Source organism: Candidatus Nucleicultrix amoebiphila FS5 (assembly GCF_002117145.1).
Taxonomy (GTDB): domain Bacteria; phylum Pseudomonadota; class Alphaproteobacteria; order Caedimonadales; family Nucleicultricaceae; genus Nucleicultrix; species Nucleicultrix amoebiphila.
In genome coordinates this window covers 346030-460827 of the sequence record NZ_CP008743.1, presented here as the reverse complement: position 1 = coordinate 460827, position 114798 = coordinate 346030, and the positions used below count along the sequence as shown (strand labels likewise).

The 114798-nt window shown below is 39.7% G+C and carries 114 protein-coding genes, 2 tRNA genes and 1 pseudogene (2 of these 117 cut by a window edge); 72 read left to right on the top strand and 45 right to left on the bottom strand.

Annotated elements, in window-relative coordinates:
* From GQ61_RS02140 to GQ61_RS02130, 3 genes are all read left to right on the top strand, one after another.
* On the top strand, positions 1-4 hold the 3' portion of the coding sequence (locus GQ61_RS02140; RefSeq protein ID WP_085783721.1) for an SPFH domain-containing protein. It extends 842 nt beyond the left edge of the window; only the last 4 of its 846 coding nucleotides appear in the window; its start codon lies beyond the left edge, outside the window; the stop codon is at positions 2-4.
* Positions 5-257: 253 nt separating this feature from the next.
* Positions 258-734 (top strand): hypothetical protein, encoded by a 477-nt coding sequence (locus GQ61_RS02135; protein WP_085783720.1) that lies wholly within the window; start codon positions 258-260, stop codon positions 732-734.
* Between the two features lie 26 nt (positions 735-760).
* The gene (locus GQ61_RS02130; RefSeq protein ID WP_085783719.1) at positions 761-1264 is read left to right on the top strand and encodes a hypothetical protein; all 504 of its coding nucleotides are present in this window, start codon (positions 761-763) and stop codon (positions 1262-1264) included.
* A 73-nt stretch (positions 1265-1337) separates the two neighbouring features.
* On the opposite strand, the gene GQ61_RS02125 is transcribed toward GQ61_RS02130, so the two are convergent.
* Both GQ61_RS02125 and GQ61_RS02120 read right to left on the bottom strand, forming a co-directional pair.
* Positions 1338-1661 carry a helix-turn-helix domain-containing protein gene (locus GQ61_RS02125; RefSeq protein WP_085783718.1) on the bottom strand — a complete coding sequence of 108 codons (324 nt, stop codon included), beginning with the start codon at positions 1659-1661 and terminating at the stop codon, positions 1338-1340.
* Complete coding sequence (locus tag GQ61_RS02120) at positions 1636-1995, bottom strand: type II toxin-antitoxin system RelE/ParE family toxin (protein WP_085783717.1); 360 nt, start codon at positions 1993-1995, stop codon at positions 1636-1638. The genes GQ61_RS02125 and GQ61_RS02120 overlap by 26 nt, the downstream gene beginning before the upstream one ends.
* A gap of 239 nt (positions 1996-2234) precedes the next feature.
* Between GQ61_RS02120 and rpiB the strand changes: the two genes are divergently transcribed.
* From rpiB to murI, 4 genes and pseudogenes are all read left to right on the top strand, one after another.
* Positions 2235-2666, top strand: coding sequence for a ribose 5-phosphate isomerase B (rpiB, locus tag GQ61_RS02115; RefSeq protein WP_085783716.1), 432 nt, complete (start codon positions 2235-2237; stop codon positions 2664-2666).
* A gap of 75 nt (positions 2667-2741) precedes the next feature.
* On the top strand, positions 2742-2876 hold the full coding sequence (locus GQ61_RS09295; RefSeq protein WP_269747286.1) for a type II toxin-antitoxin system Phd/YefM family antitoxin: 135 nt from the start codon (positions 2742-2744) through the stop codon (positions 2874-2876).
* Positions 2860-3140 (top strand): annotated as a pseudogene (locus tag GQ61_RS09390) (Txe/YoeB family addiction module toxin). The gene GQ61_RS09295 and the pseudogene GQ61_RS09390 overlap by 17 nt, the downstream one beginning before the upstream one ends.
* A gap of 95 nt (positions 3141-3235) precedes the next feature.
* Entirely contained in the window at positions 3236-4081 is an 846-nt protein-coding gene (gene murI / locus GQ61_RS02105) for a glutamate racemase (RefSeq protein WP_085783715.1), read from the top strand.
* A 33-nt stretch (positions 4082-4114) separates the two neighbouring features.
* On the opposite strand, the gene GQ61_RS02100 is transcribed toward murI, so the two are convergent.
* Positions 4115-5413, bottom strand: a complete 1299-nt coding sequence (locus GQ61_RS02100; protein ID WP_085783714.1) for a PD-(D/E)XK nuclease family transposase — start codon at positions 5411-5413, stop codon at positions 4115-4117.
* A 162-nt stretch (positions 5414-5575) separates the two neighbouring features.
* Between GQ61_RS02100 and GQ61_RS02095 the strand changes: the two genes are divergently transcribed.
* The 13 genes from GQ61_RS02095 to GQ61_RS02040 all read left to right on the top strand — a co-directional run bounded on the left by GQ61_RS02095 (position 5576) and on the right by GQ61_RS02040 (position 18662).
* Positions 5576-6331 carry a class II aldolase/adducin family protein gene (locus tag GQ61_RS02095; protein WP_085783713.1) on the top strand — a complete coding sequence of 252 codons (756 nt, stop codon included), beginning with the start codon at positions 5576-5578 and terminating at the stop codon, positions 6329-6331.
* Between the two features lie 135 nt (positions 6332-6466).
* On the top strand, positions 6467-6949 hold the full coding sequence (gene ssb, locus GQ61_RS02090) for a single-stranded DNA-binding protein (RefSeq protein ID WP_085783712.1): 483 nt from the start codon (positions 6467-6469) through the stop codon (positions 6947-6949).
* Between the two features lie 41 nt (positions 6950-6990).
* The gene (gene gyrA / locus GQ61_RS02085) at positions 6991-9759 is read left to right on the top strand and encodes a DNA gyrase subunit A (RefSeq protein ID WP_232317333.1); all 2769 of its coding nucleotides are present in this window, start codon (positions 6991-6993) and stop codon (positions 9757-9759) included.
* Positions 9743-10252 (top strand): pantetheine-phosphate adenylyltransferase, encoded by a 510-nt coding sequence (gene coaD, locus GQ61_RS02080; RefSeq protein WP_085783711.1) that lies wholly within the window; start codon positions 9743-9745, stop codon positions 10250-10252. The genes gyrA and coaD overlap by 17 nt, the downstream gene beginning before the upstream one ends.
* 90 nt (positions 10253-10342) lie before the next feature.
* Positions 10343-12301 (top strand): secretin GspD/PilQ domain-containing protein, encoded by a 1959-nt coding sequence (locus GQ61_RS02075; RefSeq protein WP_085783710.1) that lies wholly within the window; start codon positions 10343-10345, stop codon positions 12299-12301.
* 1169 nt (positions 12302-13470) lie between these two features.
* Positions 13471-14694 (top strand): phage portal protein, encoded by a 1224-nt coding sequence (locus GQ61_RS02070; RefSeq protein ID WP_232317332.1) that lies wholly within the window; start codon positions 13471-13473, stop codon positions 14692-14694.
* Positions 14691-15233, top strand: a complete 543-nt coding sequence (locus GQ61_RS02065) for an HK97 family phage prohead protease (RefSeq protein WP_085783709.1) — start codon at positions 14691-14693, stop codon at positions 15231-15233. Before GQ61_RS02070 ends, GQ61_RS02065 begins: the two co-directional genes overlap by 4 nt.
* A gap of 24 nt (positions 15234-15257) precedes the next feature.
* Complete coding sequence (locus GQ61_RS02060) at positions 15258-16469, top strand: phage major capsid protein (RefSeq protein WP_085783708.1); 1212 nt, start codon at positions 15258-15260, stop codon at positions 16467-16469.
* Between the two features lie 55 nt (positions 16470-16524).
* On the top strand, positions 16525-17148 hold the full coding sequence (locus GQ61_RS02055; RefSeq protein ID WP_085783707.1) for a head-tail connector protein: 624 nt from the start codon (positions 16525-16527) through the stop codon (positions 17146-17148).
* Positions 17149-17176: 28 nt separating this feature from the next.
* Positions 17177-17551 (top strand): head-tail adaptor protein, encoded by a 375-nt coding sequence (locus tag GQ61_RS02050; RefSeq protein WP_085783706.1) that lies wholly within the window; start codon positions 17177-17179, stop codon positions 17549-17551.
* Positions 17544-17942, top strand: coding sequence for a hypothetical protein (locus GQ61_RS02045; RefSeq protein ID WP_085783705.1), 399 nt, complete (start codon positions 17544-17546; stop codon positions 17940-17942). The genes GQ61_RS02050 and GQ61_RS02045 overlap by 8 nt, the downstream gene beginning before the upstream one ends.
* A 25-nt stretch (positions 17943-17967) precedes the next feature.
* Entirely contained in the window at positions 17968-18135 is a 168-nt protein-coding gene (locus GQ61_RS09135) for a hypothetical protein (protein ID WP_157111115.1), read from the top strand.
* A gap of 2 nt (positions 18136-18137) precedes the next feature.
* Positions 18138-18662, top strand: a complete 525-nt coding sequence (locus GQ61_RS02040; RefSeq protein ID WP_085783704.1) for a hypothetical protein — start codon at positions 18138-18140, stop codon at positions 18660-18662.
* Positions 18663-18686: 24 nt separating this feature from the next.
* On the opposite strand, the gene GQ61_RS02035 is transcribed toward GQ61_RS02040, so the two are convergent.
* Entirely contained in the window at positions 18687-19688 is a 1002-nt protein-coding gene (locus GQ61_RS02035) for a DMT family transporter (RefSeq protein ID WP_157111114.1), read from the bottom strand.
* Positions 19689-19811: 123 nt separating this feature from the next.
* Here GQ61_RS02035 and GQ61_RS02030 point away from each other — a divergent pair, with 123 nt between their 5' ends.
* Genes GQ61_RS02030 through GQ61_RS02010 form a run of 5 tightly spaced genes read left to right on the top strand, consistent with a single transcriptional unit; the run spans position 19812 to position 23991 of the window.
* Positions 19812-21560 carry a hypothetical protein gene (locus tag GQ61_RS02030; RefSeq protein WP_085783702.1) on the top strand — a complete coding sequence of 583 codons (1749 nt, stop codon included), beginning with the start codon at positions 19812-19814 and terminating at the stop codon, positions 21558-21560.
* Between the two features lie 8 nt (positions 21561-21568).
* Complete coding sequence (locus GQ61_RS02025; RefSeq protein WP_085783701.1) at positions 21569-22453, top strand: hypothetical protein; 885 nt, start codon at positions 21569-21571, stop codon at positions 22451-22453.
* 17 nt (positions 22454-22470) lie between these two features.
* Positions 22471-22995, top strand: coding sequence for a hypothetical protein (locus GQ61_RS02020; RefSeq protein ID WP_085783700.1), 525 nt, complete (start codon positions 22471-22473; stop codon positions 22993-22995).
* 15 nt (positions 22996-23010) lie between these two features.
* A complete protein-coding gene (locus GQ61_RS02015; protein ID WP_085783699.1) occupies positions 23011-23433 on the top strand; it encodes a cell wall hydrolase in 423 nt (140 codons plus the stop codon).
* Between the two features lie 3 nt (positions 23434-23436).
* The gene (locus tag GQ61_RS02010; protein WP_085783698.1) at positions 23437-23991 is read left to right on the top strand and encodes a hypothetical protein; all 555 of its coding nucleotides are present in this window, start codon (positions 23437-23439) and stop codon (positions 23989-23991) included.
* A gap of 3 nt (positions 23992-23994) precedes the next feature.
* Here GQ61_RS02010 and GQ61_RS02005 read toward each other — a convergent pair whose 3' ends face one another.
* Positions 23995-24228, bottom strand: coding sequence for a hypothetical protein (locus GQ61_RS02005; protein WP_085783697.1), 234 nt, complete (start codon positions 24226-24228; stop codon positions 23995-23997).
* A complete protein-coding gene (gene hemB, locus GQ61_RS02000; RefSeq protein WP_085783696.1) occupies positions 24225-25244 on the bottom strand; it encodes a porphobilinogen synthase in 1020 nt (339 codons plus the stop codon). The genes GQ61_RS02005 and hemB overlap by 4 nt, the downstream gene beginning before the upstream one ends.
* A gap of 322 nt (positions 25245-25566) precedes the next feature.
* Here hemB and GQ61_RS01995 point away from each other — a divergent pair, with 322 nt between their 5' ends.
* The 3 genes from GQ61_RS01995 (at position 25567) to GQ61_RS01985 (ending at position 28614) form a co-directional block, all read left to right on the top strand.
* Complete coding sequence (locus GQ61_RS01995; RefSeq protein ID WP_085783695.1) at positions 25567-26892, top strand: MFS transporter; 1326 nt, start codon at positions 25567-25569, stop codon at positions 26890-26892.
* 21 nt (positions 26893-26913) lie between these two features.
* Positions 26914-27366: an HIT family protein gene (locus tag GQ61_RS01990; RefSeq protein WP_085783694.1), complete on the top strand. Its 453-nt coding sequence runs from the start codon at positions 26914-26916 to the stop codon at positions 27364-27366.
* Between the two features lie 105 nt (positions 27367-27471).
* Positions 27472-28614 (top strand): patatin-like phospholipase family protein, encoded by a 1143-nt coding sequence (locus tag GQ61_RS01985; RefSeq protein WP_085783693.1) that lies wholly within the window; start codon positions 27472-27474, stop codon positions 28612-28614.
* A 65-nt stretch (positions 28615-28679) separates the two neighbouring features.
* Here the strand turns inward: GQ61_RS01985 and GQ61_RS01980 are convergent.
* Positions 28680-28756 (bottom strand) — tRNA-Arg (locus tag GQ61_RS01980).
* A gap of 144 nt (positions 28757-28900) precedes the next feature.
* Between GQ61_RS01980 and nusB the strand changes: the two genes are divergently transcribed.
* Together nusB and GQ61_RS01970 are read left to right on the top strand one after the other, a co-directional pair.
* The gene (gene nusB / locus GQ61_RS01975; protein ID WP_085783692.1) at positions 28901-29392 is read left to right on the top strand and encodes a transcription antitermination factor NusB; all 492 of its coding nucleotides are present in this window, start codon (positions 28901-28903) and stop codon (positions 29390-29392) included.
* A gap of 92 nt (positions 29393-29484) precedes the next feature.
* Complete coding sequence (locus GQ61_RS01970) at positions 29485-29883, top strand: hypothetical protein (RefSeq protein ID WP_085783691.1); 399 nt, start codon at positions 29485-29487, stop codon at positions 29881-29883.
* Here the strand turns inward: GQ61_RS01970 and GQ61_RS01965 are convergent.
* On the bottom strand, positions 29873-30178 hold the full coding sequence (locus GQ61_RS01965) for a DUF167 domain-containing protein (RefSeq protein ID WP_085783690.1): 306 nt from the start codon (positions 30176-30178) through the stop codon (positions 29873-29875). The two genes, GQ61_RS01970 and GQ61_RS01965, sit on opposite strands and share 11 nt — an antisense overlap.
* A gap of 72 nt (positions 30179-30250) precedes the next feature.
* On the opposite strand from GQ61_RS01965, the gene radC reads away from it, so the two are divergent.
* The 6 genes from radC (at position 30251) to GQ61_RS01935 (ending at position 35866) form a co-directional block, all read left to right on the top strand.
* The gene (gene radC, locus GQ61_RS01960) at positions 30251-30931 is read left to right on the top strand and encodes a RadC family protein (protein WP_085783689.1); all 681 of its coding nucleotides are present in this window, start codon (positions 30251-30253) and stop codon (positions 30929-30931) included.
* A gap of 265 nt (positions 30932-31196) precedes the next feature.
* On the top strand, positions 31197-31427 hold the full coding sequence (relB, locus tag GQ61_RS01955; RefSeq protein ID WP_085783688.1) for a type II toxin-antitoxin system RelB family antitoxin: 231 nt from the start codon (positions 31197-31199) through the stop codon (positions 31425-31427).
* Positions 31420-31695, top strand: coding sequence for a type II toxin-antitoxin system RelE family toxin (locus GQ61_RS01950; RefSeq protein ID WP_085783687.1), 276 nt, complete (start codon positions 31420-31422; stop codon positions 31693-31695). Before relB ends, GQ61_RS01950 begins: the two co-directional genes overlap by 8 nt.
* Before the next feature lie 121 nt (positions 31696-31816).
* Positions 31817-34318, top strand: coding sequence for a type VI secretion system Vgr family protein (locus GQ61_RS01945; protein WP_085783686.1), 2502 nt, complete (start codon positions 31817-31819; stop codon positions 34316-34318).
* A gap of 10 nt (positions 34319-34328) precedes the next feature.
* A complete protein-coding gene (locus GQ61_RS01940; RefSeq protein WP_085783685.1) occupies positions 34329-35102 on the top strand; it encodes a toxin-antitoxin system YwqK family antitoxin in 774 nt (257 codons plus the stop codon).
* Positions 35102-35866, top strand: a complete 765-nt coding sequence (locus GQ61_RS01935; RefSeq protein ID WP_085783684.1) for a hypothetical protein — start codon at positions 35102-35104, stop codon at positions 35864-35866. Before GQ61_RS01940 ends, GQ61_RS01935 begins: the two co-directional genes overlap by 1 nt.
* Positions 35867-35868: 2 nt before the next feature.
* Here the strand turns inward: GQ61_RS01935 and aspS are convergent, their stop codons facing one another.
* Entirely contained in the window at positions 35869-37653 is a 1785-nt protein-coding gene (gene aspS / locus GQ61_RS01930) for an aspartate--tRNA ligase (protein WP_085783683.1), read from the bottom strand.
* Positions 37654-37777: 124 nt separating this feature from the next.
* Here aspS and rnd point away from each other — a divergent pair, with 124 nt between their 5' ends.
* Positions 37778-38947: a ribonuclease D gene (gene rnd / locus GQ61_RS01925; RefSeq protein ID WP_085783682.1), complete on the top strand. Its 1170-nt coding sequence runs from the start codon at positions 37778-37780 to the stop codon at positions 38945-38947.
* Between the two features lie 12 nt (positions 38948-38959).
* Here the strand turns inward: rnd and GQ61_RS01920 are convergent, their stop codons facing one another.
* The gene (locus GQ61_RS01920) at positions 38960-39760 is read right to left on the bottom strand and encodes a hypothetical protein (RefSeq protein ID WP_085783681.1); all 801 of its coding nucleotides are present in this window, start codon (positions 39758-39760) and stop codon (positions 38960-38962) included.
* Between the two features lie 326 nt (positions 39761-40086).
* Here GQ61_RS01920 and GQ61_RS01915 point away from each other — a divergent pair, with 326 nt between their 5' ends.
* Positions 40087-41127 (top strand): hypothetical protein, encoded by a 1041-nt coding sequence (locus GQ61_RS01915; protein WP_085783680.1) that lies wholly within the window; start codon positions 40087-40089, stop codon positions 41125-41127.
* A gap of 44 nt (positions 41128-41171) precedes the next feature.
* Here GQ61_RS01915 and GQ61_RS01910 read toward each other — a convergent pair whose 3' ends face one another.
* Positions 41172-41744, bottom strand: coding sequence for a 2'-5' RNA ligase family protein (locus GQ61_RS01910; protein WP_085783679.1), 573 nt, complete (start codon positions 41742-41744; stop codon positions 41172-41174).
* Between the two features lie 146 nt (positions 41745-41890).
* On the opposite strand from GQ61_RS01910, the gene GQ61_RS01905 reads away from it, so the two are divergent.
* The gene (locus tag GQ61_RS01905; RefSeq protein ID WP_085783678.1) at positions 41891-42715 is read left to right on the top strand and encodes a hypothetical protein; all 825 of its coding nucleotides are present in this window, start codon (positions 41891-41893) and stop codon (positions 42713-42715) included.
* Between the two features lie 40 nt (positions 42716-42755).
* On the opposite strand, the gene GQ61_RS01900 is transcribed toward GQ61_RS01905, so the two are convergent.
* The 3 genes from GQ61_RS01900 to GQ61_RS01890 form a co-directional block, all read right to left on the bottom strand.
* Entirely contained in the window at positions 42756-43343 is a 588-nt protein-coding gene (locus GQ61_RS01900) for an LOG family protein (RefSeq protein WP_085783677.1), read from the bottom strand.
* Between the two features lie 70 nt (positions 43344-43413).
* The gene (locus GQ61_RS01895) at positions 43414-47064 is read right to left on the bottom strand and encodes a vitamin B12-dependent ribonucleotide reductase (protein WP_085783676.1); all 3651 of its coding nucleotides are present in this window, start codon (positions 47062-47064) and stop codon (positions 43414-43416) included.
* 528 nt (positions 47065-47592) lie between these two features.
* Positions 47593-48069, bottom strand: coding sequence for an Hsp20 family protein (locus GQ61_RS01890; RefSeq protein WP_085783675.1), 477 nt, complete (start codon positions 48067-48069; stop codon positions 47593-47595).
* Positions 48070-48285: 216 nt separating this feature from the next.
* On the opposite strand from GQ61_RS01890, the gene GQ61_RS01885 reads away from it, so the two are divergent.
* Positions 48286-48537 carry a helix-turn-helix domain-containing protein gene (locus tag GQ61_RS01885; protein WP_198157373.1) on the top strand — a complete coding sequence of 84 codons (252 nt, stop codon included), beginning with the start codon at positions 48286-48288 and terminating at the stop codon, positions 48535-48537.
* 19 nt (positions 48538-48556) lie between these two features.
* On the opposite strand, the gene GQ61_RS01880 is transcribed toward GQ61_RS01885, so the two are convergent.
* Positions 48557-49210, bottom strand: coding sequence for an IS1595 family transposase (locus tag GQ61_RS01880; RefSeq protein ID WP_085783673.1), 654 nt, complete (start codon positions 49208-49210; stop codon positions 48557-48559).
* Here GQ61_RS01880 and GQ61_RS01875 point away from each other — a divergent pair.
* Positions 49205-50209 (top strand): ISNCY family transposase, encoded by a 1005-nt coding sequence (locus GQ61_RS01875; protein WP_157111113.1) that lies wholly within the window; start codon positions 49205-49207, stop codon positions 50207-50209. The two genes, GQ61_RS01880 and GQ61_RS01875, sit on opposite strands and share 6 nt — an antisense overlap.
* A 239-nt stretch (positions 50210-50448) precedes the next feature.
* Here GQ61_RS01875 and GQ61_RS01870 read toward each other — a convergent pair whose 3' ends face one another.
* The 4 genes from GQ61_RS01870 to GQ61_RS01855 form a co-directional block, all read right to left on the bottom strand.
* Entirely contained in the window at positions 50449-54903 is a 4455-nt protein-coding gene (locus GQ61_RS01870) for a hypothetical protein (protein ID WP_085783671.1), read from the bottom strand.
* 273 nt (positions 54904-55176) lie between these two features.
* Positions 55177-56382, bottom strand: a complete 1206-nt coding sequence (locus tag GQ61_RS01865) for a hypothetical protein (protein ID WP_085783670.1) — start codon at positions 56380-56382, stop codon at positions 55177-55179.
* Between the two features lie 96 nt (positions 56383-56478).
* Positions 56479-58230: a mechanosensitive ion channel domain-containing protein gene (locus GQ61_RS01860; protein WP_085783669.1), complete on the bottom strand. Its 1752-nt coding sequence runs from the start codon at positions 58228-58230 to the stop codon at positions 56479-56481.
* Positions 58231-58263: 33 nt separating this feature from the next.
* Positions 58264-58977, bottom strand: a complete 714-nt coding sequence (locus GQ61_RS01855; RefSeq protein ID WP_085783668.1) for an RsmE family RNA methyltransferase — start codon at positions 58975-58977, stop codon at positions 58264-58266.
* Positions 58978-59044: 67 nt separating this feature from the next.
* On the opposite strand from GQ61_RS01855, the gene ubiA reads away from it, so the two are divergent.
* Positions 59045-59923, top strand: coding sequence for a 4-hydroxybenzoate octaprenyltransferase (gene ubiA, locus GQ61_RS01850; protein ID WP_085783667.1), 879 nt, complete (start codon positions 59045-59047; stop codon positions 59921-59923).
* Here ubiA and GQ61_RS01845 read toward each other — a convergent pair.
* The 4 genes from GQ61_RS01845 to GQ61_RS01830 form a co-directional block, all read right to left on the bottom strand.
* On the bottom strand, positions 59920-60696 hold the full coding sequence (locus tag GQ61_RS01845) for an RMD1 family protein (RefSeq protein WP_085783666.1): 777 nt from the start codon (positions 60694-60696) through the stop codon (positions 59920-59922). The two genes, ubiA and GQ61_RS01845, sit on opposite strands and share 4 nt — an antisense overlap.
* A gap of 588 nt (positions 60697-61284) precedes the next feature.
* Complete coding sequence (locus GQ61_RS01840) at positions 61285-61455, bottom strand: hypothetical protein (RefSeq protein ID WP_157111112.1); 171 nt, start codon at positions 61453-61455, stop codon at positions 61285-61287.
* A gap of 149 nt (positions 61456-61604) precedes the next feature.
* Positions 61605-61982, bottom strand: coding sequence for a hypothetical protein (locus GQ61_RS01835; protein WP_085783664.1), 378 nt, complete (start codon positions 61980-61982; stop codon positions 61605-61607).
* Between the two features lie 24 nt (positions 61983-62006).
* Complete coding sequence (locus GQ61_RS01830) at positions 62007-62414, bottom strand: hypothetical protein (protein ID WP_085783663.1); 408 nt, start codon at positions 62412-62414, stop codon at positions 62007-62009.
* Between the two features lie 225 nt (positions 62415-62639).
* Between GQ61_RS01830 and GQ61_RS01825 the strand changes: the two genes are divergently transcribed.
* Complete coding sequence (locus tag GQ61_RS01825) at positions 62640-62951, top strand: hypothetical protein (RefSeq protein WP_085783662.1); 312 nt, start codon at positions 62640-62642, stop codon at positions 62949-62951.
* Positions 62952-62976: 25 nt separating this feature from the next.
* Here the strand turns inward: GQ61_RS01825 and GQ61_RS01820 are convergent, their stop codons facing one another.
* Positions 62977-63357: a hypothetical protein gene (locus GQ61_RS01820; RefSeq protein ID WP_085783661.1), complete on the bottom strand. Its 381-nt coding sequence runs from the start codon at positions 63355-63357 to the stop codon at positions 62977-62979.
* Positions 63358-63647: 290 nt separating this feature from the next.
* On the opposite strand from GQ61_RS01820, the gene GQ61_RS01815 reads away from it, so the two are divergent.
* The gene (locus GQ61_RS01815) at positions 63648-64109 is read left to right on the top strand and encodes a mobile mystery protein A (RefSeq protein ID WP_085783660.1); all 462 of its coding nucleotides are present in this window, start codon (positions 63648-63650) and stop codon (positions 64107-64109) included.
* Complete coding sequence (locus tag GQ61_RS01810; RefSeq protein ID WP_085783659.1) at positions 64109-64690, top strand: mobile mystery protein B; 582 nt, start codon at positions 64109-64111, stop codon at positions 64688-64690. The genes GQ61_RS01815 and GQ61_RS01810 overlap by 1 nt, the downstream gene beginning before the upstream one ends.
* A 76-nt stretch (positions 64691-64766) precedes the next feature.
* On the opposite strand, the gene GQ61_RS01805 is transcribed toward GQ61_RS01810, so the two are convergent.
* A tRNA-Ser gene (locus tag GQ61_RS01805) sits at positions 64767-64856 on the bottom strand.
* A 72-nt stretch (positions 64857-64928) separates the two neighbouring features.
* Between GQ61_RS01805 and GQ61_RS01800 the strand changes: the two genes are divergently transcribed.
* From GQ61_RS01800 to GQ61_RS01770, 7 genes are all read left to right on the top strand, one after another.
* Positions 64929-65738 carry a YdcF family protein gene (locus GQ61_RS01800; protein ID WP_085783658.1) on the top strand — a complete coding sequence of 270 codons (810 nt, stop codon included), beginning with the start codon at positions 64929-64931 and terminating at the stop codon, positions 65736-65738.
* An 84-nt stretch (positions 65739-65822) separates the two neighbouring features.
* Complete coding sequence (locus tag GQ61_RS01795; protein ID WP_085783657.1) at positions 65823-66812, top strand: septal ring lytic transglycosylase RlpA family protein; 990 nt, start codon at positions 65823-65825, stop codon at positions 66810-66812.
* Positions 66813-66824: 12 nt separating this feature from the next.
* Positions 66825-67952, top strand: a complete 1128-nt coding sequence (locus GQ61_RS01790) for a D-alanyl-D-alanine carboxypeptidase family protein (protein ID WP_085783656.1) — start codon at positions 66825-66827, stop codon at positions 67950-67952.
* A gap of 3 nt (positions 67953-67955) precedes the next feature.
* Positions 67956-68600, top strand: coding sequence for a dTMP kinase (gene tmk, locus GQ61_RS01785; protein WP_085783655.1), 645 nt, complete (start codon positions 67956-67958; stop codon positions 68598-68600).
* Between the two features lie 8 nt (positions 68601-68608).
* On the top strand, positions 68609-69643 hold the full coding sequence (locus GQ61_RS01780; RefSeq protein ID WP_198157372.1) for a DNA polymerase III delta subunit-related protein: 1035 nt from the start codon (positions 68609-68611) through the stop codon (positions 69641-69643).
* Positions 69644-69666: 23 nt separating this feature from the next.
* Entirely contained in the window at positions 69667-71193 is a 1527-nt protein-coding gene (gene metG, locus GQ61_RS01775; RefSeq protein WP_085783653.1) for a methionine--tRNA ligase, read from the top strand.
* Between the two features lie 194 nt (positions 71194-71387).
* On the top strand, positions 71388-72761 hold the full coding sequence (locus GQ61_RS01770) for an ankyrin repeat domain-containing protein (RefSeq protein ID WP_085783652.1): 1374 nt from the start codon (positions 71388-71390) through the stop codon (positions 72759-72761).
* Between the two features lie 77 nt (positions 72762-72838).
* On the opposite strand, the gene GQ61_RS01765 is transcribed toward GQ61_RS01770, so the two are convergent.
* The 6 genes from GQ61_RS01765 to rplU form a co-directional block, all read right to left on the bottom strand.
* On the bottom strand, positions 72839-76012 hold the full coding sequence (locus GQ61_RS01765; RefSeq protein ID WP_085783651.1) for a hypothetical protein: 3174 nt from the start codon (positions 76010-76012) through the stop codon (positions 72839-72841).
* A 62-nt stretch (positions 76013-76074) separates the two neighbouring features.
* Complete coding sequence (locus tag GQ61_RS01760) at positions 76075-76875, bottom strand: outer membrane protein (protein ID WP_085783650.1); 801 nt, start codon at positions 76873-76875, stop codon at positions 76075-76077.
* Between the two features lie 239 nt (positions 76876-77114).
* Complete coding sequence (gene rsfS, locus GQ61_RS01755) at positions 77115-77399, bottom strand: ribosome silencing factor (RefSeq protein WP_503413186.1); 285 nt, start codon at positions 77397-77399, stop codon at positions 77115-77117.
* A gap of 170 nt (positions 77400-77569) precedes the next feature.
* Positions 77570-78571: a GTPase ObgE gene (gene obgE, locus GQ61_RS01750; protein WP_085783648.1), complete on the bottom strand. Its 1002-nt coding sequence runs from the start codon at positions 78569-78571 to the stop codon at positions 77570-77572.
* Positions 78572-78669: 98 nt separating this feature from the next.
* A complete protein-coding gene (rpmA, locus tag GQ61_RS01745; protein ID WP_085783647.1) occupies positions 78670-78927 on the bottom strand; it encodes a 50S ribosomal protein L27 in 258 nt (85 codons plus the stop codon).
* A gap of 2 nt (positions 78928-78929) precedes the next feature.
* The gene (gene rplU / locus GQ61_RS01740) at positions 78930-79568 is read right to left on the bottom strand and encodes a 50S ribosomal protein L21 (RefSeq protein WP_085783646.1); all 639 of its coding nucleotides are present in this window, start codon (positions 79566-79568) and stop codon (positions 78930-78932) included.
* Positions 79569-79735: 167 nt separating this feature from the next.
* Here rplU and GQ61_RS01735 point away from each other — a divergent pair, with 167 nt between their 5' ends.
* Genes GQ61_RS01735 through flhB form a run of 3 tightly spaced genes read left to right on the top strand, consistent with a single transcriptional unit; the run spans position 79736 to position 81866 of the window.
* On the top strand, positions 79736-80005 hold the full coding sequence (locus GQ61_RS01735; RefSeq protein ID WP_085783645.1) for a flagellar biosynthetic protein FliQ: 270 nt from the start codon (positions 79736-79738) through the stop codon (positions 80003-80005).
* A gap of 2 nt (positions 80006-80007) precedes the next feature.
* Positions 80008-80784, top strand: a complete 777-nt coding sequence (locus GQ61_RS01730) for a flagellar biosynthetic protein FliR (protein WP_085783644.1) — start codon at positions 80008-80010, stop codon at positions 80782-80784.
* 11 nt (positions 80785-80795) lie between these two features.
* Positions 80796-81866, top strand: a complete 1071-nt coding sequence (gene flhB / locus GQ61_RS01725) for a flagellar biosynthesis protein FlhB (protein ID WP_085783643.1) — start codon at positions 80796-80798, stop codon at positions 81864-81866.
* Here the strand turns inward: flhB and GQ61_RS01720 are convergent.
* Positions 81863-82501, bottom strand: coding sequence for an HAD family hydrolase (locus GQ61_RS01720; protein WP_085783642.1), 639 nt, complete (start codon positions 82499-82501; stop codon positions 81863-81865). The two genes, flhB and GQ61_RS01720, sit on opposite strands and share 4 nt — an antisense overlap.
* 14 nt (positions 82502-82515) lie before the next feature.
* The gene (locus GQ61_RS01715) at positions 82516-83097 is read right to left on the bottom strand and encodes a J domain-containing protein (RefSeq protein ID WP_085783641.1); all 582 of its coding nucleotides are present in this window, start codon (positions 83095-83097) and stop codon (positions 82516-82518) included.
* A gap of 109 nt (positions 83098-83206) precedes the next feature.
* On the opposite strand from GQ61_RS01715, the gene GQ61_RS01710 reads away from it, so the two are divergent.
* Positions 83207-83485, top strand: coding sequence for a hypothetical protein (locus tag GQ61_RS01710; RefSeq protein ID WP_085783640.1), 279 nt, complete (start codon positions 83207-83209; stop codon positions 83483-83485).
* Between the two features lie 20 nt (positions 83486-83505).
* Positions 83506-84840, top strand: coding sequence for a flavin monoamine oxidase family protein (locus GQ61_RS01705; RefSeq protein WP_198157371.1), 1335 nt, complete (start codon positions 83506-83508; stop codon positions 84838-84840).
* Here GQ61_RS01705 and GQ61_RS01700 read toward each other — a convergent pair.
* On the bottom strand, positions 84837-85937 hold the full coding sequence (locus GQ61_RS01700; protein WP_085783638.1) for a phospholipase D-like domain-containing protein: 1101 nt from the start codon (positions 85935-85937) through the stop codon (positions 84837-84839). The two genes, GQ61_RS01705 and GQ61_RS01700, sit on opposite strands and share 4 nt — an antisense overlap.
* Positions 85938-86045: 108 nt before the next feature.
* Positions 86046-87059 (bottom strand): ligand-gated ion channel, encoded by a 1014-nt coding sequence (locus GQ61_RS01695; RefSeq protein ID WP_085783637.1) that lies wholly within the window; start codon positions 87057-87059, stop codon positions 86046-86048.
* A 213-nt stretch (positions 87060-87272) separates the two neighbouring features.
* Between GQ61_RS01695 and GQ61_RS01690 the strand changes: the two genes are divergently transcribed.
* Complete coding sequence (locus GQ61_RS01690; protein WP_085783636.1) at positions 87273-88220, top strand: tetratricopeptide repeat protein; 948 nt, start codon at positions 87273-87275, stop codon at positions 88218-88220.
* A gap of 122 nt (positions 88221-88342) precedes the next feature.
* On the opposite strand, the gene GQ61_RS01685 is transcribed toward GQ61_RS01690, so the two are convergent.
* From GQ61_RS01685 to GQ61_RS01675, 3 genes are all read right to left on the bottom strand, one after another.
* Positions 88343-91660, bottom strand: coding sequence for a hypothetical protein (locus tag GQ61_RS01685; protein WP_085783635.1), 3318 nt, complete (start codon positions 91658-91660; stop codon positions 88343-88345).
* Between the two features lie 71 nt (positions 91661-91731).
* Complete coding sequence (locus tag GQ61_RS01680; protein WP_085783634.1) at positions 91732-92538, bottom strand: outer membrane protein; 807 nt, start codon at positions 92536-92538, stop codon at positions 91732-91734.
* Between the two features lie 123 nt (positions 92539-92661).
* Positions 92662-93663, bottom strand: coding sequence for a hypothetical protein (locus GQ61_RS01675; protein ID WP_085783633.1), 1002 nt, complete (start codon positions 93661-93663; stop codon positions 92662-92664).
* Positions 93664-93841: 178 nt separating this feature from the next.
* On the opposite strand from GQ61_RS01675, the gene rpmB reads away from it, so the two are divergent.
* The 3 genes from rpmB (at position 93842) to tgt (ending at position 96136) form a co-directional block, all read left to right on the top strand.
* A complete protein-coding gene (rpmB, locus tag GQ61_RS01670; RefSeq protein WP_085783632.1) occupies positions 93842-94132 on the top strand; it encodes a 50S ribosomal protein L28 in 291 nt (96 codons plus the stop codon).
* Between the two features lie 94 nt (positions 94133-94226).
* The gene (locus GQ61_RS01665; protein WP_085783631.1) at positions 94227-94931 is read left to right on the top strand and encodes a queuosine precursor transporter; all 705 of its coding nucleotides are present in this window, start codon (positions 94227-94229) and stop codon (positions 94929-94931) included.
* Entirely contained in the window at positions 94928-96136 is a 1209-nt protein-coding gene (gene tgt, locus GQ61_RS01660) for a tRNA guanosine(34) transglycosylase Tgt (RefSeq protein WP_085783630.1), read from the top strand. The genes GQ61_RS01665 and tgt overlap by 4 nt, the downstream gene beginning before the upstream one ends.
* Here the strand turns inward: tgt and GQ61_RS01655 are convergent.
* Entirely contained in the window at positions 96133-98040 is a 1908-nt protein-coding gene (locus GQ61_RS01655; RefSeq protein ID WP_157111111.1) for a lytic transglycosylase domain-containing protein, read from the bottom strand. The two genes, tgt and GQ61_RS01655, sit on opposite strands and share 4 nt — an antisense overlap.
* 97 nt (positions 98041-98137) lie before the next feature.
* On the opposite strand from GQ61_RS01655, the gene smpB reads away from it, so the two are divergent.
* Positions 98138-98602: an SsrA-binding protein SmpB gene (gene smpB / locus GQ61_RS01650; protein ID WP_085783628.1), complete on the top strand. Its 465-nt coding sequence runs from the start codon at positions 98138-98140 to the stop codon at positions 98600-98602.
* A gap of 414 nt (positions 98603-99016) precedes the next feature.
* The gene (locus tag GQ61_RS01645) at positions 99017-99424 is read left to right on the top strand and encodes a hypothetical protein (protein ID WP_085783627.1); all 408 of its coding nucleotides are present in this window, start codon (positions 99017-99019) and stop codon (positions 99422-99424) included.
* A gap of 25 nt (positions 99425-99449) precedes the next feature.
* Here the strand turns inward: GQ61_RS01645 and GQ61_RS09225 are convergent, their stop codons facing one another.
* Both GQ61_RS09225 and GQ61_RS01635 read right to left on the bottom strand, forming a co-directional pair.
* Complete coding sequence (locus GQ61_RS09225; protein WP_198157370.1) at positions 99450-99656, bottom strand: putative signal transducing protein; 207 nt, start codon at positions 99654-99656, stop codon at positions 99450-99452.
* Positions 99657-99684: 28 nt separating this feature from the next.
* Positions 99685-100107: a host attachment protein gene (locus GQ61_RS01635; protein ID WP_085783625.1), complete on the bottom strand. Its 423-nt coding sequence runs from the start codon at positions 100105-100107 to the stop codon at positions 99685-99687.
* Between the two features lie 252 nt (positions 100108-100359).
* Between GQ61_RS01635 and GQ61_RS01630 the strand changes: the two genes are divergently transcribed.
* The gene (locus GQ61_RS01630) at positions 100360-101148 is read left to right on the top strand and encodes a GNAT family N-acetyltransferase (protein WP_157111110.1); all 789 of its coding nucleotides are present in this window, start codon (positions 100360-100362) and stop codon (positions 101146-101148) included.
* A 43-nt stretch (positions 101149-101191) separates the two neighbouring features.
* On the opposite strand, the gene GQ61_RS01625 is transcribed toward GQ61_RS01630, so the two are convergent.
* Complete coding sequence (locus tag GQ61_RS01625; RefSeq protein WP_198157369.1) at positions 101192-102604, bottom strand: GNAT family N-acetyltransferase; 1413 nt, start codon at positions 102602-102604, stop codon at positions 101192-101194.
* 542 nt (positions 102605-103146) lie between these two features.
* On the opposite strand from GQ61_RS01625, the gene GQ61_RS01620 reads away from it, so the two are divergent.
* Positions 103147-103668 carry an acyl-homoserine-lactone synthase gene (locus GQ61_RS01620; protein ID WP_085783622.1) on the top strand — a complete coding sequence of 174 codons (522 nt, stop codon included), beginning with the start codon at positions 103147-103149 and terminating at the stop codon, positions 103666-103668.
* On the opposite strand, the gene GQ61_RS01615 is transcribed toward GQ61_RS01620, so the two are convergent.
* Both GQ61_RS01615 and GQ61_RS01610 read right to left on the bottom strand, forming a co-directional pair.
* Positions 103654-103869 carry a hypothetical protein gene (locus GQ61_RS01615; protein ID WP_085783621.1) on the bottom strand — a complete coding sequence of 72 codons (216 nt, stop codon included), beginning with the start codon at positions 103867-103869 and terminating at the stop codon, positions 103654-103656. The two genes, GQ61_RS01620 and GQ61_RS01615, sit on opposite strands and share 15 nt — an antisense overlap.
* 64 nt (positions 103870-103933) lie before the next feature.
* Entirely contained in the window at positions 103934-104206 is a 273-nt protein-coding gene (locus GQ61_RS01610) for a DUF2312 domain-containing protein (protein ID WP_085783620.1), read from the bottom strand.
* 99 nt (positions 104207-104305) lie between these two features.
* On the opposite strand from GQ61_RS01610, the gene GQ61_RS01605 reads away from it, so the two are divergent.
* Genes GQ61_RS01605 through GQ61_RS01595 form a run of 3 tightly spaced genes read left to right on the top strand, consistent with a single transcriptional unit; the run spans position 104306 to position 108037 of the window.
* Entirely contained in the window at positions 104306-105244 is a 939-nt protein-coding gene (locus GQ61_RS01605; RefSeq protein ID WP_085783619.1) for a DMT family transporter, read from the top strand.
* A gap of 9 nt (positions 105245-105253) precedes the next feature.
* Positions 105254-106696, top strand: a complete 1443-nt coding sequence (gene pyk / locus GQ61_RS01600) for a pyruvate kinase (RefSeq protein WP_085783618.1) — start codon at positions 105254-105256, stop codon at positions 106694-106696.
* The gene (locus tag GQ61_RS01595; protein WP_085783617.1) at positions 106697-108037 is read left to right on the top strand and encodes an ABC1 kinase family protein; all 1341 of its coding nucleotides are present in this window, start codon (positions 106697-106699) and stop codon (positions 108035-108037) included.
* A 54-nt stretch (positions 108038-108091) separates the two neighbouring features.
* On the opposite strand, the gene GQ61_RS01590 is transcribed toward GQ61_RS01595, so the two are convergent.
* A complete protein-coding gene (locus tag GQ61_RS01590; RefSeq protein ID WP_085783616.1) occupies positions 108092-109663 on the bottom strand; it encodes a leucine-rich repeat domain-containing protein in 1572 nt (523 codons plus the stop codon).
* Between the two features lie 204 nt (positions 109664-109867).
* Between GQ61_RS01590 and GQ61_RS01585 the strand changes: the two genes are divergently transcribed.
* The 4 genes in view from GQ61_RS01585 to GQ61_RS01570 are tightly spaced (at most 4 nt apart) and all read left to right on the top strand, a layout consistent with a single transcriptional unit that may run on beyond the window.
* Positions 109868-110986: a glycosyltransferase gene (locus GQ61_RS01585; RefSeq protein ID WP_085783615.1), complete on the top strand. Its 1119-nt coding sequence runs from the start codon at positions 109868-109870 to the stop codon at positions 110984-110986.
* A complete protein-coding gene (gene asnB, locus GQ61_RS01580; RefSeq protein WP_085783614.1) occupies positions 110974-112869 on the top strand; it encodes an asparagine synthase (glutamine-hydrolyzing) in 1896 nt (631 codons plus the stop codon). The genes GQ61_RS01585 and asnB overlap by 13 nt, the downstream gene beginning before the upstream one ends.
* On the top strand, positions 112869-114008 hold the full coding sequence (locus tag GQ61_RS01575; RefSeq protein ID WP_198157368.1) for a glycosyltransferase: 1140 nt from the start codon (positions 112869-112871) through the stop codon (positions 114006-114008). The genes asnB and GQ61_RS01575 overlap by 1 nt, the downstream gene beginning before the upstream one ends.
* A gap of 4 nt (positions 114009-114012) precedes the next feature.
* On the top strand, positions 114013-114798 hold the 5' portion of the coding sequence (locus tag GQ61_RS01570; RefSeq protein WP_085783612.1) for a glycosyltransferase family 4 protein. Its footprint extends 324 nt past the window's final position; the window shows 786 of its 1110 coding nt (coding positions 1-786); it begins with the start codon at positions 114013-114015; the stop codon falls past the right edge of the window.

The window sequence follows — 114798 nt, the reverse complement described above, 5'->3', positions numbered from 1 at the left end:
ATAGGAGGAGATCTTATTTTAAGCTACTCTGGAAGTGTTTTCTGGTTTTAAGTTTAAGCGTTTTTTTATGTTTCTTTTAAAAAAGAAAAACCATTAATAACGAATGGATCTCAAAAGAATCAATGAACGTTTCTTAAAAGGAAAAAAGCCAAAGAAAAATTATAAATTAACTCTCTTGCGCTTCTTGGAAGTCCCTAGACATCAAATAAAATTTACTCTATGACATGTAACCTTAAAATGAATAGAGGTATTTTATTATGAAAAATCAATTTGTTGGCGTAGCAAGTTTAGCAATTATCGTTTCATTATTGTCAGGATGTAAATCAGCTGAACAACATCGTGAGAACATTGGTTCAGGACCTGCTGACCGTAACTTAACTGTAGGCGTCGTGCAAAAAGAAATCCGCGTTGGCATGAGCCAAGCAGACGTTGCAGTTTCTCTAGGATCACCAAATATCGTTACCCGTGATAACAGTGGCAAGGAAACTTGGGTTTATGACAAGATTGCGACAGAAGCATCTTATTCATCAAGCCAAGGTGGTGTTGGTCTTGCGGCAGGTGGGGGCGGACTCATGGGCGCTAGTAAAAAGGCCCTTTTACTTGGTGGCGTAGGCGCTGATTACTCAGAATCCTCAGGAGCTGCGAGTACAACTCAAAAAACACTGACCGTTGTGATTAAGTTTGATCCAGCCCAGAAGGTTGAGAACTTTACGTATCACACCTCTAAGTTTTAATGATTATTTAGTTTAAGGAAAAAAAGATGAGAAATCTATTTCTTGTAAGTGTTGCTGCCCTTGCCCTTGTTGGCTGTTCACAAACATCTGATAAAATCTCTTTAGAAAAGAGCCAAATGCAGATCCGTGAATTTCAAACCCGGTCTTATGATACCGCAGACGCAAAAGCTGTTATGAAGACAGTTCTCGATGTTTTGCAAGATGATGGGTATATCGTTAAAAATGCAGTGCCCGATCTTGGTCTTTTAACCGCAACAAAAGAAGATGACCTAGAAGAAAGCGGAGAAGCTTTTTGGAAGACGTTCTGGATGGGACATCATGCCACTTGGAAAAAGCATGCCATTATCGAAGCGAGTTGCAACGTTTCAAGCCATAACAACCAAAGCAAAGTCCGTGCAAATTTCGTTGTTAAGGTAATGGACAATAAGGGTGGAACAGTTGAAGTCAAACAAATTGACGATCAAGCTTTTTACCAGAAATTCTTTTCAAAAGTTGATAAGGGCATTTTCCTGAATAAGGAAAAACTCTAATCAAATCTTTCAAGAACCTCTGGCCCCGATAGGAGCTGGAGGTTCTTTATAATCTCTTCGCCCTTATTATTTTTTAAGCATATAATTTTTGATGAGGGTGGTGATTTCGTGCTTCGTTTAGTTGAATATCAACATTATAATTTAAACGGTTTAAAAAGGTAAAGAGTCTGCCAATACCAAATCTGGAGAAATGTCCATTTTTTAACTTGGAGATCTCAGGTTGGGTAACCTCAAGAATTCTTGCTGCCTTTTCTTGAGTTAGTTTACGATCGTTAATGGCTTTAAAGATCTGTAAGGCTAGCTGAGCTTTAAGGTTTTCATTCTCTGGATCTTTCAATCCAAGGTCTTGAAAAACATTTCCTGAGCTTTCTTCATAGTCTTTTATTTTTTTTTTCATTTTCAATCTCCTGTACTTTTTTTAATCTCTCTTGAATGACGTTCAATTCCCTTTGAGGTGTTTTAATGCCTTCTTTGGATTTTTTTTGAAATGCATGAATCACATAAATAATTTTTTCAAATCTAACTAAATATACAGCTCTATACGTATCTGTGTTGTAATCTTCAATGATTTCATAGACTCCTGAACCATAGCCCTTTAAAAGCTTGCAACTTGGATGCGTTACTCCTTCTTGAGCAAAGTGAAGTGCATAGCCCACATTCCGCTTAACTTCTTCAGGGAATCTCTTTAAATCTTTTTTTGAGCTTCCCATCCAAATCAGCTTCTTTCCCATATTTTAGGGTCGATTCATATGTTTTATTAAAGCATATCTATGTTTATATTATGTCTGTTTAGACATAAATTGTCAAGCATAAGTATGTCTTTAAGGTCATAATTTTAGAAGCAATTACTTCTCAAATAATCTACAAAAATAAAAAAAATTCAAAAAATATACTTCTTAAGATATTTCTGTTTTTGAGAGGGCGATATTCTATTAAAGTAGTCTCAACAACCTTAAGATAGAAATGCTTTATGACGCACTATTGCATCGCTTCGGATCATGCTGGGTTTAGATTAAAGGAAACGCTTAAATCGTATTTGAACTCTCAGGGTCATCAAGTGCAGGACTTAGGAACAGATTCAGAAGAGTCTGTTGATTACCCGGACTATGCTTTAAAAGTTGTCGGACACATAAAAGCAGAGCAGGATTCTGTTGGGATCCTTATTTGTGGAACTGGCATTGGGATGAGTATTGCTGCCAATCGTTATCCTGGGGTTCGTGCGGCGGTATGTAATGAGGGAGTGCGCTCAGCTGTGCTTGCCCGACAGCATAATAATGCCAATATTCTTTGTCTTGGGGCGCGTTTGATTGATGAAAAAATAGCCCTGGAAACCCTTCAGGCTTTTATAGACACTCCCTTTGAAGGGGGCCGCCATCAACGTCGTGTGGATAAGCTGGGGTAAAAAATAAATTCTGACATTTGTTTGCCGTACGTAAAAACGTATGTATATAATAATTAATAGAAAGTATGGTGACTTATGAAAATCTTAGAGGAAGATTTGTTGGCTATTGAAGAAACGCTTCATTTAGTATCAATTCCGGGTATGGCAGCATCTATTCGTGAAGGGTTACAGACACCTCTTGAAGAAACAATAGATAAACTGGGTTGGTGAGTTTGTTTATAAGCTGCATTTTACAAAGCAAGCACAAAAAGATGCTAAAAAAGCAAAACAAGCGAACCTTCAAAAAAGATAGAGGATCTTTTTAAACTTCTGCAGAAAGATCCTTTTAAAAATCTTCCCCCTTATGAAGAATTGGCAGGTGATTTGAGAGGTACTTATTCTAGGCGTATTAATATTCAACGTCGCCTGATCTATCAAGTGTATGAAAAAGAAAAAATCATCAAAGTAATTCGCCTTTGGACCCATTATGAGTGAATAAATTTTTTTTGATAAAAACTCTCAGTTGGCTTTGAGAACCTTTCACGCTAAGCTACATTTTTTAATTTTCAAAAGAGATCGATAAAGAGATCATGAACAGACCAATTGGGGTGATTGACAGTGGAATTGGCGGCTTAACAGTTCTCAAAAAACTTCAAGCGTATCTGCCATACGAGAACTTTATTTATTTTGCAGATACTGCTCATCTTCCTTATGGAAACAAGACACCTCAACAAATTTTTTCTTATGTAAAGGCTATTCTCACCTGGATGGAAGAGCAAAGTGTGAAACTGGTAGTGATGGCGTGCAATACAAGTTCGGCTCTGATTCTGCATGACATGCAAAAGATCTTTCAATTTCCAATTGTGGGGCTTATTACGCCAACGACAGAAATCCATGCATTGCGCAACAAACGGTTCGGTCTTATGGCGACAGAAGCAACGGTTAAAAGTGGCGCCTATGAGAATGCTTTCAAGCGAATCAACCCAAAAGTGACTTTTCATTCTGTGGCCTGTCCCGCCCTTGTCCCTTTGATTGAAGAAAACCGAATTGAAGAAGAAGCAATGAAGGTTGCCGTTCAAAGTTACGTGCAGATCTTATTAGATAAAGGAATAGATGCGCTTATTTATGGGTGCACTCATTATCCTTATTTGTCCTCGATAATTAGAGATATGCTGCCCCAAGAGGTTGAGATACTAGATCCTGCTGATGCGGTGTTTAAAGTTGTGGACGAAAAGCTTCAATATCACACCCTTAAGCGTTCTGCTTGCGTGAACGCTCATATCCATTTTTACACCAGCAGTCATCCTCAGAAATTTTCAGAAGCCGCGAGCAGATATTTGGCGCGTTCCATTCAAGCAAATCAGATCAGGCCAGAGAATATTATGGTGCAAGGAGATCCTCTCATTTTCCCTCAGACTTGTTTTTCAAGTATGTAAGTGTACAAATGAGAGAAGTGCTCGTTGACACAGTTACTTGAATAACTTCTCTTTTTGGTAGTCTTGTTTTCTTTTTTCTATCAAGGCCTTAATGGAATCCTTTGAAAGCCCGGTAACTTTGGATATGGATTCTAAGCCAAATCGCTCTTGCAACATATTAACGATAATTTCTTCATCTCTGATGGCCATCTCATCTTTGCTGCCCTTTAGAAAACCTTCATCATAAGCAAACAGCATTTCACGTTTTAAAGTATCCCCCTTCTTAAGAGACTTTTCTTTTCTTGATAGGCTTTTGTAATATTCTCGTTTTTCTTTACTCCATTTTGATTGGTCAAGGGCTTCATAAGCTTCTTTTATTTTAGTCTCTGGTGAATACGTTTTGATCTTATCCCCGTGAGTCATAAAATAAAGGAACTCATCTAAGGCAGAGTGAGGGGGGGTTTTATTTTTTAAGAACTGTTGTATGTCAACTTGATGCCAATAGAACGTTTCTACCCAAAAACGGGGGAATATGATTGGAGCCCCCCCACGAATTTCACGCTCTTTGACCTTGTCGGTAATGATATAAGGGTGTTTCTCATCCCCTCCCTCATAGTCAAAAGTTTCATTATGCGTAAAACTCATGACAAAGAAAGGGAGGCCATACCGTATAAAAGAATAGTTCAAATTTTCTTTTTTAAAGAACGGTAGCAACTGATTGTTCCAGAATCTTGCTGAAGGGAAAACAGCAGGATCCAAAGCATCAAGGTTTTTTCTGTTTTGTATTTTCAACAGAACGGGTAGGCCACGCGTTATACAAACAACATCCACGGATGTTTCATTTTCTTCACCAAATTTTTCTTCTTGCGCAGAGCCTAAAAAGTGGAGATCGATGATTGGATCATCGGGATTATCCCACATAATTTCACTGATCATGCGGATCACAAAGTTCTTATGTTCCTTTGAAAAAAGCATTTTAAAGGCCCAATCTTCCGATGGCTTAATAAAGTGCCCTGTTTCACCGGGCTTAAGCAAAGTCACGCCTTCTGGTGGAGTTTTTTGTTCTTGATCTTGCATAAGTGGTGGCGTTGGGTGATAGGATCGAAACCCAGTGCTTCGGGGATATTTAATAAAAGAAGAGAGCAGGTTGTTGCCGTGATTTCGCTTGATATTCTTTGTAAGGGGATGAAATTTTCTCCTATTGATGTTTTTTGTGGGGTGGGCTTGTTTTTTACTTTTGAGCGTTAAACTCTCAAAGTTTTCGATCAGTTTAAATAAAGACCCTTGAGCCGCTGGGGTGTTGAGAAAAAGAAATGAAATTAAGAGAAGATTATAGATTTTATGATGAGACATAGACACCTCCTTTTAATAATTAGATATCAATATCTTAAAATATGATTATAATCAACATTAAATTATAAAAAGTAAGCTATGACTAATTCTCATTGACTCCCAAGCGGAGAGGGGTATTTTAAGGGAACCCCATGAGATTTTACTGTAAGGAAGAAGCAAAAAATGGCCGTTCAAAAATTCCAATCCAAACCACAGCAAACACCGGAAAATCTTTTAAGGGCTAATTTAGCGGCTGCTTATCGTTTCTTTGCGAAGTTTGGCATGGATGATTTAACCTATACGCACCTTTCTGCGCGGATGCCTGGGCAAGATGTTTATTTTATTTCCCCCTTTGGGCTGCTTTTTTCTGAAGTGAAAGCGTCTAACCTTTTAAAAGTATCCTTCGAGGGCGAGATCATTGATGGAAAAGAGTACCAGTATAATAAGACAGGGTATACGATCCATGGGGCTCTTTATAAAGCGAAGCCGCAAATCAATGCAATTTTTCATTTACATACTCCAGCAGGAATCGCAGTTTCTTGTTTAAAGGAAGGGCTATTGCCCCTCAGTCAATTCGCTTTTCATTTCTATAATCGTCATTCTTATCACTCCTATGATTCACTCGCCCTTGTTCCTGATCAAGGACAAGAAATGGTCAAAGATTTAGGAGATCATAAGGTTATATTTCTAAGAAATCATGGAACATTAACGACTGGAGAGACTCTGCAAGAAGCCTTTTTCTATAGCTATTATTTAGAGCAAGCCTGTCAAACGCAATGTCGTATTTTAGGAATGGGGCGCGAGATTACTATACCTTCACCAGAGGTTTGTGAAAGAGCGGCTCAAGATATGCGGGCTTTTGAGCCTGATTTAGGAGCAAGAGACTGGGCGGCACTTTTGAGGCACCTGGAGCAAACGGATCCATCTTATAAAGACTAGGCTCTTTTGAAAATTGTTTCAATAAATCAGTAAAAACATCATGATCCTTTTAAAAAGATCGATTTTAGAGTGGTAAGACACTGTTAGTTGTCCTATAAAGAGGGATGACTTTTTTCGAATAGAAAGGTTTATTTAATGGCTGGTTCGGTAAATAAAGTAATTCTCGTTGGTAACTTGGGACGTGATCCTGAAGTGCGCCATATGCAAGACGGTAATAAAGTTGTGCAGCTTTCCGTTGCAACATCAGAAGCTTGGAAAGATCGTACAACAGGAGAGCGTCGTGATCGCACGGAATGGCACAGAGTTGTGATTTTTAATGATCGTATCGCTGAGATTGCGGAACGCTATCTAAAAAAAGGGGCTAAAGTATTCCTGGAAGGACAACTGCAAACACGTAAGTGGACAGATCAAGCGTCTGGCCAAGAAAAATACACCACCGAAATTGTGATTCAAAAATACAAAGGTGAGTTGACACTGCTTGATAGCCGAGGAGAAGGTTCTTCTTCGCAAGTGGGGGAAAGCCATACTGATTATCAGCCCCAAAGAATGGCGGCTGGTGCTGAAGGTGCAAGTGTCGCTAATCTAACCAGTGATTTAGAGGATGAAATTCCTTTTTAATCGTTTCAGCCTAAATATTTAGTAATTGATGAGGATCGCCCGTGACTGGACCAGCTGAGAAAACAAGTGATGTTGTGAGTGTCTCCCTAGAAGAGGAGATGAAGAGTTCGTATCTCGATTACGCTATGAGCGTGATTGTGAGTCGTGCTTTGCCTGATGTCCGAGATGGTCTAAAGCCTGTTCATCGTCGTATTTTGTTTGCGATGCACGAAGCGGGATTTGATGCCGGTAAACCCTATAAAAAATCAGCACGTGTCACCGGAGAAGTCATGGGTAAATACCATCCCCATGGTAACGATCCTATTTATGGCGCCATGGTTCGTATGGCCCAAGACTTTTCTATGCGTTTGCCTCTTATCGATGGGCAAGGAAACTTTGGTTCTATGGACGGGGATGCGGCCGCCGCTGAACGTTATACAGAAGCAAGATTGGCTAAGTCTGCCCATGCGTTACTAGAAGATATTGATAAAGAAACTGTTGATTTTCGTCCGAACTATGACGGAACTATTGAAGAGCCCACCGTATTACCGGCGCGTTATCCTAATATTCTTGTGAATGGCGCTGGGGGTATTGCTGTGGGTATGGCGACCAACATTCCGACCCATAACTTAGGTGAAGTTGTTGATGCATGTTGTGCCTATTTAGATAATGCTGACATCACCATCGATGAGATGATGCAGTATGTAAAAGGTCCAGATTTTCCAACGGGTGGTATTATTCTTGGTCATGGGGGCATTATCAGCGCATTTCGCACTGGACGAGGTTCCATTATCATCCGTGGGAAGACGCACGTGGAAGAGATTCGTAAGGATCGTGAAGCCATTATTATTACGGAAGTGCCCTATCAAGTTGTTAAAGCGCGCATGCTTGAGCGGATGGCTGAAGTTGTTAAAGAAAAAATTATCGAAGGCATTTCAGATCTCAGAGATGAATCAGACCGCGATGGTGTTCGCGTTGTTATTGAATTAAAACGCGATGCTGTCGCCGAAGTCGTTTTGAATCAGCTTTATCGTCACTCACCTTTGCAGACAAGCTTTGGTGTGAACATGTTGGCTTTAGATCGTGGTCAGCCAAAGACGATGAACTTGAAGCAAATGATTGAGGCTTTTATAGCCTTTCGTCGGGAAGTGATCACACGACGGGTACGTTTTGAGTTGTCAAAAGCGCGCGAGCGCGCTCACGTGTTGTTAGGTCTTGCCGTTGCCGTTGCCAATATTGATGAGATGATTGCGCTCATTAAAGCAGCTGCTGATCCTCAAGTGGCCCGCGAAAAAATGATGGCGCGTGGTTGGCTTGCGGCTGATATTGCTCCCTTGGTTGAGTTGGTTGCAGAACCTGGCCCCGGTGTGGTCAATGGCGAATATCGTCTTTCTGAAGTTCAAGCACGGGCTATTCTTGATTTACGTCTCCACCGCTTAACGGGATTAGAAAGAGATAGGATCTCTAACGAACTCAATGAACTAATTGAACAAATTAAAGAATTTCTAGCTATTCTGGCGTCCAGAGAAAAAATTGATGCAATCCTGCGTCAAGAATTGCTGGCAGTAAAAGAACAGTTTGCCACACCCCGTCTGACGCAAATTGAAGAAAGCAGTGCGGATATCGATCTTGAAGATCTGATTCAAAAAGAAGATATGATCGTGACCGTCAGCCAAAATGGCTATATTAAGCGCGTCCCTCTTTCAACCTATCGTGCACAACGACGTGGCGGTAAGGGGCGTTCCGGTATGAGTACCCGCGAAGAAGATGTGGTTACAACAGTTTTCGTGGCTAATACCCATACTCCACTCTTGTTCTTCTCAAGCCGTGGTATTTGTTATTCCATGAAAGTGTATGCCTTACCCATGGGCTCACCGCAATCTTTGGGGAAGGCTGTGATTAACCTATTGCCCCTTGAAGCTGGAGAAACGATCTCTACGATTATGCCAATGCCCGATGATCCGACTCAATGGGAAAAGATGTCCATTGTGTTCTCGACATCGATGGGAACCATTCGTCGTAATGCTCTTTCCGATTTCACCAATGTGAAATCCAACGGAAAAATTGCTATGAAGCTCGAAGCTGACGAACGGTTGATTGGCGTTGAAGCCTGCACGTTGGAAGACGATGTGTTGTTGGCGACGCGTGCTGGAAAATGTATTCGCTTTAGAGTCAGTGATCTTAGACAGTTTACAGGCCGTACCTCAACGGGTGTCCGTGCGATTAAACTCGCAGCGAAAGATGAAGTAATTTCTCTCTCAATTCTCAAACACGTTGATTTTACGACCGATGAGCGGGCCATGTATTTGAAAATGAAGCGTGGCAATACGGAACAGCTAGAAGGAGAAGAGAGCACAGGGTCTCTCCAAACACTGAGTCAAGAACGCTATAGTGAACTTGAAGCCATGGAGCAATTCATCCTCAGCGTAACGGATAAAGGTTTTGGCAAACGGTCCTCGGCCTATGAATACCGCATCACCAATCGCGGTGGTCAGGGAATCGCGAACATGGTGCTGACCGAAAAGAATGGTCAAATTGTTGCTTCTTTCATTGTTGAACATACCGATCAAATTGTCTTGGTGACGGATGCTGGCAAGCTTTTGCGTTGCCCTGTGTCTGGAATACGTATTGCGGGGCGTTCAACGCAAGGTGTCACGCTCTTTAATGTATCTGACGCTGAAAAAGTTGTGTCTGTGGCGCGTGTCCCTGAAGATGAAAATGGGGATAATGGTGACGGCGCCGACGAAAGCGAAGGTGAAGCTTTAGAAGGTTCTGCAGAGGAAGCAGCCGTCGTTATTGAAAGTGACAGCCCCCATGACAGCGACGCATAATAAACACATTGCTGTTTATCCAGGGACATTTGATCCCATGACCAACGGTCATCTGGATATCATGAGTCGTGCTGTTGATTTATTTGATCATTTAATTGTGGCGATTGCTCCTAACCAGAATAAGGGGCCGCTGTTTGATCATGAAACGCGTCTTCAAATGTTGAAAGAGGTTATCAATACGACACCAAAATTAAAGGGCATGGTTGAGGTTCAACCTATGAATTCTTTGTTGGTTGATTTTGTGAAAAGTGTCGGCGCAAAAGCAATTATCCGGGGCTTGCGTGCTGTCTCTGATTTTGAGTATGAGTTTCAAATGGCCGGGATGAACAGCCATTTAGCGCCTGAAGTTGAGACAGTCTTTTTGATGTCTTCGGAAGGATTTCAATACATTTCTTCACGCTTTATAAAAGAAGTCGCCTCCATGAAAGGAGACATTCGCTCCCTTGTACCTGCGGTTGTTTTTCAACACTTGCAGAAAAAATTCGACTTATAATCCTTCGAAAATTAAAAATTACTTTACAATTCATTAAAGATCTTTCAACGTGATTATTAAAATTAATTAATAATCACTCGGGAGTCTTCAGTGAAAAAATTTAATACAGTTTCTTGTAAATTCCTTGTCACAACCTGTTTCGTGTCATTATTGACCCTAGGGATGAGCGGATGTTCAGAAGCACCAGAGACTCCCACAAAAACGATGGCGGATGCAAAACACGATAATCATCAAAAAACGCTTAAACAATATCTCAAAGAACGTGAATCTGATGCCTCTCAAGCCAATTTATCAAGCGGTCTTGAGAAACTCTACGCGGGGGATTATGACGGAGCGAGCGCTTTATTTAATGCGAGCTTATATGAAAATTCAAAGAACCCTTTGGGACATTATCTAAACGCGCTCGTGTATCATATTAAAGCGCAAAAAGGAGATCAAAGTCAGTATGCGGTCGCTGAAACAGGCTATTTAAATGCCTTGAAATATAATCCCAATCTTCCCCAAGCGTATGTTCAATTAGGACGCGTTTATATGGCTCAAGAACGTTTTCGTGCGGCCCAAGATATGTTTGCCAGCGCCTTGTTGATCGATAATGAGAACCAAGATGCTCTTTATGAATTAGCCAGTGCGTCTTATTTTTCAGGCGATGTGAGCCACGCTGAAGCAGCCATCAACCAATTCTTAAAGAAATATCCCGATAAAGCCATGGGGTATCGTGCGGCGGCGATGATTTATGCAGCGATCGGGAATGGCGCAAAAACTCAAGAAAATTTTGATCGTTACCGGGAATTGGCCACGAATCCAAGTCAAGTTGCTGGCGTTGAAAAACGCATTAATGATTTTCAAGCGCTTCACGCTAAGGGCAAGATTATTCTCGCCCAGGCCCAAGATTCAGCAACTGTCAGTGATGTCACCGGTCAGCCCTCTCCTGAACCAGCTGCACCTGCGGCGGGAGCAGAGGCTGCTGCCGCGCCTGCAGCTGCCCCTGCAGCGGGTGAAAAAAAGCCCGGCGAGGAAGAAGAATCAATGGTGGTGGTAGATGCCATGGTCCTCAGAGTCAGTGAAGAAGGACATAGCGTCAAGGGAAACAATATTATGGAGAAGTTTAATTTAAACGTTGCTCCAGGGACTTTTCTACGTGGACGCGGTGTAGCAAGTTTTGATGGTAAGTTTGATGGTGTCAAACCTGCCGATAATACGTTTGCGAATACATTTAGCCTTGATGCAGCTGCAGCTGGTACTGGAGGCACCATTTCCAATGCTTGGATGTTTTCCCAAGGTCTTAGCTTTGGGAATGTGGCTTATAGCTTGAATATTGCCAATGTGAATCGGAGTCGCATCGAAATTATTGGTCGTCCTTCCCTTGTCGCGTCCACCGGTAAAAAGGCCAGTTTCTTTTCAGGGACTGAATTGGTTCTTGGGTTGACGGGACAATTTGGCGGTACGATTACCAAAACACCCGTCGGTGTGACCCTTGAAATTACAATTAATAGCATCAACAAATCGGAAGTCGTGTTGGATGTCAGCCTTTATGGCAGTATTCTTGCCGTTGATGCTCTCCAAGATGTGGATGATGCGTCCAAGAAATTCACGAAGATTGGTCTAAGTCGTGTACAAACCAGCGTGAAGGTGAACTTAGGCGAAACAATCATGATTGGAGGTATCTTAGAAGGAGTCCATCAGTTTAAGAAGACAGGATTCCCCATTTTGCAGGATATTCCTATCGTTCAGTATTTTTTCTCTCAAGAATCCATTGATAATACGCACAAGTCTGTGATGTATCTCTTAACACCCCGTCGTTATAAGGATACGGTGCGTGATATTAAGAACAATATTAATGAAGCTGAAAAGCGTCATAACTTGACAGAGTTAGAAGAGCGGAACAAAGACTGGTACGACCCAAGAGGCAATATGATTCTTATTCTTAAGCGTATGACGCCTTTGTATCGGGAATTTCGTTTTGGCGATATCGCGTCTATGGAATGGGACTATATCAAGGGGTCTATTGATGACCAATTAAATAGTTTGGTCTCTTTCCTCTATTATTAACTTTTTGTTAACTCTTTTAACAGAAGATTGATTCATAATAAAAAAAAGGCCGGGATCCCGAAAGATCCCGGCAAGTTTAACAGGGAGGCTTCACGTCTGGGAGACGTAGGAGTAGTAAAAATAAATTTACTATCCTTTTCCAGGCTTTGCGCCTGGAACCATACAAAGAGAATAAATTCTCTTCAGTACAAGATAGATATAATCACGAACGCCCCCTCTTCACCAGAAGAATTTTTGCATATCAGGCATGCATTTTTTGCATGACGACCAAGTATTCTGCAAATAGAAATTGACGAATTGCTCTTATATTAGTCCTCTTAAAGAGGTTAACAAGTTGAATTTATTTAATAATTTAATTGGATAAGCTCTAACGATCTTAGCCTCAAAAGCGTCCTTGTAGAAATTATCTAGGATTCTTCAATAACATTTTCCTGTTTTCATTTGAGGAAAAAAGTCTGGTTCTTCTCGGTATCATGCGCATCTTTCCTTTTTTGTCATCACGAGCGGAGCGACGTGATCCAGCATATTAAGTAAGTTAGACTGCCGCGGCCAAGGGGGCCTCGCAGAGACGTGGTTTGGTTACCAATAAACACGCTGAATCGTCGCGGTTCTGGAACCAGCGCGATGACGGCCTATAGAAGTGCGTCATCACGAGCGAAGCGACGTGATCCAGTTAAATAAGCAAGATGGACTGCCGCGGCCAAGGGGCCCCTCGCAGGGACGTGGTTTGGTTACCAATAAACACGCTGAATTGCCGCGGTTCTGAAAGAATCGGCGCGATGACGGCCTATAGAAGTGCGTCATCACGAGCGAAGCGACGTGATCCAGTTAAATAAGCAAGATGGACTGCCGCGGCCAAGGGGTCTCGCAGAAGTAATGTTCGTCATCACGAGCGTAGCGATGTGATCCAGCTTAGATCGCCACGACGCTTAAGAAGCGTCTCGCGATGACATTTCTCAACGTCATCAGAGCAGCGCGACGCACTCCAGAAACGTCACAAGGGCAAAATATTAAAAAAATAGTTTGCCTTTCTTTACCCTTTATAAAATGCGGCTTTCCAAGCATTTTTGTCACTTTTTTTCAGAAAAAATTTTGTCTTTTAAGAAAAAAAGCGTAAAAAGGAGGCATAACAAAAAAATTAATCACTTTTCCAACAGGAAGGTTTCACGATGTTGAAGTGGATGAGAGGGGCGTGGGCCAATCGCGGTTCATGGCCCGTAAAGCAAAGTGCTGTCTCAAAAATTATTGCGTATCATGTTTTGGGACAGCCTGTTTGGACGCCAAGACGCTATGAATCCTTGGCCGAGCAAGGCTATAAAAAGAACGTTATCGTTTATCGCTGTGTCAACTTAATTGCGCGCGGCGCTGCCAGTGTTCCCTGGCGTCTTTATAAGGGCATGCACGAAGTAGGAGAGCATGCTCTCTTAGACTTGCTCCATCATCCCAACCCTCGCCAAGCGGGTGCGTCTTTCATTGAATCGGTTTTAGCTTATTTACTTTTAGCGGGGAATAGCTATGTGGAGATGGTGAAAAATTCAACTGGATTTCCGGTCGAATTGTATGCGTTAAGACCGGATCGTATGCGCGTGATTCCAGGGAACACGGGAGTGCCAGAGGCTTTTGAATATTCCGTAAACGGAGAAAAGCGTATTTTGCCTGTGGATTCAATCCGAGGTCACTCTTCAGTTTTGCATTTAAAATATTTTAATCCTCTTCATGATTGGTATGGGCTCAGTCCTATCGAAGCAGCACTTTCAGCTATTGATCAGCACAATCAGGTGTCAGGTCATAACTTAGCGTTATTGCAGAACGGGGGACGGCCATCTGGTGCTTTACGGGTGGGGCCTAATCAACAAAATTATACCCTGACAGAAGATCAACGAGAAGAACTGCGCAATAGTTTACGTGATTTGTATGAAGGAGGAGATAACGCTGGACGTATCTTGGTGATGGAAGGGGATATGGATTGGCGTGAGATGGGTTTATCGCCTAAGGATTTGGATTTCGTGGAGGGAAAGAATATGTCTGCGCGAGAGATTGCTCAGGCCTATGGTGTTCCCAGCATGTTGGTGGGGGTTCCTGGCGATGCTACTTTTTCCAATTATCGTGAAGCCCGCCTCCATCTTTGGGAGGATACGATTCTTCCGCTTTTGGATTATTTAACCGATGAATTGAATGCGTGGTTGGCGAGACAGTATGGAGACGCTTTAAGATTATCCTATGATATCGACGGTATTCCGGCCTTTGCTGTGCGACGTAATGAAGCATGGCGTAAAATTCAAAATGTAAAATTTCTCACTCTAAATGAAAAACGAGAAGCTGTGGGCTATGCCCCCTTAAAAGGCGGCGATGTCTTAGATTTTAATAATTACAAGGAGAAAGCATCGAAATGATTCGACACGCCACACTTCCGACGCAGTTTGAGACGAAGTCGGATTTAAAGGCGGTCTGTTTTAAAGGATATGCAAGTGTATTTAACATTCTTGATGAGCAAGGAGACAGAGTATTAAAAGGAGCGTTTCATGAAAGCCTTTATCAATGGCAACGGAAAGGAAAGTTGCCTCTCATGTTATGGCAACACCAACCAGAGAATCCTATTGGATTTTGGACAGTCATGCGAGAAGATCATAAAGGACTCTATGTTGAAGGGTCCCTTATCCTAGAATTGCAAAAAGCACGAGAAGCTTATGCCCTCATGAAATCAGGTGTTTTGGATAGTCTTTCCATTGGGTATCGTGTTCAAGAATCGCAAAAAAATCAAAGAAGCAAAGAACGGCATCTGACCAAGTTAGAGTTGTTGGAGGTGTCGTTGGTGACCTTTGCTGCCAATAATGATGCGAGAATTACAGCCGTCAAAGATCAAACGTTTATAGACTTTGATGCTGGACTTCTCAGCACACTTCAGCGGGCCATTCGGGCGTTACAGATTTAAGTACATTTATATTAAGGAGAAAGTATGGAACAAGTTCAGAAAACTGTCGAACATTTGGCACGCGCTTATGAAGAATTCAAAGCCAGTCAAGATGAACGCCTCACCAAAATTGAAAGAAAAGTGTCTGTTGATAGCCTTTTGGAAAATAAAGTTGAACGACTCAATGCGGAGATTGAGCATATGATGGACGGACTTAAGAAAGCCCCCATTGTTCATCAAAGACCTTCTCTGTCTTTAAGAGAAGAAACCCCCTGGCAAAACCATGAACATAAAGCAGCCTTTGCTCAGTATCTTCGTCAAGGAGACCTGGGAACTTTTCGCGAATTAGAGAAAAAGAGTCTGAGCACGGAAGAAGAAAGAGATGGAAAGTTATTGATTCCTGAAGTGGTCAGTGAACGCATCGGTAAGACTTTAACAGAATATTCAATCATGCGACGTCTCGCCAATATTATTAATATATCGTCGAGTTCCGTCGATTTGCTTGTGGATAAAAATGTTGCAGAAGTGGGGTGGGTGAGTGAGAAAGAGGACCGTAAAGAAACTGCAACGCCGCAACTCCAGAAGCTTCAAATCCCTGTCCATGAAGTGTATGCAAAGCCACGTGCAACGCAAAAACTTTTAGATGATGCGCGTATTGATGTTGAGTCTTGGCTGGTAAAATGTATTGCTCAGAAAATAGCACAGGCAGAAAATCTATCGTTTATTAGGGGCGAGGGTCAAAATAAACCAAAGGGTATTCTTACTTATCCAACTGTTTCTGGGGCAAACTGGGAATGGGGAAAATTCGAAGAAATCAAATCGGGACACAAGGGGGCGTTCGCTCAAAATAACGGCGCTGATGTGCTGATTAGACTCTTAAGTGTCTTGAAGCCTGAATATCATCGAGGAGCCGTTTGGTTAATGTCACGTTCAGCTTTTGCTGCTGTGCGTATGTTGAAAGACACCCAAGGTCATTATCTCTGGCAACCTTCTCTTACCGCAGGTGTGCCGTCGACTCTTCTAGGGTATCCCGTAGAAATATCAGAAGATTTACCTGTTTTTTCGCCAGGTATTGCGTCAAAGTCAATATTCTTTGGTAATTTTAAAGAAGGCTATCAAATCGTTGATCGAACCGGAATTAAGATATTAAGGGATCCGTATAGCGCTAAACCTTATGTTGAATTCTATACAACAAAGAGAGTTGGGGGAGATGTCGTTAATTTTGAAGCCCTTAAGGTGATTAATTTTAGTGACTAATCCAGACTTGAAAGAATAACCAACTCAACTTTATACTTCGTTTAGGGAGAAATAAATGGCGCTGAAACTTTTACAACCGCCAAAACTTGAACCGATTACCTTAGGAACGGCTAAGAATTATCTTAAACTTGATCATGATGACGATGATGCATTTCTCAATAATCTGATCAAAACAGCCCGTAAGGCGGTCGAAGCATTTACTGGAAAATGTCTGATAATGCAAACGTGGCAGTTTTCCGTTAACTCAGGTTTTGCCTCAGCTTTAAGTGATGGAACGTATCTGGAAGGAATGCGGAGTCGAGGGAAAGGCGGTATCGAATTGCCTAAAAATCCATTTATACAATTAGAAGGCGATCCTGAAATTGTTGATGATTATGGACATCGTACGATTAAAGATTTCCGCTTAGACCAATCAGGCAGGACAGCGCGTCTTCATTTTGGTCCTAGTATTATCTCTCTAACCGAAGGAAGAGGTGTTGTGAATATTTCTTTCACGGTTGGGTACGGTAATAAGGTTGAAGACGTTCCTGAGCCCTTTTCTCACGCTATATTGATTGCTCTTGCAAATCTTTATGAGAATCGTGGAGGTCCAGCGAATGATAATTTTTTGGTGCCGCCGGCTTTGCCACAAAGCGCGATTGATTTGCTTTTGCCCTACCGCTCTGCACGCTTGAAATAAAACAATACAATTATTGATAGGAATAACAATGCAACAACAAATTGGCGCCATGCGCGAACGCGTTTGCATCCTCGTGCCTCAGCATGAATCGGATGATATGGGTGGGTATAAAAAAAGTTGGAAATCAACAGGGATTATTAATTGGGCCTCTATAGAACCACAAAGTCTCAAAACGCCTTCTGATAAAATGAGTAAGGGTAGAGTTTTGGGAGTTGAGGATAAGGGAGAGATTACTTACAAAGTACGGATGCGCTTTTCTCCGTTCTTTAAACCGGACATGGCTTTGAAGTGGAGAGATCTCATTTTAGTCTCAACGACTCCGTTACTTCATGATCCTATGAAGAAATGGAGTGAGCTTTTGGTTCAGGTGTTGAAAGACAAAATGCAGGTGATCCATGACTGATTTTGGCATCATGAAGCACACACTTGATCGTTTGAAAAAGTTGGCTGAGATCAAAGAATATAAAGTTTCTGTTGTGAGTCATGTTCTTGAGAATGTCACACTTCCCATCATTAAGGTGAACTATGAGAACTTTGATCTTGGGATTGATAGTGATGCTACAGGACGTCTTAAACTTACGATTGATAGTTATTATCCTGGGCTTCATGAGCTTATGGTTATCTACCGTGCGATCATCGAAAGTTTAGACGGTTGGCGATTTGTGAACACAGATCATTTAGGAAAACCCTTGATCCTCTTTAAATTGGAATGCGGTGTCATCGATGCTTTACCTCCAAATGAAAAACAAGCGAGCAGTGCGTCTATAACTTTTAGAATTTTTATCAGAATTTAATTTTTTATACTGAAGGAGAATGTGAATGACAAATGTTGAAAAGACATTAAAGAACCTTAATGCAGAGCAGTTTCTGCAAAGAGAAAAGAATGACAATGATCTTGAGCAGGACTTTAATGAAGCTCTTGAGGATTACTTTAGACGTGCGGCCTTAACTCAAAGGGCACCTCTTCCCCGATGGGCAGTGTGGTAAAAATGGAAGAAACAATTATTACTCTTTCACGTGGAGGATTTCCGCCTTTTTCAGCGCGCGGATGCAAACAAACCATAGAACCCATAAGTGCAGGTGAATTTAGACGTACTGTGCAAGGTGAGTTGAAGTACTTGAGCATCATCGGTCATCGGAAGTATCGCAGTGTTATTTCTTGTGACGATAGAGCGCCGTTTGCCCATGAAAAACTTTGGTGTGGAGAGAAAATAGGCGTGGATTGCCTCCAGCCATTTTATCAACGATTCGTTGAAGAAGATGGAACACTCGACATGACGTTAGAGAGACCACCTGTTGATAAAACCTTGCGTGTGATGAATAATTTTAATGAAAAAGTGCCCTACAAGCTTATTGATGCTCAAAAAATTATATTGGAAGTAAAACCAAGAATTGGAGAATATTTTTATGTGCGCTACAGGCCGCACCTAAAAATGCGTGTTATTGATTTTACGCTTCATACCAAAGAATGGGATTTAGAGGGAGGCTGGAAATTAGAGCTAGAAGAAGTCTAAACTTATGACCAAGCGGTATTAAGCTTAAGCTGCTTCTTTTAGTTTTCTTCTCTCAGCTTCCTTCTTTTTGAGGTTTTTGTTTTGATGAGTTTCGTAATAGGCAATAGCAAACGTTGAAGGAACAATGATTGCAGCGCCTGCCAAAGTCCAAACCCCAGGAATCTCATTAAAGAGAGCAAAGCCAAAAATGCCAGCAGAAAAGAGCTCAAGGTAACGATAAGGGGCTAAAGCTGAAACATCTGTTGCTGCAAAAGCTTTAAGTAAAAAGAATAGAATCAAATTGCCACCACACCCAAGAAGGAATAGGAGAGCGAGTTCATGAATACTAGGAGGAGTCCACACCATATAAGCGGGGATAATGCCAAAAATTGTTGTTCCCAAGGCGATGTAAAACATCATGGAGAGATTAGATTCTTTAACGACCATCTTTTTATTCAAAATATCGCTGAGCGCAAAGAGAATACAAGCAGCAATCATATAGAGGGTGCCATTATTGAACGTTGCGAGGGATTGCCAGAAATTTTGGTCTTCATGACCATTCCCAATCACAACAACCAAAATACCGCCAAAACCAATGAGTGTTGAAACAGTTCTTTGCCAGCCTACTTTTTCTCCGAGAAACACAATGGCCATAGGTAAAACAAAGATCGGAACTGTGAGAGCAAGCGTACTGACTGCCGCAAGGGGAATCATTGTGACGCCGGCACACCAACAAGCGATTGCTCCAAATAAAAGTAGAGCACGAAGACTGTGCAATCCAGGGTGCGCTGTCTTAAAGGCAGTTTTGCGATAATAAAGCATAATAGGTAACAGTGTGAGAACAGCAAAAAAGAATCTAAAAAAAGCGACTTCCATGGATGGCAGGCGACTGCCAACAAGACGCATCAGAATATCATTCATATTACTGATTAAGGACACAATGAGGATCCAGAAGACACCTTGTAGATATCCACGTTGCTTAAACCAATTCGTGGAAGTCATGGTGTTGTTTGTCTCTGAAGTTATCGCAGCGGATGAATTACTCACATTTAACCTGCTAAAAATACGTGTGACACAAGATGTATAGCTTATGCCAAATAAACAGTGGTTTTGTCGAGAAAAAAATTCGAGATAGGCATAAATAAAGGATTTTAATGAAAGGACCTAGTGGTGATTGATATATTTGTAACTTGGGCGACAGAAAATGAGACTTTTGATCCTCAAAAGCACTTACAAAAAGAGCTCATTCCTTTGCGTCTTGAAATCGGCGAAGAGGAGGGACAAATTCCCTATGCACGTATGATTATTGCGAATGAGAAAAATTTCAACCTCAATCCAAAGGATTTGCCCTACGTTTTTATTGCTCTCAAGTATCAGGGGAAAGTGAGTCTACTCTTTAAAGGCTGTCTTGTGAAAATCCCCAAAGTGTTAAAAGGAGAAGTGCTAGAGCTGGAATTTTTAGCGGAGCCTTTAAATTTTAACAAGGAGTTACGTAAGATTGCTAACCAAAAAAGCCAAGAAGAAGGGGCTTGGGATCAATTGTTTTATAAACAATCGCTCGAGGAAAACCCTCATTTAATTTTGGAAGGTGCGCCAGAACTTTTTTTTGTCAATCGTACATCTCTCAAGGTATCGACGACAGGCCTTCTTAAAGGTCATAAGACCATTAATATATCCAAAAATTATTGGTATGACAGTCTTCAATGTCGATTTATTTACCAGCCTCTGGATGCGATAAAAGTGACTTTATCAGCGGAATGGATTGAGAAAATCGAGGGATATGTCAATTTTACATTATTTTTACGTAAAAAATTAAACAGAGGAGTTCTCAGTACACTGACCGGTGAAGGATTTAAGGAAGGTTGGTGGAAGTCTGGGCAGCTTTTGGGACAAAGTGGTTATTGGATTGAGGATTCTCATCTTGAGGAAATTAACCCCCCCTATACAGGTGCGTTGGGGCTTTATCCAGTTCTTTCCAAATCTTTTTGGGTTTCCCCAGAAGATCCTTTAATGAAGTGCAAAAAACCATGGAAATTCAGAATTAAGCGTTCATGGTTTAGACCAAAATTAATTTTAGGATGGCGTCTTGGTCAACGACGACGTGAGAAAATATCATTTTCGATAAAACATAAACATCAGCTTTTTTACTCCGGAAAGCACTATGATCGTTTGCTAAATATAAAATTGCAGAACATATGTGCAGATGATCCGTTAGCTTCAACGCGGGATAGTTTTTTTAATTACGATCGTGGTAGAGCGTCTGTTTACTATGGGATGAAGATGGCCTTAGCTCACTTAGTCGCCAGTGCGCGTTGTTTGGAAGTAAAGTTTGAAGGCGATTTTTTTGATTTACTCGATATTACGACAGATCACATGGTGCGTTTGGATGATCCTCGTTTGCCTGGAGGTTCTTTACAAGGAAAAGTTAAATCTTATCGTTTGATTCTCGATGGCAAACGAGGAATTAGAAAAGCTCACGTCGTGTTGGGGGTAAGCGTTGGGATTAATAAAAGTTGGATGAAAACGCATCCTGTCAGCCTTTCCACCATATTCGTGGATCAAGGGTATTGCTCAACCGAATACTTAGAAACGACAACCACTCCCCAATGGAAGAATCATGATTTTTATTATGATTCTTGGCATCAGCAAAAACCAACGTCACATCCTTTGAAAGGAAACATTGCACCTGAAGAAATTTTAGAGCAATGGAATATTGAAAATCTTGCAGATGAACAAAATCGATATCTGCAAAGAAATCAATATCCTCAAAGACACTCCTTAAAGAAAGTGATGGAAGAGGTCAGCACACGTGTTTCATTCAGGCTTAAGCCATTGATGACACAGTCTGTTCTCGAACATAATATCACTATAGACCATGTACAGCCTTGGTCTTCTATACAGCAAATTCATTTACGATAGAGAATTTTATGCACTTTGACATGGTCATTCGCGCAAAACAAGGACGCCCATTTGATGAGGGGTTTCAACCACAATTAAGTATTTCAGATAAACTCAATAGCTATGATTTATCGATGCAATCTTCCATGGAGAAGAACTGGGGACATTTGAAACGGGAAGCGCAAAAACCTGAGCTTATATCTCTTGAAGTTCAAATTCAGGCGCAAAAATTAACCCATGATCCAGCTCTTACTGTGATGATTAATAACCAGAGTAAAACAGGGCGCTTTTATGAAACAACTGTGGTGCGTAATCTTGATCAAAGTCATGTGCTTGAAAATCAGCATCAAAGGATCGATTTTTTCTACATGAACAAAGGTTATTTGACACTTGATCATAAAGAGCATTCCATAAAAGGGCTTGATGTCGATCCTTATATGATTCGTTTATCAGAACCAGGATTAGTGGGGCACAAAATATTTAACACACAAAATCTACAAACAATTACGCAAAGTCATAAACATTTAGGATCGGGGAATTGGCTCGTAACTCCTCCTCATCATACTCAGGGACTTCTTAATATACTTCCTGTCTTGAGCTATGGCGGTTTTTATACACCTGGATGTCCTTTCAATAAAATCAGACAAATGTACGGAATGATTAGTCCTGAGGAAAACGACTATGGACTATTGATTTATAGCAGGAACGAATTAGCTCAAAAACATGATTTACAGAAGTTAATGTTTGTTGACGAAACTATCTCAGATTTATCCCTCTCAGACTGCATCAAAAGAGGCGATTTTAAAATTGAGCTTCAAAATAAGATGCTAGGTGAAAGCATATATTATCGGTCTTTTAATTATCACTATGACTTTAACGCGGCGGGCATATTCGAAATTGATTTTATAATTTAACTGAATAGAGGAAATGTATGCCCATTATTTATCGCAAAGATAAAGGAAGTCCCCTCAGTTTTGAGGAATTGGATGGAAATTTTTTAGATCTTGATAAGCGTTTGAGATCTCTTGAATGCAAAGAAGTTTATGGAGAAGGAATTGCAACAATATCTCGTGAAGGGGATCAACTCGTTTTTAAAAATTCCTTAGGAGAAAAAGTTGGTCAATGTACACTTCCTATGCCGATTTTAAAGGCTACCGGTCCTTGGAAAAGCGACACTGATTATTGTATTCATGATCTTATCAGTCACGGTCAGTTAACACTGCTGTGCATTAAAAGTCATCGGAGTTCATCCCGCTTTGAAGATCATCAACACTGTTGGCAAACGCTTGTTGAAGGATTAACGTCTGCGAAAACTTCATTTTCAATGGTTGGTCTTTGTGAAAAAACAACCATCCCTAAACCATCGGTTGGACAATTAGTATGTGTTATCGATGAAAAACCCTTAAAACTTCTTATCTCTGACGGAACTGGCTGGCACCAAATTTTGACGCAATAAGCAAGAGGTGTCTTTATGAATAAATCAATCGATATATTGAGTCGTACATTGTATGGAGAAGCGCGCGGCGAGTATGAACGTCGTGATGGAGGAATATCATCATTAATTGCTGTTGGTAACGTTATTATTAATCGTGTTCAAAGACAAAGTCATTTTGGTTTAACTGTGGACGAAGTTTGTCTCAAACCTTACCAATTTTCTTGTTGGAACCTTGATGATCACAATCGTGCAAAACTTGAAGCAGTCCATGAGGGTGATCCAATCCTTAAAATATGCTCACAAGTTGCGCGGGGCGTTTTGATGGAACACTGGCCAGATCTAACAAAGGGAAGCACGCATTATTATGCAAACTGGCTTCAACGTCCACCAAAATGGGCGACCAATAAAAAGCCCCAAGTAAAGATAGGTCAGCATCTTTTCTTCAAGTTGGACTCTTAACCTATGGTTGCTCCAATTTTAACAGCTGCCATGACTTTGGCAGAAATGGCACCAATGATTGCTCGCTGGTTTTCCGGCGACACTGAAAATTCCAATACGACTCAAATGATTGCAGGGCGCGTGGTTGATATTGCCAAAAAGCTGACTGGGACGAACACTGCAGCAACCGCAGTTGAAGTTTTGCAGCGTGATCCAAAGCTTTTAATAGAATTTCAACGTACTATTTTGAAACTTGATCGCGATCTTGAAAGAGCGTTTCTTCAAGATCGTATGAGTGCAAGAAGACGTGATATGGCTCTTGTTGCTGCTGGCAAGAATAATACACGAGCGGATGTGATGGTCGTGTCAGCTGCCTTCGGACTTTTATCATGCCTGATATCCTTAGCTTTTTACAAGGATGCCATGCCTGGCGAAGCCGTTGGAATTATTTCAACTATTGCAGGTATCTTTGGTGCTTGTCTTAAAGATGCTTATGCTTTTGAGTTTGGGTCATCAAGAGGAAGTAAGAATAAGGATTTAGCTGTCATGATGAGTGCTATGGAAAGCAACAATCATTAAGGGTTATGACCCGTTAGAGGTCAGTGAATCACTTAAACGTTTGTGTTCTTCCATGGCGTGTAGATGGTCTTTATTCATGCGCTCAATCTCATCCTCTACCCAAGTATCGCTTGGATACGTTTCTGGATTAGGGCGTTCAGGAACGGATCTTAAGGAAGGATAGTCGTTATATGAAGACGAACATCCTGCAATTAAAAGACAGGATATGAGAAGAGTAGAGCGCGCAAAGTGTGTCACTTTTTTATAGGTTCCTTTTGGATGAATTGAGCTGCTTCAACAGCACCATAGGTGATAATACCATCGGCCCCAGCGCGTTTAAAGGAGATTAGTGTTTCCATAAGACCTTGATTGAAATCCAACCAACCCGCTTTTGCGGCGAGATCAAGCATGGCGTATTCACCACTCACTTGAAATGCAAAGGTTGGGACTTTAAAGGTATCTTTGACGCGTGCAACAATATCAAGATAGGGCAGGCCAGGTTTAACCATAACCATGTCCGCACCTTCGGCGATGTCTTGCGCGACTTCTCTTAATGCTTCATTGGCATTGGCAGGATCTAATTGGTAAGATTTTTTATGAGATTTTCCAAGGCATGACTGTGAGCCTAAAGCATCCCGAAAAGGTCCGTAAAAAACCGAAGCATATTTAGCTGCGTAAGACATAATTTGTATGTGCTCAAAATTTTCACTATCGAGCGCTTGACGGATAACGCCAACGCGACCATCCATCATGTCAGACGGAGAAATAACATCGGCACCAGCTTTTGCATGCACAATGGCATGCTTGGCCAACAACTTGACCGTCTCATCGTTCAAAATCTCTCCATTGGTCACGAGTCCATCGTGTCCATGGCTCGTGTAGGCGTCTAAAGCGACATCTGTCATGATCCCTAGATTAGGAAGAGCTTGTTTTAAAGCACGCACAGTGGTTGGAATCAATCCTTGATCATTAAGACACTCTTTTGCATCTTCTGACTTTCTTTTGTTTTCGATAACAGGAAAGAGGGCTAACAAACCAATGCCTAAATCATGAGCTTTATGCGCTTCTTTAACGAGTTCTTGCACACTATAACGTTTGATGCGTGGCATGGATGTAATCTCAGGAGAAATCGATTCCTCTCGAACAAAGACTGACCAAATAAGATCTTTTGGACTTAATGCAGTCTCTGAGACAAGATTGCGAGACCATTCATAACGACGTGTGCGTCTTAGACGGACTGTTGGGAATTGGCCAAGGATTTGAGGAAGAGACATGATATTATCCTGTTATTATAATGAATCATGGAGATTTTTATTACTCCTTTTCATTTATGCTGGCAATGCTCTTCGCGTGGATAAATCAAAATAATAAGCTTTATGAAATATTTATAATGACGGATTGCTCTAACAGTTACTCTATTAATAAAGTGTGATTATAGATTTGCCAAAATTTTTAGGCAATAATAACAAAGTTTAACTTGTAACTTGCTGAAAATATGGTTATTGCAAAAAAAGTAAGTTATTCGTGAAAAATAGTTTGCATCTAGTGATCAAATGGTTAGGATCATATTTTAATCATGTGAGAGGTTTTCTTTCAATGACAGCAGTCCGCGCTCTTAAATCAGATGTTGAAGACCCTGCCATCGAAGCTTCGACATATAATCGTAGCACGTATCGATATTGGCGTTTTAGGATTATGTATGCCACTATCATTGGGTATGCCGCTTATTACTTAGTTCGTCAAAATTTTTCGATGGCTATTCCCAGCATGGGAGAAGAATTTGGTTACTCAAAAACCCAATTGGGTTGGGTTATCACAATTTTTTCCATCATTTATGGTGCTGGCAAATTTTTTAATGGATACTTGAGCGATCGTTCCAACGCACGCTATTTTATGGCCTTTGGACTTTTTGGGTCTGCATTGGTTAGCTTTACAATGTGCCTCAGTTCGAGTCTGGGGTTTCTTATAATGTTCTGGGCATTAAATGGATGGTTCCAATCTATGGGATGGCCGCCTTCTGCCCGTATGATTACACATTGGTTTAGCCCTAAGGAATTAGGAACCAAATGGTCTATTTGGGCTTCCTCTCATATGATTGGAGGAGCAGCCATTGTGGCTATCGCTGGTTGGCTGATAGAAAATTATGGGTGGCGATCTGCCTTTTATGTACCGGGTGTTCTGGCGATTATATTCTCTCTATTCTTACTTGATCGCTTGAGAGACACTCCAAAAGCACTCGGATTGCCCACTGTGGAAACGTATAAAGGGGATACGCAGTTTTTAGACCCCCGTGAAGATGAACGAATTACCATGAGTGAAGTGTGGGGGATGGTGCTACGCAATCGCTATGTATGGTACATGGCGCTTGCTAACATGTGTCTCTATATACCACGTATGGGCATTTTCAACTGGGCACCAACGTTTTTAAAAGAATACAAATCAGTCACTTTGATGGTTGCAGGATGGCAAGTTGCTGGATTTGAGTTGGCAGGCTTGGTTGGAGGTATTTTTGCTGGTTGGATGTCCGATAGAATTTTCTTAGGCCGTCGAGGGCCAGTAGCGGCTATATACCTATTCTTGTTAACTTTTACCCTCGCTCTTCTTTGGCTTGTACCCGCTGGATATCCAATAGTTGATGCTATTTCTTGTATGTTAGCTGGATTTCTTGTTTATGGTCCTCAAGTTTTAGCTGGAGTAGCGGTAGCAGACTTTGCCTCAAAAAGAGCTGTTGGTGTAGCTACTGGGGTAATCGGTGTTTTAGGGTCAATTGGCACGGCTGTATCTGGAGTAGGGATCGGTTACATCGTCGATCACTATGGATGGTCTGGAGGCTTCATGTTGTTTATGGTGGCTTCTCTTGTGGGGGCTTTTTTCTTTGTGCTCACCTGGAACCGACGTTCACGGATGTTTGAAGGTTCATAATAGCCTTGATCCGGTGAATGCATGACATTACTGACGCAAGCCAACTTCGAAATCTGTGAAGGGTGTGCCATTGTACAGACTGTTCTGAATGGCAAGAACGCCGGTTTTATTCATGAGTTTGAGTCTTCAGTCTTAATTCTAGGTAGTCACCAATATTTTAAAGGGTATTCTGTACTCTTTTTGAAAAAACATGTGCGTGACATGATTGATTTAGAGTTAGAAGCTCAGCAAAAAATATTTCAAGAACTTATGAAGGCATCAAAAGCTATTCAAAAGGCTTTTAACCCCTGGAAGCTGAATTACTCATGTTACGGCAATAAGGTTCAGCATATTCATTGGCATATTTTTCCACGATATGAAGGTGATCCATCTCTGCTTGAAACACCATGGAAAAATGCCGCCAATTTCAATGAATTTATTCCATCACAAGATACTATGATAAAAACAATTAGACTTATTCAAAATTGTTTCTAAGAGTTTGTTAATATTCTGTTTTACAGTTAATCTTTGGTTAACCGAAAAGTTCTATTCTAAATTTATAGATTATCATTTTTAATCATAACTTAAAGAGGTAGAACAATGGCTACAACTCCAAAAAAGATACATGGATTTGATCGAGTTGCTCTCGTGTTACAAGGCGGTGGCGCAAGAGGAGCCTATCACTTAGGTGCTTACAAAGCTTTGGAAGAAGCTGGTTATACTCCCGATATTATCTGCGGAATTTCAATTGGAGCCCTTTCTGCTTGCGTCTTGGCAGGAAACCCTCCTGGTGAGCGTATCAAAAAACTTGAACAATTCTGGAATGAAATTACTTGGCCAGATATGGCAGAAAAAGTTCCTATGCCTTTAACTGACCAGTTAAAGAAATTTCATAATCAAATGTCTGCGTTGCAAGCAGTTATGTTTGGACAACCAAACTTCTTTACGCCTTGGTTTCCTCCACCTCAAATGCAGCCTAAAGGAACATCACAAGCAACCAGTTACTATGATACAAGTAAGATGAAAGATACGCTGCAACGCCTGTCTAACTTCGATTACTTTAATAAAGAACATAAAACACGTCTGATTACGGGAGCGACCAAAATTAAGACGGGTGAGTTGGTATTCTTTGATAGTGGTGAAATGGAATTAACGCCTGACCATGTTTTGGCCAGCGGTTCTTTGCCTCCAGGATTCCCTGGTGCACGTATTGATGGCGATTTGTATTGGGATGGTGGTGCACTCTCCAATAGTCCTATTGAAGGTATCTTTAGGATTAAGCCTGCGGCCAATACACTTATCTTTATGATTGATTTGTTTGACGGCGCCTCTCCTGATCCAAAAGATTTGGATGAAGTAAGCTGGGTAAGTAGTGGACTTATGTTCGCAAGTCGTACAAGCCATAACATTAAGCAGGAACATGCAAAGCATAACATGAGAAAAGCGATTAGCCATTTGCTTAAAAATATTCCTGATAACCTTAAGAACGATCCCGTGGTTAAAGAAATTAAAGAAGATGCATCGGATGTTAATTACCATTTCGTGCACATTATTTACGAATCACCAAAGACCGATACGAATGATTCGGGACATGAATTCTCAAGGTTGTCTGTAAAAGAACGTGCTGAACATGGTTATGAAGACATGCAAGCAGCATTAAAGCAGGCAGACTGGCTAAAGCCTCATGCATCGCATATTGGATCGAAGATTCATACTTATAAAAATTCACGGACTAAAAAGTAAAGAGTCTCACTCAATGAATTTTAGGGCAGGAGAGTTGATCTCTTGCCCTTTTTATTTGTAAAAGCTGGCGCACCCGGCGAGATTCGAACTCACGGCCTTTGCCTCCGGAGGGCAACGCTCTATCCAGCTGAGCTACGGGTGCCTTGAAGAGATGGGTGGTTTTTATCTTAAAAACGTGACTCTGGCAAGGATGGGCTGAACTTGAGTCTTTATTTTCTTGACAGGATTAAGTCTCTCATGTCAGACCCTTGGGATATAAGTGATCTTTGAAAATGTGTAGAGGTTAATGGAAGTCATGGGGGATCGTCCGTCAAAGATGAGGCCTGGTAAATTTGAGGCGGCACGTGTTGCACGCGTCGCTGCAGTGCAAGCAATGTTTCAAATATTCCATCAATCTCTGAGCAAAGATGAAGTTATTGAACAATTCTTACGCTATCGATTGAGTTCAAAAGACTATCCTTGTGTGGCCAATAAGTCTCTTTTCGCTGATTTAGTCAATGCTACACTCAATCGATTAGAAGAAATCGATCATATTATCGAAGAATCTTTAACCGATGAGTATACTCTGGACCGATTGGATCCAGTACTGAAAGCTATTTTAAGAGTAGGGGCAGCGGAGCTTTTGAATCAACAAACGAAAATACCTCCTCCTGTTGTGATTTCCGAATACGTGGATATCACGAAGGGATTTTACGAAGGAACAGAACCAGCCTTTGTTAATAGTTTGTTAGATAGTCTTGCAAAGAAACTAGGGTTATCATTGACCCCTCATAAGTAAAGCTACTCATTTGATTTCTGCCAATGAGTATCAATAATTGCATTTTATATAAGCTTCGTGCACACTATAGAAAAAAGAACTATAGGTAGGCTATGAGACTTCACTATTTTTTAATTGGGTTCGCTTTCAGTTTTTTTCTCTTATCTCCTTTAAAGTCAGACAATGGGGTACATCAGGCCATCCCTGAAAATTTCATAAGATTGCCCCGTCTTGTGATTCCAGTTGTTCAAAATAGTTATGCAAGAGCTAATTTTACGATTCTTCTTGTTGTAGAGGCTCATGGGAGAGAAAAAGCTGATGAGCTAAGAAAATTTACCCCTCGACTAACAAATTTAGCGTATTCAGATATCTATGGACTGTTTGCGGTTGTGTGGGAGCCAGGTTATCATATCAACCTTAAAGAGCTCAAAGAGCGTTTAGTCAGGCGCTACAATGAAGCATTTGGTAAAGATATGGTCCAAGATGTTCTCGTTGAAATCATCAACGATTAAACAACGCTAGATTATTTTTGATCTCTCCTTGGATTTCGAGAACTTTAAAACGACTCGTATGACCAGTGATAATATCAATATTGGATTTAGGCACTTTCAAAGTCTTTGATAAGAAGCTGATCAAAGCTTGATTAGCTTTATTATCTTCGGGCAATGCACGCACATAGATTTTTATATAACTTTGCTCTCTATCCATGATGATTTCTCCCATTTTATCCTTAGAGGATCTGGGGGTAAGACGAATAAAGAGCTTATAACCTTTAGTTGTTTTTATAAGAGGTGATATATGAGTCAAAAGACCTCCATTTGCCAATTTGTCTAAAAAAAATTAAAATGAGTTTTATATCATAGCAAGGGAGTCGATCAGTTGGAAGATAAACCCCATTATCATGGTCATCGAGAGCGCTTACGCAAAAGATTTCTTGAAGTAGGGGCTGCAAGCTTGGCAGATTATGAACTTTTAGAGCTCATCTTAGCTGCAGCTAAACCAAGGGGAGGTTTAAAACCTCTCGCTAAAGAACTGCTTAAACATTTTAAGACCTTTGGTGGAGTGATTAAAGCGGATCCTTATGAATTGACTCATCTTCCCCATATTGGTCAGGCTTCTGTCGTCGCATTAAAAATTATACAAGCTGCTGCTGAAAGGATGATGGGGGAAGAGATTTCTGAGCGACCAATCCTTGGGGCGTGGCATCACGTGATTAATTATTGTCGTCTGACGATGGGGCATCTAAAAAAAGAACAATTGAGACTTTTATTTTTAGATGTGCATAACAAACTTATTAAAGATGAAGTTCAACAAATTGGTACAGTTGATCATGCAACTGTTTATCCTCGTGAAATAGCTGAGCGCGCTCTTGCCTTAGGAGCTTCAGGTTTGATCCTTATACATAATCACCCTTCAGGAGATACGCGGCCTTCTCAAGCTGATATTACAATGACGCGTGAAATCAAATTCTTGCTTGGAAAATTAAATATTCATTTACATGACCATTTAATTATTGGTTGTCATGGACACACATCATTGAGGGCGGAGGGGTTCATTTAATATAAATCCCCATCGTTAGTAGGTAGTCCCGGGGATTTTTTAAAGAGGGCTCCAAAGCGGATGCGTCGGATGCAATGCACCTTCGTGCATCATCCTTTTCTTCTAAAAAAAGTAAAGATTGCGTTAACTTCCCCCTAGCAACCGTAGTGTTTTTTCCAGGGTTGCAGGACATCGCATGTATTATGGGCACTCTGGCTAAAAAAGCTTGTATGTTTTGTTATACATGTTATATTACTAATATAACTACATTTTAGGAGAATTTTCCATGACCACTGCTGTAAGATTACCTGAAGATTTAGAACACAGGCTTGAGAACCTCGTCCAGAAAACGAATCGATCAAAAAGTTACTATATTCGAAAGGCTCTAGAAGAATTTCTTGAAGATCGTGAAGACTATCTCTTAGCAGCTTCCCGTTGGGAAGAGTTTGTCAAGAGCGGTAAAAAAGGAATTTCTTTAGAAGAAGTTGAAAAGAAAATGGGGTTAAAAATTGAATAAACCTTTTTGGAAAGTGGTCTTTACAACCAAATCCGAAAAAACTTTTTTTAAGCTAGAAGTTAAAGTTCAAAAACAGATTCAAGGGTATTTGAGAACAAAAATCGCAACGTCTATGAATCCGAGAAGATTAGGTAAACCTTTGAGTGGTAAGCTTTCTGGTTTCTGGCGCTATCGAGTGGGCGATTATCGTCTTATTTGCTCTATTCAAGATGATGAGTTGATTGTGCTTATGGTTACAATAGGACATCGCAAAGACATTTATCACTGAGCGTTTTGTAGAGTATCCGTCTGAGGAAAGAATGCTCGGTGTTTCCCCATTGAAGCTTTGGCGAATTACAAGTAGGATGTGTCCAATTAAATAAAAAAGTTTGTGGGTAGGCTTAAGGTTTATGGGCAACGCAACAACACGACTTCTTAAAGATGATAAAATATCTTTGAAGCTGAAAACACCGTTTGGCGCTAATGCTCTTATATTAAGAGCTTTTAAGGGTGCTGAGACAATTTCTAAACCATTTGAGTTTGAGCTCGAAATGGCGTCCAAAAAATCTAACCTTGATTTTGATACAATCATAGGAAAGCCTGTCACTGTTACGATCGAAACCACAGGAAAAAAGCGCTTTTTTAATGGCATCGTAGGGTATTTTTCCCAAGGGGAAACGGCTTCTGATGAACATGGTGAACAAATTACCTATTATAGCGCTCGGGTTTATCCAAGCTATTGGTTACTCAGGTTTAAGCAAGAAATTCAGATTTTTCAAAATAAATCCGTTGGTGACATTCTTGAACAAATTCTTAAAGAAAACAGCGTTGATTTCCAAAAAAAACTGAAAGAGCGTGGAAAAAATAAACGCGAATATTGTGTTCAATATAATGAAACTTTTTTTGATTTTCTGAATCGTCTTATGGAAGAAGAAGGAATTTATTATTTCTTCAAACATTCTGACGGTAAGCATGAAATGATACTCGCTGATAGCACGAGTGCACATGAAGATTGTCCTAATATCGATAAAGCAATATTTACTGGCTTTGAACCAAAAGAACAGTTGTTCAATGTAGTGACACGTTGCGATATTCAACAGCAAGTGATTACGAATTCTTTTTCACTGGCTGATTATAACTTTACCACCGCAGGAACGAAGCTCTACGCAAAATCTCAAGGTAAACGTGGCAAAGCTGATAAGAATTTTTATGCTTTTGCCGGTGATTTAGATCATGAAGATAAACCGACAAAAGATGCTTTGACTTCTTTGACAAAAGTGCGTGTTGAAGCTAAAGAGCTTCCTGAGCGCTTTGTTGAAGGCGCTTCCACAATACCTTCTTTTATCTCAGGATTTAAGTTTCAACTTGATAAACATAACCGAAAAGATGCTAACAAAAAGTATGTGCTTTATACCGTCGATCATGAGTACATTGTTGATGCAACGATGACGTCTAAAAGAGCAGTCTATAAAAACACCTTTAAAGCATTTTTGGCAGACACACAATTTAGACCAGCGATGCTCACGCCTAAACCTGATGTGCATGTGCAAACTGCCGTTGTGACAGGCCCCAAAGGTGAAGAAATATGGACCGATAAATATGGGCGCGTTAAAGTTCAGTTCCATTGGGATCGTCTCGGTAAATATGATGATAAGAGCACGGCATGGCTTCGTGTACGTCAGGGAGGGTTTGCCGGAAATAACTGGGGATTTCTTTTCTTACCACGCATCGGTCAAGAAGTAATTGTTGAATTTTTTGAAGGTGATGTTGATAGACCTTTTGTTACTGGGGCGCTGTATAATTCTAAGCATATGCCGCCTTATTTGCCTGACCGACCTTCCAAAAGCACCATTAAAACGAACACAACGAAAGGTGGTCATGGTTACAATGAATTGCGCTTTGAAGATTTAAAAGATGAAGAGCAAATCTATCTGCATGCGCAAAAAGATTGGGATACCTTAGTCTTAGAAACACGTACAACACGATTAAAAAAAGGCACTGATTGGAAGTGGATTGAACGTGGAGATCGTGACGTCACGATCTATGGTAAAGATGATCCTGTCCCTAAAACGACCCCAAAAGATGAAAAGCAAGCAGTAGGTAAGGGCGATGATAACCTTATGATTGTAAAGGGTAATCGTAATATGACCCTAAAAGGTGAAGGGCCGAAAAAAGGAAGTTATAACATCCGAATCAAAAAAGGTGATCGGGTGATGCATATCGATAAGGGCGATGAAAAAGAGAATCTAGATGAGGGAAATCATGAGAAGACCTTAACGAAAGGTGATTTTAAGGTAACCATGAATAAGGGAGATAAAACCCTCACCATGGATGATGGTAATCAGACTGTAACGCTGACAAAAGGCGACCAAACAATAACTTTAACTGATGGCAATCAAACGATTACCCTCGCAGATGGTAATCGAGAAGTAACTATCGATGGTAATGATACTCTGACAATTTCAGAGAATCTAGAAATCATTGTAAGCGGAGACATCACCATTACAGCCTCTGGAGCAATATCTGTTGAAGCGGGAGGGGATTTGTCTCTTTCTTCTGGTGGAGATCTTTCGATGAAAGCCAGTGGTAATGTGTCAATGACTGCAGAAGGTAATGTGACGGGCTCTGCTGAAGGCGACATGACATTGTCGGCAGAAGGAGCGCTAGAAGCGAGTGCTGAAGGCGACATGACGCTTTCTGCGGAAGGAGCTTTAGAAGCAACTGCAGAAGGGGATTTAACTATTGAAGGCTCTGCTGATGTGGATGTGACTGCAGGTGCAGCAATGGAAGTATCCGCTGGAGGTGATATCACAACTGAAGCTGGCGGGGCTTGTGAAATATCAGCTGCAGGTGACGTTAGTATTGAAGCAGTGAGTGTTACGATCGAAGCTGGAGAAATTACTTTAGGCTAATGGGTATGCAATGTCTGAACTAAATGAACTATCAAATAAAGATACCATGACTGAAGATAGAACGATCTCCACAAAAGAACGGATACAAGAAAGCGTCAAAGCAAAGCGTGAAGCAAGAACAGCCCTTAAACTTCCCAAAAAGGCTGACAAAAATCCTCGTGAAGGAATATTTGAAAAGAAAGAAAAAGACGGCTCTCTGAAAAAGCGTGTGCCTTATAAGGCCGGTAAAATAGAAGGTATTGTTGAAGAATATAAAAAGGGGGGAATCAAAAAACGGAGCACTTATAAAGCTGGAAAACGGCAGGGTCCAACATTGGCCTATGACACACTGGGAAATGTCTGCAGCAAGCTTTTGTTTAATGAAGGCGTTATTGAAGGTGAATGCGAATTTTATACGAAAGGGGCGCTTACTTTAAAAGTTTTTTATAAAAACGGTAAGCCTAATGGTAAGGCACTTTCATATGATATGGCAGGTAATTTAAAGGCAGAAATTCCTTATTTGAATGGCAAAGTCCATGGGACATTTATTGCTTATGGGAAGCTGGGACATGTTATCCGTTCAACTGAATACGTGAATGCTAAAAAGCACGGTGTAACAAAAGCTTATTATCCTTGGGGAGGCTTGCTTAAGGTTCAGATGTTTCAGGATAACAAGCTTGAAGGTCAATCAGTAACTTATTATAAGGATGGAAAAACTTTAAAAGAAGTCGCCCATTATAAAAACGGAAAATTGCTTGAACCTCCACGTTCATTTATGCCTAACGGAGATGAGATTATAAAATAATGGGTATCAATAAAATTTTTTTTGTAACGTTTATAGGAATAATAGCAGTTCATTACGGCGTGCCTGACGCAGAAGCGACACAAACAAGAGCGATGAGTGAGCAAACGTTCGAAGAGCGTTTAAAAAAGAAAACGCCAAGGATCCGTCCTCTTAAAAAAAAGAGTATAAGACCTTTTGTTAAAGAATGTTTGCACGATGTTGATCTATCTCAAGAACGCACAATATATAAAGCTTTAAGGAAAGTAAAAAATGAGGATGGACCTGAGTTTTTACGACTTTACAGGCAATTAAGGTACGCTTCCAAAGCTGATGTAAATAGTCAGCTTTTACAGTCTCTTGCAGAACTTGATGCGAATGTACGTAAAAAATCTGTCGATTTTGTTTTAACTATTTCGAGAGGATATGCGAGCTGCTTATTTCTTAAACATTTCTATGGACTCTCTGAAACTTCTTTAGACCATCTCTTTTCTCTTGTAACTCTGAAGTTACAACCCGCTCCTGGATATTTTTCAGCCGCTGTTATTCATCAGTTAATTCAGCAGCCGGAAGAAAATTGGGACGTTTTTGCAGAGACGTCCCTAAAATTACTCTCTATCGTTAGAAGCAAGAAGTTGCTCCTATCGAATGTGATGGACATACTTAATCGCCTAGATAAAACGCAATGGGAAAGTTACCTCAAAGAGTATGAAGAAAAAACGAGCGCTTTTGATAACAAGCAGAGAATTCGTTTTTTTAATACTGAATTTCTGAAGCGCAGCCTTTAACGTTATTTCTTGTCACTTGGTGGCAACTTAAGAGCGATATGCAGTTCTTTCAACTGATAATCATAGACCGTGTTTGGCGCTTGCATCATCAAATCTTGACCTTGTTGATTCATAGGAAACGCAGTTACTTCTCTTAGGTTTTCCTCATCAGCTAAGAGCATAACAATACGGTCTATTCCAGGAGCACTACCACCATGAGGAGGAGCTCCAAATTTGAGAGCATTAATCATTCCCCCAAAACGACTTTCAAGTTCCTGAGGAGAATAACCAGCAATATTAAATGCTTTATACATAATCTCAGGCTTGTGGTTACGGATTGCTCCGCTCGAGAGCTCAACACCATTACATACAATGTCATATTGATAAGCAAGAATGGTAAGAGGATCCTGATTCTCCAAAGCTTCAAGTCCACCTTGAGGCATCGAAAAAGGGTTGTGAGAGAAATCAATTTTCTTTTGATCTTCATTCCATTCAAACATGGGAAAATCAGTGACCCAACAAAAGCGGAATGTATTCTTTTCACGAATATCGAGTTCATCCGCAATTTTTTGACGCGCAGCACCAGCTAATTTCTCAGCCTCCTTTTTTGGAGCACAGACAAAAAATACAGCATCGCCTTCATCAATAGCACTCAATTTTTTGAGTTGAGTCATACGTTCGTCATTCAAAAATTTTGCAATTGGTCCTTTTGCTGCACCTTCTGAGAAGGTGATGTAACCAAGACCAGGTGCTCCCTGTTCTTGTGCCCAGCCATTAAGTTTATCAAAGAAACTACGGGGACGAGAGGCGGCCTTAAGTCCTTGAATCGCACGCACTATATTGCCTTTTTCGATTGCATTAGAAAACACCGAAAAATCGGATCCTCTAAATACGTCCGTCACATCAGAAATCAATAAGGGATTGCGTAGGTCCGGTTTATCAGAACCATATTTTAACATTGCTTCTTCAAATGGAATGCGCGGAAATGGTAGGGAAGTGACAGACTTATCTGTACCAAACTTCGTAAAAATGTGGTGAAGAACAGGTTCCAGTGCAGAAAATACATCTTCTTGAGTCACATAGGCCATTTCAAAGTCGAGTTGATAAAATTCACCTGGTGAACGATCAGCACGCGCGTCTTCATCTCTAAAGCAAGGAGCAATTTGAAAATAACGATCAAATCCTGACATCATGAGAAGTTGTTTAAACATTTGTGGTGCTTGAGGAAGCGCATAAAACATTCCTGGATGTAGGCGGCTAGGTACAAGAAAGTCGCGAGCACCTTCTGGCGAACTGGCCGTAAGAATTGGAGTTTGAATTTCAAGAAAGCCCTGTTCCGTCATTTTCTTACGAATTTCACTAATAATAGTGCTTCTTAAAATGATATTATTATGCATTTTTTCGCGTCTTAAATCGAGATAACGATAGCGTAGACGGGTTTCTTCAGGGAATTCCTGATCACTGTTTACTTGAAGAGGCAACATCTCAGCAATACTATCAATTTTGAATTCTTGTATGACGACTTCTATTTCACCTGTAGGCATCTTAGAATTAATAGTTTCTGCTTCACGTTTGACAACTTTACCTGTAATTGTCACAACACTTTCTAAACGAACAAGTTCAGCATCCTTAAAAGAAGAACTTTTGGTCTCTATGACACATTGCGTTAATCCATAATGATCGCGCAGATCTATAAATAATAAATGGCCGTGGTCGCGTTTACGATGAACCCAACCTGAGAGACGAATTGTTTTGCCTTCATCACTAAGGCGAAGAGCTCCACAAGTATGTGTACGGTAAAGATGCATGACTTAATTCCACTTTCAAATCAAAAAAACATTAAGCGCCAAAATAGCAATTTCTCTATCATTATGCTAGAAGGGTTATAAATTTTTACAACACGTTCTTCAAGAGGAGAGTAATAGGTTCAAGATGGATATTATAGCGACGACCGGTGATCTAAAAACCTTTTGTGAGCAATTGCTTGCGGAAGATGGTCATGAAGATGGTTTTATTACTATTGATACAGAGTTTATCCGTGAAAAGACTTATTGGCCTATATTGTGTTTAATTCAAATCGCGGGAAGCCAACGCACTGGGATTATAGATCCTTTAGATCAGGCAATTGATTTAGATCCGCTCTTTACCTTGATGCAAGATGAGCGTGTTCTCAAAGTGTTTCATGCATCGCGTCAGGATTTAGAAATATTTTATAAACTAACCCATCAATTACCGAAACCCGTATTCGACACACAAGTTGCAGCTATGGTTTGTGGGTATGGTGAATCTGTGTCCTATGAATCTTTGGTAAACGATTTGGCCCAAGCAAGACTTGATAAATCCTCTCGTTTTAGTGATTGGTCAAAACGACCATTGACTAAAAAGCAACTTGAATACGCTTTAGGAGACGTTATTCATCTGAGGGTTGTCTATAAAAAATTAAAAGAACGCTTGCTTAAACAAGATCGACTCAGTTGGATTCAAGAAGAACATGCTGTGCTCTTAGAGCCAGAAACCTATATTATGAGACCAGAGGAAGCATGGCGACGGATCCGTTTGGCTAAAACAACAGGTGAATATCTCATACGTTTAAAAGAGATGGCAGCGTTTCGTGAATCAGAGGCTCAGAAAAAAAATGTTGCAAGAGGACGCCTTATTAAAGATGAAGTGCTCTCCAATTTGGCTGTTTATAATCCCACTGATAGAGTGAGTTTTGATGGAATTTGGCGTAAAATTCAACCTGGTTTAACCAAAGACTTAAGTCACGGACTTTTTGAAGTAATTATGCGAGCGCAGAAGATTCCTGAGAATGATTGGCCTCAACTACCAGGTCGTCCAAAAGCTCTTAGCAAACAGATTTTGCAAAAAGTAGAATTTTTGAAATTTTTGTTAAAGATTAAATCGAAAGATCATCATGTTGCTGAGAAACTTTTAGCTACGAGTTCTGATATAGAGAAATTGGCGCTCGATGAATCGAAAGCTGATGTGATGGCTTTGCATGGCTGGCGTTTTGAGGTTTTTGGCAAAGATGCTCTAAGTTTACTGGGCGGAGAAATGGCTTTGGCCTTAAAGGGGAATCAACTTCAATTAATTCCCCTTTGATCTTCTGAATATTTATTGTCCTGTTACGGGTGGCGTTGTAGGTGCTGTCGCTACAGGAGCAGCAGGTGGTACCTCTGGAGTCGGTGGTGGCGTTGTTGAAGCAGCTGGTGGTGTTGCAGGTGCAGGAGCTGTTGTTGGCGCTGGCGTTGCTGCAGGTACTGGTGCTGTTGGTGTAGGTGTAGGTGTTACGGGCGCGGGTGCAGGCTCAGGAGCTGTTGTTGGCGCGGGTGTCGCTTCAGGAGCGGTTACTGGAGCTGGCGCAGCTACTGGTGTTGGTGTTGCAGCAGGGGGCGTCACTGCACTACGTTTCTTTTTTTTACGTTTTCCTGATTTGCTTTTGTGAGACTCATCTTTACCCTTTAAAATAAGATCACCATTTTTTTCGACGAGAATGGTATCTTTTTGGCGTGCTTCATAGAGTTTCTCGCGATAGGTTGCACAGAGACGTCCCTCTCTGAAAGGCGCAGTAAGTTCTCTCACATCAACGATATTTTCATTGTAGCAATCCTTCACCATGAGATCGAGGTGCTTACAAGTTTTATTTAAAGCTTTTTGAATATCTGAGGTTTTTGAAGTTTCAGCTTCACTCAATTCTTTTAAATGTTTAGCAGCAGACTGGTATTTGACAACATGTTTATCAGTGCTCAGTCCATTCATACATTTTTGAAAATTTGGTTTCCGGCTATAGGCGTCAAGAAAGATATATCCAAGATGAGCATCACGTGGATCAGCAGGAAGTGGTTCCGCTTGTAGCAGCGTTGGCATAAAATAAGCTGTTGCTAATATTCCATTTAAAATAATTTTTCTTAACACATAGGCCTCCCTATTTTTATTCTGAGAGCCATTATATGTTTTTTATTTGTTGAAGGTAAAGCGCTTATGTGGCCTCAATTAAAATTTTGCAAGATGATGGAGACATGCTAAAGATTTATTCTTTTTGAATATAAGTAAATGAATATTATAAATATGAAGAGATAAAATTTATTTTCACATTTTTACCAAATAAAAATTTTAATTATCTCTACTATAGATAGACTATAAAAGTCTTGTAGAACAATTTATTTGACAATATGAAAAAATATCCTAAGATATCTCTGTTAAACATTTAAAATATAATATTTTTCGGAGTTTTTTTAATCATGTATCGTAGTTCAATTCGTGTGGGAGGCTCTCTCCTTGCACTTGCAGCTGTTGTAGCTTGTGATCCAAGTCATACATCATCAGTTTACTCGACAACGTATTCAACAGGATATAGCAGAACGGCTCAAGCAAAAGCGAAAGCTTCTGTAAAAGCACCAGCGCCAGTAATTGTGCATTCTTCTGCTCATCATCACCATCATCATTCAAACGTACAAGCCTCTTCTAACCAGGTGAATATTCGTCAGAAGCAAATAATCAATAACCAAATTATCAATGCACCTGTTGGAGCTTCGTTTACAGCACCTAAACCTGTTGCATCAAAACCGGTGCAAGTAAAAGCCCCTTATCAACCAGCTCCAGCTTCTCCTCAAGTTGTGAATAATTATGTACCTCCGGTGTCTCCAGTGGACCAGAATCTTTATGCTGCTCAAGAAGAACGTGATCTTCAAAAGGCGCTTGTTAATTCTTATGAAACGAAATCTCAAGAAGATCAGCGTCATCAGAATCTACACGCTTTAGAAGAACAAAATATGCAACGTGCAATTGAAAATTCTCTTCAAACGAAAGCTGAAGAAGATGCATGGCGTACAGCGGCTCCTCAAATGCAAACCGTACCTGTTGCCGTAGAAGCAACGCCATCAGTACAAAATATTCAACCAGCCTTTGATGCTGCTAAAGAAGAAGAGCGTCAATTGCAAAAGGCTATGGAAGAGTCTTTAAAGACCTATGAAGCTGAAACCACACAACAACAAGCTTTTGAAAATCCTGTTGCAGAACCTGTTATTGCGCCTGTTCCTGTTGTGGAGCCTGAACTACCTGTTATTCAACCTGCGGTTCAAGAAGCTGTTTCTGAACCTAAAGCTTGGTCACCAAATGAGGGCGTTTTGGTCGATGCAGGTGCTCGCTTAATGCAGTACAAACGTGAAAAGACAAATGGTTCTGTTCCATCACGAAATGAAATGCAAGGTAATCTTCAAAGAGATATGAACTTGAGTGCTGATCAAGCGAACTCAGTACTTGACGAACTTGGTATTGAGTAAGAGCTAAGTTTTTTTGATAAAGAGGGGGGCGATGCCCCTCTTTTTTATTGACCTAGATGATAACTCTTCAGACAATCATAATGTCCTGTTACTAAGTTGCGTTGCATAAGACCTAATCGTTCTACGTTAATAGATACATTAGGTATGGGTTGTTTCTTAAATTTCTCAATAAAAGCCATTCTTTCTCGTTGTGCACTGTGGTGATTTAAACGACCAATGGTGACGTGCGACAAAAAACGCTCTGAATTTTCAAAAGTATAAGGTGTTTCTTTTCTTAATAAAGTCAAAGCTTGATCATGAAGCTTTCTAAAACTTCCATCACTATCCTCGAGAAGTGCTGCAAGGATGCAGTTTGCACGATGTCCATTGCCCAGGGTAATCAGTTGTTGAACGTGAGTTTTAATCATTGGAGTATGAATGAGAGGCTCAAAAATTGACGCAATAAGCGCTAAATCCTGGATATTAACACCACGCATATAGCCTATTGTTAAATGTAAATCTATTTTTGACGTCAAAGATTTGATGAGATAAAAATCTTCTTTCAAATGTAAAGATAAATACATTTTTAATGCTTCTTCTTCAAATAATGTAGCTAAAAATACATTTGTTTTTTTCATAGGTATCTAAAAACTATATCTTTTTTATTAAGATGATAGAGTATTTTGTTAAGATATCTATAAAAATATACTTGTAGATAGATTTTTTGTTGAATTTTGAATAATTTATAGCCATTCTGTCAACCTAATTGATTAAGAGAGGATCTATGAGAAATTTTATATTACTATTTTTTACGTTGATGGTTGCTTCTTACACTGCACCAAGCATGGCAAGTGATGACAGCGATGATTTTGATAGTGCTTACGGTGAAGGATTAAGCAAGAAGCTGAGTCTAGCAGCTCTATTACAACAATCAAAGGGGCGTCGTGGTTCTGTGAGTAAAGCCAGTACTATTGGGCCAATGAATCCCAGAGAATTAAAAGTACAGTTAGAGGGTATGACTAGCTTTGATGATACTCATAAAGAGAAGGTAACTGCTATTACGATTCTTTCATCTGATAAGCAAGAAGGATTCCCCGAAACGCTTGATTTTAGTGATGAAGAGGAAGAGGGCATAAAGCAAGAGAAAGCAAAGAAATTGGAAGAATTTGTAGCCCAATTCGAAGGCTTATCAACAGGAGACATTCGTGGAGGGCAATTGTGGAGTCAGGATTGGTATACGAGGAATAGTGCTAAAGCCAGGGAAGCAGATCTTTTGTTGAAATCAGGTAAAAGAACTTCTGCATGGAAATATATCCAAGAATCTGCAGAGGATGGATATCCACCAGCATTACTAACATGGGCTATGTCCTTTCTTGAAGAAGAGCAAGATTCAAAAAAAGCTTTGGAAAAATTTACAGAGTCTATTGATGCGTTGATCAAGCGAGAATCTGACATGGATGATCAGATTGTAGATTCATTTATCAACAACGTTCAGAAAATTTTAAAAAAACCCACTGCAAGTGAAATGTTAAAGAAACTCTTGAGTACTGATGTGACTCAGTGTGCAAAATTAACAAAGTTAATTGTAAAATTAAATCAAGATCTATAAGCGAAGACGAGACGGCTCTTAGAGCCGTCTCTTACTGAATTTAAAACCATTTTGAAGCTACATTTTCTTTACTGACTGATTGTTTTTCAAGTTCATGCATTAGTTCATCAACACTATTGATGATTGAGAAGAGAGCTTTATCTGTATTGCGGACAAAGCCACTTTCAATCATATGATCTACAAATTGATCAAAAAGAGGGCCCCAATAATTTTCAATGTTTAAAAATATGATGGCTTTTGTATGAAGTCCGACTTGTTTCCAAGTCATCATTTCAAAGGCTTCATCTAATGTACCAAATCCTCCTGGCAGGATTACAAAAGCATCAGAATTTTCAAACATCCGTTGTTTACGTTCGTGCATTGTGCCTACGATATGGAGTTCAGAGATGCTGCGATGTCCGCCTTCATATTGATCGAGGAAGTTTGTCATGAACCCTTGCACATAGCCACCTTCATGGAGAGCGGCATTCGCAACTATTCCCATTAAACCTACATAACCTCCACCATAAACGAGGCGCATCTTATTGCGAGCAATAAGCGATCCTACATCTTGGGCTGCTTTTTTAAAAATCTCCTTTGCGTGATTCGATGAACCACAATAGACACACACAGACTCAACTTTGCGCAATTTTTTCCTCCAAGCTACAGTGCCCCTCTACGGGGGCTTTTAAGGTCCGTAGCATGCCACAAAGTTTCTATTAAGAACAGCCACTTGTGCTACCGCAAGTAACACATTTTAAACAGGTGCCATTTCTTACCAGCGTAAAGTTACCGCATTCTTGGCAACTATCTCCTTCATATCCTTTAAGACGCGCTTCAGCTACTTGATCTGCGGTGCTGTGATGTTCAGTTGCCTGTGTGTGAGTGGCAGTTGCAAGCGCTAGACTTTCTTGCAGGGAAGTAGCAAGAGCTGTCGTTCCACTGACCAGGTAAGTGCGGTTACTTTCAGGCGCTGACCCTGCTGGTGTTGATCCTTTTTCTTTGCGTTTTTGGATGACATAAAGTTTTTTTCTTAAATAACCGGTGCTCGCTAGTTTGCTCAAGTCATCATTCTCACGGTTGACTTCGCTATCACTTGTGTATTCAGATCCTAAGCTGCTTGGTCGAAGATCACTTGGATCCACATGCGCTAAGTCTTTGCGGCCAAGATAAGAAACAGCAAGCTCTCGGAATATATAATCGAGAATTGACGTTGCCATTTTAATTGCATCATTACCAGTGACGGGACCGGAAGGTTCAAAACGTGTGAATGAGAAGGCATCCACGTACTCATCCAAAGGAACTCCATATTGTAGACCTATGGAGATAGCCATTGCAAAGTTATTCATTAAGCTACGGAAGGAAGCGCCTTCTTTATGCATATCGATAAAAATTTCCCCTAAACGGCCATCCTCATATTCACCTGTACGAAGATAAACACGATGACCCCCCACAGTCGATTTTTGAGTATATCCCTTGCGACGGTTAGGGAGTTTTTGCCGTTCATGGCGAACGACGCGTTCAATGACTTTTTCCACGATACGCTGAGCGACAGTTGATGTTTTTTCAGCCATGGACATGTCGTGGAGATCGCTATCATCGTCATCAAAAAGTGTTGAACTTAAAGCTTGTGATAACTTAGATCCATCACGATAAAGAGCATTAGATTTTAAACAGAGTTTCCATGAAAGCATATAAGCTTTTTTGCAGTCTTCAACGGTTGCGGCATTTGGCATGTTAATAGTCTTGGAAATTGAACCGCTAATGAAAGGCTGAACAGATGCCATCATCCTGATATGGCTTTCCATAGAGAGAACACGTTTTCCAAGACGACCACAGACATTGGCACAATCAAAAACTGCTAAATGCTCAGCCTTTATGTGAGGAGCGCCTTCAAGCGTCATTGTGCCACAGCAATAAGTATTAGCTTGTTCGATATCTTGCTTAGAAAAACCAAGGGCTTTTAAGATATCCAAATTTGGGTTATCGAGTTCATCTGATGTCAAATTCAAGGTGTTTTTGCAGAATTCTTCTCCCAACGTCCATTTATTAAAGGCGAACTTGATGTCAAAGGCTGAGGCCAAAGAAAGGTTAAGTTTTTCGAGGGTTACGTCATCAAAACCTTTCTCTTTTAGTTTTGCAAAGTTAAGGCCTGGTGCTTTCTCAAGAGTACCATGACCTAAAGCATAATCGATAATGTCTTTAATTTGAGTTTTACTATAGCCCATGTGACGTAAGGCATGAGGAACCATTCGATTAATGATTTTAAAATAGCCTCCACCGGCTAGTTTTTTAAATTTAACGATAGCAAAATCTGGCTCAACACCTGTTGTATCGCAATCCATGACTAGACCAATAGTGCCTGTAGGAGCGATTACTGTTGTTTGAGCATTACGATATCCATGCTTTTCGCCAAGTGTTAAAGCTTGATCCCAAGCAGCTTTTGCGTTCTTAATAAACTCAGGGTAGGGGCAATCTTTCTCTTCCAAAGGAACTGGAGGGATTGAGAGCCCTTCATATCCTTTATTCTCTCCATAAGCAGCTCGTCTATGGTTGCGCATAACACGCAACATAGATTCTCTGCTTTTTTTGAAATCTTGAAAAACGCCATGTTCAGAAGCCATTTCGGCAGAAGTCGCATAAGAAATGCCAGTCATAATTGCAGCCAAGGCTCCACCGATGCTGCGTGATTCTTTGCTGTCATAGGAAATTCCCATTGCCATCAAGAGACCCCCAAGATTTGCATAGCCAAGACCTAGTGTGCGAAAAATATAAGAACGTTCCGCAATTGCCTTTGATGGGAATTGGGCCATCAATACGGATATTTCGAGAGCGACCGTCCACAAGCGCACAGCATGCTCATATCCTTGTAAATCGAAAGTAGGATTCTCTCTTTCGAAATCGTAAAAGGCCGCTAGATTCAAAGACGCAAGGTTACAAGCAGTATCATCTAAGAACATATACTCAGAGCATGGGTTGGAAGCATTGATTCGACCGCTCTCGGGGCAGGTATGCCATTCATTAATGGTTGTATCAAATTGAATTCCAGGATCTGCGCAAGCCCAAGCTGCATACCCAACCTTTTCCCAAAGCTCTTTTGCTTTAAGAGTTTTGAAAGGTTCTCCATCAATACGACGGGTTAGTTTCCATTCACCATCTTTTTCAACTTGTTCTAAGAAAGCATTGGTGACACGAACTGAGTTGTTAGAGTTTTGACCAGAAACCGTTAAATAGGCGTCTGAGTCCCAATCGGTGTCATACGCATCAAACTCTATGGTTGTGTAGCCTTGTTCAGCAAACTGGATAATTCTCTTGATGTAATTTTCTGGGATGAGGGCGTGACGTGCATTTTTAATTGCAGCTTTTAAGCTTTCATTTAGTTTAGGATCAAATCGGGTTTTATCTGTTCCCAACTGACAGGCATTCATGACGCTTGTTAGGTGCTTTTTAATTGTTTTAGAGCCAACAACGAGGGACAAGACCTTTTGTTCTTCAATCACTTTCCAGTTAATAAATTCTTCCACATCGGGATGGTCAATGTCCACAATCACCATCTTTGCGGCTCGGCGGGTTGTCCCTCCTGACTTTATAGCTCCGGCTGCACGATCTCCAATACGCAAGAAACTCATCAATCCAGAGGATTTACCGCCTCCAGACAAGGGCTCTCCAGCACCTCGTAAGTTTGAGAAGTTGGTGCCTGTGCCTGAACCATATTTAAATAGGCGTGCTTCACGTACCCAGAGATCCATAATGCCATTTTCATTGACTAAATCATCATCAATGCTTTGAATAAAGCAAGCATGAGGTTGAGGATGCTCGTAGGCCGTTTCAGAGACCTTAAGTTTACCCGTCTCATGGTCTACATAGAAATGCCCCTGAGAGGGACCATCAATACCATAGGACCAATGGAGACCAGTGTTAAACCATTGAGGAGAGTTAGGGGCCGCCATTTGTTTGCACATCATATGGCGCATTTCATCATAGAATGCTTGCGCATCGTCTTCAGTTGAAAAGTATTTCCCTTTCCATCCCCAATAGGTCCAAGCACCTGCAATGCGATCAAAAACTTGTTTTGCGGAAGTTTCGCCGTTTTTCAAATTAGCGTCTTTGGCTGCTTTATGACGTCGCAACCAATCAGGGGTACCAGCCTCATCTACAGGCTCTACTTTGTCAGGAACGCCTCTTTTACGAAAATATTTTTGTGCGAGGACATCACTGGCCACTTGTGACCAGCTTTCAGGAACTTCAAACGACTCCAACTTAAAAACAATCGATCCATCAGGATTACGAATTTCGCTTGAAGAATTAACAAAATTAATCCCGGTGTACGCTGATTGTCCTTTTTTGGTGAAGCGTCTTTTTATCTTCATGGAAGTTCCCTCAATTTTATCTGCATTATGTTATAGAGTATTGACAAATCAACATATTGTTGATCCAACAATATTATAATACTACATGTTGTAGTATTTTGGGTAGAGTTTGCGGTTATAAAACGCTTTCGTCAATAGGGATTTTTTGAAGAAAATCATAAAAACATATCTTGACAAATCAGCATACTTGATAATTTTTAAAACGATCGATTTTTATCAATCCCCGCAAAGAATATAAGTTTAAAGCGACTTCTTTGATAGAGCTTACCTATATTCAATCTAACCGATTTGTCAAATATCTTTGTGCCAACGTTATGCAAAAATCTAAAACTATCGTGAAGCTTAAAAACGGCTTTCATATCATTATCTTAGAGTAGGGAAGCTTAGATTCTTGCCTAAGGTTTTGCCAGATTTATAGGCAATTTTTATGATAATGCGTGCTTATGAAGAAAGAAGAAAAAAAGTCTTGGAATCTTTTATAAAACAAAGGGATGACATATAGGGTCATCCCTTTGTTGAACTTACGCTCTAAGCGTTATCTTTTTTTTGTTCGATCACTTTGGGGGCACGTTCTCCAGTGGCGTTCACGCGAATGGGAATCGATTTAGGTTTCATTTCTTCAGGCACTTCTCTTTTTAAAAAGATTTTGAGTAACCCGTCTTCAAGGAAGACTTCCTCAACACGCACAAAATCAGCAACACTGAAGGTATGTTCAAAAGAACGCTCTGCAATCCCCTTATAAAGAAACTTTCGATCTTTCTTGATGGTACGCTTTTTACCAGTGACCGTAAGACGATTTTGGTGAATCGTCACATCAATATCGTCTTTTGAAAAACCTGCCACGGCAAGTTCAATTAAGTAGCTATCGTCACTTAGCTTTTCAATATTATAGGGAGGGTATGATTCTTCCATATCTTGACGCGCGAGCAACGTGTCAAGCACCGATGCAATATTATCAAAGCCAACAGTGGAACGAAGTAATGGTTTGAAATCAAAAGTAGTCATGTCTTATCCTCCTTTGAGCAATAAGTATTATGCAGATCATTTAGACTCTGCTGTTTACACAATATAGAGCCCTTATTGAGGCACTCTAATAATTATATTATCAAACCCTTCAAATTTGTCAAGATATTGGCTCAAGAGTGTCACTAGCACGTGATATGACCGAGGTAATTAACACTTCAATTGACCGATGAGAGGATGGGATTCGAGGAGGATCTCATGAAGAGAGAAGCACGGATAATTGAAGGAGTCATGAGGATGAAGTTTGAAGAGATCTATGATCGCTTTCAAAAGGGGCGATTAACAACCCAAGAAGCAGCAGAATTACTAGGCGTGAGTGTAAGCACATTTTATCGCAAGCGGGAGAGATATAGGGAAGAAGGCTTTGAAGGGAAGTATGACCGACGCTTAGGCAAGGTATCGCCCCACCGGGCAGAGGATGGAGAGGTTCGATGGGTGACAAAGATTTAGGGGCTGAAGTAGTTAAGAGTTAGTGTCTGGTTGCTCTATACCATGATTTCAGCTGGGTTAGAAGGTCTCTATGGTTCCCTCCATTGAAGCGCCACTCGCATTCCTTGAGAAACCAGTAGAAATTCTCTTTCTTTATACCGTTAAATTTCCTCATCTGCCGTTTAGCTTGATTCCAAAAATTTTCAATACCATTGATGTGATTATGCTTATCTGCAAACAGCTGACTATGATTGATACGCCGATGATGAAAATCGCTGATATCAAGGGCATTGTAAGAGCGAAAAGTATCTGTATAAACAATGCTGTCAGGCTGAACCTTTTCTTTAATGATCGGCAAGAGAGTATCTGTTTTTGCGTCTGATATGATGGCAGTGTAAACCTTTCCCCCTCTCTTCAATAGCCCAAAAACCGCCACTTTTCCACCTGCACCCCGGCCTCGTTTGCCTTTACGAACCCCCCCAAAGTAACTTTCATCAGCTTCAACTTCTCCTGAAAGCTCATACGATGGCAGTTTGCTTGCTATCAGCTTTCTAAGCCGCCGATAAAATGTGATGGCTGTGTTGGCCTGAATTCCAATCAATTCAGACGCAGCTCGTGCTGTTGTTCCAGCTACAAAGTGCTCTATCAACTTGCTCTGCTGACTTGCTCTTAATCGGCTTTTTCTCTCATACATTGCGTAGCTATCTTAACCTCTTTTTTAGGTCTTAGCTACTTCAGCCCCAAGATTTATGAAGAGAAGTATCGAGGATTTAACGTAAAGCACTTTCATGAATGGGCCTGTCGAGAGCATGGTTTAAGGTATGGGTATACGTGGACCAAGAACCAATTAGAGAGAGCAGGCTTGGTAAGGAAAGGGAAGAAAGGAGGCGAGCATCGTCTTCGTCGGGAGAGAAGACCTATGGCGGGGATGATGCTGCATCAAGATGGGTCCACCCACGACTGGATTCCAGGTCTTGAGTATAAGGTGGATCTGATTGTGACGATAGATGATGCGACGTCAGTGATTACGTCAGCTTTTTTTGTGCTCCAGGAAAGCACAGAAAGTACCTTTCGAGGTCTTAAAGAGACGATCGAACGGTATGGTCTCTTTTGTTCTCTTTATACGGATCGAGGGTCCCACTATTGGTATACCCCAGAGGCAGGAAGGCCAGTGGATAAACACCAATTGACAGAAGTGGGGAGAGCTTTAAAACAGCTTGGGATTCAGCATATAGCCGCTTATAGTCCTCAAGCCAGAGGACGGTCTGAGAGGATGTTTGGGACATTGCAGGATCGCTTACCAAAGGAACTTGCGCTTCATGGAATTAAGACCCTGGAGGAAGCCAATCAGTATTTAAAAGAGATTTATCTTCCCTGCCATAATCAACAGTTCTCAGTGGCTCCTAAGGAAGAGAAGAGTGCCTTTGTGCCGTGGATTGGGGGAGATATTAATGAGATTCTCTGCTGGCAAACGGAACGCCTTGTGCAAAACGATAATACCGTAAGCTACAAGAATTTTAAGCTCCAGATCCCCAAAGATGATCTGAGGCATCATTATGTAAGAACAACTGTTCAGGTGAGAGAATACCTGGATGGTACCTTCTCCCTTTTCTTTGGGCATCGATGTCTTGTGCGTTATAACCAACGGGGGCAGATAAAATCTGATCCAATACCTTTAAAAGAGGCTGTTTGATGCAATGCAGAAAAGTTTTTATGACCCTTAATAACCTCCCTTAAGGGAGGGTTATTAAGAAATGAATGTCGGTCATATCGTGTGCTAACTACCTCGGTCATCTTTACGTGTCATTGACAGATATTGGCTCAAAATGCAGAGAAAGAAACGAGGACTAGACTCTTTTAAGGAACTGAATTGCAGACAAAAAAAGAGGCAGGTCTTTGGAAACCTGCCTCTTTGAGTGAGAAAATTAATAACTATTTATATGTTTTTACAGTGAATGTTGTCATGCTGGGAGTCCACTCATGAGGAAAGCCTCCACTAACGTGTGTTCGGAATATTTTTCCATTATGAACCGTATAGTTGTAGCCTTCCCATTCAGTAACTCCACCTTCTTTCACATAAATCGTAGAATTGTCACTTTCAACAGATCCATTGATATACTGATAGAAATCGCCGTCAGTGCCTTTTACAACTTGTGTCTGTCGGCTTGGAACGACATCTTCGCTCTTAAACTGATCAAAAAGACTCTGTTGGATAGTTTCGCTTACTTCATCAGAAGTAACAGGTACTCCCAAAGCTTGGGCCACTTGCTGAATATGTAAACTTGCCAGCTTTGGTTCTTTCGTCTTTAAAGCTTTTAACTTTCTAACTTCAGTTTTTAGGTGACGCTTAAGCTCAGCCTCTGAACCTTCTTGAGTACCGTCAATGTTATGTTTTTCATAAGCAGCATGATGATACGCAGTTAAAGCATCTTCAACCTCTTTAGTTTTTGCTTGATCAAGCACAACTTGTGATTTTGCGAGTGCTTTAGCAACACTTTTCTTTGCCTTTTCACTCACTTCTTGTGGTACAGGCTTACCATGGCCAACATCAAGATGCTGATCAAGCGTAGATTTTGTCAAATCATGTACTAATGAAAGCGATTGATCAGTCTTCATGAAAAGTTGTTGTAAAACATTATTCGTTTCGTCTGAGATAACGCCAACACCAAGGTCTTGAGCCATTTGATCAACTAAGCTTTTTGTTAACTCAGGATCAATTGTGTGGAGCTTCTTAAAGTCTTCTTTCAATGGATGTAAGGCCAACTGAATTTTGACTAAATCTTCTGCAGTAGCGAATGCAACATTCCCCCTTGCAACGAGACAACTTATGAGTTCATGCATAAATTGTTCAACATGCGCTTCACTTGGCTGTGGAATTGCTTCTTCATCAAGCACTGCAGTGATTGCGGCCCCTAGTTGGGGATCAACTTGGCCTACTGCTGTTAAATCTAGCTCTTGTTGAAAATTAGCATACAAATCATTGTATAAAACTGCATTATGGGCAATTTGACGGGCGCTATTCACTTTCCCTAGACCATCATTGTCTAATACATCGAGGATAATTGTTGAAGCGTCATCACTTAAGTTATCGTTCGTAAGCGCATTATATAATTCGTCTAAAGTTCTAAATGCCAACTCTTCATCATACTTATAAAGAGAGAGGAGTTGATCAATCGCTCTAGAAGTATCTTGGGAAAGAGCGTCATTCGCATTCATGAGTGCAATAATTTTCCCAAATGCTTTTGCCGCTTCATCCAAATGACCCGCATTAAGTCCTTGTCCTGCAATCTTCTTGAAATACGCAGCGACTGGTTTGCGAATGCTTTTATCAGGCACTTGTAACCCTTGAGGATCTATGTGGTTTTGAAGAGCTGCAATCACATCATCGCTTCTTTGAGTCTTTGTAGGATTAAGCGCGTTCAGTGCATTTAAGGCTTCATTACAAAAGAGAGCAACTGCATTTGCACTTAAAGCTTGGACTCCAATGTGTTGGGCAAAACGGTTGATAAGATCAACTTTAAGATGATTGTTTGCAGGAGCAAGTTGTAAAACACGTGTTAAACGACGGTTGAGGTCTGCATCATTTACGGCAATACCATTAGCAGCTAAGAAATTGCCATAAGCTACGAAAAGAGCTTTTGCCTGACGAACATCTTCTGCGTCTGGTGCAACGTGCAATGCTTCAACAGCGGCTTTAAACGCTGCAGCGTAATCTTCTCCTGTAAAGGAGTGTACGGGTGCTTGTTGACCTGCAACGACAAGGGAGAGATTTATTAATCTGTCACCATTTTGCGTGGTGTTCTGAGTTTCTTGCAGTAATACACGGGCAGCTTGTTGTTGCTGTAGAGCATGTTGGGCTCTTTGCGCCTCTTCTCGATCAAACTGTGTGAGAGCGGCCCCAAAAGAATCTTTAAAAATGACGGCGCTGGCATCATCAAATGTTCCATCAACACCATAAAGAGCAGCAACGCGCTTTAATTGCACTAAACCATTGACGGCATCTCGATGATAAAGATCCAGAATGTCTCGAACATTGGCGATTGTTTGCGTGAAATCATCACCATTTTGCTTGAGTGTATCAACAATTTGACTGAACAAGACGGCTGCACGATGAGTGGCTTGAGCGTCTTGACCTTGTGCCTTGGCTTTAAAGGCAACTTCAGCATTTTGAATGGTTTCAGCATCCGCCTGCATTGGTAGTCCACCAATATAATCAATCACATCTTTTCCAATTTTAGCAATAGCTGCTTGTTGACGTAATAGAACTTGTTGAACTCTTTGAGTTTCTTCTTGAATGAATTGCGTCAGCGCATCATCAAAATAGTCTTTAAAAATAGCAGCAGCAGCTTTGTTAAAAGTCCCATCTAGACCATAAAGAGCAGCAACGCGTTTTAGTTGAACCAATCCTTCGTCTTCATCACGATCGTATAGATCGAGGATAGGTTGGATAGTACGAACTGTTTGCGTAAGATCTTGCCCATTTTGCTTGAGGGTATCAATAATCCTGCCAAACAAAACAGCGGCGCGGTTCTTTGGTGTAGCATGGCCTTGTGCATTGGCTTTAAAAGCTGCTTCAGTATTTTGAATGGTGGCTTGAACGCGCTGTTGCGGAAGCTGACCAATATAATCAATCACATCTTGTCCAATTTTAGCAAGGGCAGCTTGTTGTAGCTGTAGAGCATGTTGGGCTCTTTGCGCTTCTTCTCGATCAAACTGTGCGAGAGCTGCAGCAAAAGAATCTTTAAAAATGACGGCGCTGGCATCATCAAAAGATCCATCAATGCCATAAAGAGCAGCAATACGCTTTAATTGCACCAAACCATTGACGGCATCTTGATCATAAAGATCCAGAACGGGTTGGACATTGGCAATCGTGTGCGCGAAATCGTCATTGTTTTGCTTGAGTGTATCAGCAATTCGACCGAACAAGACGGCTGCACGATCAGTGGCTTGAGCGTCTTGACCTTGTGCATTGGCTTTAAAAGCCGCTTCAGCATTTTGAATGGTTTCAGCATCGACTTGCCCGGGTAGTTGATCAATATAATCGATCACATCTTGCCCAATTTTAGCTATTTTTCGTTGAGCTTTGACTCTTTTCTTTTCAGCTTTTTCATCGTCGTTGAATTGTTGTAGAGCTTGAAGAGCAGTCGTTGAAAACACGCGGGCGGAATCATCATCAAAAGATCCATCAATGCCATAAAGGGCCGCAATTTTTTTGAGTTCAATTAAGCCGTTCCCTTGATCCCCATTATAAAGATCTAAAATAGGTTGTATGGACGGAGCTGTTTGAGATAAATCTGTTCCTTGTTGGTTTAAGGTATCAATAATTTTACCAAACAAGGCAGCCGCATTATTCGTAGCTTGTTGATCCACACCTGGGAGGACCTTACCCTTGAAGGTTGCACTCGCTTTTTGAACTGTGGAAACATCTTCCTGTCCAGGAAGTTGATCGATATAGGCGACTAAATCATCCCCCACACGTGTCGCGGCTTGTCGTGCTTGTTGAATTCTTAAGGCTTGTTGTTGCCTTAGTTGTTCAGCAGGATCTATCACGGGAGTGCTTGGAACAACATTTTTTTGCGTTCTTTTGGCAACTCTTTTTGTAGGAGTGCCCTGACTTTTCGGCGTAGATGCGGATCCCCTGCCTTTGACAGGAGTTGACTTAGTACTTGGCGATTGTGCTATTGTGCTTCTTCTTGTAGACCGAGTTTGTTTTTTCTGACTAGCGTCACTACTCTCGGAAGACTCGTCATCTCTTTGTACTGTTTTAGCACCACCTTTTTGGGGAGCATCGAAGTTGACGCCAGAATCTCTAAGATAGCCACGTGTGAACCCATACATTTTATTTGGAAGCGCATAGGAATTAAATATTGAACCTGTTATTTTTTCATGGTCTGCAAATAAATAAACAGTGTCAGTGGTTTTCTTATCTGTATAAAAAAGTGTGTTGATCAGCAGTGGTCTGATATCATCGTACTCAAAATCTCTTTCGCTTGCATATTCAGACATTTTAGTGTGAAGGGCACGGAGAGAGTCTTCGTAGTCTTCTCCCTCTTGAAGGGCAACTTTAGTAAAAGCTACGCATAGGTCTTTTACTTCTTCAACGATTGCGTTTTCTGCGTCTGGCACATCATCAACATCAAGGCTTTTTGCTCTTTGCCCTTTTGCCTTGAGTCGTGTGTGTTCATTTATATTATCCCACGTGATCCAGCCTTTTACTTGAGGAGCCGATTTAGCAGTCCCTAGTTTAACGGAAGCGATATTTTTTTTATCAGCGAAAAATTCATCCAAACCATTAGTTGCATTCGCGATTTGAGGGATTGCGCTTAATAAAACGGCGCTTGCAACACCGATGAGCAGACTTTGTTTGAGGGATTTTAATTGCATCGTTTTTCTTCCTTCCGCATGTATCAATAATTTCGTGTAGGTAATTAATGTAGAAAACGTTCTTTGTCAAGGTAAATTGACTAAAAGGGCATTTTAACTAAAAATTAATAAATTTGTAATGATGTGAAATAAAAGAAAATAATTATCAAAAAATATACAGATATTTGTAATTTGAGGTAAATTTTTGGCAATAAATGGCAAGTATTGTTTATTGAGGCTTGAGAGGTAAAAAAAGGCGCCTTGTAAGGGGCGCCTTTTTTATATTTTTAGAGTTTATGAGAGAGGAGGAAGAGGTCCATCTATGGATATATTCCAAGGAAAAACGCCGAAGCTCGAAAAGACGATAATACTGCTTCCATTATATATGAAAGAGAAGCCTTGAGAACTCACCATCGTTCCATTCTTAGGCACAGTAAACGTTCCCCAACGGGATGTTGGTTTGGCCTTTTCAAGAATCAACTCTTGTTCTAACTGTTCAGATCTTTTTTTATGTGTCTCAGATTCTTGTTCAATTTTTTCAAATTCGTCAACGGCTTCGTCTAACTCTTTGGTCACATCCTTTGGCTTTTTAAATTCGGCGATTCCTCCACTCGTTGGCACAGACAAGATAAAACTTGAATCTTCAGGCTTAACCACAACTTTTAAAGGAGCAAGTTTTCTAAGAGCTTCTTCTCCTATAGATGCTTTTGTTTTGACCTGGATTGATCTATCATTCTGTTCCTTGATGAACTCCATTTGAGCTTTGTAAAGACCAGATTTTTCTTCAAAAGTGTCGTGAAACGCATCCCAAGCCATTTTCAAATATGATTTAAAAACAACTTTACCTGGAACTGTTAATTTTCCATCTGCACTCGTTATTGTACCCTGCATGATATGTTGTACGATTGTATCGCAGAGTGGAAAGAATGCTTCTTCTTCTCCAAGTTCATTTTCAATTCTTAATCCGATGGACTTGCCAATAAAAGGATTCCAAACTTTTTTCTTGCCCACAAAATCTTTAGACTTTTGCTTAGTTTTGCCATTAAATTGTGACAAGTTCGTTAATACTAGCTGATCAAAGTCATCAGGGTTTGTTTCTTTATAAGTTGCATCGGAGAGTATAGCGATTCCTGAAATAATGAGCCTTGCCCACTTATCTGCTGCTTCTGTCATAAGTTCCTTAAATACTGGACGAAATTTATCAGCATCGGTAATTTCTACTTTATGTCCGCTAGTATGTTTGAAAGTAACGATGGTACCTAAGTCAGCAACGTCGTTGAGAGCAATTTTCTTCTTAAGATAATCTCTGAACTCATAAACATCTAAGGGTTTTACCATATCTGTGCGATAGGCTTGCACGCTTAATTGGCTATAAGCAAAGACGTTTTCAAGTTCTTCCTGGACGCTTGTCGCACTGACTGGACTGACATAGCTGGATGACAGCAAAGCAACTGCTGCGACTCCGGTTAATAACGCGTATTTCAATTTCTTTAACAACATAATATTCAACTCCCTAAAGTTGGTTCATCATGACTGACATATGGGAATGATTTTTGCTGTTTCAAGGAGGGGGTAAAGTCGTCTTTACTCTAGCGATTAGGGGTGACGGGATTCATTGACAATAGCCCCAATTGTACTGAAAGGAATGGTGTGAAGAAAGCCTTGTGTATCGCGGAGTTTCACGTTTCTTAAGGTTAAATCCTCAACGACTCCTGAATGTTTATTGTGGTCAAGATTAATCGTTACGCGATCTCCTATATTGATCGTGTCTTCGGTGAGGATAAAAAAGCCTTTGATCACGTCATTGAAGAGAGTTTGGCTGCCAAGGCTGACGGCGAGACCAAAGACTCCGGCACTGGCAAGGAGAGGGGTGATGTTAAATCCAAGCTCACTAAACACCATCAGCAACGTCAGAATGAAGATCACGACGCGGATAATGTGTTGAATGAGGGTTAAGAGGCTCGGAAGGTTTTTTTGATTCGAGCTTTTTCCCAGCTGGCGAAAGACCTTATTGATAATAAATTCGAGAGACTCTAACACCACCAGTCCAATAAGAGCCGTGATGATTACACTGATTGCCTTTGGAAGAATTTGCTCGGTTTCCAAAAAACTAAAAAGAGCGGTGAGCGGAATTTGAAGACTTTTACATAATAGATATAAAAAAGTGAAAACAAGGACGGTATAAAAGAGTACGGAAAGAGCAATCTCATAAAAACGTTGACGAGAATAAGGGATATTAAAAGTTTGTCCCAAAGATCTCACAATCATCTGCATAATGCTTGGGATGCGTAAAAACAAGAGATAGGTCCCAATGCCCAGAACGGTAAGTTTTAAAAACAGACTTAAGAGGAATTTGAAGCGACTTTCTTCGACCACAGTAAACAAAAAAACAAAAAACATCACATAGGCAAGAGAAAGGGGATACCAGTAACGGATTAGACTTTGAGACATCACTTCAAAAACATTTCGCTTTTTTGAATATTTTAAAGTCAACCGGAGGGCTGCCGTAATTGAGTTTTTGAGAGATTTAATCAAAGCCAAGGTTAAATAGCCGATGATTAACCAAAATAGGCGCGCGGAGAAGAGAACCAAAGTATCAAGGCGCCCCACATTCAGAAGATAGCTGCCAAGGATATAACTTAAAATTTGGAGAGTGAAAAAATGTCGCCCATAACGTTCCAAAATATGGGCTGGACCGTCTTTGAGGGGAAGTAATCTAAAGGACCTGGAATGGGGATAGAGGGCGGTGCTTAATAAAGCTTGAATAATTCTAAAATTGATAATTGTTACAAGAAGATAGGAAAGACTCGCACTTATCTTCTCACTCGGGCTGAGCCAATGCAAACTTGTAAAAGTCACAACCGTAAAACCAAGGAGAGTGACCCCTTCAAACGCCAGACTTACAAGAATCGCTTTTGTTTTGGTCATCGTTTGATCGTTGACAAAGAGCGCGCGAAATCTCTTTAAGAAATGTATCAGAAAAGTGAAAGCAAATCCTAGACCCAGCACGCCTCCATAAATCAAAAACAAGTCCCACCCTTTCTCCAAACGGTAGGGGTCGCTCAACGTCATCAGAGTGATTTTGGAGTCGTTTTTAAACCGTTGAAAGGTTTCTTTTATTTTATCAAGAACGTATTCAACGACGGGCTGGACGACGGGACTAACCTCCGAAGGCTCTTCTTTCTCGGCCTCATGTTTCAACTTTTCTATAAGTTTTTTTCGATGTTCATCATTTTCCAAGAGTTGAATCAGCGGCGTAAGAGAGCTTTTAGAGACAGTGTCTTCAGCCTTCAGGGGATTCACTCCAAGAAGAAAAAGCATAATCGCAAAAGGGACGATGACTCTCATGTTTCCTGCATTACTTGTTAAATTTGAGGCATTTTAACCCTTGCTTAACCAGATCGCAAGGGCGGCGGCCACAGCTGTTTCTGCGCGTAGAATATGGGAGGAAAGCTTTACCAAGGTCACAAAGGGAAGAGACTGGAAGAAGTCAAATTCCTCGCTTGAAAAGCCGCCTTCTGGTCCGATTAAAATTCCTGCAGGAGAGGGAGGAGATGAAATGAAATTTACCAATGGGGGCGCATCACGGCGTTCGTCACCTACAAAAACGGGGATGTTTTGCGGCCAGGAAGCCAAAAAGTCCCGAATAGGCTGTTGTTCATGAAGGGTGGGGACAGATAGGCGCTCAGATTGCTCGGCGGCTTCAATGGCGGTGAGGCGCAGCTTATCCAGGCGCGGAGTTGGTTGATTGGTGTAATCAGTTTTGACGAAATGAAGATCACTGATGCCCAATTCTGTTGCTTTTTCGATAAGATAGCTGAGGCGGTATTTTTTAATGGGGGCACTTATAAGATGCACAGGAAGGATAGGACTCGGTTTTCGGAGTTGAGTTTTTAATTCTACGATAAGCTGTTTTTTCACGCTTAGAATGGTTGCCAGCCAATCACCATGCTCATTATTGAAGAGCCTCAGCGCGTCTCCTTCTTTTAAGCGCAAAACGTTATGAACATAATGGTACTGATCCAACCCCAAGGGCAATTTTTCACTGGTGGACAGTAAGCCTGGAACGTATATGCGCGGCGATTTTTGGGCCATTCCCGTTGATCCTCTACCTTGACTTTATTTTAATGGTTGCCATAGTAAGAAGCAAAAAGAGGGGCCGATGCAACCAAATTCTGGAATATTAAAGTGGATTCCGCCAAAATTCCACGCCTATGCCCGTCTTGCGCGGATCGATAAACCTATTGGCATTTGGTTGCTGCTGCTGCCGTGTTATTGGGGATTGGCGTTAACCAGCTCCCACCTCCCCCTTCCTGAAATCCTTTTGTTTACCATCGGCGCTGTGTTGATGCGCAGTGTGGGCTGTATTTATAATGACTGGGTCGATCGTGATTTTGATTCCAAAGTCCGACGGACGGCCAATCGGCCCCTCGCCAGCAAGGCGTTGAGTGTTTATCAAGCTTATCGTTTTATGGTCCTGTTGTTAGGGCTGGCCTTTTTGGTGCTCTTATCCTTTTCTTTTGAGGTCATCCTGTTAGGGGGCCTGTCGTTAATCCTCGTCGTTCTCTATCCCTGGATGAAACGGTTTACTTACTGGCCCCAAGCTTTTTTGGGGCTTACGTTTAACTGGGGAATTTTAATGGGGAGCCTGGTAGGCGGCGGACGTCTCGATCTTAAAACGTTTCTGCTGTATGGGGCCGGCATTTTTTGGACCCTCGGCTATGACACGATTTATGCCTTTCAAGATAGGGACGATGATGCCTTGATTGGCGTGAAATCAACAGCTCTCAAATTTTCTCGCCATCCCAAACTGTTTTTGATGGTTGTTTATGGTGCTTTTTGGTTTTTATTATTAATCCTGGGCTGGATAAGTGAGTTTCATCAAGCATATATTTTAGGAATCTCTCTGGTGGGGGTCCACCTTTTTTGGCAGGGTGTGACCCTTAACCCAGAAAAGTCAGAAGACTGCCTGAAAAAGTTCAAATCAAACACACTCACCGGACTGTTGGTTATTCTTGCGCTTTTATTGGGAAGACTTTAATGCATAAAAAAGTTCGTCACCCCAAGGATCACTTCAAATAAAATGAGGCCGATAATAATGAGCTCGAGCTTCGCAGAGTTCCGGTGATTGATCTCATCCCCAAGAATTTGGAATAACTCGTGAATAATCTCAAGCTTACGATTCAGGCTTTGGGTACGTGTCTTAATATCCAAGTCTTTAGCGATTAAGCGATAGAGAGGCTCATGTTCCGGGTGATCCCAGAAGAATTCCGGCGTATCTAAAAAGGCGCTTTGAAGGTTGATATTGCTGCGCTCTAAAAAGAGTTCGCCAATCTTTCGCCCAATTTGCCGACGGGTGAGGGGCACTCGTCCTTGTTTTGCAAGGGCTTGCGAGATTTGCGTTGCACTTTGGATGGCGCCTTCGATACGATTTTCATAGACCAACAGTTTGACTGACTGGGCTAACCCGTAAGAGATGACAAGTTTTGAGAGAATGTCATTTCGATCTTCCAAAATAATCTCATCTTGAAAGACTTTGGTCGGTGTTCCATAGCCAAACTTGAATTGGTCAAATTCTGCTTTCCCCAAGGGTTCATTTTCAAAAGGTTTAATCAAGTGCAAAAGGCCATCGGTGACGTCTTTCGTACTATTCCAAAAGACGATACACCCTTGGGAAAAAATAAAGACTTCGCTTTTATTCAACTTACAATACAGGGCTTCTTGGTACAGAAAGGTTTCATGTTTTTTACGCAACGTTTCGTTGAGCTTAAGTAAGCTATAAGAATTTGCCGTACAGTACACGAGGCCGCGCATTTTTCACACTCTTTGGTTGTCATTTGTTGTGGGGTGGCGTTCACAGTCAGGCTTAAGATCCTTGTAAACAGGGGGCTTCTCTCTTTAAGAAATAAAATATGCCCCCAATGATGCCCCCACACTTATTCTTCAGCTTATCCCCATTGTTTAGGGATTTGAAGCAATTCTATGGTTTATAATGTTTCAAAAGAGCCCTGACAAGGAAAAGGATGGAGTGGGAGATGAGGGAAGAGGAAAATATTCAAGAACTTAATGTCGAAGTAGAGTGCTCAAAGATTCCATACATCGGATATTGAAGATATAATTAAAGAATCAGATGTCATAGGTAAGAGAAGAGAGCGAAAATAGTAAATGTATTTTCTGTAGTGAACATCTAGAGAAAGATTCCTGCGAGATCTTGCACGTCACTTTCTGTTGATCTAAAAACCAAAAAAGTTATTGATGACAATGCTAAAAAAGGAGCTCTATCGCGTCAAGATCTCCTTTAAAGGGGGCAGTCTAATAATCTTGTGTTCTCTTACAAGTGGTTGTTTGTGTATAGATCAAGTTCAGCATTAAAATAGAGTTTTGGAAAACCCAATAACTGCTCTATTGCTTGAAGTGTGCAATAATCTTTGCGTGCAGCTTCATAAATTCCTCAACAACCTTTTTTCGTCCTCTCTCAGTGATATCTTTTTTATCAACTATCTCTAAATGGTCTTCTTGAAATTTCAACAAATCATCAAATACTAAAACATCTAAGGGTGTCTTTGGTCTCATGATTGCGTAACACGCCACCTCATATTTAAAGGTAACCGCAAAATAATCGAGAAGTTGCATTTCCTTAAAAGTATCATAGTCATCAACTATGTTTTTTAGAAAGTTATGAAGGCAAAGTTTTTGGGGAAGAATGAAGAGAGAAGAAAGCCTTATTTTTTGAAATATTCAACAATTTTCTTATGAAGATCTTTGAATTCATCTATTAAGTTTTTTTTCTCCGGGATGCTTAATGTAGTGCGATGCATAAGTTTTTTTCCTTTTTCGACAAAACTTATAAAATCTTCAAAAATGAATATATCTAGAGGGGTTATGTAAACTGGACGATACTCATACCAAATTTCATCTGTAAGTTCAAAATAACTCATCATGTTCATCGCTTTAAGCCAATCATAATCTTCTTTATAGACTGTAACTTCTAAACGTCTAATTACAGTGGGTTGCTTATCTTTGGCTTCATCAATAATATCTGTGCCCATGAGAGGATTAAAAGAAAAAAGAAGCACAAGGATTGATAATAATTTTTTCATCAAAAAAACCTACGAAGTTGATATCTATTTTGCTAAAGCCAATTCAGTATTAATGGGAACATTAATAAGAGATGGATAATCATATGCAGCGCCAGTACCACAATCAACTGCAGTGCCAATAAGTCCGCCTACTAGAATATTTCCAAAGGCCATGCCTTTTGTGGAGGACTTAACGGTCGTTATGCCTTTACCAAAGCCTTTCTTTTTACAACTAACGTGTAAATCACTATAAGATCTTAGAATTGTCGTTGATCCTGGACTGTTAACAAACCAAGTTCCTTTATCATTGGATAAGGTACAAACTGCATCTTTTACCGGAGAGGTATCAACAGAAACAGCTTGATTTTGACCAGTGACGATTGAAGCGCAACTTGTTAATAATAATGATAAAGATAACAAAGTAACCTTCATTTTTGCAAAAGAAGAATTCATAATTAAATGACCTTAATGTTTAAAATTAATAATTTATTTTAATAATAAATACTTGTTGATATAAAAATGTCTAATAGACATAAATATTTGAAATGTAAAGAAAAAATTTAATAAAGCTGTTTAGACTGTGAATACATAAGAGTGGCGAGGGATGGCAGAGGAGGAAAATATTCAAGAGCTTTTTCATTATACAAGTTTTGAGGGTTTGAAAGAAGGAATCATAAAATGTCACGATTTAAAACAGCTAAAGAATTAATTGAGTATCTTGAAAATAAAATTAATGAGGCTAATAAAAACGCGTCTCTTCCACAAGGAAAACCTATTCATGATAATTGGGAAAAGTGGCGACAAGAATTGAAGGAAGAGAAAACTTCGATTTTAAAAGAAGTTGCACAAACAATAACATCGAATCAAGATCTTCGTAATATTGTTGATAGAATAATCAAGCCAATCATTTCTGAACGAAAAGAAAAGAATTTTCTATTTCTGCAGATACTCACAGTAATTACCGTAGTTCTCACGGCTATAATTGGGTAATGAACTATTTGAAGTGATGATTGTATTACTTCTCAGAAATGACGCACTCGGGAACGTTGTTCTGGTCAGGTTTTACTGTCACTACTAAGGATTGGCTAAAAAATAGTTTTTCTTTACCTTCCGAGGTTGCGCAGACAGCGACTTGAAAGTCATTTTTCGTAAGATAGACATTACTAATTGCCCGATCGTAGTTTCCTTCTTTTATGGAGGCCAATTCTGCTGATTTTTTAGGAACGGGAATGCGAAGATATTCTTTTCGATCGGCATGTTCAGGCACGATAACAACTTTGTATAAATTAAGTTCTGCAGGAGAAAATCCTTCGTTTTTCACGATGATTGATGCGGCTTTCAACGGAGTGCTGCAAGATAGAAGTGCAATGACCATGAGTGAATAAATAATACGCATCAGAGTCTCCTTATGTGAAAATGAGGACCTTAATTTTAGAATACTGCGAAACAGGTTAAAAAATGCTAAATCTTCTAATTTTTAAAAACCGGGCGCATAAGAACATATAGAGAGATGCACTGCCCATAAGCGCTTAAAAAGTGGATTGTGCGTTATCTAAAAATTCAAATTGAGACACTACCAAATTGCGATATTGGTTTATATGGCAACCTGTAGGTTGCTATTATTATCTTTTAAAGCAACTTATAAGCTGCTATTATTCTTTAAGAAAGCAACCTGTAGGTTACACCATGCGAGACTTAATTAGAAGACAGCTTGATAAAAAGCTTAATCCCATAAGATCTATTTTTCCTATTGAGCGCCCTAATGAGGGCTGGCTCAAAGCTATACGGACTTCATTAGGTATGACGGAACAACAATTGGCAAGCAAAATGGGGATTACTCGCCAAGCGATTAAGAAAATTGAGAAATCTGAAGAATATAATACGATCTCTTTGAAAACATTGATACAAGCAGCACAGGCTCTTAATTGTAAAGTTCAGTATGTTTTGGTACCAGAGAAACCGCTTGAAGAAGTCGTTGACACTCAAATCAAGAAAAAAGCAAAACAAATTGTTGAAAACATAAGCCATTCAATGGGGCTTGAAGAACAAGCTACGAGTAAAGATGAGCTTGAAATGCAAATTATAAAAATCGTGGAAGATATTAAAAGGCGTAAAAATATTTCAATGATTTGGGATGAAAATAAATAATGAAATTCATCTACCCTGAGGGAGCCACTCCTTTTAATCAAGATGATGCTGCTGCTCTTATACCCAAACACATTACAACTCAAGATCAATTAAATGAGTGGGAGCAAGTTAATATTATAGAAGGGGAGAGGTGGCTATTTTCAAGAAAACGAAAAAATATTCTTACAGTAGAGTTTCTTAAAAATATCCATAAGAGAATGTTTGATAAAACATGGAAATGGGCTGGGGAATTCCGCAAATACAACCCGAACATAGGAGTCCCTTATCTCCTCATACAAGAGAAACTTAGACATTTATGCGACGATGCAACCTACTGGGTAAATAATAAAGTTTATTCGATTGATGAAATAGCTGCTAGATTCCATCATAGGCTTGTTGCTATTCATGCTTTTCCAAACGGAAATGGTAGACACGCTCGTTTAATGGCAGATGCCTTGCTAGTACAGTTGGGAGCAGCTCGCTTTAGTTGGGGAAAAGAAACCCTTGTGAAACCATCTCAAACAAGAAGCCAATATATAAAAGCTCTAAAACAGGCGGATAAGGAAAACTATAAAGCCCTACTTAATTTTGTTAGATCATAAGCTAGATGCAAAAATAAGAGATACTTTATTTCGTGAGCCTTTAGGACGAATCTGAAATTTCATTGAAACAAAAGAATGGCGGATGGGGTGGGATTCGAACCCACGAGACGCTTTCACGCCTGCCGGTTTTCAAGACCGGTGCCTTCAACCACTCGGCCACCCATCCTCTTGACTCTTCTTCTGATAACCGCGATTATGAGGCACGTCAAGATTTTAACCACATTAAGGGGCAGAAAAAGTGTTATTCGATAGTCTACGCTATCTTTCGGGGTTTATCATTCATATTGATAAGATTATTTTAGGGCTGTTTTTCATTGGGATTTTGCTGCTCTATACGGAAAAATTCTTCTTCCTGGGCAGGAAAATTTTTTCTCTGATAACCCTTATTTTTATCGGTTTGTGTGTTGTTCCAACGTCTCAATGGGTGGCGACCTATCTTGAAAACCGCTTTCCTCAAATTCAAAAAGTTCCCCAGGATGTTGTCGGAATGATTTTCTTAGGGGGGGGATTTGATAGTGAGACGTCGGGAGAACGCGGTATAACATGCTATAACATTGCGGCTGGACGGGTTATTGCGACTTTAGAGCTGGTGAAACAGCATCCCCATTTAAAGGTGGCATTTACCGGCGGCGGGGCACGCACGAATAATGCCCGCAGTGAAGCAGAAATGATGAAGAACTTATTCGAGAGTGTTGGGATTAACCCCCATCCTTTTATCTTTGAAAATCTGTCAAAGAATACCATTGAGAATGCCAAATTTCTGCACGGCATGGTCAAACCAAAAACGGGGGAAAAATGGCTCTTGGTAACGTCTGCTCTTCACATGCCCCGTGCTGTGGGACTTTTCCGCAAAGAAGGATGGGACATCGTCCCGTATCCCGTTGATTACCATACGTTAGGAGGGTATCCCTCCAAGCCGAACTTTGGTCTGAGTGGGGGATTCCAAGCCTGGGCCTATGTTTCCAAAGAGATCATTGCCATGGCTACGAACTATCTCTTAGGGTACAGTGATGAGTTTATTGCGTCGCCGCGCGAGAACACTCATTAAAGCCTATCAGGATTTGGGCTTTTCTTTTGGGACGAGAGCCGGTATATCTAGCTGTAGGGTCAACAAAAACATGAGGTGTGCGGGATGATGCTGTATCCAGAGCTCATTAAAAAACTATGGACAGTTACGTTACCAGTTGTTGTGGTTTTCCTTCTTCAAGGATGTAGCGGAATGAGTGAGATGCCGACATCCGCTTATAACAGTCTTAATACCCCCACCCATCCTAAATTCGCTAAAAGAGCTTATAATAAACCTTATGAAATTAAGGGGGAAACCTATGAGCCCCAGGGGTTTTATGAGTACAGTGAAACAGGGTTAGCGTCCTATTATGGCGGACGCGATGTTTTTCATGGACGTAAAACCTCTATGGGAGAAACCTTTGATAAGGATGGATTAACGGCGGCCCATAAAATTCTTCCCATCCCCTGCATCGTTCGTGTGACCAATGTTGAAAATGGTCGCAGCATTAAAGTAAAGATTAATGATCGGGGCCCTTTTGTGAAAGGGCGCATTATTGATGTTTCTGAAAAGACGGCCAAACTTCTCGGGTTTTATTCTAAAGGTGTTGCACAAGTAAAAGTGGATGTCTGTCTGAATGATACCATTCAACTGGTCAATGCGATGCCTGATCCTAGCAAAAAAACTGTCCTTGCTAAAAATGACCGCAAGAAACAGCCCAAGCCAAGAGTTCTCGCTCAAAATACAAAATCCAGGCCTCAGCAGGCTCCTTTGAAAGGCAACAAGAAAATTATGTTGGCTAAAGCTGAACCCAAACAAGGGGGCATGCAAAAGGCCAGTAAAACAATCAAAGGCGGCAAGGGGAAAAATATTTTTGTGCAAGCTGGAGGATATAAACAGCTTGCGAGCGCTAAAGGGGCAGTGCAACGTTTGAAAGGACTTTATCCCGATGTGCCTTTAAAGGTTCAACAAAGTAAGGCGTCGAGTGCAAGCAAAGCGGCGCAATTTAGGATTTTGGTGGGTCCTGTAGACTCCAACGAACAAGCGCAACTCATTGTTCAAAAACTGAATGGGTTGGGGAATCAAAGTCGTATTGTGACGATTAATCAAGGGTAACGCGAGAAGGCTATGCGCAGGTTTATACTAAAGATAGTGTTAAGTTTCTTTTTGGGATTGGGAAGTTCGGTTCAAGCTTTAGATCTTCATTCTAATCAGGCCATCTTAATTGATATGATGACTAATACAGTGTTGTTTGAGAAGAATTCTGATCAAAAAGTATATCCTTCATCCATGACAAAGATGATGACAGTTTATCTGGCTTTTGAAGATTTAAAGGCGGGGCGCTTGGATCCGGAACAGACTTTTGTCATCAGTAAAGAAGCCTGGAAAAAAGAAGGGTCAAAAACTTTTATTGATGTGGGGAGTTCCGTTCGCGTTATTGATCTCTTAAGAGGCGTGATTGTTCAATCTGGGAACGATGCAGCGATTGCATTAGCGGAGGGGATTGGCGGAACGGAAGCTTCTTTTGCAGAACGGATGACGAAAAAAGCCCATGATCTAGGCGCAGTAAACACAACTTTTAAAAATGCAAGTGGTTGGCCAGATCCAGAACATCTCTCAACGGTGCGTGATTTAGCGATCATTGCGGAAAGTACCATAAGAGATTTTCCTGAATATTATAAACTTTATGGTGAACGGGAATTTACCTATAACAATATCCATCAAATGAATCGTAACCCATTATTATACGCTAATTATGGCGCTGACGGACTGAAAACAGGACACACAGACCTGGGAGGATATGGCGTTGCAGCTTCGACAGTTCAGGATGGTCGACGCCTGGTTTTAGTGATTAATGGGGCTCCTGGCGTGAAGGAACGCGCTGAAGATGCAAAAGCCTTGGCTCAATGGGGATACACATATTTTGCGACACCGCTTCTTTATAAGGTGGGCGATGTTGTCGAAAAGGCTGATGTTTGGATGGGGACTGAACCAACAGTCGCTGTAACAGTGACCGAAAATCTTCATGTCACTTTGCCACGGCAAAGTCTCAAGGATTTAAAAGTTGAAGTGACTTATAAAAATCCCATCCCTGCTCCTATTAAGATTGGTGAGACGGTTGGAAAAATTTTGATATCCGCACCAGGACTTGAGCCACGTGAAGTTGAACTTGTTGCCGCTCATGCAGTTGACCGTGCCGGATTCTTAAAACGAATTCGTGATTCTTTCTATTATCTCCTGTGGGGGCATAATTAAAGAATGTCCTTGGGCAAATTTATTACCCTTGAAGGTGGCGAGGGCACAGGAAAATCAACACAAGCGAAACTCTTAAGAGCATATCTGGAAAGTTGTGGGCTTCAGGTTGTCCTGACGCGCGAACCAGGGGGAAGCCCTGGCGCAGAGCTGATCAGACATCTTTTAGTTGAGGGGGCGCCAGATCGTTGGGATCCGCTGAGTGAATATCTTTTGTTTAGTGCCGCGCGACGCAATCACGTGCAAAATACTATTGTGCCAGCCCTTACCGAGGGATGTTGGGTCATATGCGATCGTTTTTACGACTCTTCGCGCGTTTACCAAGGGGTTGCCCGTGGTCTTAATTTAGAGTTTATGGATAACGTTTACGAAATGGTTGCAGAGGGAATTGTGCCGGATCTCACGTTTCTTTTTGATCTGCCCGCTGAACTCGGTCATGACCGTGTGCAAGTACGTATGGGTAGAGAAGATCGCTTCGAACAAATGGGAGTAGCCTTTCATCAAAAGGTTCGCAATGCTTATTTAAAGCTTGCAGAAGGGAATCCCGATCGTTTTAGAGTGATTGATGCGCGGGGATATCCTGAAGCGATTGCAGATGACGTGATCAAGGTATTAGTGAGTAAGTTTCCCGAGCTTCATTCTCGATCATGAGCACAGCCATGCACCCGCGTTTCACGCCTTTTTTGAGTGGCTTTGAAGAACAAACCACTCTCTTAAAAAGTGCCTTTAAACAACAAAGATTTCCCCATGCCTTGCTCTTAACAGGTCCTAAAGGGGTAGGGAAGGCGACGTTTTCTTATCATATCGCTCGGGCTTTGTTATCTGGTGATTTTGAGGCTTTCGACCTTAGTCCAAAAACCCCTTTGTTTCAGAGGGTCGCTGCCGAAGCTCATGGAGATTTGTTTGTGCTTGAGCGTGATTTGCAAGGTCAAAATAAGCGCGATATTAGTGTGCAAGATGTCCGCCAAACCGTCTCATTCTTGCAGAAAACAGCGTTTGAAGGGGGGTGGCGGATTGCTATCGTAGATAGTGTGAATGAATTGAATAAAAATGCTGCTAACGCGCTGCTTAAAAGTTTGGAAGAGCCTCCAGAGAAAACATTGCTTATTTTGATTCATCATGGCTCTGGCGGGATCTTGCCGACTTTACGGTCGCGATGCCAACGGCTTGAATGTTCCTCTCACACTGAATCATCGACACAGGAAATTCTTGAACGTTTTCTCTCACCTCTATCCCCGGTTGATTTAAAGCTGTTAAAATGTTTTGCAAATGGGGCGCCGGGAACAGCAATTCGGTTAAAAATAGCGCATGGTGATCTTTTTCAAGCCTATGTTGAACTTCTAAAAAACCTTAGTCAACAACGGTTTTCATCAGCTTTTCACTTTGTTGAAAAGTACCTTTTAAAAAAGATGGATGATAAAGTCGACGACCCCTTTGATGTTTTTCGGTTGCTCTTTGATTGGGGATTAAGTCGTTTGGTTTCTGTTGCAACCAACAGTCTTCAAGAAGAAGCCTATCAAGGTGAAATTGAACATTTAACAAAGCTTTTGGAAATAGTGCCTCTTGCTAAATTGCCTGGAATTTGGGCGAAGGGACATAAATTATTGCGCGACGCGCGCATTTATAATTTTGACACCAAGCACACCTTTATCTGTATTTTTTCCGAATTTACCGCTAATAGTAAAGCTGTTTAAGGATAAAACGGCAAGGTTGAACGATGTCACAAAAAATCTCTTATATTACGACTCCCATTTATTATGTGAATGACATTCCTCATATTGGGCATGCCTATACGAGTTTGGCTGCGGATGTTCTAGCCCGCTTTCAACGTCTTAATGGAGTACGGGTGTTGTTTATGACAGGGACAGATGAGCATGGTCAAAAAGTTGAAAAATCGGCCCATGCAGCCGACCTTGATCCCAAAGAATTTGTGGATAGAGTTTCTGAACGTTTTCAGGACTTACATCAAAAACTTAATATCTCTAATGATCTTTTTATGCGCACAACAGATCCTAAACATATTTTATCTGCTCAGGAAATGTGGCGTAGGATTGAACAAAATGGTCATATCTATAAAGGAAGTTATCAAGGTTGGTATGCAGTTCGTGATGAAGCCTATTATGCGGAAAAAGAACTGATCGATGGCAAAGCCCCCACAGGTGCAGATGTGGAATGGGTTGAAGAACCATGTTATTTTTTTAGACTTTCGTCATGGCAAGAGAATCTTTTAAAATTTTATAAGGAGAATCCCAATTTTATTGGTCCGGAAAGTCGTCGCAATGAAGTGTTGAGATTTGTTGAAGACGGGTTAAAGGATCTTTCAATCTCTCGATCAACATTCAAGTGGGGAGTGCCTGTTCCTGGTGATATGGATCATGTGATGTATGTGTGGATAGAAGCTTTGTCTATTTATGTGACAGCTCTTGGTTTTCCGAATGATCAGAGCGAAACGTTTAAGAATTTTTGGCCGACTTCGTTACACTTAATGGGAAAAGATATCGTCCGATTTCATGCAGTTTACTGGCCGGCCATGTTAATGGCCGCTGGTCTTACGCCCCCTAAACGTATTTTCGCCCATGGCTGGTGGACGAATGAAGGTCAGAAAATCTCAAAATCTCTTGGCAACGTTATTGATCCTTATAAGCTTATGGGAGAATTTGGTGTAGATCCTGTGCGCTATTTTCTTTTAAGAGAAGTTCCTTTTGGTCAGGATGGTGATTTTTCACGAACTGCGCTGATTCAGCGAGTTAATTCTGATTTAGCAAACGATTTGGGAAATCTTGTACAACGCGTTCTCTCATTTATTAATAAAAATGCTGATGCAAGGGTACCTTTAAAAGGCGATTTGACAGAGGCAGACCAAGCCCTGCTTACAAAAATGAATCAAATTCTAGAGGATTGTCGAAAATACGCAGAATCTCAGGCACTTAATAAGATGCTCGAAGCGATATGGGAAGGAGTAGGTGAAGCTAATCGATACGTTGATAGCGAGCAACCATGGTCTTTGCGCAAGACTGATATTACTCGCATGAATACAGTTCTTTATGTTTTGGCTGAAGTGATTCGTCGCTTAGGTTTGTTAACGATGCCTTTTATGCCAACAGCAGCAGAAAAAATTCTTGATTACGTTGGTGCTGATCAACAGTCTAGATCACTCGTTGATTGGGAGAAACATATCCTCATTCCTGGGGCTCAATTACCAAAACCTGAGGGAGTTTTTCCTAGGATTGTTGAAAAAGAATAAAAGTAAGTTTTTTTAAATAATAAATTTTTTGAATGCATTGATTTAAAGGGTTTCGTTAAATAAAAGCCATAGAAAACTTAATGAACAAAAATCAAAATGTTGACATTGTGTAAAAAATAAAGTAACCACCAAAGATATAAGATAGTAATTTTCAAAAATTAAATTTACCAATATTTTCTCCTAAGGGTTACTTCATGAACGTATACAAACTCACTGTATCTAAAAGCATTTTTAAAATTTTAAGCCTCGCGATTGTTTTTGCAGGCTCATTTTTAGTGTCTCCTCTTGTGCTTGCCTCTGAAGATTTGTCACAAGAGTCTGTCGATTCTTCTCTCTCAATAGCTTTACATCGGCTTTCTCTTGATGATAAAAAAGAACAAGAGCAAGGGTCTCTTGAAATTTTAAAGCTCACTGAAAAACTGTGTGATGCTCCTGAAATTATTCTTCTGGCGACATGTTCAGTATGGCAATCTTTTCCGCAGCACATTGATAAAGTTGTAAATGCAGTAAAAATCTTATGGGGAAAAAACACTCATTTATCTGAGTCTCTACGTTTCAACTTTATCAAATATCTGTATTGGGGAAGAAATGAGCAAGCAAGAACCCATGCGCTTAGTCTGCTTACTCAAGAAGGATTTGATAAAATTCATGATGAAGACGGTACGACCATTCTGCATACAGCTGCTGAGTATGATGATGAAGAAGCTTTCCTCTTTTTTTCGAGTGCAGGAATCAGCATTGCTGCAGAAGGGAAAGATAAAATTAGACCTATTCATACAGCTTCTACAAGTGATGCAAGAAAAGTACTGAAAATCCTTATAGAGCGTGGTGAGAATGTCAATATTCCTGCTCAGGACGGAACAACCCCCTTGCATTTTGCTGCAGGAGGGAATGCTGTTCATGCTATTGAAATGCTATGTGAAGCAGGGGCTAATCTCGAGGCAATGCGAGGAGAGTATGCACCTATTCATTGGGCGATTCTTAAAGATGCCCCTCTTTCATTTGTTGCTTTACAAAAGCGTGGCGCAAAGTTTGGTAATGTAGGGGAGGGATTTACGCCTATACATCTTGCTGCAATTGCGGATGCGTATTACGTCACTGAATTGCTTTATACTCTTGGCTTTCATCCTGATTCAGAAACAAGAGTTGGCACAACTCCTTTAAGTGTTGCAGCTCAATATAACTGTCTTAATGCAATGGAAGCCTTATATAATATTGGATGTAATATTCGTAAAACATCAAAAAATAAGTCAACGTCTCTTCATCTTGCTGTGAGCAAAGGGTGCTTAGAGAGTGTTATCTTTTTGCATAAAAAAGGCGCTGACTTGATGGTCAAAAATGAAGATGGAAAAACCCCTTTAGAATTAGCCACAGAAGACACGCCTATCTATCGCTATTTAAAAGACGCTCAACAAATGTCTTTCAATAGAGGGATTCCTTCTCTATTTCTCCAAGCATCAAAAGCAATTAATCAAGCGCTTATGACTGGGGATCTTCAGAAGGAGAAGATAGATCTGCTTCCTGATATTTTAAGGTTTCGCTTTTATTATAGGTCTGAAGATCAGTAAGTTTAAATCCCATGAACTCTTTTAAAAGAGCTCATGGGATTTTTTACGAACAATAGCGTTCTTTGAACGCTTGTAGCTTACTTAATTGGGTCTGGAATACCCAATGCCCGAGCGGCTTCTGTCATACCAAGGCCCTCATCGTTCATTTTTGTAGCGATCTGCTGGGCTTGTTCTTCCGTATAGCCAGCTTTTTTAGCAGAATTAACTTTGAAGTTATGTGCGGGCGAGAAAGAAGAAGAAGAGGGAAGCGTGGCGGCATTGGAGCTTGAGGCAGATGCGCTTCCTCCACCTGATGAAGATGAGACAGGTGGTAATTTAGAGTTATCAACAACCAGCGATGCCAGAGCACTTAAAGAAGCGGGTAATTTACCAGAGATGCTAACCAGTATATTAACATCGTTTCCTAGAACCCCGTCTAACCTTGAAAGAGCTTCATTATTTCTTTGCTTTTTCTCAGCCAATTGATTCAACATTTCCTCATAGTGAGAAATTAAACGTTTTATGCTATCTTCTTGGGTTCTTACAAAGGTCTTCTCGTTTGCGGCTTTCTGAGCTTTAATCTCTGTTTCATCGCGAGATTGCTTCTTATTATCATCTTCGACTTGAGCTTTTCTTGCTTGAAGAACTAAGATCGCAGCTCTCAAGTAAAAATAGTTAACCAAATCGGGGATAAGTTTGACACTGTCTTCAGCACTCGCAATTCCTTTGAATTCAGCTAAATTAGAGGCTTCTTTGTTGAATGCTGTAGAGGTTGTCCGACTGAGACTTGTTTCTGTCTTAAGAATTTCCTCTAGTTTTTGTAGATCGTCAGTTGATACATCAGGACCACGCCATAGATCAGTTGGCAGGATCCCTTCACGATTACCATCAGCACCTATTTTACTGAAGCTTTCTTGCAAAGCTTTTTCAAGCACTTCTTTAGGAATTTCTAGCGCTCTTTTAGGCTTTTCAATAGGTTTTGTAGTTGATGCGCCAGAGGAAGAAGCAGTCCCACTTGTAGGCACTATGAGAATATCTTCAATTAAAACTTTATTTGGTCCAGTAAGTTCAAAAGGATTTCCTACAAGCGTACGTACTTTTTCAGCCATATCTATATATTGAGGAATAATTTCTTGTTCTAATTTTTTCTGCGGACTTCCTAAGTTCTTAACTATTTGTAACTTGTTAAAGAAACTTTGAACGGCTGTTAATACGTCGGGAGTGATCGCTTTTGGTGGTAATTCAGTGAACCTTTTTATTAAATTATTTATAAAGAGTTTATGCTCACTTTCTACTTCGGCAACAACATTTAGAGGTATTTTATTAGCCCCCAATTTTCCACGATTCAAAGATACGAGGTTGAGCTGTTCTGTTAAATATTTATTGAGTTGTTCATGGGGTGATTCCTCAGGAACTGAACTTGCAGCCTCTTGAGCTGGTCCTTTGCCAGACCCTTCTACTTTTTTGGGCTCATACACTGTTCTTAAAATACCAGCACTGAGACTATCTTCAACAAATTTGGGGAGTTTTCCAGCCCCCAAATTTCTTAGATCCTCGATAACTAATTTAAGCATTTCGTCCACAACGTCTGTGTTGAGTTCTAACTTTTTGCGCTCTAATTCATTTTTTTCTTCTGTCAGAGTGCTGATTCGCTCAGAGTATTGTCTTATTTTATTGGCATTACGTTCAGGGTCCGTAGCGATCAGTTTTTTAGATCTTTCATCGAGGGCCTTTATTTCCGTAACTTTACTAGCAATGGCTTCATCTTCACCACTTCCAATACCTTCTCTATATGTTGTCAGAAGTTCTGCAACAAAGCGGAGTTCGAGGTAAGGCGCTAAAATACGTTCTCTAAACTCTCTACTTTCCTCTGAATTAAATTTAGAAGGAGGAATATTGCCATGAGTCTTCCCCAATGTTTCAAGTTCTTTGTGAACGCTGGCCATTTTCATGACATCACTTATGTTATCCTGGAAAGTAGTTACGAGTTTTGATTTGGCTTCTTCGTTAACCTTTGCCCAAACCCCCTTTGCTGCAGTGCTATTAGGAAGTTTCCAAAGGTGTGCTTCATCACCTACTACGTTTCCTAAGATTTCAGGGATGACTGAAAGCACCGCAGCAGCAACAGTTGATTGCTCTTTAGGAGTCGTTTCTGGTTTCTTTGGTGCGTCAGAAGAGGATGTCGCTGTCTGAGTGCGTGGCATGATAACGTTTGCGACCGTTAAAGTTGGTCCCTTTAATTCAAAAGGATTTCCTCCACTATGAATAAAGTTTTCTAAATCTTCAGTTCGCTTTTCATACTTTTCTATAAATACTTCTAAAAACCTTTTTCTTTCTTCTAAATCTTTTGCACTTGCTCCTTTTGCTGGCATATCGAGAGAGTTAAAATCAGTTCCTGTATTGAGCCTAGAAAACATCGTTGTAAATGACGCTCTTAGTTTTACTGGATCTGTGGCCGCATCTGGATGTGCTTTTAAAAATTCTTTAAAAGCGTCCATAAATTCACCATAGATGAGAACCCACTGATGAATTCTGCCGGCAGGTAAATGTTGTTTCTTTTCTGCATCTTTCTTAAAATCATTCTTTTTATCGTCAAATAATTTTTCAAGAGCCGTTAGCGCTTCAGCGCGTATTTGCGCAGGAGATTTCATAGCAGGGGCGCCCGGTCCCACAGATGGCGCTTTAGGGGGTGGCGGTCCTCCTCGAGATGGTTCAGATGGGGTGCTAGAACTAGCTTGAGAGGGTAAACTTAGTGGAGGAGGAAGATGAGGTAAAGGAAGAGCAGCAGGTTCTTTGAGTCTTGTTTCTACTTTCTGAATGTCTTGGAGGAGCTTTGTTTTTAAGCCTCTTATAATTTCTGCTTGATCTTCGCCTTTTAAACGTCCTAGGAGATTATCTAATTCTTGCACGCCCTTATTGAGTTCTTTTAATTCTGCTGTATCAGCAGCTCTTTGGGCAACGCCTACGGGAAGGCTTCCCTTTTCTTTAATGCGTTCTTCGATCTGTTTTTCTTGTATGCTAAGATCAGAAACGCGTTTTGAGAGTTCATCAACTTGCTTAAGAAGCTCTTGGGATCCACCAGAAGACAACAAACGTCGTCTTCTAATTTCGGCATTGATATCTTCAATCGATTTTCCTTGTGTCCTAAGGTCTCTAGCCAAAAGCCTTTCTTCTGTTGTATTGGCAATTAATGTTGCGTAAGCAACATAAGGCGTACTTAACAATAATGCAGTTCCTAATAGAATTCGATGTGTTGTTTTATAATTACTCATTCTATGCTCCTCAAACCGACAACTCTTACTATATTTATAAATTGGAAATGGTTAAGAAGCTGCTAAATTTTAATAAGCAATCCAATTTTTTGAGTAAAGATTGAAGGTTTTATCCTAAATCTATTAATATCCTCAGGAGCGCCACCGGTGTTTGCCCTAGATATAAGTTGTGATTCTTTATATCTCTCATAACTTAAAGTACCAACAATGGAAAAGTGAGGAGATAAAGCGTATTCAACACCAACGGAAGGAGCAAAGCTATATTTAGTTTCATTTTTAGAAAAACTTCTTATCTCATGAAGATTGTTATTTTCTACGACTGATACTTTTGTTTTAAATCTTGAAATTCCCAGGCCAAGCTTGGCAAAAACATGAAAATTATTTTTGAAAGCCCATCCAAGGACAAGAGAAGGAATAATTACAGAACGCCTCTCAAGAGTTGGGTTAAATAATCCAGGTAAATTACCTAAACCGGGTTCTGTGAAAAAAAATGTATTAGTAAGTCTATGGTTGGCAAATGAAAATGCGACTTCCACACCAGGGAAAAATCCGTTAGAGCAAAGATAACGACCTCCAATCATTACTTCACTTACTAATGTTGCATTGGAAACAGATTTATCACTTGAATGCGCGGTAGTATTAAAAAGAGGATCATTAGGATCCCATGTATCTGACATACGACCACTCATGTAACTCAACCCTTCTTGCACGCCAAGATAGACTCCAGACTTATAATGAGAAGCTTTTGAGGGGGGAGCGCCTAATGCAGCTATGTTTACATGGGCGAGGAGGGGCTGACAAGAAAATGCTGAGACTAAGAATGCTGAACATAAAATGGAATTAAAAGAATATTTTTTAGTCATGAATTCACCCTGTTTTTATTTAACTTTTAATAAAAATTAAGTCATTTTTAAGGGTTGTGCAAGGTATTTCGTTGTCACTCAAGATGAATGTGAGCAGAAACTACAGGAATTTTTAACGCGTATTTGTTCAATCAATAAGACAAAATAAAAAAAGATCTAGTGTGCTTTGGATCAGCTCGAGATAGTGAAGAACAGCCAAAGATTGAACGAGAGAAAAAGATAATAGAGCGCAACAAACATTAGTTCAGACGGGCCTCTGGCACATCTTTAAAGTTTGCTTGCCACATTTTTTCTAGATTATAAAATTCACGGACCTCAGGTCTAAATAAATGAATGATTACGTCACCCGCATCCACCAAAATCCAGTCACTGTTTGGTTGTCCTTCGATTTGAATGTGTTGAATGCCATTTTTTTCAAGAAAATCTTTAAGTTTGCTGCCAAGAGCACTGATATGCTTTTGGGATAAGCCACTTGCGATAACGAGACAGTCTGTGATTGTGGATTTGGATTTTAGGTCAATCAGGGTTATGTTTTCCGCTTTATTCTCATCAAGAAAACGACAAATGACTTTATTAAGATCCTGTTTCGGTATAACCAGGCGTTTTAAAGTCTGAATGGGAGTCCTCCGTTCGTTATTACCCTATACTTTTATTATACCTTAAAACAAAAATAAAAAAAATATATTCAATCAATTCAGTCGGTTTTCTGTGCTTTTTGAATCTCTTGATGTGCTTGCCACAAGACCTCTTCAACCCCATGTCCTGAATGACCAGAAACAGTATAGATTTTCTTTTTCGTAAGTTTTTCTAAGGTCTTTTGTTTTTGTTTTATCTCTTCAGGTAAGAGGGCGTCAATTTTGTTTAAAACAATAATTTCAGGTTTATGGATAAGATCATGTCCATAGGCTTCCAGTTCGTGACGAATCGTATTGTAGGGGACGGTAACGTCTTCTAAGGTAGCATCGATAAGATGAATCATCACGCGACAGCGTTCCACATGACCTAAAAAGCGATCCCCGAGACCGATACCCTCGTGAGCACCTTCTATCAATCCTGGAAGGTCCGCCAGAACAAACTCAGCACCTTTTAAGTGAATGACTCCCAATTGAGGAGCGAGAGTCGTAAAGGGATAGTCCGCAATTTTGGGTTTAGCGTGAGTCGTCGCCGCTAAAAAAGTCGATTTTCCGGCATTTGGTAATCCAATAAGGCCAGCATCTGCAATAAGTTTTAAATGGAGCCATATCCATAATTCTTCTGCAGGACGCCCTGGATCCGCTCTTCTAGGGGCTTGATTTGTAGATGATTTAAAATGAGTATTTCCACGTCCACCAAAGCCTCCGCGGGCGAGAATTACTTTTTGTCCTGGCTCTTTAAGATCTGCGAGTAAAGTTTGTTTGTCTTCATAATAGATTTGAGTGCCTACCGGTACTTTCAAGATACAATCTTTTCCATCAGCTCCGGTGCGGTTTCTTCCCATGCCTTGTTGGCCTACCTCTGCTTTGAAATGTTGCTGATAGCGATAATCAATCAGGGTATTGAGATTTTCTACCGCAATGGCAACTACATCGCCCCCTTTACCACCGTCTCCACCGTCTGGACCGCCAAATTCAATGAATTTTTCACGACGAAAACTTACGCAACCATCGCCCCCTTTACCGCTTTTTATGAAAATTTTAGCTTGATCGAGAAATTTCATCGTGCATTTTCTATTAAAAAAATAAACCCCTTAAGCCGAAATCAGCGGCTATAGAGGTTTATAAAAACTCTGCAGGGATGATACCTGCTGAACAAGTGTTAATTAAGAGCTTCAACTGAAACGTAGCGTTTCCCTTTAAACCCTGAATGAAACTTTACTTTGCCTTCAACAACAGCAAAAATCGTATGATCCTTACCTATGTCTACGTTGCGTCCTGGATGAAACTGAGTTCCTCTTTGGCGAACAATAATGTTGCCTGAGATTACATGTTCTCCCCCAAACTTCTTAACACCTAGGCGTCGACCTGCTGAATCGCGTCCGTTTCTAGAACTACCACCGGCTTTCTTATGGGCCATCGTTATTCTCCTTTAGATTTTGCAGGGGACTTTTTCTTTGTGGTCCCCGCTGACTTTTTATCTGTAGATGAATCTTTTTCCGTTGCCTTAGCTTTAGGAGTAGTCGCTTTTTTCTCTGACACTGCCTTGGCTTCTTTTGTTGCTACTTCAGCTTTTTTAACGTTCTCTTGTGCATTAAGAGACTCAGTTTTTGATTGAGGCTTAGCAGCTGATTTTGTTGGCTTTTTTGTAGAAGCTGTAGAAGGCTTAGCTTTCTTTGCAGTCTTTGTTTCCGTCAGAACGGCTTTTTCCTTAATGATAGGCTTATTTTGAGCAGGGTTTGAAGAACCATTTACAACGATATCTTCAATCCAAAGACATGTGAGATGTTGTTTATGACCGTTTTTACGGCGAGAATTTTGGCGACGACGCTTTTTGAAAACAATAAGCTTTTCTCCACGCTTTTGCTCGACAATCATGGCCTTTATTTCTGATTTACCACTGAGGGAGTTTCCTGCGGTTACTCCCTTATCATTGCTTACCATCAGCACTTCAGTTAAATTAACGCTTGTGCCTGGGTTTCCCTCAAGTTTCTCCACGGTGATAACGTCACCTGGAGAGATTTTGTACTGCTTTCCGCCGCTTTTAATAACTGCAAACATTTTAAACTCTTTATATAGCTTAGGTTCTATAACAAACACTTCTAACGGATGTTTTTCAAAACATCAAACAAAAACGGTTTACAACGAATATTTGCGTTGAATGTGAAAATCTGAGTATAATCGTATGAGTTGAATGTCAAGATTTTTCGAAAAAAAAATATAAAAAAATGACAGCGTCTGAGGTTATTGAAATTAGTCGGGAGTCTTTAATGATCCTCTTAAAAGTCGGAGGACCCATTATGGCTGTAGCTTTGATCACAGGTCTTTTGATTTCTTTTATCCAAGCTTTGACTCAAATTCAAGAAATGACCATTGCTTTCGTTCCCAAGATTATCGCGACTTTTGCAGCTCTTTTCTTTGGGTTACCTCTAATAGGTAACGTATTTGGGCGTTTTGCAACTGAAATATTCAATCGCATTGCTACAATAGGGCATTAGGTATGAGCAAGATGCACTTCTTGCTAAATGATTTTTATGCTTTTTTGATCGTTTTCGCGCGATTGGGGGGATTAATTTTCTTATTACCAGGATTTGCGGAGAATTATGTAAATCCTAGAATTAGGGTGTTAATAGCTTTAACGACAGCTTTTCTTTTAGCGCCAATCTTAGCGCACAAAATTCCTGGGATGCCCCATGAGCCCTTTGAGTTTTTTATTGTGTTTTTAACGGAATTCTTGGTGGGGTATTTTGCAGGTATCCTTGTCAGGATAATGATTTCCTCATTTGAAATGGCTGGAGCCCTAATGGGGTATCAAATGAACTTAGCTAATGCTTTTGCAGAAGGGCCAGCTTCTTCACAACAAGTGGCTTTACCTGGTGTGTTTTTAGGTCTTATGGCTGTTCTTTTGATATTTGTTACGGATTTGCATCACCTGTATTTTCGAATGTTTGTTCAAAGTTATGAGGTTTTTCGCCCCGTCGATCCCTTAAGTCTTACTTTGATGGCCCAGGATATATTAAAAACCATTACAAACTTTTTAATGGCAAGTATTGTGTTATCTGTGCAAATTTCAGCTCCCGTTCTTATGATAGGGCTTTTGTTGCATGCTAGCTCGGGGTTTATAAGTCGATTGATGCCGCAAGTGCAAATTTTCTTTATTATTCAACCTTTACAAATCGCCGTTGGTTTCACAATTTTGTGGCTGTCAATTGGTGTTATCATGCCTTTCTTTCTCGAGAAATTTGAAACTGCTATTAGCACTTTGTCTGCAGAGTAGGGAAGAAGTTTATGGCTGATGAAGATCAAGATAAATCTCAAAAAACAGAACAACCGACGGCTCATCGTATTGAAAAAGCCCGTGAAAAAGGTCAAGTCGCAGTTTCAAAGGAGCTAGGTAATTGGTTTGCTTTCTTGGCTTTTCTAATTATTTTTTATTTTATGATACCGAGCGCTTTTTCTAAGCTTTCAACGCTCTTGAGTGTGTTTATAGCAAATGCAGGAACGTTAGATATTAGTGGGAGCCTCTTTGGTGGCTTAATCAATCAAACACTTTTATCAATCCTTATATATTTAACGGCGCCTGCATTAATTCTTATAGTTTTTGGTATAGCATCTTCGCTAAGCCAAACTCAATTTCTTATATCATTTGAATCGATCAAGCCTAGTTTTGAGAAAATTTCACTTATGAAGGGCCTTAAGAAAATTTTTTCAGTCAAATCTCTTGTAGAACTTTTAAAGAATGTTCTTAAATTAGTCGCTGTTGCGACGATTTCAATAATCGTTGTTTGGCCTGAAATAGATACATTATTAGCCATGAGTCGTGGTGAAATAGGAACTTTCTTATCATCTCTGCAGTCACTATTTATAAGATTAATCATCGCTGTTTTCTCAAATTTAACTTTTCTGGCACTTCTAGACTATGGCTATCAGAAATTTAACTATATTCGTGACCTCATGATGTCTCATCAAGAAATTAAAGAAGAAATGAAAGAGATCGAAGGAGATCCCCATGTGAAGTCACGGCAACGTCGTTTGCGATCGGAACGTAATAGACAACGTATTGCAAAGGACGTTCCTGAAGCCACTGTGGTGATTACTAATCCGACTCACTTTGCAATAGCCCTTAAGTATGATCACAATTCAACCAACGCCCCTATAGTTGTTGCAAAAGGAGCAGATTACCTTGCTAAGCGTATTCGCGAGATTGCTAAAGAACATGGAGTACCCCTTTATGAAAATCCGCCTTTAGCACGGACCCTTTATGATAATTTAGAGGTTGGTCAGGAAATTCCTTATGAATATTATGAAGCCGTAGCAAAGATTATACGCCACGTTATGAATTTAGGTAAAACAGCTTAAAAGAGTCCTAAGATGCTTTTTATCTTTGTTGGATGATCAATCACAAAGTCTGCTTCATGAAAATTGAGATGCTTCGTGACATTGTTAGGATGAGCGATGACAGTAAGGCCTGCTGCTTTTGCTGATGACACACCGACCTCTGTGTCTTCGACAGCGATACAGTCTTTAGGTGAAAGGCCATTTAATTCCACCGCTTTAAGGTAAGGATCAGGTTTTGGTTTACCTTGATTAACAAGATCTCGACCAACTATATGCTTAAAGTAATCACTCAAGCCTGTTTTAAAAAAATTATTCTGAATTGTGTGTACGTCAGAATTAGAGACACAGGATTGAGGGATGCTTTGATTTCTGATTACTTCAAGAACTTCAATCACGCCTGGACGAATGTGATGGGCATTTAACATGTTTTCTGTAGCTTTTTGAATTTCATCAAACCATTGTTGATAAGAAACGACGGGTTGATTGTATTCTTGAAGACAGTCCCATATTTGATCCAGGCTTGAACCTGGTGGAAGTTTTAAAGGTAACTTAAGCTGATGTTTAGCAAGTGCGAGATCCAAACAACCGTCGTAGAGGTGCTCATTATCAAAGAGTGTGCCATCCATATCCCAGAAAACTGCCTTAAATTTAGACATAATGATTGATGCCTTTATGCTGCTAAAAACTTTTTTAATACTTCATAAGCGCGATTAATGGTCTTTAGCTTTTCTTCAGAGTCTGTGCAACCCCCGTTTGCATCGGGATGATATTTTTTGACCAAAATTAAATAATGACTTTTTATTGACTCAGGAGTGATTGGGCCATCAACCTGAAGAACTGAGAGGGCGCGACTTTCTTCACTATCATAAGCAAAGTAGTTGGGCGTAACAGGCTCTTGATCAAAGAGTGAAAAGTATTTTCCCCACCCAAGGATATTATGAGGATCATGGAACCCAAACTTTTGAGTTCTTTCGGCCATATCCATACCAAAACGCCATGTTGGGCGTTGCCATGTATTATCTTCACGATTGAGTGTTTCAATCTCTTGTTCAGCGCGATTTTTATAAAAATTCCATTGTGCGTTATAATGTCGAACGTGTTCCAAACAAAACCAATAATAAGAGTTTAGCGCTTCTGGGCTTTGAGGTGCTTTATAAATACCCTCTTCAGTGCAACCCTGATGATCGCAAATCTTCTCAGGTTCGCTAGAACTGGAGTCAAAAAAGGAATGTAATCTATATTTTGATGTCATAGTTTCATTATGAGGCTTTTAGGGATGATTTTCAAGATTGACTTAAAACCTTGCGGACCGTAAACATTATAATATTTGATTGTTTACAATGTCTTACAGGGAATTTCTATTGATTAAATTAACTATAAAGTACTTTTTAACCCCAGAGGGCTTCGATTGTTTTCCGATGTGGTTTGATGAAGTAAAAAAAGCTGTTTCTCTACAGCCAGGTTTTGTCACTATACAGCATTATCAAGAACAGGGAAATCCAGTAGTAGTGCTAATATTTGAGAATTCAGACAAATTAAATCAATGGGCTGAAACAAACGTTCATGATGCTCTTTACGAACGAATAGCAGATCATTTTCTTAAACCCCTTGAGGTGGTCAAAGAAGAAACAATAAACTAAAATTTTTGATGACAGGCATAATGACGCGTATGAATTCAGATCTAAAAATTGAAATAATAGGAGCAGGCGCAGGAGGCTTATTAACAGCTTATCGTTTGAAACAATCTAAGATTGCGGACGTGCATGTTAATGAAGCACGTTCAAGAGTAGGCGGACGCCTTGTATCTTCCCCCAATCAATGTGAATTAGGCGCTTGGTCCCTTGGTGATGGGGGAAATCCTGAAACAATTCAAAGAATAGCAATAGAATTAGGGTTAGAAACGACGGTTACACTTCTACCTTGGAAGAGAAGGTTCTGGAGTGATGGCGAGTTTATTGATCGTGCTCTTGCCTTTGAACAAGTATTTTCTCAAGATAAAGTGAGAATAAAAGACTGTATCAAACGTCTTGCAACGTCTTCAGATACTTTGCAAGAAGTTCTGGATGAATTTTTTAAAGATAACCCTCTTATTAAACGATATTTTTCCTGTACTATTGCTATTTATCAAGGATCTCCCCTCAATCAGCTGTCTGCAAAAATTTATGAAGAGGCTACTACTGAGCTTTTATTAGGAGGACTGTCAGAGGTTTATAAAAGTACTGAAGAGGGGTTACCTTTGCTTCGTGTGAAGGGAGGCAACGATCAGTTAGTAAAAAAGCTTGCTGAAAAACTAGAGGATAAGATTAAGTTCAATAAGGTGCTCGTATCCATTCGCAAAATTCCAGAATCACACAAACTGCAATTGAATTTTAGTGATGGCACGAGCAAAGAAACAGAGATTGTGGTTTTAGCCTTACCAGTATCTGCTTATAGTACTTTAGAGATTGATGAAGACCTAATTCCTCAAAAGCAACTCGAGGCTATAAAACAAGTGCGTCCTGGAACGGTTAGTAAAATTCTTTTGCCCAATGGCGGAAAGAAAATAGAAGGAGCAATATTGTCAGATGACTTTGGGGCCATTATGGCTGAGGGTGATCAGTATATTACTATTTTTTGGCATAAGCCTTTTGATATGGAATCTTGTGTACTGCAGATAACCCAATTGGCTCAAAAGCTTAACTTACCAGTACCTTCCGCCTTTATTAGAGTGGAAGATTCACCGGTACTATATCCAAAAGATGTTGCGCTTATTGTTGATTGGCCACGCACAGCTTATACCAATGGATCTTATAGTGCATACCCTCATCAGTTAGACGAGTGGGTCAAAATAGAAAAGATAAATGGTCAGGAAGTACAATCTCTTTTTAAACCTGCAGGTAATATCTATTTTGTGAATGATGCTGCACCTGTGCATGCTTCTGCTGGCTGTGTCGGAGCAGCCTTTGAATCAGCTGAAATCGTTGCACAGCTTATTATTAATCGATCTCAAATTTAACGTTCAGCGACAAGACGTTGATCTTCGTGAAAAGCCCAATCATCCTCAAAAGTGTTTAAAACCGGAACAACATATCTTGTAGCACAAGTAATGCATCCTAAATTCAAATTACGTTCCTCAGGATCAAAAATGGGGGGATAAAAATTAGCTGAGCCCAAATACATGAGTTGATGATCTGTACCTCCATCCACTATGAGTACTTTTGCATGAATATGGAGAGGGAGATCGTCTTGAAATATTTTTTTACCAGTTAAGCGAACCTCAGCTCCTTTTTTCACTAAGCGAAGTTGGTTGGGATAGCTCTTATTGGGTCTTTCTTTACCAAAGGGATAATTGGACATCAAAATACGTACTTTTACGCCGCTTGTAAGCTTTTTCTCTAAAGCCTCAACAATTTTTGTATCCTGGATGTCTTGTTGATAAATAGCAATATCTTCTTTGGCTTGATCTATCATTTGTAATAGATGATCAAGATGTTGATAGGGGCCCCAAGACAGGCGTGTTCTATCATTTTGAATATCTTTTACAGTATAGGATGGTAATGTGATTTCTTTGCCATGCTCTGCATTATAGAGAACTTCTTTAATCTGACTTAATAGTTTTGGATCCCTTAAAATGAGTGTAAAATTTCTGATAAAAAAGTCCTCAGAATGATTGTCATAATTTGTTGTGCCAACGAGAGCGAGTTCACTTGTCAAAAGTAATTTAAGGTGGATATTTTTGAATTCGGGTAAATCGCTAAGAATTTGTGCTCCAGTTTTTTTGACTGCTCTAAGAGAGTCTCCTTCTTTCACATCAAGTGCTTTGTGTATTTCTTCTGGAGTGAGTCGACTTTCAAGCATAATTTTGCTGGGAATCTTTTTTGAAGCCTCCGTGAGTGCTTGCATCAGCTCTTCATCGGGTAGAAGTTCTTTTTGCATCTTATAGGCTCCGATGACAAGAAAGTCTTTTGCGTTTCTTACTTGTTCAAGAAACAGTTTTTTACCATCGCCACTTCCATTTTCGATGATGACTCCTTCTTCAAGAGAGGCAAAAGTTGGTAGACTTACATGAAGAGCGACTAGGAAATAAATGAAAAACAAACGCTTATTAAACATATCAAAATTCTTTCTGAAGATTTTTTTTAATGCTAATTAATGGTGAATAGAAAATTTGTCAAACTTCTTTATTTAATAAATGATGATCAATCAGAGCATTAGAAGGCGTTAGGAAAGATAGGCTAAAAATGTCCATAGTCCAATATACACGATATAACCGAGAATACAGATCATGCTAAGTGTCCGATTAATCCATATAATTTTCTTTCTCCCAAACTCTATAACAAGCTCATGAAGTAAAATGTAGGAAAGGATGGAAAGCGTAATTACGCAAAACGTTGCGGCTTGTATGGCATCGGAAAGTGTAAATTCTGAAGTAAACGGAAGAAGTTGGTCGATAACATATTTGTTACCTACAGCAGTGAAGATACTACCTAAAGACAAACTGGCCCGCGCATTTATATTCTCAGAGTCCACAAAGAAAATCATGCAGCACAAAAAGAAAGCTACAAAAAAGCCAACATAATAATTGAAATAGGATCGCCAACCATCTCGTTTGATATCAATGAAAAAAATTAATCGAGAGTAATTGCCATTTTCTACGGAAGCATCGCCAAAATTTGTATTATAGAGTGTTGTTGATTTTTTAAGTTCTAATCCCTTGATGTGCCACCCAGGCAGAGTTAATTCCTCATGTATATGGCTTTTTTGTAAATCAGGTTCAAAAACCACATAATTTTCATCGTAAAAATCTTCTAAGCGAATCTCAAGTTTTTGATGATCAAAAGGAAAATAACGAACATCCCAATCTTTTTGAATAGTGGCATAGTAGTGAACATAGGTAAAATATTCATCGCCGTTTTTGCCGTAAGTTCCAAATTTAGAATGATAATCAATGGCGTTGGTAATTTCGACTGAGTTGTCGGGATGATAAGTTGGATCTGTCGAGCGCCACCAAGCGTAAAAACTAATGCCAAAGGATTTCTGAGCTAAGTTTAGATCATAAATACTAACAGGATAAACGCCTATTAAAGTTGAAAATGGTTTTGGAGGTTTGGGTTTAACAACTATTTGCCGAGCTGTGGAGTTCTGATTATCGGAGGTTTGGAGAGAGACAGCGCAATGTGAAAAACTTAAGATTAAAAAGATAAAACAGATTAGCCCAGTAAGCTTCTTAAACATAAAGACTCCCATAATTTTTCTGTAATTTTTATAATTTTAGATAATTTTATATCAATTCTTATATTTGTCCATTGCTCAGCGAATCACAAAAATCCTTAAGGGAGGAAGAGGTTATTTTTGTTACTAAATAAATTGACCGACCTTTAGAAATAATATATGACAATGAGGAAAGCAATCTATAGTCAACTCTCAAATATATTTGGATATATACTTATGAAAAAAACTTTTCTCTATTTTATCACTACATCATTATTTGCTTGCTCGTCCGTTTACGCAACAGAGGATCTTTTAGAAGGCATTGGAACGCATGAAAACTCTGGATCAACTTCAGTCAAGGTGGTTAACTATGACCCCTCCGTTTTGGAATTATCAACCTTACAATCTCTTAATGCACGCGCAAAAAAAGGAGATGGTGAAGCTATTGAGGCAATTTTAGGTCCCATTGCCAATGGACTGTCGTATAATAGAGCACAGTGGTCCAAGTTGTTTTTAATTGATTGGCCTAATAAAACAATAGAGGAGCTGTTAACAAGTAATTCTAGTTTTCAACAGTTGTTTTTAGCTTCTTTTTTTAAAATCCCGCCTCTTCAAGGTGTTCTATTATATCGTTTGGAATCTCTAAAAGAGAATATTCAAAAGCGTGTTAAAGAGGGGGATGCTGAGGCTTTGAACATCTTTGGACTGATGCATGAAGAAGGTCTTGGGGTCACAAAGGATTTAAATAAAGCTCTTCAGTGTTTTTCTGATTCGGCAGCATTAAACAATTGCCATGGACTCTATAACTTTGCCAGATTGCATAATAACTATTCTGGTCTTGACGCAAATCTTGAAGTTGCTGCGATAAACTATGATAAAGCGCAAAAGTTAGGACATCGAAGATCAAAGACAGAATTGGCAAAACTATGGTCTAAAGTGAGAATGTCTTTGTCTTTTCCTGAATCTATGGGGTTATTAAAAGAGGCCGCTTCTGGTGGTGATGATGACGCTCAAGCATTGCTCGCCCTCTATTTTAGAAAAGGGTTATGTTTGGAAACAGAATCGTCTTTTGATGTAAAGGCTCATTATGAAAAGGCACTCACTTACATTAACCAGGCACTAAAACAAGGATATTTGGATAGCGCTCGTCTAAAAGAAGAAATTTTAGGCCTCTTGAAAAGTTAACTGTTTTGCAGATGCTAAAGTAATGTTTTCTTTTTTTTATATATGAGATCAAGTCTTAAAAACATAAAATCGACTTTAAAAAGTCGATTTTATGTTATTTGACAATTTTTTAGAAACGCACACTACATCTTAGAAATTTCTATTTCTAACGCCTTTGCTTCTTCTTCTTTCTTTTTAAGAGACTCTGTATCTTTCTTAATAGATTCACTGTTTTTTGTAAATGTAGACTGGTCAACGCTTACAACATTGTCGATCGTGGTTGTTGGCTCTTTATCGTGCTCCTTCCCTTTTTTTCTTGGAAGACTGTCTATAACTTCTTGTGCCTTCTTAACTGCTTCTTTCAAAACGACTACCTCTTGTTCAACCTTTAGAAGCTCTTTTTGTTTTGCTTCTTTTGAACTTGAGAGAGGTGGGGTGTAATGTTCAATATCTGTCACATCTATACCGTTTTCCTTAAGCTTTTTAAGGTTACTTTGGTAAGCTTTTTGAATAAAAGAATTTTTGCTTATCTTCGCAGATTTCATGAACTCTTTAAGAGCTGCTAGATCTTCTGAACGGCTCTTGATTGATCTTAAATCTTCTTTGACTTGTCCTCTTTTATCCGTAAACGAAATTGTATAAGCGGATTCAGGAGATTTTTGCGTTGCACTGGTTGATCCTTTCGATGAGGACGTATTACCGGTAGATTTGTTTGAAGAACTTTCAACGGATTTTGGAGGTACGTTTGACCAAACCACATCACTAAAAGCCTTCAAGGTTAAGAATAATTTCATAAATGTGTAACTTGCACCCACGGCTTGTTTTTCAGTAGGAATAAGTTTTTGAATATTAAAGCCGTAAGCGAGTAAGAAAGTATTTTCTACAAAGCTTTTTAAATCCTCATTATGCACCAAAACGGTTTTTGGATACTTTCCTTGAACATCCATATAAATTTTCTTGTAAATAGTGTTTTCTTTCATAGTAGATGCAAATTCTTTGAAAGATTGTAATATTTCATCAACCAATGTTTCATTGACAGGTATTTTTGTTTGACTATAGAGTTTAAAATCATTCGCTGCCTCTTTAGTTTTTTGATCAGCTAATAACACGTACTCTACCAATTTAGCTGTTGGAATAAATATTTGCTTGCCATCTTTGGCTTCGTAACCTTTAACAAGTTCTTTATATATATCACGCGCCTTTGACATTGTGTCTTCAATGCGCTTAAAGCGTTGTTGAGTTTCTCCATCACCTTCACCACCAGGGACATTAAAACGCCGCAAAGTGTCTTTTTCGAGTGAAAGAGTATCCATTAAAAGCTCAGATTTTGACCCTAAAATGGATTTAATTGCTGATAAGAGAATACTATTCAAGGCTTTTGCAAGCTCAATATTATTGGGAACGAGTCCTTGTTCTAAAGCAGCTTGTAGTTTTTCAAGTTCATCAAGATGTTCTTTACTATCAAGATCACGGGATATGATATTAAATAAAGCTTTGTAGTCCTCAGAAGTGAAAGGCGTATTGGGGAACGATAGATCTTGTTCATAAGGGATTTTTGGTAATGACTCTACGATAATTTTTTTTATCTCCGCAATCAGAGTTTCATCACTTTCACCCTCTGTTGGCATTTTATTAAGCTCTTTTCCTAATTGCGTAGATTGATAGCCATTATAAACTTCGCGTAAAAAGCTATCGATGACGACCTTAAGACCAGGAAGAGGTGCCGTCTTTGGTAAGGTGTCTTTCATCGCAGGGTCTATTGTTAAAAGTTTTAGACTTGGATCCTTGAACCATAATGCTTGTAAATCTTCATTCACCATTCGAGTGTAGATGTTTTCAGTTGCTTCTGTGGTAATTTTTTTCTTTGTTTCAGAAGTGAGTCCCGAACTCAAAGCAGCAGAAGCTTTCTGTTTTTCAATTTTTTGAGGAAGCGTTGTCATGCGAACATGCAACATATATCCTCGTAAAGCCTTTGCTAAATTTTTGGGATCATTTTGCCACTTAAATTCAAAATTTTCAGCATCGTCTTTGCTGATCATATTATTGAGCAACAAATAATAGCCATAAATTTTATCTTCTTCGAGTTTTCCTGCTGCAAGTTTATCAAAGTCACCTTTGAAATTGGTTAGAATATAATCAACAAGCGTCAATTTCTTCTTGTCATTTATATCTGGTTTTTCTTTTATCTTTAGAACAAATTTCTTATAGTCTTCTAAGGCTTCGTCGAACTTATCTGTGCCAAATAGCCCTGCAAAATCAGGAATATTGTTCGCTAAAGTTTTAAATCTCAGGCTAAATTTTTGAGGAAAATTATCACTTTTCTTAAGAGGCATGCCTTTAGCTGCAGATAAAATAGGGAATTTTACATAAAGGTCGTTTGCAAAAGATATCATCTTTTCTGAAACATTTTCAGGATGTTGAGCGGCTCGAAGAGTTTCAATTCCTCTCTTAAGCTCACCAATAGCATTGTTAACGGCTTCAGATGTTGTTTTTAATTGATCAAGACTGAGCACTTCTAGATTAGTAACACTGGCATCCTTTAATATGCCGAGAGGTCCTTTAAAAAGGTTTGGACCAGAGGTCTTTTCTAATTCTTCTTTTAGATAAGGCGTTTCTTCAATTTGCTTTGTAAAACGTTCAAGATTTTCTTTGACTGTTATTGGGAGCTCTTTTTGCAATTTTAATTTATCGAGTTCATCTTGTTTCTGCTGCTTTTCAATAGCGGCTAAGGTTTCTTGAACTTTTAATGCTAACTCTTCGAGCAGTTTTTGACGCGTAACTTCTGATAGTTTATCAAAACCTTCAGGAAGCTTGACGCCTGCTTGATCTAATCTTTTATCTATAAATTCTATCGCTTTTTCTTCAAAACCAAAAGAATACCGCAGCAATTTTTGCTGCCAACCCAGTAAGGTTTCTGGCAACAAGGAGTCATCAAGGAGATCAATATTTTCTTTAAAACTCGTATATTCTTTTTGAGATTCTTCAATGAATCGTCTCATCTCTTCATCGGGATCTTTTATATTCAAAGTGATTAAAACTTTGATACGGCGATCAATGCGATCTAAAATATTTTTTAGATTATCAACGCCCTGAAAAACTTGAGATTTTAAGGCTTCTTCTAGAGCTTTAGAGGCTTCTTCCTTACGTTTTATTTCATCTTGTATTTTCTTATTATGGAGCTCTTGGAGTGCTTTTAGCTTCTTTTCATTTTCTTCTTTAGTCTTTTGCAATAATTCTTCAAGGTTCTTTGCTTTTTGTTCGGCAGCTTTTTTTATTTGCTCAACATAGTCTTTATTTACGACCTCGGTACTGGAGCTACCAAGGATTCCACCAGAAGTAGAGAGTTGTTTTTCTAGATATTTTCTTCGGAGCTCATCACGAGATGCGTGAACATCAGAAATGTTAATGAAAAGGAGACTTGTAATTGTTAACATGGATGCACTGTTATAAAAAAGCTTCATTTTCTTCCCTTTCAATTTCTTCGATTTTCAGCTTGTGAAAATACGACAATCTAAGCTTACAATAGAATCCTTTAAAATTTATAAACAATACCAACCATATAGTTATAAGCTGCCGGTTTTAGATTGGAGCGGTTTACACCGTCTAAACTTGTTGTGTCAAAGACGCCTGGCAGATTAAAGTTAAGCTGTTGAAAGAATTCATAATGAAAAGAAGCAGCTAAAGAAAAGTGAGGCGTTAAGGCATATTCGAATCCCAAGCCTGGAACTAAGCTATGAGCCCATTGCTTTGCAGTGTGTATTGTGTTTTGGTTGGCAATAGCGGACGTACGCTGCAGTGTTTGTTCAAATCTTGACGATCCTACTCCTAAACTACCTAAAACAGCCATGCGTGGTGTGATTGCCCATCCTAAAATTAGGCTTGGCCTAATCGAATAACTTCTTTTGAGACGCATTTTTAAATTTAAAATGCCAAGATTTGGGGTCTGAGCATCATAATTTTTTTCCATATTTTGGTTAAAAAAACCTCCATTGAGTTCAAACCCAGCAATAAATTGATTTGCAAATTGTTTTCGATATCCTAATAAAATGTTCCCCATGAAGGAGCTTTTGCGAAAATTTAAGGTATTGATGAAAGTGTCTTCCGCGGGAATGATTGCAGTTAAGTCTAAAAAATTTTCGACCTTCGTATTCATAGTTGTTCCCCCTACAAAGGCGCCCACATAAAAGCCGCTGAAATTATAAGGAGTTCTGCTCTGGCGCGTGTTGTGCGTTGAAGGAGTTTGTACTGAAGCTACTTGCTCATTTGCGAACGAGGTGTGAGACTCAAGAATCATTAAGCTCGTTGAGATTAAACAGGAAGAAATTAGTTTTTTTTTCATTGACGCTCCCCTATAGTATTGTTTTTGTTATTTTGTTAGTAACGTCACCATAATTTTAGTTAACATTCTAATCTTTTCTAAATTATGGGCGCTTATCATTTTTACATGTGACTAGAAAATCACTTACGATAAAATTGCCAAGAGCGTCCAAAGTCCCACGTAAATGATATAACCGAACATGCAAAGCATGCTGAGAATGCGATTAATCCAAATGACTTTCTTTCGTCCGAACTCTTGCACAAGTTCGTGTAGTAAGATAAATGAGAGGACAGCTAATGTAATTACGCAAAATGTTGCTGCTTGAATAGCGTCTGATAAGGTAAAATCAGCCGTAAAAGGCAATAACTGATCAATGACATACTTATTACCGACTGCAGTAAAGATACTACCTAACGAAAGACTAGCTCTGGCATTAATATTACCAGGGTCCACAAAGAAAATCATGCAGCATAAAAAGAAGGCAACAAAAAAGCCAACATAATAATTAAAATAAGATCTCCATCCTACTCTTTTCAGGTCGATGACAAAGCTAAGTCTAGAATAATTTGCATTATTAAGAGAAGAATCGCCAAAATTTGTGTTGTAAAAGGTCGTGGATTTTTTCAGCTCCATTCCCTTGATTTTCCAGCCAGGAAGCGATAGCTCGTTATGAAGGTGACTATTTTTAAAATCCGGATCAAAGACTACGTAATTTTCATCGTAAAAATCCTCTAAGCGAACCTCAAGTTTTTGATGATCAAAAGGAAAATAACGAACATCCCAATCTTTTTGAATAGTGGCATAATAATGAACGTAGGTGAAATATTCATCGCCGTTTTTGCCTGTCCCGCCAACCTTTAAATTATAATCAAGGGCATTGGTAATTTCGACTGATTTCTCGGGATGATAAGTTGAATCTGTCGAGCGCCACCAAGCGTAGAAGCTGACTTTTACTGTTTTGTGTGCCAAATTAATCTCTGAAATACTGACGGGGTAAACTCCCATTAACACATGAGTTGGCGTCGGTGGTTTTGGCTTGATAATTATTGGAGGTTGGTTGTCTCCTGATTGAGACGCAACACTTTGAGAGGGTAAATTATAAAATAGAATGATTGCCCCCAATAGATAGATCAATTTTCTGAACATTATCTCTTCCCACGCGATTTTTTATTATTTTTAGTCATTCAATAGAAATAGCATTAATTTAATCACAATCACACAACTTTGAGGATAGAGAAGGAAGGAATTTATTCTATTTCCTCTTGACGTATCTGAGGCTTTGTCATATGAAGTGTGCCATAGCAAGATTTTAAAGGAGTTTGATATGGCACGCCGTTGTCTTATTACCGGCAGAGGAGTTCAATCGGGAAATAATGTGAGCCACGCTCATAACCGTACACGCCGCCGTTTTCTACCAAATTTGCAAATGACGACAGTGATTAGTGATAAACTTGGTCCTGTAAAGCTTCGTTTAACAACACGTGCCATTCGTACGATCGAAAAAAATGGTGGATTGGATAGTTATTTATTGCAATTATCGAATGCAAAACTAACCACTGAAGCGCGTCGTCTAAAGAAGCGTATTGAACAGGCTCAAGGGCCTGCCCACGCCTAGAGATAATCTCTAGACTCTTTTTACAGTGATTCCGGATATTAGCCAGTTTATTTTCTCCCTTCATGCATTACCACCAGAGTGGCTTGAAGGGGGAATGTTCTTGTTTTGTGCTGGTATGATTCTACTTCTCTTGCGGCTTTTTGGGGAAATAGGCCTTTACCTCTATGTCGCTGTTGCAGTCATTGCTGGTAATGTTCAAGTTCTTAAAGCAGTTCAATTCTCTTTTTACTCTTCTCCTGTAGCTTTGGGCACAATTATATTTGCTTCTATCTTTCTCGCTTCAGATATCTTGACTGAGTATTATGGTAAAAAGAAAGCGCAGAGAGCTGTTTGGTTGGGGTTTTGGGCAGCGCTTCTTATCAATGGATATATGTTGATTACCTTAGCTATGCGTCCTTTGAGTGTTTTCTCAGAAGGTGTTTTGATGCGCTATATTGACAGTCATGAAGCAATGGCAGTGTTATTTTTGCCGGCGCCTGCTATTTTTTTTGCAAGTCTGATTTCCTATGTTATCAGCCAATTCAGTGATATTTATATTTTTCAGGCGGTAAAGCGAATAACTCATGAGAAGTGGTTATGGCTTAGGGGAAATTTAGCAGCGTTTCTGTCATCTATTTTAGATAATGTTGTGTTTAGTCTTTTAGCGTGGGTGATTCTGACATCAACTCCCGTTGATTCACATACTTTGATTTATACCTATATTCTTGGAACGCTTGCTTTTAGAATGTTAGCCTCAATTACTAATACTCCCTTTCTGTATTGGGCAAAATGGTGTTTGCCACGAAAGTCAGATCAATGAATTCTCTTTATCCTCGTTTCTCATTTCAAACTCAATATCAAGATAAATTCTCAAAGGCAAAAGTGGCGACACTTGTTACTCCCCATGGGGCAGTCACGACACCTAATTTCATTTTTTGTGCTACAAAAGCTGCGATTAAAGGGCTAACCCCCGCCCAAATGAAAGAAGCAGGGACTGAGATCATTCTGTCCAATACATACCATTTGATGTTGCAGCCAGGAGGCAAACGCGTAGAAAGAAGAGGCGGACTCCATCGATTTATGGGGTGGGATGGCCCCATGCTAACTGATTCTGGTGGTTTTCAGATATTCAGTCTTGGACACGGTTCCGTAGCCAATGAAATCAAAGGTAAACGCCTGACGCATCGTCAAAAGACGTTGTTGAAAATTTCCGAAGAAGGCGCTGTTTTTAAGTCCTATTTGGATGGTGCTCTTCACACATTAACGCCAGAATCTTCCATAGAAATTCAGCGTCAATTAGGCGCGGATCTGATCGTAGTTTTAGATGAGTGTACCCCATTTCATGTAGATAAATCTTACACTGAAAAATCCATGCATTTGACTCATCGATGGGGATTACGCAGCTTGGAAGAATTTAAAAGAACGAATTCAGGACAGCAAGCGATTTACGGTATTGTTCAAGGGGGAGTCTATCCAGATCTTCGTAAGATTGCTGCAGCTTTTGTCAATAGTCATCCCTTTTTTGGTATTGCAGTCGGTGGTTCTTTAGGAGCTACAAAAGAGCAAATGGCTGAAGTAGTAAACTCCGTGATGAATGAGATATCTCCCCAACGTCCCGTTCATTTACTTGGTATTGGAGGAATCTCTGATATTTTTAATGGAGTTCGAGAGGGAATTGATACATTTGACTGTGTCCATCCTACGCGTCTTGCGCGTCATGGAGGTGCTCTTGTGAGGCCTGATTTTTGGCTTAAAAATGATGGCTCAGGTGGAGAACACATCTCGTTGAAAGGAAGTCGCTTTAAGGACGATGATTTGCCCATAGATGAAAGTTGTCCCTGTTCAACATGTAAAACGTTTTCCCGAGCTTATCTGCATCACTTGATTAAAGCTCAAGAATTATTAGTATATCAAGCTTTAACCATTCATAATGTGACTTTTATGAATCGTCTTATGCGGGCTATTCGAACAGCCATTATCGAAAACCGGCTAGAGGAAGAGCAAAAGAACTGGATGCAAGTTTAATGAGATTTTTGTCTTTGCAATCTCATGCGATACACGTTCCAAGCTTCTAAGACACGGTAAAGGTAATTTCTGGTTTCTCCATAAGGGATAGATTCAATCCAATCAATCCAATCCATACGACGATCTCTTGGATCACCGTATTGACTGATCCATTCATTAACAGGTTTTGGTCCTGCGTTATAAGCTGCAATTGCTAGGATTGCAGAACCCTTATAGGTATCCATTAAATACTTTAAATAATATGATCCTAATTTGACATTAAAGGATGGATCGCTTAAGAGACGTTTTTCATCAAATGATAATCCTAAGCGTTTGGCCATAGACTTAGCAGTGCCAGGAACAAGCTGCATTAATCCTTGTGCATTTTTTGGACTTATGAGACTTGGGTTAAAACCGCTCTCTTTTCTTATAATAGCATGTACAAAAGAAGGCTCAATACCAGAGAATTCATAAGATTGTTTTAGAGTAGGGTAAGCTTCTACATAGGGAAGTTCGACGTGGGGCGTGATTTCTCTCACAAGCTCAAGGACATAGTGTTGAGAAATATCATGAGCGAGACGAAGTGATAAATATCTTTCAGCATTATCAGAGGCTCGCTTGGCTAGGAGAGAAAGAAATGATAAGGCTTCATTTCCTTGTCCCGCTTGCACAAGAAGACGAGCAACTTTCACTAAATCCTTTTGTTCAAATTTATCCCGATGATGTTGATAAATGGGAACAGGTTTCAATTCGGGTATTTTGTGTTTTTTTCCTAATTTTAAAGCAGCCATTTGTCCGTAAAATGCAGTCGGATGTTTTGCGGCTTTATGATACCAAGTGTGAGCTTCTTGGTTTTGTCCTTTTGTTTCATAGGAAAGAGCAATCCAATAGGACGCCTTTGCTTTCAAGATTGGGCTGCGTACATTTTGAAACATATGATGGAAGTGTGAGAGACCTTTTTCAGGATTTTTTAGAAAACGTAGTCCAACCCATCCTAAAAAGAACTCTGCATCTGAAAAGCTTTCTCCGTTTTTTAAGCCATGATTTTCGACGAGTTTATAGGCAAGATTATAGTCTTGTTTCTCCATGGCTCTCCGGGCAAGAATATGTCGTTCTTTCCACCAACTCTCTAGGTCAGTCTTAATATTGCGTGTATTTTTTAGAACGATTTGTTCAGCTTGAGGATCATACTTTTTTCTCAGAACCTTGACGTAGTTGTAGAGAAGATCATGGTCCTGTTGTAAAAGTTTAAAGTTTATAGGCGAGGTTCCTTTGCTATCAATTAAATTAATCCTTACGGTATAACGATTTTTTAAAGATTGAGGAACATAAGCGAGGAGGGCACGTGCATTTTTTGTGTCATCATTTTTTAAAAGAAAACGCAGTCTACCTTCGTGATCATACGGTGTCAGAAAAGTTTTAAATTGTTTTACAAATTGATCTTGTTCTGCTTCTGTAAGTTCCAAGCTCGTCCAAGCCAGATGTATTTGTCTCTTGGCTTCTTGTCTTTCTCCAGTTTTTAAAAGTGCATTAATATAAGTCGTTGCTCCCCTATAGGTTTTTGGAGGTGCTTTTGAAAAAAGCTTCTTAAGTTTTGTAATTGAAAAATCGTTTGAAATAAGTGCTTCAGCATTTTTTCTTAATTTAAATTCCCACGGCCAATCAGGGTTTGTGTCGAGAAAATTTAGATATTCATCATAAGTTGAGAAATTTTTTCCTTCTCTTAATCTGAGCCAGGTGATCACTTTAAGAGCTGTAGGACATTGTTGCTTAAAGGTTTCGTCTTCTCGCCAGCGTGAATTGAGTGGATTTTTTACGGCTTCTATGCAAGTTGTATTTGCTGATACCTCAGTATATAGAGCGTATTTCAAAGCACACATGCTAAGAGTGATACAAAGCAACATTCTAATATTTTTTACTTTCAAAATTTGATCCCTCTTGCTGTTTTAGTTCCTTTGAGAGTATCTTGCCTCAGATGCAGCCTCATTACTATGAGTAGCGTAAAACCATATTGGAAAAAAGATGGATAATTCCTCTTATAAAGTGATTTCTGATAATCGTCGAGCCCGTCATGAATATATTATTCAAGAAACGGTTGAGGCGGGTATTATCCTTTATGGCACTGAAGTTAAAACATTGCGACAAGGTCAGGGGAGTATAAAGGAAGCTTATGCTGGTGAAAAAAACGGAGAGCTTTATTTGATCAATTCTCATATCCCTGAATATTCCTCGGGTGGGTACACGAATCACGAACCAAAGCGATTGCGGAAATTGCTTTTAAAGAAACGTGAAATGAATAAACTACTCGGAGCCATTAAACGTAAAGGGATTACCCTCGTTCCGCTCCAGATGTATTTTAATCATCGTGGAATTGTAAAAGTTTTGATTGGTCTGGCACAGGGTAAGCGCAAAACTGATAAACGCCAGGCAGAAAAAGAAAAAGATTGGAAGCGCGACCAAGGACGCATGCTTCGTAATAAGGGATAATTCATCTTTGCCTTCTCAAAAGCCTTAATATTAAGGGACTTTTGTGATCTCAAGGCAAATTAATTGCCAAAAAATTTGACAGAACTCTCATTTGTTGATATGAATATCGTAACAATAAAAATACATTTCCATATTTATAGTGAGGCTTTACATAATGTCAAAGAAAAGTTCTTTGTTTTTAATCGTTAACCTTATCGTTCTTTTCTCTCCCCATTTTTTGAAAGCTTCGAATAATCAATCTTCTTTTGATAGAGTCTCCAATTGTAGGAGTGCATATTGCTGGCCCCTCTGACCAAGTTGAAAACCATATGAATCATGCGACTACGATGAATGAAAAAAACTACGATATGATTAATCAGATAATAAGAAACGAAAAACCTGAGTGGATGGAAGAATTTATTATAGGAGAGGAAAATGAAGAAAAGTAAGCTAATGGCACTTATTTTTATGAGCGCTGGAATGGTTATAGGTGCATATCATGATGTTTTTGCATCTAATTTAGAAACTGAAGACGAACAAACAAAGAAAACATCTCCTATGGGCATGCTTGAAAAACATAAACTAGCCTTTCACGGTTGGATTCAGAGTTTGACTGACCGCATTCAGACCCTTGATTTTCGCTCAACTTCAAAGTCAAAGGAAGAGGTCTTTTCCCCCTATTTAATGAAGTATCGTCCAGGGAAAAGTGAATTTGATCCTGATGAAAAACTAGAATTTAAGAGAACAGATATGTTTGATAATGTAGAATTCTTTACGATAGGAGAAAGAGCCTATTTCAGAAAAAAAGCGAATGAAACGCCGTCGCCGAAATCATTTGAGTAAGTCTAAACAGTAAAGAATGGAAAGATTACAGAGTTTTGGTCGTCTTAAGGACCTTTAGAGCTTCTTGTGCTTGTTCTTCAAGAACTTTGAGTTTAATGCCACCAATAGCGATGGAATAAAGAGAATTCATCTGTTCATCAAAGATAAAAGAAGGTATGCCTTCTGCTTCTAGGCGTTCCTTCCAAAGTTGAGCCTCACCAAGATATTCAAAAGTAGCAATTGTAATCAACATCGTAATCTTGTTATCAAGGCACGTTAGATTATTCAAACAATAGAGTTTCAAGAATCTTAGGGTCAGCTCCAGCCATATCTTTGGGAATCTCTTTTGAAATGCAATGACCAAGTTTACCATCTAAATTTTTGCGAATGGCTCCTAACATCTTAGGCTCAGCGATCAGCATAAGCTCTGCGTATTCACCGTTTTGTTTGGTATGATAAATCAGTTCCGACAATTTTTTAGAAAACTCGCTTCTATCAGCTTCTTTTGGTGTTGTATGGGGTTCAAAGGAATGACCTGCTACCCCAGTTTTATTATTAAAACTACTTTTTTTCTCTGCTCTTTCGTGACCAATATTAAATGTGTCAGCATCATAATCACCGAGAAGTGTTTTTATTTTATGCCCCATAACTTGATAAAACTGGGCTTTAGTACTGTCAGCAACGACCAAAAGCTTTGATCCCATCGTATCCTCCCCAATAGGTTAAAAAAAAGATATTTCCGATTTGTTGCAAATGGAAGATGTTCATAGAAAGACTTTGTCACTAACGGCTTCATCATGATTCCATGTCCTAATTATTAGAATATCAAAAAAGTATTAAAAAAGGTTTTCCAAAACGTTGGCTGTATAGTAACAATTAATGAACTAAAAGTATAAAATTTTGAATATTTGATGATGGAGAAATCCTTTTGAAAACTTGGGAATTACGTGCAGCGTATGATCAAAGATCCTAACATAGAAAATGGACGTCATTTGGTGGATCATTTTCGCTACATAGCGACCTCTAGTCATCAGCTTGAATTTCAAGAAAAAGGGAATTTTATTGCTATATCTTCGAGGGAAGGACCAAAAGGTGGAAACTATATTTTAGGAGTGGGGGAGGACAAAACAGAGTTTCAATATTTTATAGAGACTTTTAAGCAGAAAAAATGTTCCTTCACGTGGTTTAGTACGCCTTTAACGCCACAGCTAGAGATGACGCTGCAGGCTTTTGGTTTAGAAAAAGCGAATGAACTAATAGGACTTTCGTTTAATCTTGATAATTTTGTTAATGTTACGCAGCCGTCTGATGACATAAGAATTAAAGAGGTAAGGTCTACTGAAGACTTTGTTCACTGGTGCACCGTACACGCAACCGTATGGAATAAGTCTTTGGAAAATACACTGTCATTTTTTCAAGGCTTTCATCTGAATTTAGATAAACCGGAAATTGTTAGGCTATTTGTAAGTGAGATGAATGGGCATTGTGTGGGAAGTTCTGCTCTTTATATGCAAGACGATATTGCTGGATGCTATTGGGGAGCAGTATTACCTGACTATCGTAAAAAAGGTTTAGCAACCTTGATGTTGGAAAAACGTTTGCAAGTAGCACAAGCTCAGGGATGTAAAAAAGTAGTGGCCCAATGTCTTCCATCTTCCAAGAAAATTTTCCAAAAGAGTGGATTTCTTCACGAGTGTGATTTTGCCCTCTATCGATATAAGATTTCCCAAGAAAATGTAAGGTAAGTTCTTCTTACCTTACGACAGAAAAATTACCTTACAGTTCAACTTATTTAACTTTTTGTCTTACTTGATTAGCGCGAGATTTAGGGTTTAGTTTTCTAATGACGGCTTGATAATTACGTTTTCTCGCAGCAAAGCGCACACCGTCTTCAGTGCCATCGCTTACAAATCCAATGTATTCTTTCTTAAAGTGTTTTGAGAGTAATGTGTGGAGAATTTGCTGGTGAGTCTTCGTAATTGTCTCATATAAATCAGAAAATTTTGTAAGAGTTTCCATAACAAAATCATAATCTTCGTAAGCAAATGAGTCTGTCAAAGCTTGTGTATCTTGCGCCAATAAATTTGCAAAGGAAAGACGCACAAGTTGTTCTTCAATAGAGATTTCAGAAGGCTCGTCTACAGTTGCCTTTTTGGGGCGTTTACTCACTCTTTTTGAAATATCAATAGGTTCAAGGTTTTCCTTGTCTATGGGGATTTCAGAAAGTTTCTCTTCTTTTACGTCCTTTTTTCGCGGGCGTAACACTCTTTTAGAGCTCCCAACAGATTCTTGAGTTTTCTTTTCCACAAGGATTTTGGCGGGTTGTTCAGAAGCTGATAGTTTTTCTCTTAAACGTAATTCTTTTTTAGGAGAGTCAATGGGTTCTGGATCTTCCACCTTAGATGCTGGATTCTCTGCCTTTGATGGTAGTCCGAGATGTTTATCGAGTAAAGGTTTTAGTAGGTCATGAGTGTCATGCTCATCTTTGATCAAGCTGGGATATTCTAATTCTATAAAAGTACCATGAAATGAAACAGCTTTAAAAGCGCACTTCTTGTAGAGCACTGCTAAAGAAGGTTTATTCTGCCAATCAACTTTAGCTTTTAATCCACGATAGTTTATAATTTCATCTGTTTCTTCTTGTGGAATAAGTTTTTGTTGTTTCAAAAAATCAGTTAGTGTTTGTATCGCTTCTGTACCGTATCCTTTGCCTCGGCTTGAAGTATCAAACATATACTCCATCCAAAGATATCCACCAACATCTGGAAATCCGTAAAGATTAACAACCCCAACTAATTTTTTATGTCTTGTCGTTTGGTTTTGTTCTGGTCTCTCATAAACGCCTAGATATAATTTATGTGTGAGTCCTTTCGTTATTGAAGCTACCCAATCTTTATCCTGTAATTTTTTCCAAGGTTTACGTAAAACATTTGCTTGAGTTCGAAATACAAAAGACATTTTTTTTTCTTCAGGCGCTTCTTCATCATTATCGTCAGAGAACATCACAACAAATTTTTCATTTTCTCCTGTATTCTCGACACGCCAAGCATCATGTTTGTGCTTTTCCTCTAAAGGTTTCATCATAAGACGTACTGATTCAATCTCAAAGAAATCATTAATTGAAGGCGTTCCAGTGCTGGCAAAAAGATGGGAGCAAAGAAAAACAAAGATAAACATAAATCTGAAAAATAATTTTTGCATTTTAGATCCAATTTTAGAATAATTTGACATTTAGGAAAATAACATGACGCTACAGTTTTTACAATACGTTTTTGATCTTTTAGCTTGATTAGAATGGGTAGAGTAAATCATGAGAAAAAATAGTGTTAATAATGAATTTAAGTAATTGACAAAAGGTAAAAAATTTACATATACACAAATCAGAGAAATCTATATTTAAAGAATTATATAAAGGAAAATATTTTTAAATTCAACATTATAGATCAATCAGGACGCAAAGTTTAGTACGTATATTGTTCTGTAAATGCGTGCGCCCTGGGCTTTAACAATAGCGCTCGCTCGTGACCTTTGAATTTATAGGCTATTTATGGATTTATTAACTTCGCAAAGAGCTTCTGCTCAAGACGTAAGCTCATATAAAAGAGTTTTAATTTGGAGTTGCTTTGTATCTCGTTCATGTAGATTAGCTTATAATAAAGTATTTTAATTATTTATACTTGACATTTTGTTCATTTTTATTTACACATTGCAAATATTTTAAATATAAAAACAAGGAAATCAAATTGTTCCATATTGTTACTCCCCAAAACCGCTTACAACATTCAGACTTATTATCTCATCTCTTTAGTCGAACATCCGCAGAAGATGACAAGTTCGATACATCTGAAACTGTATATCTGATAGCCATTGACGATACATTTGGGATCATTGGAAGCGCTCGTCTTTTATCATCTCCATCTGCTTCACTATCTCAAAATTGTGTCGAACGAGTAGGGTTAACCCGCGATCAACGTATTTGGGAGTGCAATAAAATACGTTTTCTTTCTGGCGTTTTAAAGAAATTTGGAGTGAAAGAAGAGGAAATTGTAGCTTTAAAGAAGAAATTCTATGAAGAATTTTATAAGACTCTGCAAACTTTTGCTCAAGAGAAAGCTATTGAGGTTTATTTGACCGTTACAAAGCCTCCAATGCATGAAGAACTTGAAGGGCTTGGTCAATGGCCATTCTTGGTTAGTTCAACAACAAGCCATCAGGCTGCATCCATCTCTCAAGAGCATATTGTCGGAGTATTACCGGTTTTTTAAATCTGGGTCAGGGCAGGTTTCACTCGTGCCTTGCCAAGGTTCCGAATTAAAATTAAGAGGCACTTTTATATAATGCAACCCCCCAAACATCAAAAAACCGCCAATAATGGCGGTTATGAAGGCGAGGGGGAGGATGAACTTAAGAAGAGCCTTACGATCAAAATATATCCCTATCCGTGATTTTCTCTTCATCTTTGGCATACTTCCCCCTCAACTTTAATAATATCAATAAATTATTACCAAATGGTAATAATTGAAAAATTACTTATGCAGCCTGTGAGCTGTTATTTTTAGCAGGAACAGCGAGTGCATTTAAGTAGATATCCAATAGTTCTTCTTGCTCTTGGCGTTCATTGCCATCCATTTTACGGATACGAAGCACTTGTCGCATAATCTTTGGGTCAAAGCCGTTTCCTTTGGCTTCTGCAAAAATTTCGCGAATATCCCCCATAAGTTCTGATTTTTCTTCTTCCAAACGCTCAATCTTCTCTATAAACTGACGCAGTTGGTTGCCAGAGATTCCAGCATAATCTGTCATGTTTTCCTCTTTTCTGCTAAGTGTGAATGGGAGAACCATAACGGGACTCACGAAAATCTGCAACTCATCTTTCTATGAAGATTGTTGAAAAAGCGTATTATGAACTTAATTAGTGTTCGAAATTTGTTTAATATTAAAACCTTAGCATTAATAGGTGCTCTTGTTGCGTCTATGATGATTGGTCTCTCTCCCATCTTTGTCCGTATTAGTGAAGTTGGCCCTATGGCCACTGCTTTTTATAGATTTTTCTTTGCTTTGCCCTTTGTTTGGGGGTGGATGATCTATGATAATGCAAAAATGGGGATATTAACCCGTCATCCCTCCAGTTTAAGTGATTATATTTTGTTACTTTTAGCGGGCGTATTTTTGGCTTTTGATATTGCTCTATGGCACTGGTCATTAACAAAAACGTCAGTTGTAAATGCTGGAGTTTTAAATAACTTAACCTCCATTTTAGTAGCTTTAGCTGCATGGCTCTTTTTAGGTGAACGTTTAAGTACAGTAACGGTCCTTGGAATTCTCTTATCAATTGGAGGTTCTTTTATTTTAGTTGGACAGCATTTTAGTATTGGCGGAGTAAACTTTTGGGGAGATATTCTTGCTCTTGCGTCAGCCTTTTTCTATGCAGGATACATTATTGCCATAAAACGTTTACGTTACTTTTTCACAACACCAACCATAATGTCTTGGGGAGCTCTTTCCAGCTTATATGTATTTGCGATTTTGACTTATATTTATGGGGATGATCCTTATCCTTTGACACTGATGGGGTGGATCAAAGTTTTTGGCTTGGCCATTGTGGTGCATATTGGCGGTCAAGGGTTAATGGCGTATTGTATAGGTCATCTTTCAGCGACGTTTTCAGGTTTAACTCTATTAATTGGACCAGTTACCTCCGCAACGCTTGCATGGATTCTGTTAGGAGAATCTATGACTTTTTGGCAAATTATAGGTGCAACAATAGTTCTTGCTGGAATTATGATCTCAAGACAAAATGATTCGAAAACAAAAGTAATTCAACAGGTAAAACAAACATAAGAAGAGCCAATGAGGCGTTATCGATACACAAAAATTTTAGCAACTCTGGGTCCTGCCAGCAGCAATCTAGAGATTATAGAGTCTTTATTTTTAGAGGGCGCAGATGTTTTTCGTCTGAATTTCTCTCATGGATCCCATGAGACTCATCAGAAAAATCATAATACTATTAGAACTTTGTCTGAAAAATATCAGCGTCCGATTGGTATTCTCATGGATCTCCAAGGCCCTAAACTTCGTATAGGTACTTTTGAGAAGGGAAGTATTAATCTTACGGAAGGCCAGGCTTTTTCAGTTGATTTGCATCCAACTCCCGGTAATGAAAAGCGTGTATGTCTTCCTCATCCTGAAGTTTTTCAAGCTCTAGAAGAAGGAGCAGATCTCTTGGTTGACGATGGAAAAATTCGACTGAGAGTTGAATCTATTACTGCCAAGCAAGCTAAGCTGAAAGTTGTCGTGCCAGGCATTCTATCTGACCGAAAAGGAGTTAATGTACCAGGAGCAGTTGTACCTATAGCTGCTCTCACCGAAAAGGATCTGAAAGATCTCAAATTTGGCTTGGAACTGGGTGTGGATTGGGTAGCCTTATCTTTTGTGCAACGTCCCGAAGATGTTTTACAGGCGCGTAATATTATTGGTAATCAGGCTTTTATTATGTCTAAGCTAGAGAAGCCTCAAGCCATTGAACATCTCAATGAAATAGTTGAATTATCAGATGGCGTTATGGTGGCACGGGGCGACCTTGGTGTGGAAATGTTACCAGAAGAGGTGCCTAGCATTCAAAAAAGAATTATTCGCTCTTGTCGGTCGATGGGAAAACCAGTAGTAGTTGCTACTCAGATGCTTGATTCTATGGTTCATGCTCCTACACCTACAAGAGCAGAAGCTTCAGATGTAGCTACAGCAGTTTATGATGGTGTTGATGCTGTAATGCTTTCAGCTGAATCAGCTTCCGGAGATTATCCTATCGAATCGGTTAAAATGATGCATCGAATCATTCAAAAAACAGAACAAGATCCCCTTTATAGAACACTTTTAGAAACGGGTCGGATTCCCCCTAATGCAACGCCTTCAGACGCAATTACTGCTGCAGCACGTCAAGTTGCTAAAACTATTTTTGCTTCCGCGATTGTTACATTGACTAATTCTGGATCAACAACATGGCGTGCTTCTCGAGAAAGACCAACGGCACCTATTCTTGCATTAACCCCTAATAAGAAAATAGCTCAGGCATTATCCTTAGCTTGGGGAACTCACCCCGTTGTGAATGGTGAGTTAAACTCCATTTCAGCTATGATTAATCGGACAAAAGAAGTTGTATTACACGAAGGGTTTGGCAAAAAGGGTGATGAGATTGTAATCACAGCAGGTCATCATTTTGACAAAGAAAAACATCACAGCGTATTTGAATCAGGAACCACCCGCGTCCTCCGTATTTTAAGCCTTGAGGATTAGATGACCCTCGAAGAAGATAACCTAGGCCAACGTCTGAAACGTTATGCTAATGTTTCATCAGCTTTAAGTGGGTCAGCCATTCGATTCTTTAGCGAAAGATTTTTGGGGATTTCTTTAGATCATAACAAGGAAGCGTTTGCTTTAACGGCTGCTTTAGGCAACCTACGTGGTCCTATTATGAAAATTGCTCAAATGCTTGCAACGATTCCAAATGCTGTGCCTCCTGAATATGCGGATGAGTTTTTGCAGCTTCAATCCGATGCACCTTCTATGGGATGGCATTTTGTAAAACGTCGTATGCAGGCGGAATTGGGTCTCGAGTGGCAATCAAAATTTCAGAGCTTTGATCAAGAAGCATCGGCTGCAGCATCTTTAGGCCAAGTCCACAGAGCAGTGACTAAAGAGGGGCAAAGTGTCGCATGCAAACTTCAATACCCTGATATGACATCAACTGTTGAAGCTGATCTCAAGCAATTAAAAATTATTCTTTCCCTTTATAAAGCAACAATAGGAGCTCTTGATACCAATGAGCTTATGGACGAAATCAGTGATCGTCTTAGAGAAGAGTTAAATTATGCTCTAGAAGCAAAGCATATAGCACTTTATAATGAAATTCTGAGTGATATTCCCCAAGTACACGTCCCCCAAGTTTTTCCTGATCTTTCAACCCGCAGACTTCTCACAATGTCATGGATGGACGGTAAACGGTTAATGGATGTCATAGATAGTCCTCAAAGTTATCGTGATACGCTCTCTCAAAACTTATTCAAAATATGGTATACGCCATTTTACCATTATGGAGTGATCCATGGAGATCCTCATCTAGGGAATTACACATTTCATGAAAACGGAGATATCAACCTTCTCGATTATGGTTGTGTGCGCCGCTTTTCAGGAAAATTTGTGGAGGGAGTGCTTATGCTCTATCGTGCAATCCTCTTAAAAGATGATAATATGGCCGCCGAAGCTTATAAGATTTGGGGTTTTCAGGATTTGAGCAAAGAATTGCGTGAAGTTCTTAATCTTTGGGCGCACATGCTTTATGATCCCTTGATTGATGATCGGATTCGTCCTATCCAACATGATACTACAGGTGTTTATGGTCGTGAAACTGCTGGCAAAATTCACGGAGAGTTACGTCGCCTCGGAGGAATTAAACCCCCGCGTGAATTTGTTTTTATGGATCGAGCAGCTGTGGGAGTAGGATCAGTATTTATGCGTCTTAACGCTCAATTAAATTGGCATAAACTGTTTGAAGAGATTATTGAAAACTTTGAGTCAGATGCTTTAGAGAAACGACAAGAAGCTATTTTGGATAAAGTAGGTTTAACCCCTGAATAGACAAAAGCCTCTCATAAAAATGAGAGGCTTTTTCTAATAAGTTAAAAGCTAATATTAGAGGGTTTTTGGATTCAGACGGATACCCTTTGAAACGAGCTTCACATATTCTCCTGACTCAGGGCAGAACTTAATTTCGCCTGGTGTAAAGAAAATGTTTTTAAAGCTTGGTTGTGCATGAGCAACGACAAGACTAAGAACATCTTCAGTGATCTGAGTTGTATCATGTGTTCCTAAATTAAGGTTGATGCCTTGTAAATCAAGCGTTTCTAAGGCTGGAAGTTGCAAGATTTGAGCAATATTTTGGGGTTCCAAATACCAACCAGATAAGCTCAAAACTTTAAGAGTAGGATGTGTTACATCAAAATCATTTAAAGCAGTGATTCCGTCAACAAAGCTACCTGTTTTAATTCCAAGCAAGAGCGTATGTAAGTTTGGCATATTCTTGGACATCGTAAGAATATCACGCGCACCAGCTGTGCTCATGGGGTTTTGAGACATATCCAAAACTTCCAACATAGGATTTATGAGGCTTGAAGCTTTTGTTTCTTCAGGAAACTGATCAAATCCATTATTTTGAAAAGATACCGATTTTAAAGTCGGTAATGTCAAAATAAGAGTTGGATCTTGTATCGTGTTACTGGATACGTCAAGAGCTTCTACTTTTTTCAAGAATGGTTTCAGACTTGTAATGTGATAGTGACCAACGCCAAGTCCTGATAGATCGAGCTTGCCAACTTCAATTTTGCTCAGTACGTCTTTCGTTCTTGAAAAGCTCCCCAACCTGTTTGCTTTCATAGGAACACGCATGTAATGCTGTTCAGCAAAACGCTTCATTTTATTTTTGCGATGGTGCAGTTCTTTTCGAGGCGTTGATTTTGTGCGGTAAAGACGCTTTCTACTAACTGCCGGAGACTCTTCTTTTACGTCCTCTTCGATCCCTTCGTCATCAAGAACGAGCTCTGTGCTTGGGGTTTGTGTGAAAAACAACCCTGAAAAACCTTGAAATAATCCGGAAGCAAAAGCTTTTGCTTCTTCAGTATAGGTAGTATCGATTGATTCCAAAATTGTTTCTTGAGGAAGAGTGCTTAAATACGCTTGAACGTGTTCTTTCCCCATGCTTTCGAAAAGACGAACAGTAAATTCACTTTTCATTCCATGAAATTGAACATGCTTGTGAATGATTGGGATAATGTGTTGATTAAAAAAGTTATAATCTCCAAACGCAGCTTTGCCTTCAGTTGTTTCACGGAATAGAGCTAAATGTCCACCTTGAGAGAGATGTTCATCAAGTAAATCTAATCCTTTTTGAACATGCACAGGAAGCGTTGGGATTTTTATTTGGCTGAATACGTCCTCGTCAACACTTGAGGAAGCAAAGCTAAAGCTAAAGGATGGCTGTTGAGAATGTAATTGTAACCTTGTTTCAGGATTTGAAGATTCACTGAAACTAAATGGTGAAGATAATGATGAAGATGTGCCAAAGTTAAAGAATGGCTGTACAGACTGTCCTTTGGATTCAAACTCATCAAGACCATAGCACTGGCGCTTGGATGCCATCAATGCGCTGCTAAATGCAAGAGTTAAAACTAATGCAGAACAAGTTGATTTTAAAGAAATGTATTTCATGACTTTTTCCCTACTGTAATATGAACGATACCTGGTTACATCTAGGAACGAATATGAGGATTTCAAGATGTGAATCAAAAAACTGCCTGTGGCTAATAATCATTGAAGGCTATGTATAATAGTAATACTGAAGCCTTTCTCGGTAGAAATACTTGATTTATGCTTCTTGAACAGGTAAACGAATGAGATGTATAAAGGGAATCCATGAAAATACTATTCCTTATTCGCGACTTAAATATTGGTGGTGCCCAAAGACAGCTGACCTATCTAGCTCAATATCTTCACCAGAAAGGGCATGAAGTTCATGTGGCTGCTTTTTATGCCCATGGCCCCTTCTATGAAGTTCTAGAAACAGCAGGGGTTAGAGTACATTCCTTAAATAAGCGTCATCGCTGGGATGTGGTTGGATTTTGGAGCAGCTTTCAAAAAGTGCTACAAAAGGTTAACCCGGACATTTTGCACGGTTATATGCCTGAATCCAACCTTATCGTTGCTATGACAAAATTGTTTGGACCAAAACGCGTGAAGAGAGTTTTTGGTGTAAGGGCTTCCTCTCTCGATCATTCAAAGCCAGATTGGCTTGAAAAATTAGTCATCTGGATAGAAGGTAAGATGGCAGGTTTTGCAGACCTTATTATCGCAAATTCTAAAGCTGGTGCTGGTCATAGTCTTGATAAAGGCTTTCCAAAAGATCGCCTTAAGGTTGTACAAAATGGCACTGATATTGCAACTTACCTTCCCAATCCCAAACGGGGGGCTAGCTTAAAAAAGACGTGGGGAGGAGGGAATCAAGCAAAACTCATTGGAATGGTTGCCCGTATTGATCATTTTAAGGGGCATACAATCTTTTTGAGGTCAGCGGCTCACCTTTTAAAAAGCAATAAGAACCTGCGATTTATCATTGTGGGCGACGGCAAAAGTGATTTGCTCCAACACTTAAAACAAGAAGCTAAAACTTTAGGTATTCAAGATTATGTTGTTTGGGCGGGCCGTCAAAGTGATACAGCAGCGGTTTATAATGCTTTAGACGTGGTTTGTTTGCCATCTCTTTCAACAGAGGGGGTGCCAAATGTTTTAATTGAAGCCCTTGCTGTTGGTGTTCCTGTTGTCGCTAGCGATGTGGGAGATATTAAAGACATTGTGAAAAATTATGGTTGGATTGTCCCTCCCGGAAACGTCGAAGCATTTTCTCTAGGGATATTAGAAGCTCTTAAATCACCGCTGTCATCAGAACGTCGTCATCTTTATATAAAGAGAAGCTATAGTATTGAACAATTGGGTCAAAAGACAGAAAGACTTTTGGAGGCCCTATGTGCGGCATAACTGGCTTTTGGGATTTTAAACAAGAATTGTCTCCTTTAGAGCGAGAACAAATTATTCATAAAATGCATCAACAGATAGAGAAACGGGGACCTGACTCTTTTGGTGTTTGGCAAGACGAATCAAAAGGAATTGTTTTAGGACATCGCCGATTGGCAATTGTGGATCTATCTGAACTAGGTCATCAGCCGATGTTCTCAAAATCTGGCCGCATGGTTATTATCTATAATGGTGAAATTTTTAACACAGATGAATTGAGAACTGAGCTTGAAACAACGGGCCTAAGATTCAAAAGTTATTCAGATACAGAAGTTATTGTTGAAGCTTGTGAACACTGGGGAGTAAAAAAAGCAGCCCAAAAGTTTATTGGAATGTTTGCCTTTGCGCTTTGGGATCTAAAAGATAAGCAATTATACTTGGTTAGGGATCGTATAGGCATAAAACCTCTCTATTGGGGTTGGCAAGGTGACACTTTTTTCTTTGGTTCACAAATAAAGAGTTTTACGCCTCATCCGCACTTTAAACCTAGCATCAACGAAAATGTATTAAAGGGATATTTTGCCTTTGCCTATATCAGGGGTGAACCATCAATTTTTCAGGACATAGAGAGACTTAAGCCCGGAACAATCCTATGTCTTGATAGCCAGAAGAATCTAACCCATGAAACTTTTTGGTCCTTGGAACAAGTGGCAGAAGAGGGGACACGTAATCAATTTAGCAATCCAATTGAGACAACCGAAAGACTTCATGAGCTTCTTAAAGATTCAGTAAAGCGTCGTTTGGTTTCAGATGTACCATTAGGCGCGTTTTTATCTGGTGGGATTGATAGTTCTTTGGTTGTAGGCTTAATGCAAAGTTTAAGTTCTCGACCGACAAAGACATTTTCAATCGGTTTTGACTTCGATGAATTTAATGAAGCCCCCTATGCAGCGGCAATTGCTCAACATTTAGGTTCTGATCACACGGAGTTGATTGTTACAGAAAAAGAATGCCTCGATATTATTCCTATGCTTGCTGACTGTTATGATGAACCTATGGCAGACTCTTCTCAAATCCCTACGTATGCAGTTTCAAAATTGGCTCGTCAGCACGTGACTGTTTCCTTATCTGGAGATGGAGGAGATGAATTATTTGCAGGGTATGATCGCTATTTGATCGGTCAGCGTCTATGGACGCTTTTTGATAAAGTACCTCACATTTTAAAACCTTTGGCCAGACAAGCTCCAAATCTCATTCCCACATCTATATTGCAAGTGATTAGCCGGAATTTCTCTTCTAATGTAAATTTTTCAATAGATAAAATTGAACGCGGCAAAGCTTTATTAGGAGCTAAAGACCTTAAAGAGTTTTATAATTCACTTATTAATGTGAGTATTAATGGAAACTATTTAGCGCGCGGATTAGATGATATAAAAGCCCCTAACCTTGAAACAATTCCTATGATGCAGTTTATCGATGAGATGACATACCTGCCAGAAGACATTTTGGCTAAAGTTGATAGGGCAAGCATGGCTGTAAGTCTTGAAGCACGTGTGCCATTGCTTGATCATCGCGTTATTGAGTTCTCCTGGCGTTTGCCTGAATCTATGAAAGTGCAAGATGGTAAAGGGAAGTGGATCTTAAGACAATTATTGAAAAAATATGTGCCAGCGAATCTTTTTGAAAGGCCCAAAAAAGGTTTCAGTATTCCTTTAAATTTGTGGTTACGAGGTCCTCTAAAAGCTTGGGCTGAAGATTTGTTATATGATCCAACTTTAAATCACTATGTAAATCAGAAAGTTCTTTTAAAGAAGTGGCAAGAGCATCAAGAAGGTCATCATAATTGGCACTATTCCTTATGGCCAGTTTTGATGTTTCAATTGTGGCGTCAACGCTGGGGTTTTTGATGAAATCCATTACGCATGTCATATCAGGTTTAAACACAGGAGGAGCAGAAAGTTTTCTTCTACGCCTTATACAGTCTTTATCTGAGTTAGATCATCATGTGATTGCGTTAGCTCCTTTTGGGAAAGATAATTTAAAAGATCAATTTCTTCCCCATGTAAAGAGTATAAAAAGCTTTGAGATGAAGCGTCTTGATTTTTTAAATTTTACGAAGATAAATGCGCTTCGTAAATTACTTCGTGAGCAAAATCCAGATGTTATACAAACTTGGATGTATCATGGAAATCTTGTTGGTGCTTTAGGAGCGAAGGGATTGGGCATACCTGTCCTATGGAATATCCGTAATGGTCCATTAGAGGGAGAGAACCCAAAGCGTTTGAAATTAAATTCTCTTACGGCATGCATTGTTAAAATAGGTGCAATGACCTCACGTTGGCTTCCAGACAAGATTATTACAAATTCTGAAACAGCGAAAAATCTTCATATTGGATGGGGATATGATGAGCAGAAGTTTGAGGTAATACCCAACGGTATCGACGATACGATTTTTAAAATTAACCCTGAGGCTCGAAAAAAAATTCGTCAAAAGTGGGGAGTCTTAGATCAACAGAAAGTGATAGGTTTTGTAGGACGATTTCATCCGCAAAAAGATTTTGAAAATTTGCAAAAGGCCATAGAGATTTATCAGAAGATGAACTCTGATGTACAGTTTGTCCTTTATGGTCATCAGGTTTCTTCAGAGAACTTTGCTTTAGAAAATTTGAAAAAATTAAATGTCAAGTTGATGGGCCGGAGTGATCAAATGGAAACAATCTATCCTGGTTTTGATCTTTTAACACTGACTTCTGCTTATGGTGAAGCTTTTCCCAATGTATTAGTTGAAGCAATGGCTGCAGGTGTTCCTTGTGTTTCCACTGATGTGGGAGATAGCGCAAAAATCGTTCAAAATTGGGGGGTCATAGTACCTCGAAAAAAACCAGAAGAGCTTGCCTGTGCTTGGAAAACTGTCTTAAATCAAGCTTGGGATGCCAAAAAAATTCATCAAAGTGTTGTAAAACGTTATGCTATCTTTGAGATAAAAAATCTCTACCTTGATCTTTACAAAAGAGTTTTAAAAAACACGAGTCTTAAGAGTGCTTAACCTCATGCAATCACAAAAGCACATCGTTTTGGTTTCTGCTAATCTTGGTTCGGGAGGAGCCGAGCGTGTTTTATCAAGTCTTGCCAATTTTTTAAACGCACAAGGATATAGAATAAGCCTAGTAAATTTTGAGGCTCCTAAGATCAAATCTTTTTATCCTTTAGATGATAAAATCAAAGTTTATAATTTGGATTTATTCCAGAAGAAAGAAATGTCTAGTGTCCTTAGATTGATCAGTCTCATGGGTAGAATTCGAGTTTTGAGAAGAAAAATAAGAGTTCTTAACCCAAATCTGGTTATTTCTTTTGTTGATACAGTTAATGTTATAACCCTGTTTTCAACTTTGAGGTTGCATATTCCAGTAATTGTATCTGAGCGTACTCACCCAGACTATGGCCAACTTCCAACTCTCTATAAAGCATTGCGTTGGTTTATTTATCCAAATTCTGCGCAAATTTTGGTGCAAACGTCCTCTGCAAAAGAAGCTTTCCCAAAGAGATTGAAAAGTCGAACTGAGATAATGCCTAATCCATTGAAAACACCTCCTAAAGATTTTCACAAGAAGCACGCATCATCAAAGACAATAATCTCTTTGGGACGTCTTTGTCCTTTTAAAGGGTATGATTTGCTTTTAAAGGCTTTTCACAAAATTCATGCTGATAATCCAGAGTGGAGAATCGCTGTTTATGGTAAAGGAGATGAGCGTAAGAGGTTGGAAATTTTACGCGACAGGCTCGGGCTTCATCAAAAGGTGACTTTTGAGGGCGAAACAAAAGAATCTTGGAAAGCC

Bases quoted from the DNA above. Each gene is read 5' to 3' on its own strand.
- GQ61_RS02135 (WP_085783720.1), top strand. From the start codon at position 258: ATGAAAAATCAATTTGTTGGCGTAGCAAGTTTAGCAATTATCGTTTCA.
- GQ61_RS02130 (WP_085783719.1), top strand. From the start codon at position 761: ATGAGAAATCTATTTCTTGTAAGTGTTGCTGCCCTTGCCCTTGTTGGC.
- GQ61_RS02125 (WP_085783718.1), bottom strand. From the start codon at position 1,661: ATGAAAAAAAAAATAAAAGACTATGAAGAAAGCTCAGGAAATGTTTTT.
- GQ61_RS02120 (WP_085783717.1), bottom strand. From the start codon at position 1,995: ATGGGAAAGAAGCTGATTTGGATGGGAAGCTCAAAAAAAGATTTAAAG.
- rpiB (WP_085783716.1), top strand. From the start codon at position 2,235: ATGACGCACTATTGCATCGCTTCGGATCATGCTGGGTTTAGATTAAAG.
- GQ61_RS09295 (WP_269747286.1), top strand. From the start codon at position 2,742: ATGAAAATCTTAGAGGAAGATTTGTTGGCTATTGAAGAAACGCTTCAT.
- murI (WP_085783715.1), top strand. From the start codon at position 3,236: ATGAACAGACCAATTGGGGTGATTGACAGTGGAATTGGCGGCTTAACA.
- GQ61_RS02100 (WP_085783714.1), bottom strand. From the start codon at position 5,413: ATGTCTCATCATAAAATCTATAATCTTCTCTTAATTTCATTTCTTTTT.
- GQ61_RS02095 (WP_085783713.1), top strand. From the start codon at position 5,576: ATGGCCGTTCAAAAATTCCAATCCAAACCACAGCAAACACCGGAAAAT.
- ssb (WP_085783712.1), top strand. From the start codon at position 6,467: ATGGCTGGTTCGGTAAATAAAGTAATTCTCGTTGGTAACTTGGGACGT.
- coaD (WP_085783711.1), top strand. From the start codon at position 9,743: ATGACAGCGACGCATAATAAACACATTGCTGTTTATCCAGGGACATTT.
- GQ61_RS02070 (WP_232317332.1), top strand. From the start codon at position 13,471: ATGTTGAAGTGGATGAGAGGGGCGTGGGCCAATCGCGGTTCATGGCCC.
- GQ61_RS02065 (WP_085783709.1), top strand. From the start codon at position 14,691: ATGATTCGACACGCCACACTTCCGACGCAGTTTGAGACGAAGTCGGAT.
- GQ61_RS02060 (WP_085783708.1), top strand. From the start codon at position 15,258: ATGGAACAAGTTCAGAAAACTGTCGAACATTTGGCACGCGCTTATGAA.
- GQ61_RS02055 (WP_085783707.1), top strand. From the start codon at position 16,525: ATGGCGCTGAAACTTTTACAACCGCCAAAACTTGAACCGATTACCTTA.
- GQ61_RS02050 (WP_085783706.1), top strand. From the start codon at position 17,177: ATGCAACAACAAATTGGCGCCATGCGCGAACGCGTTTGCATCCTCGTG.
- GQ61_RS02045 (WP_085783705.1), top strand. From the start codon at position 17,544: ATGACTGATTTTGGCATCATGAAGCACACACTTGATCGTTTGAAAAAG.
- GQ61_RS09135 (WP_157111115.1), top strand. From the start codon at position 17,968: ATGACAAATGTTGAAAAGACATTAAAGAACCTTAATGCAGAGCAGTTT.
- GQ61_RS02040 (WP_085783704.1), top strand. From the start codon at position 18,138: ATGGAAGAAACAATTATTACTCTTTCACGTGGAGGATTTCCGCCTTTT.
- GQ61_RS02025 (WP_085783701.1), top strand. From the start codon at position 21,569: ATGCACTTTGACATGGTCATTCGCGCAAAACAAGGACGCCCATTTGAT.
- GQ61_RS02020 (WP_085783700.1), top strand. From the start codon at position 22,471: ATGCCCATTATTTATCGCAAAGATAAAGGAAGTCCCCTCAGTTTTGAG.
- GQ61_RS02015 (WP_085783699.1), top strand. From the start codon at position 23,011: ATGAATAAATCAATCGATATATTGAGTCGTACATTGTATGGAGAAGCG.
- GQ61_RS02010 (WP_085783698.1), top strand. From the start codon at position 23,437: ATGGTTGCTCCAATTTTAACAGCTGCCATGACTTTGGCAGAAATGGCA.
- hemB (WP_085783696.1), bottom strand. From the start codon at position 25,244: ATGTCTCTTCCTCAAATCCTTGGCCAATTCCCAACAGTCCGTCTAAGA.
- GQ61_RS01995 (WP_085783695.1), top strand. From the start codon at position 25,567: ATGACAGCAGTCCGCGCTCTTAAATCAGATGTTGAAGACCCTGCCATC.
- GQ61_RS01990 (WP_085783694.1), top strand. From the start codon at position 26,914: ATGACATTACTGACGCAAGCCAACTTCGAAATCTGTGAAGGGTGTGCC.
- GQ61_RS01985 (WP_085783693.1), top strand. From the start codon at position 27,472: ATGGCTACAACTCCAAAAAAGATACATGGATTTGATCGAGTTGCTCTC.
- nusB (WP_085783692.1), top strand. From the start codon at position 28,901: ATGGAAGTCATGGGGGATCGTCCGTCAAAGATGAGGCCTGGTAAATTT.
- GQ61_RS01970 (WP_085783691.1), top strand. From the start codon at position 29,485: ATGAGACTTCACTATTTTTTAATTGGGTTCGCTTTCAGTTTTTTTCTC.
- relB (WP_085783688.1), top strand. From the start codon at position 31,197: ATGACCACTGCTGTAAGATTACCTGAAGATTTAGAACACAGGCTTGAG.
- GQ61_RS01945 (WP_085783686.1), top strand. From the start codon at position 31,817: ATGGGCAACGCAACAACACGACTTCTTAAAGATGATAAAATATCTTTG.
- GQ61_RS01940 (WP_085783685.1), top strand. From the start codon at position 34,329: ATGTCTGAACTAAATGAACTATCAAATAAAGATACCATGACTGAAGAT.
- GQ61_RS01935 (WP_085783684.1), top strand. From the start codon at position 35,102: ATGGGTATCAATAAAATTTTTTTTGTAACGTTTATAGGAATAATAGCA.
- aspS (WP_085783683.1), bottom strand. From the start codon at position 37,653: ATGCATCTTTACCGTACACATACTTGTGGAGCTCTTCGCCTTAGTGAT.
- rnd (WP_085783682.1), top strand. From the start codon at position 37,778: ATGGATATTATAGCGACGACCGGTGATCTAAAAACCTTTTGTGAGCAA.
- GQ61_RS01915 (WP_085783680.1), top strand. From the start codon at position 40,087: ATGTATCGTAGTTCAATTCGTGTGGGAGGCTCTCTCCTTGCACTTGCA.
- GQ61_RS01910 (WP_085783679.1), bottom strand. From the start codon at position 41,744: ATGAAAAAAACAAATGTATTTTTAGCTACATTATTTGAAGAAGAAGCA.
- GQ61_RS01905 (WP_085783678.1), top strand. From the start codon at position 41,891: ATGAGAAATTTTATATTACTATTTTTTACGTTGATGGTTGCTTCTTAC.
- GQ61_RS01895 (WP_085783676.1), bottom strand. From the start codon at position 47,064: ATGAAGATAAAAAGACGCTTCACCAAAAAAGGACAATCAGCGTACACC.
- GQ61_RS01890 (WP_085783675.1), bottom strand. From the start codon at position 48,069: ATGACTACTTTTGATTTCAAACCATTACTTCGTTCCACTGTTGGCTTT.
- GQ61_RS01885 (WP_198157373.1), top strand. From the start codon at position 48,286: ATGAAGAGAGAAGCACGGATAATTGAAGGAGTCATGAGGATGAAGTTT.
- GQ61_RS01880 (WP_085783673.1), bottom strand. From the start codon at position 49,210: ATGTATGAGAGAAAAAGCCGATTAAGAGCAAGTCAGCAGAGCAAGTTG.
- GQ61_RS01870 (WP_085783671.1), bottom strand. From the start codon at position 54,903: ATGCAATTAAAATCCCTCAAACAAAGTCTGCTCATCGGTGTTGCAAGC.
- GQ61_RS01865 (WP_085783670.1), bottom strand. From the start codon at position 56,382: ATGTTGTTAAAGAAATTGAAATACGCGTTATTAACCGGAGTCGCAGCA.
- GQ61_RS01860 (WP_085783669.1), bottom strand. From the start codon at position 58,230: ATGAGAGTCATCGTCCCTTTTGCGATTATGCTTTTTCTTCTTGGAGTG.
- GQ61_RS01855 (WP_085783668.1), bottom strand. From the start codon at position 58,977: ATGGCCCAAAAATCGCCGCGCATATACGTTCCAGGCTTACTGTCCACC.
- ubiA (WP_085783667.1), top strand. From the start codon at position 59,045: ATGCAACCAAATTCTGGAATATTAAAGTGGATTCCGCCAAAATTCCAC.
- GQ61_RS01845 (WP_085783666.1), bottom strand. From the start codon at position 60,696: ATGCGCGGCCTCGTGTACTGTACGGCAAATTCTTATAGCTTACTTAAG.
- GQ61_RS01840 (WP_157111112.1), bottom strand. From the start codon at position 61,455: ATGAGACCAAAGACACCCTTAGATGTTTTAGTATTTGATGATTTGTTG.
- GQ61_RS01835 (WP_085783664.1), bottom strand. From the start codon at position 61,982: ATGAAAAAATTATTATCAATCCTTGTGCTTCTTTTTTCTTTTAATCCT.
- GQ61_RS01830 (WP_085783663.1), bottom strand. From the start codon at position 62,414: ATGAATTCTTCTTTTGCAAAAATGAAGGTTACTTTGTTATCTTTATCA.
- GQ61_RS01825 (WP_085783662.1), top strand. From the start codon at position 62,640: ATGTCACGATTTAAAACAGCTAAAGAATTAATTGAGTATCTTGAAAAT.
- GQ61_RS01820 (WP_085783661.1), bottom strand. From the start codon at position 63,357: ATGCGTATTATTTATTCACTCATGGTCATTGCACTTCTATCTTGCAGC.
- GQ61_RS01815 (WP_085783660.1), top strand. From the start codon at position 63,648: ATGCGAGACTTAATTAGAAGACAGCTTGATAAAAAGCTTAATCCCATA.
- GQ61_RS01810 (WP_085783659.1), top strand. From the start codon at position 64,109: ATGAAATTCATCTACCCTGAGGGAGCCACTCCTTTTAATCAAGATGAT.
- GQ61_RS01795 (WP_085783657.1), top strand. From the start codon at position 65,823: ATGATGCTGTATCCAGAGCTCATTAAAAAACTATGGACAGTTACGTTA.
- GQ61_RS01790 (WP_085783656.1), top strand. From the start codon at position 66,825: ATGCGCAGGTTTATACTAAAGATAGTGTTAAGTTTCTTTTTGGGATTG.
- tmk (WP_085783655.1), top strand. From the start codon at position 67,956: ATGTCCTTGGGCAAATTTATTACCCTTGAAGGTGGCGAGGGCACAGGA.
- GQ61_RS01780 (WP_198157372.1), top strand. From the start codon at position 68,609: ATGCACCCGCGTTTCACGCCTTTTTTGAGTGGCTTTGAAGAACAAACC.
- metG (WP_085783653.1), top strand. From the start codon at position 69,667: ATGTCACAAAAAATCTCTTATATTACGACTCCCATTTATTATGTGAAT.
- GQ61_RS01770 (WP_085783652.1), top strand. From the start codon at position 71,388: ATGAACGTATACAAACTCACTGTATCTAAAAGCATTTTTAAAATTTTA.
- GQ61_RS01765 (WP_085783651.1), bottom strand. From the start codon at position 76,012: ATGAGTAATTATAAAACAACACATCGAATTCTATTAGGAACTGCATTA.
- GQ61_RS01760 (WP_085783650.1), bottom strand. From the start codon at position 76,875: ATGACTAAAAAATATTCTTTTAATTCCATTTTATGTTCAGCATTCTTA.
- obgE (WP_085783648.1), bottom strand. From the start codon at position 78,571: ATGAAATTTCTCGATCAAGCTAAAATTTTCATAAAAAGCGGTAAAGGG.
- rpmA (WP_085783647.1), bottom strand. From the start codon at position 78,927: ATGGCCCATAAGAAAGCCGGTGGTAGTTCTAGAAACGGACGCGATTCA.
- rplU (WP_085783646.1), bottom strand. From the start codon at position 79,568: ATGTTTGCAGTTATTAAAAGCGGCGGAAAGCAGTACAAAATCTCTCCA.
- GQ61_RS01735 (WP_085783645.1), top strand. From the start codon at position 79,736: ATGACAGCGTCTGAGGTTATTGAAATTAGTCGGGAGTCTTTAATGATC.
- GQ61_RS01730 (WP_085783644.1), top strand. From the start codon at position 80,008: ATGAGCAAGATGCACTTCTTGCTAAATGATTTTTATGCTTTTTTGATC.
- flhB (WP_085783643.1), top strand. From the start codon at position 80,796: ATGGCTGATGAAGATCAAGATAAATCTCAAAAAACAGAACAACCGACG.
- GQ61_RS01720 (WP_085783642.1), bottom strand. From the start codon at position 82,501: ATGTCTAAATTTAAGGCAGTTTTCTGGGATATGGATGGCACACTCTTT.
- GQ61_RS01715 (WP_085783641.1), bottom strand. From the start codon at position 83,097: ATGACATCAAAATATAGATTACATTCCTTTTTTGACTCCAGTTCTAGC.
- GQ61_RS01705 (WP_198157371.1), top strand. From the start codon at position 83,506: ATGACGCGTATGAATTCAGATCTAAAAATTGAAATAATAGGAGCAGGC.
- GQ61_RS01700 (WP_085783638.1), bottom strand. From the start codon at position 85,937: ATGTTTAATAAGCGTTTGTTTTTCATTTATTTCCTAGTCGCTCTTCAT.
- GQ61_RS01695 (WP_085783637.1), bottom strand. From the start codon at position 87,059: ATGTTTAAGAAGCTTACTGGGCTAATCTGTTTTATCTTTTTAATCTTA.
- GQ61_RS01690 (WP_085783636.1), top strand. From the start codon at position 87,273: ATGAAAAAAACTTTTCTCTATTTTATCACTACATCATTATTTGCTTGC.
- GQ61_RS01685 (WP_085783635.1), bottom strand. From the start codon at position 91,660: ATGAAGCTTTTTTATAACAGTGCATCCATGTTAACAATTACAAGTCTC.
- GQ61_RS01680 (WP_085783634.1), bottom strand. From the start codon at position 92,538: ATGAAAAAAAAACTAATTTCTTCCTGTTTAATCTCAACGAGCTTAATG.
- GQ61_RS01675 (WP_085783633.1), bottom strand. From the start codon at position 93,663: ATGTTCAGAAAATTGATCTATCTATTGGGGGCAATCATTCTATTTTAT.
- rpmB (WP_085783632.1), top strand. From the start codon at position 93,842: ATGGCACGCCGTTGTCTTATTACCGGCAGAGGAGTTCAATCGGGAAAT.
- GQ61_RS01665 (WP_085783631.1), top strand. From the start codon at position 94,227: ATGTTCTTGTTTTGTGCTGGTATGATTCTACTTCTCTTGCGGCTTTTT.
- tgt (WP_085783630.1), top strand. From the start codon at position 94,928: ATGAATTCTCTTTATCCTCGTTTCTCATTTCAAACTCAATATCAAGAT.
- smpB (WP_085783628.1), top strand. From the start codon at position 98,138: ATGGATAATTCCTCTTATAAAGTGATTTCTGATAATCGTCGAGCCCGT.
- GQ61_RS01645 (WP_085783627.1), top strand. From the start codon at position 99,017: ATGAAGAAAAGTAAGCTAATGGCACTTATTTTTATGAGCGCTGGAATG.
- GQ61_RS09225 (WP_198157370.1), bottom strand. From the start codon at position 99,656: ATGTTGATTACAATTGCTACTTTTGAATATCTTGGTGAGGCTCAACTT.
- GQ61_RS01635 (WP_085783625.1), bottom strand. From the start codon at position 100,107: ATGGGATCAAAGCTTTTGGTCGTTGCTGACAGTACTAAAGCCCAGTTT.
- GQ61_RS01630 (WP_157111110.1), top strand. From the start codon at position 100,360: ATGATCAAAGATCCTAACATAGAAAATGGACGTCATTTGGTGGATCAT.
- GQ61_RS01625 (WP_198157369.1), bottom strand. From the start codon at position 102,604: ATGCAAAAATTATTTTTCAGATTTATGTTTATCTTTGTTTTTCTTTGC.
- GQ61_RS01615 (WP_085783621.1), bottom strand. From the start codon at position 103,869: ATGCCAAAGATGAAGAGAAAATCACGGATAGGGATATATTTTGATCGT.
- GQ61_RS01610 (WP_085783620.1), bottom strand. From the start codon at position 104,206: ATGACAGATTATGCTGGAATCTCTGGCAACCAACTGCGTCAGTTTATA.
- GQ61_RS01605 (WP_085783619.1), top strand. From the start codon at position 104,306: ATGAACTTAATTAGTGTTCGAAATTTGTTTAATATTAAAACCTTAGCA.
- pyk (WP_085783618.1), top strand. From the start codon at position 105,254: ATGAGGCGTTATCGATACACAAAAATTTTAGCAACTCTGGGTCCTGCC.
- GQ61_RS01595 (WP_085783617.1), top strand. From the start codon at position 106,697: ATGACCCTCGAAGAAGATAACCTAGGCCAACGTCTGAAACGTTATGCT.
- GQ61_RS01590 (WP_085783616.1), bottom strand. From the start codon at position 109,663: ATGAAATACATTTCTTTAAAATCAACTTGTTCTGCATTAGTTTTAACT.
- GQ61_RS01585 (WP_085783615.1), top strand. From the start codon at position 109,868: ATGAAAATACTATTCCTTATTCGCGACTTAAATATTGGTGGTGCCCAA.
- asnB (WP_085783614.1), top strand. From the start codon at position 110,974: ATGTGCGGCATAACTGGCTTTTGGGATTTTAAACAAGAATTGTCTCCT.
- GQ61_RS01575 (WP_198157368.1), top strand. From the start codon at position 112,869: ATGAAATCCATTACGCATGTCATATCAGGTTTAAACACAGGAGGAGCA.